General features: G+C 52.8%; 115 protein-coding genes, 3 tRNA genes and 1 other RNA gene (1 of these 119 running past the window's edge). 60 read left to right on the top strand and 59 right to left on the bottom strand.

The features are described 5' to 3' along the window. The 9 genes from pheT to CRO19_RS00550 form a co-directional block, all read left to right on the top strand. Positions 1–1,539, top strand: the 3' portion of a protein-coding gene (pheT, locus tag CRO19_RS00590; protein WP_097094121.1) for a phenylalanine--tRNA ligase subunit beta. The gene continues 849 nt to the left of window position 1, outside the view; only the last 1,539 of its 2,388 coding nucleotides appear in the window; its start codon lies beyond the left edge, outside the window; it ends in the stop codon at positions 1,537–1,539. A 4-nt stretch (positions 1,540–1,543) separates the two neighbouring features. Next, positions 1,544–1,846: an integration host factor subunit alpha gene (gene ihfA, locus CRO19_RS00585; protein WP_007892687.1), complete on the top strand. Its 303-nt coding sequence runs from the start codon at positions 1,544–1,546 to the stop codon at positions 1,844–1,846. Between the two features lie 190 nt (positions 1,847–2,036). Further along, positions 2,037–2,402: a DUF2502 domain-containing protein gene (locus CRO19_RS00580; RefSeq protein WP_097094120.1), complete on the top strand. Its 366-nt coding sequence runs from the start codon at positions 2,037–2,039 to the stop codon at positions 2,400–2,402. A gap of 90 nt (positions 2,403–2,492) precedes the next feature. Next, positions 2,493–3,476 (top strand): vitamin B12 ABC transporter permease BtuC, encoded by a 984-nt coding sequence (btuC, locus tag CRO19_RS00575; protein ID WP_097094119.1) that lies wholly within the window; start codon positions 2,493–2,495, stop codon positions 3,474–3,476. A gap of 39 nt (positions 3,477–3,515) precedes the next feature. Further along, positions 3,516–4,061 carry a glutathione peroxidase gene (locus CRO19_RS00570; protein WP_097094118.1) on the top strand — a complete coding sequence of 182 codons (546 nt, stop codon included), beginning with the start codon at positions 3,516–3,518 and terminating at the stop codon, positions 4,059–4,061. Further along, entirely contained in the window at positions 4,062–4,808 is a 747-nt protein-coding gene (gene btuD / locus CRO19_RS00565) for a vitamin B12 ABC transporter ATP-binding protein BtuD (RefSeq protein ID WP_097094117.1), read from the top strand. Positions 4,809–4,877: 69 nt separating this feature from the next. Beyond that, positions 4,878–5,336: an NlpC/P60 family protein gene (locus tag CRO19_RS00560; RefSeq protein WP_097094116.1), complete on the top strand. Its 459-nt coding sequence runs from the start codon at positions 4,878–4,880 to the stop codon at positions 5,334–5,336. 313 nt (positions 5,337–5,649) lie between these two features. After that, positions 5,650–6,393, top strand: coding sequence for an EAL domain-containing protein (locus tag CRO19_RS00555; protein WP_097094115.1), 744 nt, complete (start codon positions 5,650–5,652; stop codon positions 6,391–6,393). Between the two features lie 99 nt (positions 6,394–6,492). Beyond that, positions 6,493–7,932 (top strand): protein adenylyltransferase SelO, encoded by a 1,440-nt coding sequence (locus CRO19_RS00550; RefSeq protein WP_097094114.1) that lies wholly within the window; start codon positions 6,493–6,495, stop codon positions 7,930–7,932. Between the two features lie 3 nt (positions 7,933–7,935). Here the strand turns inward: CRO19_RS00550 and CRO19_RS00545 are convergent, their stop codons facing one another. Next, positions 7,936–8,985: a 3-deoxy-7-phosphoheptulonate synthase gene (locus CRO19_RS00545; protein WP_097094113.1), complete on the bottom strand. Its 1,050-nt coding sequence runs from the start codon at positions 8,983–8,985 to the stop codon at positions 7,936–7,938. Positions 8,986–9,273: 288 nt separating this feature from the next. Next, on the bottom strand, positions 9,274–10,101 hold the full coding sequence (gene ppsR / locus CRO19_RS00540; RefSeq protein ID WP_097094112.1) for a posphoenolpyruvate synthetase regulatory kinase/phosphorylase PpsR: 828 nt from the start codon (positions 10,099–10,101) through the stop codon (positions 9,274–9,276). Between the two features lie 450 nt (positions 10,102–10,551). Here ppsR and ppsA point away from each other — a divergent pair, with 450 nt between their 5' ends. Further along, positions 10,552–12,939: a phosphoenolpyruvate synthase gene (ppsA, locus tag CRO19_RS00535; RefSeq protein ID WP_097094111.1), complete on the top strand. Its 2,388-nt coding sequence runs from the start codon at positions 10,552–10,554 to the stop codon at positions 12,937–12,939. A 99-nt stretch (positions 12,940–13,038) separates the two neighbouring features. Here the strand turns inward: ppsA and rprA are convergent. Next, positions 13,039–13,146, bottom strand: an RNA gene (rprA, locus tag CRO19_RS00530) — antisense sRNA RprA. A gap of 369 nt (positions 13,147–13,515) precedes the next feature. Next, positions 13,516–14,628, bottom strand: a complete 1,113-nt coding sequence (gene ydiK / locus CRO19_RS00525; protein WP_097094110.1) for an AI-2E family transporter YdiK — start codon at positions 14,626–14,628, stop codon at positions 13,516–13,518. A gap of 205 nt (positions 14,629–14,833) precedes the next feature. On the opposite strand from ydiK, the gene ydiJ reads away from it, so the two are divergent. Further along, the gene (gene ydiJ, locus CRO19_RS00520; protein ID WP_097094109.1) at positions 14,834–17,887 is read left to right on the top strand and encodes a D-2-hydroxyglutarate dehydrogenase YdiJ; all 3,054 of its coding nucleotides are present in this window, start codon (positions 14,834–14,836) and stop codon (positions 17,885–17,887) included. Between the two features lie 30 nt (positions 17,888–17,917). Here ydiJ and CRO19_RS00515 read toward each other — a convergent pair whose 3' ends face one another. Next, positions 17,918–18,322 carry a hypothetical protein gene (locus CRO19_RS00515; protein WP_097094108.1) on the bottom strand — a complete coding sequence of 135 codons (405 nt, stop codon included), beginning with the start codon at positions 18,320–18,322 and terminating at the stop codon, positions 17,918–17,920. Positions 18,323–18,710: 388 nt separating this feature from the next. Here CRO19_RS00515 and sufA point away from each other — a divergent pair, with 388 nt between their 5' ends. The 7 genes from sufA to CRO19_RS00480 all read left to right on the top strand — a co-directional run bounded on the left by sufA (position 18,711) and on the right by CRO19_RS00480 (position 25,354). Further along, complete coding sequence (gene sufA, locus CRO19_RS00510; RefSeq protein ID WP_097094107.1) at positions 18,711–19,085, top strand: Fe-S cluster assembly scaffold SufA; 375 nt, start codon at positions 18,711–18,713, stop codon at positions 19,083–19,085. A gap of 7 nt (positions 19,086–19,092) precedes the next feature. Continuing rightward, on the top strand, positions 19,093–20,586 hold the full coding sequence (gene sufB, locus CRO19_RS00505; RefSeq protein WP_097094106.1) for a Fe-S cluster assembly protein SufB: 1,494 nt from the start codon (positions 19,093–19,095) through the stop codon (positions 20,584–20,586). Positions 20,587–20,620: 34 nt separating this feature from the next. Next, positions 20,621–21,367 (top strand): Fe-S cluster assembly ATPase SufC, encoded by a 747-nt coding sequence (gene sufC, locus CRO19_RS00500; RefSeq protein ID WP_008102973.1) that lies wholly within the window; start codon positions 20,621–20,623, stop codon positions 21,365–21,367. Beyond that, complete coding sequence (gene sufD, locus CRO19_RS00495; protein ID WP_097094105.1) at positions 21,342–22,619, top strand: Fe-S cluster assembly protein SufD; 1,278 nt, start codon at positions 21,342–21,344, stop codon at positions 22,617–22,619. The genes sufC and sufD overlap by 26 nt, the downstream gene beginning before the upstream one ends. After that, positions 22,616–23,839: a cysteine desulfurase SufS gene (gene sufS / locus CRO19_RS00490; protein WP_097094104.1), complete on the top strand. Its 1,224-nt coding sequence runs from the start codon at positions 22,616–22,618 to the stop codon at positions 23,837–23,839. Before sufD ends, sufS begins: the two co-directional genes overlap by 4 nt. Before the next feature lie 20 nt (positions 23,840–23,859). Beyond that, positions 23,860–24,276: a cysteine desulfuration protein SufE gene (sufE, locus tag CRO19_RS00485; protein WP_097094103.1), complete on the top strand. Its 417-nt coding sequence runs from the start codon at positions 23,860–23,862 to the stop codon at positions 24,274–24,276. A gap of 61 nt (positions 24,277–24,337) precedes the next feature. Then, positions 24,338–25,354, top strand: a complete 1,017-nt coding sequence (locus CRO19_RS00480) for a L,D-transpeptidase family protein (protein ID WP_097094102.1) — start codon at positions 24,338–24,340, stop codon at positions 25,352–25,354. A 75-nt stretch (positions 25,355–25,429) separates the two neighbouring features. On the opposite strand, the gene CRO19_RS00475 is transcribed toward CRO19_RS00480, so the two are convergent. From CRO19_RS00475 to CRO19_RS00450, 6 genes are all read right to left on the bottom strand, one after another. Beyond that, positions 25,430–25,666 (bottom strand): major outer membrane lipoprotein, encoded by a 237-nt coding sequence (locus tag CRO19_RS00475; RefSeq protein ID WP_007892735.1) that lies wholly within the window; start codon positions 25,664–25,666, stop codon positions 25,430–25,432. A 305-nt stretch (positions 25,667–25,971) separates the two neighbouring features. Beyond that, complete coding sequence (gene pykF, locus CRO19_RS00470; protein ID WP_097094101.1) at positions 25,972–27,384, bottom strand: pyruvate kinase PykF; 1,413 nt, start codon at positions 27,382–27,384, stop codon at positions 25,972–25,974. A gap of 341 nt (positions 27,385–27,725) precedes the next feature. Then, positions 27,726–27,802: transfer RNA gene (locus CRO19_RS00465), tRNA-Val, on the bottom strand. Between the two features lie 19 nt (positions 27,803–27,821). Then, positions 27,822–27,898 (bottom strand) — tRNA-Val (locus tag CRO19_RS00460). A gap of 3 nt (positions 27,899–27,901) precedes the next feature. Beyond that, a tRNA-Val gene (locus CRO19_RS00455) sits at positions 27,902–27,978 on the bottom strand. Positions 27,979–28,131: 153 nt separating this feature from the next. Further along, the gene (locus CRO19_RS00450) at positions 28,132–29,505 is read right to left on the bottom strand and encodes an MATE family efflux transporter (protein WP_097094100.1); all 1,374 of its coding nucleotides are present in this window, start codon (positions 29,503–29,505) and stop codon (positions 28,132–28,134) included. Positions 29,506–29,703: 198 nt separating this feature from the next. Here CRO19_RS00450 and CRO19_RS00445 point away from each other — a divergent pair, with 198 nt between their 5' ends. Then, positions 29,704–30,345, top strand: coding sequence for a riboflavin synthase subunit alpha (locus CRO19_RS00445; protein ID WP_097094099.1), 642 nt, complete (start codon positions 29,704–29,706; stop codon positions 30,343–30,345). A gap of 48 nt (positions 30,346–30,393) precedes the next feature. Here the strand turns inward: CRO19_RS00445 and cfa are convergent, their stop codons facing one another. Together cfa and punC are read right to left on the bottom strand one after the other, a co-directional pair. Next, on the bottom strand, positions 30,394–31,542 hold the full coding sequence (cfa, locus tag CRO19_RS00440; RefSeq protein WP_097094098.1) for a cyclopropane fatty acyl phospholipid synthase: 1,149 nt from the start codon (positions 31,540–31,542) through the stop codon (positions 30,394–30,396). A 301-nt stretch (positions 31,543–31,843) separates the two neighbouring features. Further along, positions 31,844–33,046, bottom strand: a complete 1,203-nt coding sequence (gene punC, locus CRO19_RS00435) for a purine nucleoside transporter PunC (RefSeq protein WP_097094097.1) — start codon at positions 33,044–33,046, stop codon at positions 31,844–31,846. A gap of 110 nt (positions 33,047–33,156) precedes the next feature. On the opposite strand from punC, the gene punR reads away from it, so the two are divergent. Next, positions 33,157–34,068, top strand: coding sequence for a DNA-binding transcriptional activator PunR (punR, locus tag CRO19_RS00430; protein WP_097094096.1), 912 nt, complete (start codon positions 33,157–33,159; stop codon positions 34,066–34,068). Here the strand turns inward: punR and purR are convergent. Continuing rightward, entirely contained in the window at positions 34,065–35,090 is a 1,026-nt protein-coding gene (purR, locus tag CRO19_RS00425; RefSeq protein ID WP_097094095.1) for an HTH-type transcriptional repressor PurR, read from the bottom strand. The two genes, punR and purR, sit on opposite strands and share 4 nt — an antisense overlap. 274 nt (positions 35,091–35,364) lie before the next feature. Between purR and cydH the strand changes: the two genes are divergently transcribed. Next, positions 35,365–35,454: a cytochrome bd-I oxidase subunit CydH gene (gene cydH / locus CRO19_RS00420; protein ID WP_097094094.1), complete on the top strand. Its 90-nt coding sequence runs from the start codon at positions 35,365–35,367 to the stop codon at positions 35,452–35,454. A 60-nt stretch (positions 35,455–35,514) separates the two neighbouring features. Here the strand turns inward: cydH and CRO19_RS00415 are convergent, their stop codons facing one another. Then, complete coding sequence (locus tag CRO19_RS00415) at positions 35,515–36,306, bottom strand: C40 family peptidase (RefSeq protein ID WP_097094093.1); 792 nt, start codon at positions 36,304–36,306, stop codon at positions 35,515–35,517. A 364-nt stretch (positions 36,307–36,670) separates the two neighbouring features. On the opposite strand from CRO19_RS00415, the gene CRO19_RS00410 reads away from it, so the two are divergent. Then, positions 36,671–37,006 carry a Grx4 family monothiol glutaredoxin gene (locus CRO19_RS00410; RefSeq protein ID WP_175501675.1) on the top strand — a complete coding sequence of 112 codons (336 nt, stop codon included), beginning with the start codon at positions 36,671–36,673 and terminating at the stop codon, positions 37,004–37,006. Between the two features lie 34 nt (positions 37,007–37,040). Here CRO19_RS00410 and rnt read toward each other — a convergent pair whose 3' ends face one another. The 5 genes from rnt to eptA form a co-directional block, all read right to left on the bottom strand. Beyond that, positions 37,041–37,712: a ribonuclease T gene (gene rnt, locus CRO19_RS00405; RefSeq protein WP_097094092.1), complete on the bottom strand. Its 672-nt coding sequence runs from the start codon at positions 37,710–37,712 to the stop codon at positions 37,041–37,043. A gap of 108 nt (positions 37,713–37,820) precedes the next feature. Further along, complete coding sequence (gene gloA / locus CRO19_RS00400; RefSeq protein WP_007892766.1) at positions 37,821–38,228, bottom strand: lactoylglutathione lyase; 408 nt, start codon at positions 38,226–38,228, stop codon at positions 37,821–37,823. A gap of 100 nt (positions 38,229–38,328) precedes the next feature. Continuing rightward, a complete protein-coding gene (locus tag CRO19_RS00395) occupies positions 38,329–39,426 on the bottom strand; it encodes an alkene reductase (RefSeq protein WP_097094091.1) in 1,098 nt (365 codons plus the stop codon). 52 nt (positions 39,427–39,478) lie between these two features. Further along, complete coding sequence (locus CRO19_RS00390; protein WP_097094090.1) at positions 39,479–40,075, bottom strand: TetR/AcrR family transcriptional regulator; 597 nt, start codon at positions 40,073–40,075, stop codon at positions 39,479–39,481. A 45-nt stretch (positions 40,076–40,120) separates the two neighbouring features. Then, positions 40,121–41,752: a phosphoethanolamine transferase EptA gene (eptA, locus tag CRO19_RS00385; protein WP_097094089.1), complete on the bottom strand. Its 1,632-nt coding sequence runs from the start codon at positions 41,750–41,752 to the stop codon at positions 40,121–40,123. Positions 41,753–41,980: 228 nt separating this feature from the next. Between eptA and CRO19_RS00380 the strand changes: the two genes are divergently transcribed. From CRO19_RS00380 to CRO19_RS00365, 4 genes are all read left to right on the top strand, one after another. Next, positions 41,981–42,220 (top strand): DUF1289 domain-containing protein, encoded by a 240-nt coding sequence (locus CRO19_RS00380; RefSeq protein WP_097097546.1) that lies wholly within the window; start codon positions 41,981–41,983, stop codon positions 42,218–42,220. 72 nt (positions 42,221–42,292) lie between these two features. After that, entirely contained in the window at positions 42,293–43,189 is an 897-nt protein-coding gene (locus CRO19_RS00375; protein WP_097094088.1) for an aldo/keto reductase, read from the top strand. 81 nt (positions 43,190–43,270) lie between these two features. Continuing rightward, positions 43,271–43,789 (top strand): superoxide dismutase family protein, encoded by a 519-nt coding sequence (sodC, locus tag CRO19_RS00370; RefSeq protein WP_097094087.1) that lies wholly within the window; start codon positions 43,271–43,273, stop codon positions 43,787–43,789. 130 nt (positions 43,790–43,919) lie between these two features. Next, positions 43,920–44,387 (top strand): hypothetical protein, encoded by a 468-nt coding sequence (locus CRO19_RS00365; RefSeq protein ID WP_097094086.1) that lies wholly within the window; start codon positions 43,920–43,922, stop codon positions 44,385–44,387. Here CRO19_RS00365 and CRO19_RS00360 read toward each other — a convergent pair whose 3' ends face one another. Genes CRO19_RS00360 through CRO19_RS00350 form a run of 3 tightly spaced genes read right to left on the bottom strand, consistent with a single transcriptional unit; the run spans position 44,388 to position 47,496 of the window. Next, a complete protein-coding gene (locus CRO19_RS00360) occupies positions 44,388–46,388 on the bottom strand; it encodes an FUSC family protein (RefSeq protein ID WP_097094085.1) in 2,001 nt (666 codons plus the stop codon). It abuts the gene before it with no gap. Positions 46,389–46,395: 7 nt separating this feature from the next. Beyond that, a complete protein-coding gene (locus CRO19_RS00355) occupies positions 46,396–47,253 on the bottom strand; it encodes an efflux RND transporter periplasmic adaptor subunit (protein WP_097094084.1) in 858 nt (285 codons plus the stop codon). 6 nt (positions 47,254–47,259) lie between these two features. Continuing rightward, the gene (locus CRO19_RS00350; RefSeq protein ID WP_097094083.1) at positions 47,260–47,496 is read right to left on the bottom strand and encodes a DUF1656 domain-containing protein; all 237 of its coding nucleotides are present in this window, start codon (positions 47,494–47,496) and stop codon (positions 47,260–47,262) included. A 151-nt stretch (positions 47,497–47,647) separates the two neighbouring features. On the opposite strand from CRO19_RS00350, the gene slyA reads away from it, so the two are divergent. Then, positions 47,648–48,085, top strand: a complete 438-nt coding sequence (gene slyA, locus CRO19_RS00345; protein WP_007892783.1) for a transcriptional regulator SlyA — start codon at positions 47,648–47,650, stop codon at positions 48,083–48,085. 40 nt (positions 48,086–48,125) lie between these two features. Here slyA and slyB read toward each other — a convergent pair whose 3' ends face one another. After that, the gene (gene slyB, locus CRO19_RS00340; protein ID WP_097094082.1) at positions 48,126–48,593 is read right to left on the bottom strand and encodes an outer membrane lipoprotein SlyB; all 468 of its coding nucleotides are present in this window, start codon (positions 48,591–48,593) and stop codon (positions 48,126–48,128) included. A 273-nt stretch (positions 48,594–48,866) separates the two neighbouring features. Between slyB and anmK the strand changes: the two genes are divergently transcribed. The 5 genes from anmK (at position 48,867) to pdxY (ending at position 53,336) form a co-directional block, all read left to right on the top strand. Further along, positions 48,867–49,988 (top strand): anhydro-N-acetylmuramic acid kinase, encoded by a 1,122-nt coding sequence (gene anmK / locus CRO19_RS00335; RefSeq protein ID WP_097094081.1) that lies wholly within the window; start codon positions 48,867–48,869, stop codon positions 49,986–49,988. Between the two features lie 9 nt (positions 49,989–49,997). Then, positions 49,998–50,327 (top strand): MliC family protein, encoded by a 330-nt coding sequence (locus CRO19_RS00330; RefSeq protein WP_097094080.1) that lies wholly within the window; start codon positions 49,998–50,000, stop codon positions 50,325–50,327. Between the two features lie 22 nt (positions 50,328–50,349). Beyond that, positions 50,350–51,006, top strand: coding sequence for a pyridoxamine 5'-phosphate oxidase (gene pdxH, locus CRO19_RS00325; protein ID WP_097094079.1), 657 nt, complete (start codon positions 50,350–50,352; stop codon positions 51,004–51,006). Positions 51,007–51,145: 139 nt separating this feature from the next. Next, positions 51,146–52,420 (top strand): tyrosine--tRNA ligase, encoded by a 1,275-nt coding sequence (tyrS, locus tag CRO19_RS00320; protein ID WP_097094078.1) that lies wholly within the window; start codon positions 51,146–51,148, stop codon positions 52,418–52,420. 52 nt (positions 52,421–52,472) lie between these two features. Next, a complete protein-coding gene (pdxY, locus tag CRO19_RS00315; RefSeq protein ID WP_176519181.1) occupies positions 52,473–53,336 on the top strand; it encodes a pyridoxal kinase PdxY in 864 nt (287 codons plus the stop codon). A 174-nt stretch (positions 53,337–53,510) separates the two neighbouring features. On the opposite strand, the gene gstA is transcribed toward pdxY, so the two are convergent. The 3 genes from gstA to dtpA form a co-directional block, all read right to left on the bottom strand. Next, positions 53,511–54,116, bottom strand: coding sequence for a glutathione transferase GstA (gene gstA / locus CRO19_RS00310; protein ID WP_097094076.1), 606 nt, complete (start codon positions 54,114–54,116; stop codon positions 53,511–53,513). A gap of 100 nt (positions 54,117–54,216) precedes the next feature. Next, entirely contained in the window at positions 54,217–55,098 is an 882-nt protein-coding gene (locus CRO19_RS00305; protein WP_097094075.1) for a LysR family transcriptional regulator, read from the bottom strand. Positions 55,099–55,254: 156 nt separating this feature from the next. Continuing rightward, positions 55,255–56,760 (bottom strand): dipeptide/tripeptide permease DtpA, encoded by a 1,506-nt coding sequence (gene dtpA, locus CRO19_RS00300; RefSeq protein ID WP_097094074.1) that lies wholly within the window; start codon positions 56,758–56,760, stop codon positions 55,255–55,257. 653 nt (positions 56,761–57,413) lie between these two features. On the opposite strand from dtpA, the gene CRO19_RS00295 reads away from it, so the two are divergent. Then, positions 57,414–58,103, top strand: coding sequence for a CTP synthase C-terminal region-related (seleno)protein (locus tag CRO19_RS00295; RefSeq protein WP_097094073.1), 690 nt, complete (start codon positions 57,414–57,416; stop codon positions 58,101–58,103). A 342-nt stretch (positions 58,104–58,445) separates the two neighbouring features. Here the strand turns inward: CRO19_RS00295 and CRO19_RS26015 are convergent, their stop codons facing one another. The 10 genes from CRO19_RS26015 to ydgT form a co-directional block, all read right to left on the bottom strand. Next, on the bottom strand, positions 58,446–58,601 hold the full coding sequence (locus CRO19_RS26015) for a hypothetical protein (protein WP_176519112.1): 156 nt from the start codon (positions 58,599–58,601) through the stop codon (positions 58,446–58,448). Positions 58,602–58,627: 26 nt separating this feature from the next. Continuing rightward, positions 58,628–59,263, bottom strand: coding sequence for an endonuclease III (gene nth / locus CRO19_RS00285; protein ID WP_097094072.1), 636 nt, complete (start codon positions 59,261–59,263; stop codon positions 58,628–58,630). Continuing rightward, positions 59,260–59,961, bottom strand: coding sequence for an electron transport complex subunit E (locus CRO19_RS00280; RefSeq protein WP_097094071.1), 702 nt, complete (start codon positions 59,959–59,961; stop codon positions 59,260–59,262). Before CRO19_RS00280 ends, nth begins: the two co-directional genes overlap by 4 nt. Continuing rightward, a complete protein-coding gene (gene rsxG / locus CRO19_RS00275; RefSeq protein ID WP_097094070.1) occupies positions 59,954–60,589 on the bottom strand; it encodes an electron transport complex subunit RsxG in 636 nt (211 codons plus the stop codon). The genes CRO19_RS00280 and rsxG overlap by 8 nt, the downstream gene beginning before the upstream one ends. A 2-nt stretch (positions 60,590–60,591) precedes the next feature. After that, on the bottom strand, positions 60,592–61,650 hold the full coding sequence (gene rsxD / locus CRO19_RS00270; RefSeq protein WP_097094069.1) for an electron transport complex subunit RsxD: 1,059 nt from the start codon (positions 61,648–61,650) through the stop codon (positions 60,592–60,594). Beyond that, positions 61,651–63,804, bottom strand: a complete 2,154-nt coding sequence (rsxC, locus tag CRO19_RS00265; protein WP_097094068.1) for an electron transport complex subunit RsxC — start codon at positions 63,802–63,804, stop codon at positions 61,651–61,653. Beyond that, on the bottom strand, positions 63,797–64,375 hold the full coding sequence (gene rsxB / locus CRO19_RS00260) for an electron transport complex subunit RsxB (RefSeq protein ID WP_097094067.1): 579 nt from the start codon (positions 64,373–64,375) through the stop codon (positions 63,797–63,799). The genes rsxC and rsxB overlap by 8 nt, the downstream gene beginning before the upstream one ends. After that, positions 64,375–64,956: an electron transport complex subunit RsxA gene (gene rsxA, locus CRO19_RS00255; protein WP_007893776.1), complete on the bottom strand. Its 582-nt coding sequence runs from the start codon at positions 64,954–64,956 to the stop codon at positions 64,375–64,377. Before rsxA ends, rsxB begins: the two co-directional genes overlap by 1 nt. A 120-nt stretch (positions 64,957–65,076) precedes the next feature. Further along, complete coding sequence (locus CRO19_RS00250; protein WP_097094066.1) at positions 65,077–65,523, bottom strand: DUF2569 domain-containing protein; 447 nt, start codon at positions 65,521–65,523, stop codon at positions 65,077–65,079. A 109-nt stretch (positions 65,524–65,632) separates the two neighbouring features. Next, complete coding sequence (gene ydgT / locus CRO19_RS00245) at positions 65,633–65,848, bottom strand: transcription modulator YdgT (protein ID WP_097094065.1); 216 nt, start codon at positions 65,846–65,848, stop codon at positions 65,633–65,635. Between the two features lie 674 nt (positions 65,849–66,522). On the opposite strand from ydgT, the gene ytfQ reads away from it, so the two are divergent. The 4 genes from ytfQ to yjfF are packed head-to-tail and all read left to right on the top strand — an operon-like array spanning position 66,523 to position 71,048. Continuing rightward, positions 66,523–67,479 (top strand): galactofuranose ABC transporter, galactofuranose-binding protein YtfQ, encoded by a 957-nt coding sequence (gene ytfQ, locus CRO19_RS00240; protein ID WP_097094064.1) that lies wholly within the window; start codon positions 66,523–66,525, stop codon positions 67,477–67,479. A 56-nt stretch (positions 67,480–67,535) separates the two neighbouring features. After that, complete coding sequence (locus tag CRO19_RS00235) at positions 67,536–69,056, top strand: sugar ABC transporter ATP-binding protein (protein ID WP_097094063.1); 1,521 nt, start codon at positions 67,536–67,538, stop codon at positions 69,054–69,056. Then, positions 69,049–70,065 (top strand): galactofuranose ABC transporter, ATP-binding protein YtfT, encoded by a 1,017-nt coding sequence (ytfT, locus tag CRO19_RS00230; RefSeq protein WP_097094062.1) that lies wholly within the window; start codon positions 69,049–69,051, stop codon positions 70,063–70,065. Before CRO19_RS00235 ends, ytfT begins: the two co-directional genes overlap by 8 nt. After that, the gene (gene yjfF / locus CRO19_RS00225) at positions 70,062–71,048 is read left to right on the top strand and encodes a galactofuranose ABC transporter, permease protein YjfF (RefSeq protein ID WP_097094061.1); all 987 of its coding nucleotides are present in this window, start codon (positions 70,062–70,064) and stop codon (positions 71,046–71,048) included. The genes ytfT and yjfF overlap by 4 nt, the downstream gene beginning before the upstream one ends. A gap of 553 nt (positions 71,049–71,601) precedes the next feature. Here yjfF and araA read toward each other — a convergent pair. Beyond that, positions 71,602–73,104: an L-arabinose isomerase gene (araA, locus tag CRO19_RS00220; protein WP_097094060.1), complete on the bottom strand. Its 1,503-nt coding sequence runs from the start codon at positions 73,102–73,104 to the stop codon at positions 71,602–71,604. Positions 73,105–73,116: 12 nt separating this feature from the next. Then, positions 73,117–74,802: a ribulokinase gene (locus tag CRO19_RS00215; RefSeq protein WP_097094059.1), complete on the bottom strand. Its 1,686-nt coding sequence runs from the start codon at positions 74,800–74,802 to the stop codon at positions 73,117–73,119. Between the two features lie 365 nt (positions 74,803–75,167). Here CRO19_RS00215 and CRO19_RS00210 point away from each other — a divergent pair, with 365 nt between their 5' ends. The 5 genes from CRO19_RS00210 (at position 75,168) to CRO19_RS00190 (ending at position 80,869) form a co-directional block, all read left to right on the top strand. Further along, positions 75,168–76,151 (top strand): arabinose ABC transporter substrate-binding protein, encoded by a 984-nt coding sequence (locus CRO19_RS00210; RefSeq protein WP_097094058.1) that lies wholly within the window; start codon positions 75,168–75,170, stop codon positions 76,149–76,151. Positions 76,152–76,242: 91 nt separating this feature from the next. Next, on the top strand, positions 76,243–77,763 hold the full coding sequence (gene araG, locus CRO19_RS00205) for an L-arabinose ABC transporter ATP-binding protein AraG (protein ID WP_097094057.1): 1,521 nt from the start codon (positions 76,243–76,245) through the stop codon (positions 77,761–77,763). Positions 77,764–77,780: 17 nt separating this feature from the next. Continuing rightward, positions 77,781–78,767 carry an L-arabinose ABC transporter permease AraH gene (gene araH, locus CRO19_RS00200; protein WP_097094056.1) on the top strand — a complete coding sequence of 329 codons (987 nt, stop codon included), beginning with the start codon at positions 77,781–77,783 and terminating at the stop codon, positions 78,765–78,767. Between the two features lie 66 nt (positions 78,768–78,833). Beyond that, positions 78,834–79,751, top strand: a complete 918-nt coding sequence (gene araC, locus CRO19_RS00195) for an arabinose operon transcriptional regulator AraC (RefSeq protein WP_097094055.1) — start codon at positions 78,834–78,836, stop codon at positions 79,749–79,751. 77 nt (positions 79,752–79,828) lie between these two features. Then, entirely contained in the window at positions 79,829–80,869 is a 1,041-nt protein-coding gene (locus CRO19_RS00190; protein ID WP_097094054.1) for an oxidoreductase, read from the top strand. A gap of 142 nt (positions 80,870–81,011) precedes the next feature. Here CRO19_RS00190 and add read toward each other — a convergent pair whose 3' ends face one another. From add to malX, 3 genes are all read right to left on the bottom strand, one after another. Beyond that, positions 81,012–82,010, bottom strand: a complete 999-nt coding sequence (add, locus tag CRO19_RS00185; RefSeq protein ID WP_097094053.1) for an adenosine deaminase — start codon at positions 82,008–82,010, stop codon at positions 81,012–81,014. Positions 82,011–82,128: 118 nt separating this feature from the next. After that, entirely contained in the window at positions 82,129–83,307 is a 1,179-nt protein-coding gene (locus CRO19_RS00180) for a MalY/PatB family protein (protein ID WP_097094052.1), read from the bottom strand. Then, positions 83,307–84,893, bottom strand: coding sequence for a maltose/glucose-specific PTS transporter subunit IIBC (gene malX, locus CRO19_RS00175; RefSeq protein ID WP_097094051.1), 1,587 nt, complete (start codon positions 84,891–84,893; stop codon positions 83,307–83,309). Before malX ends, CRO19_RS00180 begins: the two co-directional genes overlap by 1 nt. Before the next feature lie 174 nt (positions 84,894–85,067). Here malX and malI point away from each other — a divergent pair, with 174 nt between their 5' ends. Next, the gene (gene malI / locus CRO19_RS00170) at positions 85,068–86,096 is read left to right on the top strand and encodes a Mal regulon transcriptional regulator MalI (RefSeq protein ID WP_097094050.1); all 1,029 of its coding nucleotides are present in this window, start codon (positions 85,068–85,070) and stop codon (positions 86,094–86,096) included. Between the two features lie 28 nt (positions 86,097–86,124). Here malI and CRO19_RS00165 read toward each other — a convergent pair whose 3' ends face one another. Both CRO19_RS00165 and manA read right to left on the bottom strand, forming a co-directional pair. Next, complete coding sequence (locus CRO19_RS00165; protein ID WP_097094049.1) at positions 86,125–87,624, bottom strand: YdgA family protein; 1,500 nt, start codon at positions 87,622–87,624, stop codon at positions 86,125–86,127. 130 nt (positions 87,625–87,754) lie between these two features. After that, the gene (gene manA / locus CRO19_RS00160) at positions 87,755–88,930 is read right to left on the bottom strand and encodes a mannose-6-phosphate isomerase (RefSeq protein ID WP_097094048.1); all 1,176 of its coding nucleotides are present in this window, start codon (positions 88,928–88,930) and stop codon (positions 87,755–87,757) included. A 197-nt stretch (positions 88,931–89,127) separates the two neighbouring features. Here manA and fumC point away from each other — a divergent pair, with 197 nt between their 5' ends. After that, positions 89,128–90,525 carry a class II fumarate hydratase gene (gene fumC / locus CRO19_RS00155; protein ID WP_097094047.1) on the top strand — a complete coding sequence of 466 codons (1,398 nt, stop codon included), beginning with the start codon at positions 89,128–89,130 and terminating at the stop codon, positions 90,523–90,525. A 50-nt stretch (positions 90,526–90,575) separates the two neighbouring features. Here the strand turns inward: fumC and CRO19_RS00150 are convergent, their stop codons facing one another. The 4 genes from CRO19_RS00150 to tus all read right to left on the bottom strand — a co-directional run bounded on the left by CRO19_RS00150 (position 90,576) and on the right by tus (position 93,403). Then, complete coding sequence (locus tag CRO19_RS00150; RefSeq protein ID WP_097094046.1) at positions 90,576–91,223, bottom strand: anti-sigma factor; 648 nt, start codon at positions 91,221–91,223, stop codon at positions 90,576–90,578. After that, complete coding sequence (locus CRO19_RS00145; RefSeq protein WP_097094045.1) at positions 91,220–91,774, bottom strand: sigma-70 family RNA polymerase sigma factor; 555 nt, start codon at positions 91,772–91,774, stop codon at positions 91,220–91,222. Before CRO19_RS00145 ends, CRO19_RS00150 begins: the two co-directional genes overlap by 4 nt. Before the next feature lie 43 nt (positions 91,775–91,817). Next, positions 91,818–92,381: a fasciclin domain-containing protein gene (locus CRO19_RS00140; RefSeq protein WP_097094044.1), complete on the bottom strand. Its 564-nt coding sequence runs from the start codon at positions 92,379–92,381 to the stop codon at positions 91,818–91,820. Between the two features lie 92 nt (positions 92,382–92,473). Further along, positions 92,474–93,403 (bottom strand): DNA replication terminus site-binding protein, encoded by a 930-nt coding sequence (tus, locus tag CRO19_RS00135; protein ID WP_097094043.1) that lies wholly within the window; start codon positions 93,401–93,403, stop codon positions 92,474–92,476. Between the two features lie 157 nt (positions 93,404–93,560). Here tus and CRO19_RS00130 point away from each other — a divergent pair, with 157 nt between their 5' ends. Continuing rightward, positions 93,561–94,754, top strand: a complete 1,194-nt coding sequence (locus tag CRO19_RS00130) for an MFS transporter (protein ID WP_097094042.1) — start codon at positions 93,561–93,563, stop codon at positions 94,752–94,754. Position 94,755: 1 nt separating this feature from the next. Here CRO19_RS00130 and CRO19_RS00125 read toward each other — a convergent pair whose 3' ends face one another. The 3 genes from CRO19_RS00125 to CRO19_RS00115 are packed head-to-tail and all read right to left on the bottom strand — an operon-like array spanning position 94,756 to position 95,994. Next, positions 94,756–95,172, bottom strand: a complete 417-nt coding sequence (locus CRO19_RS00125) for a hypothetical protein (RefSeq protein ID WP_097094041.1) — start codon at positions 95,170–95,172, stop codon at positions 94,756–94,758. Then, positions 95,169–95,405 (bottom strand): hypothetical protein, encoded by a 237-nt coding sequence (locus CRO19_RS00120; protein ID WP_097094040.1) that lies wholly within the window; start codon positions 95,403–95,405, stop codon positions 95,169–95,171. The genes CRO19_RS00125 and CRO19_RS00120 overlap by 4 nt, the downstream gene beginning before the upstream one ends. Positions 95,406–95,421: 16 nt before the next feature. Continuing rightward, positions 95,422–95,994 carry a hypothetical protein gene (locus CRO19_RS00115; RefSeq protein ID WP_097094039.1) on the bottom strand — a complete coding sequence of 191 codons (573 nt, stop codon included), beginning with the start codon at positions 95,992–95,994 and terminating at the stop codon, positions 95,422–95,424. A 572-nt stretch (positions 95,995–96,566) separates the two neighbouring features. Here CRO19_RS00115 and CRO19_RS00110 point away from each other — a divergent pair. Further along, a complete protein-coding gene (locus CRO19_RS00110) occupies positions 96,567–97,052 on the top strand; it encodes an RrF2 family transcriptional regulator (protein ID WP_008110154.1) in 486 nt (161 codons plus the stop codon). Positions 97,053–97,163: 111 nt separating this feature from the next. Here the strand turns inward: CRO19_RS00110 and oqxB are convergent, their stop codons facing one another. Together oqxB and CRO19_RS00100 are read right to left on the bottom strand one after the other, a co-directional pair. After that, entirely contained in the window at positions 97,164–100,316 is a 3,153-nt protein-coding gene (oqxB, locus tag CRO19_RS00105; RefSeq protein WP_097094038.1) for a multidrug efflux RND transporter permease subunit OqxB, read from the bottom strand. Positions 100,317–100,334: 18 nt separating this feature from the next. Beyond that, positions 100,335–101,489, bottom strand: coding sequence for an efflux RND transporter periplasmic adaptor subunit (locus CRO19_RS00100; RefSeq protein WP_097094037.1), 1,155 nt, complete (start codon positions 101,487–101,489; stop codon positions 100,335–100,337). Between the two features lie 293 nt (positions 101,490–101,782). Between CRO19_RS00100 and CRO19_RS00095 the strand changes: the two genes are divergently transcribed. From CRO19_RS00095 to CRO19_RS00085, 3 genes are all read left to right on the top strand, one after another. Continuing rightward, complete coding sequence (locus tag CRO19_RS00095) at positions 101,783–102,130, top strand: helix-turn-helix domain-containing protein (protein WP_097094036.1); 348 nt, start codon at positions 101,783–101,785, stop codon at positions 102,128–102,130. Positions 102,131–102,218: 88 nt separating this feature from the next. Next, entirely contained in the window at positions 102,219–102,653 is a 435-nt protein-coding gene (locus CRO19_RS00090) for a ribonuclease domain-containing protein (protein WP_097094035.1), read from the top strand. A gap of 2 nt (positions 102,654–102,655) precedes the next feature. Further along, positions 102,656–102,928 (top strand): barstar family protein, encoded by a 273-nt coding sequence (locus CRO19_RS00085; protein ID WP_097094034.1) that lies wholly within the window; start codon positions 102,656–102,658, stop codon positions 102,926–102,928. Position 102,929: 1 nt separating this feature from the next. Here CRO19_RS00085 and CRO19_RS00080 read toward each other — a convergent pair whose 3' ends face one another. Next, positions 102,930–105,302, bottom strand: coding sequence for a virulence factor SrfC family protein (locus CRO19_RS00080; protein ID WP_097097545.1), 2,373 nt, complete (start codon positions 105,300–105,302; stop codon positions 102,930–102,932). A gap of 256 nt (positions 105,303–105,558) precedes the next feature. Here CRO19_RS00080 and CRO19_RS00075 point away from each other — a divergent pair, with 256 nt between their 5' ends. After that, positions 105,559–106,167 (top strand): LysE family translocator, encoded by a 609-nt coding sequence (locus tag CRO19_RS00075; protein WP_097094033.1) that lies wholly within the window; start codon positions 105,559–105,561, stop codon positions 106,165–106,167. Positions 106,168–106,223: 56 nt separating this feature from the next. On the opposite strand, the gene CRO19_RS00070 is transcribed toward CRO19_RS00075, so the two are convergent. The 5 genes from CRO19_RS00070 to CRO19_RS26425 all read right to left on the bottom strand — a co-directional run bounded on the left by CRO19_RS00070 (position 106,224) and on the right by CRO19_RS26425 (position 108,910). After that, the gene (locus CRO19_RS00070; RefSeq protein ID WP_097094032.1) at positions 106,224–106,529 is read right to left on the bottom strand and encodes a CcdB family protein; all 306 of its coding nucleotides are present in this window, start codon (positions 106,527–106,529) and stop codon (positions 106,224–106,226) included. 2 nt (positions 106,530–106,531) lie between these two features. Beyond that, the gene (locus CRO19_RS00065) at positions 106,532–106,750 is read right to left on the bottom strand and encodes a type II toxin-antitoxin system CcdA family antitoxin (RefSeq protein WP_097094031.1); all 219 of its coding nucleotides are present in this window, start codon (positions 106,748–106,750) and stop codon (positions 106,532–106,534) included. A gap of 121 nt (positions 106,751–106,871) precedes the next feature. Then, complete coding sequence (locus CRO19_RS00060) at positions 106,872–107,927, bottom strand: site-specific integrase (protein ID WP_097094030.1); 1,056 nt, start codon at positions 107,925–107,927, stop codon at positions 106,872–106,874. A 26-nt stretch (positions 107,928–107,953) separates the two neighbouring features. Then, complete coding sequence (locus tag CRO19_RS00055) at positions 107,954–108,586, bottom strand: hypothetical protein (protein ID WP_097094029.1); 633 nt, start codon at positions 108,584–108,586, stop codon at positions 107,954–107,956. A 147-nt stretch (positions 108,587–108,733) separates the two neighbouring features. After that, positions 108,734–108,910, bottom strand: a complete 177-nt coding sequence (locus tag CRO19_RS26425) for a DUF29 family protein (RefSeq protein ID WP_199226941.1) — start codon at positions 108,908–108,910, stop codon at positions 108,734–108,736. Positions 108,911–109,022: 112 nt separating this feature from the next. On the opposite strand from CRO19_RS26425, the gene CRO19_RS00045 reads away from it, so the two are divergent. From CRO19_RS00045 to CRO19_RS25805, 10 genes are all read left to right on the top strand, one after another. Then, entirely contained in the window at positions 109,023–109,412 is a 390-nt protein-coding gene (locus CRO19_RS00045; RefSeq protein ID WP_097094027.1) for an AbrB/MazE/SpoVT family DNA-binding domain-containing protein, read from the top strand. 114 nt (positions 109,413–109,526) lie between these two features. Then, entirely contained in the window at positions 109,527–110,288 is a 762-nt protein-coding gene (locus CRO19_RS00040) for an SDR family oxidoreductase (protein WP_199226942.1), read from the top strand. 138 nt (positions 110,289–110,426) lie between these two features. Beyond that, positions 110,427–111,095 (top strand): M91 family zinc metallopeptidase, encoded by a 669-nt coding sequence (locus tag CRO19_RS00035; RefSeq protein WP_097094026.1) that lies wholly within the window; start codon positions 110,427–110,429, stop codon positions 111,093–111,095. 18 nt (positions 111,096–111,113) lie between these two features. Beyond that, on the top strand, positions 111,114–111,593 hold the full coding sequence (locus tag CRO19_RS00030; RefSeq protein ID WP_097094025.1) for a CesT family type III secretion system chaperone: 480 nt from the start codon (positions 111,114–111,116) through the stop codon (positions 111,591–111,593). 27 nt (positions 111,594–111,620) lie between these two features. Further along, positions 111,621–112,250, top strand: coding sequence for a XopG/HopH/AvrPtoH family type III secretion system effector (gene xopG / locus CRO19_RS00025; protein WP_097094024.1), 630 nt, complete (start codon positions 111,621–111,623; stop codon positions 112,248–112,250). 39 nt (positions 112,251–112,289) lie between these two features. After that, on the top strand, positions 112,290–112,967 hold the full coding sequence (locus tag CRO19_RS00020; RefSeq protein ID WP_097094023.1) for a M91 family zinc metallopeptidase: 678 nt from the start codon (positions 112,290–112,292) through the stop codon (positions 112,965–112,967). A 19-nt stretch (positions 112,968–112,986) separates the two neighbouring features. After that, a complete protein-coding gene (locus CRO19_RS00015) occupies positions 112,987–113,619 on the top strand; it encodes a M91 family zinc metallopeptidase (protein ID WP_097094022.1) in 633 nt (210 codons plus the stop codon). A gap of 20 nt (positions 113,620–113,639) precedes the next feature. After that, positions 113,640–114,263, top strand: a complete 624-nt coding sequence (locus CRO19_RS00010) for a M91 family zinc metallopeptidase (RefSeq protein WP_158280081.1) — start codon at positions 113,640–113,642, stop codon at positions 114,261–114,263. Between the two features lie 12 nt (positions 114,264–114,275). Continuing rightward, positions 114,276–114,929 carry a M91 family zinc metallopeptidase gene (locus tag CRO19_RS00005; protein ID WP_097094020.1) on the top strand — a complete coding sequence of 218 codons (654 nt, stop codon included), beginning with the start codon at positions 114,276–114,278 and terminating at the stop codon, positions 114,927–114,929. Between the two features lie 41 nt (positions 114,930–114,970). Next, positions 114,971–115,343 (top strand): M91 family zinc metallopeptidase (locus CRO19_RS25805; protein WP_141400218.1); only part of this gene is annotated, 373 nt, incomplete at its 3' end.

The raw sequence follows: 115,343 nt of genomic DNA, 5'->3' as shown, positions 1-115,343 counted from the left end.
GGCGAAGTGCTGACGTTGCTGGATGGCACCGAAGCCAAACTGAGCAGCGATACGCTGGTGATTGCCGATCACCACAAAGCGCTGGCGATGGGTGGCATCTTTGGTGGCGAGCATTCTGGCGTCAACGAAGAGACGCAAAACGTCCTGTTCGAATGTGCCTATTTTGATCCGCTGGCAATTACCGGCCGCGCGCGTCGTCAGGGCCTGCATACCGATGCCTCGCATCGCTACGAACGTGGCGTCGATCCGGCGCTACAGCACAAGGCGATTGAACGCGCCACGCAGCTGCTGCTGGATATCTGTGGTGGCGAGGCGGGCCCGGTGATCGATCAAACTGACGCGAGTGCACTGCCGCCGCGCGCCACCATTACGCTGCGTCGTGAAAAGTTAGATCGCTTAATTGGTCACGTCATTGCCGACGAGCAGGTGACGGATATCCTGACGCGTCTCGGCTGCGAAGTGACGATCGGCAAGGGTGAATGGCAAGCCGTTGCGCCAAGCTGGCGTTTCGATATGGCCATCGAAGAGGATTTAGTGGAAGAAGTCGCGCGTATTTACGGCTACAACAACATTCCCGATGTGCCGGTTAAAGCCAGCCTGATCATGACTCAGCATCGTGAAGCTGATTTGTCGTTGAAGCGTGCGAAAAATCTGTTGGTCGATAAAGGCTATCAGGAAGCGATTACCTACAGCTTCGTTGATCCGAAGGTACAGCAGTTGCTGCATCCGGGCGAAGAAGCGCTGATTCTGCCAAGCCCCATCTCCAGTGATATGTCGGCGATGCGTCTGTCGCTGTGGACCGGCTTACTAAGTGCGGTGGTGTACAACCAAAACCGTCAGCAGGGGCGTGTACGCCTGTTTGAGAGCGGCTTGCGCTTTGTTCCTGATACACAGGCCGATCTGGGCATTCGCCAGGATCTTATGCTGGCCGGTGTTTTGAGCGGTAATCGCTACGAAGAGCATTGGGATCTGGCGCGTCAGACGGTTGACTTCTATGATTTGAAAGGCGATTTAGAGTCGCTGCTGGATTTGACCGGTAAACTTGATGAGATTTCCTTCCGTGCGGAAGCCAATCCGGCGCTGCATCCAGGACAAAGTGCCGCAATTTATTTACGCGGCGAACGAATCGGATTTATCGGGGTGGTTCATCCAGAGCTGGAACGTAAGCTGGATCTTAACGGTCGCACCTTAGTGTTTGAACTGCTTTGGAATAAGGTCGCAGACCGCGTCCTGCCTGATGCGCGCGAGATTTCCCGCTTCCCGGCAAACCGTCGTGATATCGCCGTTGTGGTGGCTGAAAACGTGCCTGCAGCAGATATCATTGCGGAGTGTAAGAAAGTTGGCGTAAATCAGGTAGTTGGCGTAAACTTGTTTGACGTGTACCGTGGTAAGGGCGTAAACGAAGGCGAAAAGAGCCTGGCGATTAGCCTAATTTTGCAGGATACCAGCCGGACACTCGAAGAAGAGGAGATTGCCGCGACCGTTGCCAAATGCGTTGCGGCATTAAAAGAGCGATTCCAGGCAACCTTGAGGGATTGAACCTATGGCGCTTACAAAAGCTGAAATGTCAGAGTACCTGTTTGAAAAACTCGGGTTGAGCAAACGCGATGCCAAAGAGTTGGTGGAACTTTTTTTTGAAGAGGTTCGCCGCGCGTTGGAAAACGGAGAACAGGTAAAGCTGTCCGGATTTGGTAACTTTGATCTGCGTGACAAAAACCAGCGTCCGGGCCGTAACCCGAAGACGGGGGAAGATATTCCTATCACCGCGCGCCGAGTGGTGACATTCCGTCCGGGACAGAAGTTGAAAAGTCGCGTCGAGAACGCGACACCCAAGGATGCTGACTAATTTCAGTACGACAAAAAGGCCGCTTAGCGGCCTTTTTTTTGCCTGAAAATTGGCCGTTCTGCATGATTTATACATGATGTAAGGATTTCGTAAGTATGCAGAAAATATGACGAAAATCGGGACCCGCTGATAGTGACCGCTGCAAGCTATTTGTTATAACAGCGCCATCACATTACAAGAGGTTTCGCTGATGAAAAAGACAGCACTTTTATTAAGCATCCTATTAGGGATGCCGCTGCTGGCAAGCGCCAACGTGTCCGTTAATATCAATTCGCCGGGCGTTTCGATTCATATCGGCGATCAGGATAAGCGCGGCTATTATTGGGATGGCTACGACTGGCGTGCGCCAACGTGGTGGAAGCAGCATCACAATCAGCGCATTGGCACCAAGGGTCCGCACGGCTACTGGAATGGTAACGGTTGGCAGGCGCAGCATCCGGGCAATGGGCCGCACAAGGAGAATTCGCGTCAGCCGCATCCGCAGCAGCGCCACGATCAGCACGATGATCATCAGCAGCATGATAATCACGGTCAGCCACTTCCCCCGCATCAGTAATGCACTTCCAGCGGCGCCTGCACAGCGCCGCTTTCTTTTTGCTGCAATCCCACTACAATCAAATCTCTGTTTTCTCAGCCAATCTTACCTATGACTCTGCTGGATCAGCTTGCCCGTCAGGCAAATCGCCGCAGTCAGCGCTGGCTTATCGCACTTAGCGTGCTGTTAATGCTGCTCATCGGACTTAGCCTGTGTGCCGGTGATAGCTGGATTTCTCCTGGCCAATGGTTTTCGACCCGTGGCGAGCTGTTCGTCTGGCAACTGCGTATGCCGCGCACGCTGGCGGTGCTGCTGGTGGGCGCGGCGCTGGCGGTGTGCGGGGTAGTGATGCAGGCGCTGTTTAATAATCCACTGGCTGAACCGGGTTTACTTGGCGTCTCCAACGGTGCAGGCATTGGATTGGTATTAGGCGTGATGCTCGGCAACGGTTCGCTCTGGAGCTTAGCGCTGGCGGCGATGGCGGGAGCCTTACTGATCACGTTGATCCTGCTGCATTTTGCCCATAAACAGCTGTCAGTGAGCCGTTTGCTGCTAACCGGCGTGGCGCTGGGCATTATCTGTAGCGCCATCATGACGTGGGCGGTGTACTTTAGCACCAGTCTCGATCTGCGCCAGCTGATGTACTGGATGATGGGCGGCTTCAGCGGCATTGACTGGCGCTATGGCGGGATGATGCTGGCGCTGCTGCCGGTAACGCTATTGCTGCTAACTACCGCACGAACGCTGAATTTACTGGCGCTGGGCGAAACCTCGGCACGTCAGTTGGGATTACCTCTGCTGCTGTGGCGCAATCTTCTGGTACTGGCGATGGGATGGCTGGTCGGCGTGAGTGTGGCGATGGCCGGTGCGATTGGTTTTGTTGGCCTGGTGATCCCGCATTTATTGCGGCTGAGTGGGTTTAGCGATCATCGTTATCTGCTGCCCGCCGCGGCGTTGGCCGGTGCGGGTGTGCTACTTGGCGCGGATATCATTGCGCGGCTGGTGCTCACCTCCGCTGAACTGCCAATTGGTGTCGTCACCGCCACACTCGGCGCACCCTTGTTTATCGTGTTATTAGTGAAGTCTTCGCGCTAGCTTTGGCTGGCAACTTGTTATCAACAACAGGAATCGACTATGAGCATTTATCAAACTGCACTGCTTACGCTGGATGGTGAGAAAACCTCTCTGGCAGAGTTTGAAGGCAAAGTACTGCTGGTCGTAAACGTGGCGTCAAAATGTGGTCTGACGACGCAGTATGAGCAGCTAGAATCGCTGCAGAAGGCCTGGCAGGATAAGAACTTCAGCGTACTGGGCTTTCCGTGTAATCAATTCCTCGAGCAAGAGCCGGGCAGCAATGAAGAGATTAAAACCTTCTGCAGCACCACATATGGTGTGACCTTCCCGATGTTCGATAAAACCGACGTTAACGGCGAGCATCGTCATCCTTTATATGCCCAATTGACTGCGGCGCAACCGGTGGCGCAACGCCCGGAAGGCAGCGGTTTCCTTGAGCGGATGGAGAGCAAAGGCCGCGCGCCGAAAGCGCCGGGCGACATCCTGTGGAATTTCGAGAAATTCCTCATCAATAAGCAGGGCAAAGTGATTGCGCGCTTCTCGCCGGATATGACGCCAGACGATCCTATTATCCTGAAAAGCATTGAGCAGGCGCTGGCCGGGTAAATGGTATTGCAGTGTCAGGGAGTCAGCGTCCCAGGACGGTTGGCTCCCGTTGACCTCAACGTCAATGCCGGTCAGCTGGTGCACCTGGTCGGGCCGAACGGCGCAGGGAAAAGCACTTTGCTGACTGTGCTTTCTGGCCTGCTATCAAGTCAGGGTACGATTCTGCTGGATGGCAAGCCGCTGTCCGCCATGAACGGTGCTGCACTGGCGCAGCTGCGTGGCTGGTTGCCGCAGCAGCAGATAGCGCCGGGACAAATGCCGGTATGGCACTATTTGCGCATGCACGCTGCCACGGAGGCGGTACAAGCGAACGCTATTTTGCACGATGTGTTAGACCAGCTCGGCCTGCAAGACAAATTATTGCGCAGCCTAACGCAGCTTTCCGGCGGGGAGTGGCAGCGCGTACGCCTGGCGGCGGTGGTTATGCAAATTCATCCGCAGCTCAATCCACGCGGGAAAGTATTGCTGCTGGATGAGCCGATGAGTGCACTGGACGTGGCACAGCAGCGGGCTGTTGACAGGTTGCTGGCAGAACTTTGTCACAGCGGTCTGGCGATTGTTGCCAGCGGGCACGATCTCAATCACAGCTTGCGCCATGCCGATCGTGTGTGGTTAATGCACCAAGGCAACGTCGTGCGCCAGGGAAGCGGCAAAGAGGTGTTAACCGCAGCCCAATTAGCGCCGCTCTACCAAACCACGTTTGAGCAAATCGATACCCCACAAGGGCCGCTGCTGTTTATTCCCTGAGACCTTATTGCACGCTGAGGCGCTTTGCCGCTAAAGTGTTTGCCGAGCGAGGGATGAAGGAAAACACTGATGCGGCTACTGATTTTTATTCTGGCACTGTTGTTGGCGGGCTGTAGCCATCACGCGCCGCCACCCAATGGGCGCCTGTCTGACTCCATCACCGTCATTGCCCAACTTAACGATCAGCTGAGCCGCTGGCGGGGAACGCCGTATCGTTATGGCGGTCTTAGTCGCGGTGGCGTCGATTGTTCTGGCTTTGTCTATCTCACTTTCCGCGATAAATTTGATATGCAGCTGCCGCGCTCAACGATCGATCAGACCGATATTGGTACGCGCATCGACAAGGATGAACTGCTGCCAGGCGATTTGGTGTTCTTTAAAACCGGCAGCGGTGAAAATGGTTTGCACGTGGGTATTTATGATACAGATAATACCTTTATTCACGCCTCTACCAGCCAGGGTGTGATTCGCTCTTCGCTGGATAATGTTTACTGGCGTAAAGTATTTTGGCAGGCGCGTCGCATCTAAACGCGGTTTACTTGTGCGTTAAAAGGCGCGAAAAAAGAAAGGTTATCTCACCCTGAATTAATTCCGAATTGTGCCGATATTTAACTATCATTTAAAATGGCACTTTACCCGCCATCGATTTAATACTAAAAATAAAGCTAAGTTTATTTAATTGGTATGGACATTAACCCCGGCTATTTGGCTTAAGTGTTATTTACGGCTTAAAACAGCGTAATAGTACAAAAAACGTCTTCTCTTCTAACGTTTGGTCCTATTGCCTGACTGTTTTCGTTGATATACGATGCGCTAATTGCCACTGCCTCTGGCTTGTAAAATGAAAGTCCATTTATCTGCCGACTACCAGTCGGAAACCTGGTTTTATCCAGCATACTCTCCGACGGGCCAACTGACCGCGGTGGAGCTGGTTACGCAATTTGTTCATGATAGCGCGCCTATTACGCTGCCTCAGGATCTGCTGTTGCCACAGTTAGATGATGCTCAGCAATTGCGTTTGCTCCAGAGCCAGCTTTCATTGCTGGAAAAGTACCGCGACTTTTTTGAGCTTAATCAAATTATCGCTTTGGTTCGTATTGATGATTCGATGGCAAATACGCTTTTATCCAGCGAGTTTTTGTTAAGGAAATTCAAACAAATTTCTTTTCTTGTTTTGGATATCAGTGAAGCATTTCCACAATTATCATTGGGTAAAGAGCAACCGTTGCTCGCGGCTTTACAGCGGGAATTCCGCTTATCGCTTTCTCAATTTGGTGCAGGAAAAGCACCGGCAACCGCGGTGTACGATAATCTGTTTAGCGTGCTAAAACTGGATAAAACCTTTATTCAAGAGTTGGCTAAACGTGCATCGTTTACGCCATTTATTCAGACGGTTATCGATAACTTTTCGGATTTTGCCGAGCAAATTATTATTTGCGGCATTGATGATAATTTAATGCTGGAAAAAATGACCACGCTTCGCGGCGCACATCTGCAGGGTAGCCTGTTTCCGGTGGTAAAAGCCGACCGATTAAGCGATCTCATTTATTCCGATCTTAATTTACACACGCCTTCTCAGCAGTAATCCTTTCACCTGTCATCCTGGCAGCGTCAGCGTTACACTCTTCCTTATGTTAAAAACTCAATGCTGGTGCCTTATCTAAGTGCACCTTCAGGAGTATCGATGCAATTTACTAATAGCTGGCAGCAAGAATTAACTGGATTCTACACCGCACTGGACCCAACGCCGCTGGCGGGAGGACGACTGTTTTACCACAATGCTGCGCTGGCAAAGGAGATGGGGTTAGATGATGCTCTGTTTCAGGGCAGCGGTCATGGCGTGTGGTCAGGACGTGAAATGCTGCCGGGTATGTCGCCGCTGGCGCAGGTCTACAGTGGCCATCAGTTTGGCGTCTGGGCCGGGCAGTTGGGTGATGGACGCGGTATCTTACTCGGCGAGCAACAGCTGGCGAATGGACGCAAGCTTGATTGGCACTTGAAAGGCGCGGGGCTAACGCCTTATTCGCGTATGGGTGACGGACGCGCCGTCATCCGCTCCAGCGTGCGCGAGTTTCTCGCATCAGAGGCGTTGCACCACCTTGGCATTCCTACCACGCGTGCGCTGGCATTAGCGATTGGTGATGAGCCCGTACTGCGTGAAACCCAGGAGTGCGGCGCGATGCTAATGCGTATCGCCGAGAGCCATTTGCGTTTCGGCCATTTTGAACACTTTTATTACGGCGGCGAGCAGGACAAGGTACGCATGCTGGCGGATTACGCTATTCGCCATCACTGGCCCCACCTGCAGGATGAGGCCGATCGCTACCTGCTGTGGTTTACCGATATCGTGAAACGCACCGCCGGATTAATAGCACTTTGGCAAAGCGTTGGCTTTGCACATGGCGTGATGAATACCGATAACATGTCGATTCTTGGCTTGACGCTGGATTATGGGCCTTATGGATTCCTTGACGACTATCAGCCCGGTTACATCTGCAATCACAGCGATTATCAGGGGCGCTACGCCTTCGAGAATCAGCCAATGATTGGTCTGTGGAATCTGAATCGCCTGGCTCACGCGTTATCCGGCCTGATGACCACCGAGCAGCTCAAGCAGGCACTAAGCCATTATGAAAGCGAGTTGATGCGCGTTTGGGGTGAGAAGATGCGTGCCAAACTCGGTTTGCTGACCGCAGAAAGTAATGACAACACCATCCTGACCGGCTTGCTGGCGCTGATGACGGCAGAGCGCAGCGATTACACGCTGACTTTCCGCATGCTTAGCGAGACGCAGCAGGATGAAACCCGCTCGCCGCTGCGTGATGAGTTTATCGACCGCGCCGCTTTTGATGGCTGGTATAGCGATTACCGCCAGCGCTTGTTACGCGATCAGGCTAGCGACGAGCAGCGTCAGACGGTGATGAAGGCGGCCAATCCAGCGCTGGTATTGCGCAATTATCTGGCGCAGCAGGTGATTGAAGAGGTAGAGAAAGGCGAAACGGCCGCATTAGAAAAGCTGCATAACGCACTGCAACAACCCTATAGCGATGCGGCCGTGAGCGCGGAGCTGCGCCAACGGCCGCCTGAGTGGGGCAAAACGCTTGAGGTAAGTTGTTCGAGCTAGGCGTTAATTAAAGCGGCTGTCGACTGCGGCAGCCAGTTTCTCCAGCACCTCAGCGCTCTCTTCCCAGCCGAGACACGGATCGGTGATTGACTGACCATAGATCAGCGTTTCGCCGCTGACCACTTTCTGATTCCCTTCCTGCAGAAAACTCTCAATCATCACGCCCGCGACCGCTCGCGAACCGGCGCGGATTTGCGCCGCCACATCATCGGCGACATCCCGTTGGCGACGATGCTGTTTCAGGCAGTTGCCATGGCTGAAGTCGATCACCAGCTGTTCTGGCAGATTGAAATCGCGCAGGTTGGCCGCCGCCGCCGCCACGTCTTCAGCGTGATAGTTTGGCTGACGCCCGCCGCGCAAAATGACATGACCATGTGGATTGCCGCTGGTTTGATAAATGGTCATCTGACCGTTTTTATCCGGCGACAGGAACATATGACTGGCGCGTGCGGCGCGGATCGCATCAACCGCGATTTGCACGTTACCGTCAGTGCCGTTTTTGAACCCCACCGGGCAAGAGAGCGCTGAAGCCATCTCACGGTGTATCTGGCTTTCAGTGGTGCGAGCACCAATGGCGCCCCAGCTAATCAGGTCGGCAATAAACTGGCCGATCACCATATCCAGGAATTCGGTGGCGGTCGGCATGCCCAGCGCGTTGATGTCCAACAGCAGTTTACGTGCGATAGCGATGCCGCGATTCACATCGTAGCTGCCATCCAGATCGGGATCGGAAATAAGACCTTTCCAGCCAATCACGGTACGCGGTTTTTCGAAGTAGGCGCGCATCACGATCTCCAGCCGATCCTGATGACGTTCACGCAGTTCATTCAGACGTGTAGCGTATTCAATCGCTGCTTTAGGATCGTGTAGCGAGCAGGGGCCAATAATGACCAGCAAACGCGGATCTTCGCCAGTCAGAATACGTGCAATACGTTGACGGGCCGCGGTAACGTTGGCGGCGATTTCCGCCGAAATAGGATGTTCTTGCGCGAGCGCAGCTGGAGTCAGCAGGCTGCCGATGCGCGCAGTGCGCAGTTCATCAGTCTTGTTCATTGGGATTCTCAAAAAATGGTTCTTCGCAGCGGTGAAATACCGGGAAGTGATGGTGATCACAATAAACCATTAGCCTGCGAATTCAACCTGCTAAAAACAAAGGTCTTAAAACAAGACGGAAGCCAGGCTTTACGATCGTATTACCGATGAGGTCACCATAAATGGCGACCCTACGTTTACAGAGCTGGGTTTTCGTAGGGTGCGCATTCATGCGCACCTGCATAATCAGGCAATGATTTGCTTAAGTGAGCGGCATTACGCCATAAATGGCGACCCTACAGAAGGCAGTTAATACATGCTACGACTCAGGCCCATGATATCGAGGATTTTGGTGGCAATCTCTTCCACCGAATAGTTGGTACTGTTGAGGTAACGAATTTGGTTGGTGCGGAAGAGCGCTTCTACTTCTCCCACTTCCAGACGACATTGGCGCAGCGAAGCGTAACGAGTATTTTCCGCACGCTCCTGACGAATCGCTTCCAGACGTTCCGGATCTATAGTTAATCCAAACAACTTATGCTGATGCGCACGCAGCGCCGGCGGCAGCTTCAAATTGTCCATATCATCGGCGATAAACGGATAGTTAGCGGCCCGCACGCCAAACTGCATCGCCAGGTACAAGCTGGTGGGCGTTTTACCGCAGCGCGACACGCCAAGCAAAATTACCTGTGCATCTTCAAGGCCGCGCAGGGAAATGCCATCGTCATGCGCGAGGGTATAGTCGATTGCCGCGATGCGCGCGTCATATTTGCCAAGGTTACTGGCAGTCAAACCATGCGTACGGTGCGCCACCGGCATCGAAGCCACACCTAATTCGCTTTGTAACGGTGCCACCAACGCTTGCACGATATCCTGACAAAAGCCTTCGCTCTCCAGGATAATTTCACGCACATCGGGCGTGACAATCGAAAAGAATACCAGCGGCCGCACGCCGCTCTGCTGATAGAGTGCATTTATCTGCGCTTTCACAGCTTGTGCACGCTGAACATTCTCCACAAAGGGTAGCGTGACGCTGTTGGTGATAACCGGGAACTGTGAAAGCACCGCGTGCCCCAGCACTTCGGCAGTGATGGCGGTACCATCAGAAATGTAGAAGACGCTACGTTCAGTGCTCATAGTCTGCTTAACCCTCATGTCTATAAATGACAGATATCATCAACCTTACTATTTCATTTTAAAGTGATAAGAAATGAAATATCCATACTGTTTACTGCTCGTTGGCGAAAATGAGCACGTTGATAATCAATATTAGATGAAATGCTGTTTTGAAAAGCGTTATTTTCGCGCATTTTCTTTTTCGCGCATGAAATAAAGTTTGCAGGCGTTGCGCAACGTAAATCAATCGCTAACCCTCTGAAAAAGGGAAAAATAACGATATAGCAGTTTGTTAGCGTTAAATAGGCCGTTTGCGCAACATCATTAATTCTGGGTACTAATCCTATTTTGCTGCTCTTTTCCTGCTTTAACGATTCAACACTTAGTCTTTATTTATGGGTTGTGCCAAGCTGTTTCTGCGAATAGCAAAATGTTCCATGTGTGAACCAATCATTTAAAAGGATAATCTCAATGTCCATTCAAGACCAACAGTCGCTAGTGCTCTGGTACAACCAGCTTGGCATGCATGATGTTGATCGGGTGGGAGGCAAGAATGCTTCCCTCGGAGAAATGATTACGAATTTGTCGTCGCTGGGTGTTTCCGTTCCCAACGGTTATGCGACCACATCTTACGCGTTTAATCTGTTTCTCGATCAAAGCGGACTGAACCAGCGCATTTATGATTTGCTGGATAAAACGGATGTTGATGATGTTGCTGAGCTTGCGCAAGCGGGTAAACAGATTCGTCAATGGGTGGTGGACACGCCATTCCAGCCTGAGCTGGAAGCGGCGATTCGCAGCGCCTACGAACAACTCTCTGCTGATGATGCCGAAGCCTCCTTCGCTGTGCGTTCGTCGGCCACCGCCGAAGATATGCCCGATGCCTCATTTGCCGGTCAGCAGGAGACTTTCCTGAACGTGCAGGGCTATGACGCGGTGATTATCGCGGTTAAGCACGTATTTGCTTCCTTATTTAACGATCGCGCCATCTCTTACCGTGTGCATCAGGGCTACGACCATCGCGGCGTCGCGCTCTCTGCAGGTATTCAACGGATGGTACGATCGGATCTCGCATCGTCCGGCGTGATGTTTACCATTGATACTGAATCGGGCTTTGATCAGGTGGTGTTTATCACCTCGGCGTTCGGTTTGGGTGAGATGGTAGTGCAAGGCGCTGTCAACCCGGATGAGTTCTACGTGCATAAACCGACGCTGGCAGCCAATCGCCCAGCGATTGTGCGCCGTACCATGGGCTCGAAAAAGCTGCGCATGGTCTACGCCGATTCACAGGAACATGGCGAGCAGGTGCGCATTGAAGACGTCGAGCAAGAGCAGCGCGATCGCTTCAGTTTAACCGATGACGAAGTGCAGGCGCTGGCGCGTCAGGCGGTGCTGATTGAGCAGCACTACAAGCGCCCAATGGACATTGAGTGGGCGAAAGATGGCCACACCGGTAAGCTGTTTATTGTGCAGGCGCGGCCGGAAACAGTGCGATCTAATGGCCAGGTGATGGAGCGCTATACGCTGCAAGGCAAGGGCAAGGTCGTAGTAGAAGGACGCGCCATAGGCCATCGCATCGGTGCCGGTGAAGTTAAAGTTATCCATGACATCAGTGAAATGCACCGCATTGAAAAAGGCGATGTGCTGGTCACTGACATGACCGATCCCGATTGGGAACCGATCATGAAGAAAGCCTCAGCGATCGTGACCAATCGTGGTGGACGAACCTGTCATGCGGCCATTATCGCCCGTGAGCTGGGCATCCCTGCCGTAGTGGGTTGTGGTGATGCGACCGACCATCTGAAAGATGGCCAGAAGGTGACGGTGTCCTGTGCCGAGGGCGATACCGGTTATGTGTATGGTGAACTGCTGGACTTTGAAGTCACCAGCTCGCAGGTGGATACCATGCCGGATCTGCCGCTGAAAATTATGATGAATATCGGTAACCCCGATCGCGCCTTCGACTTTGCCTGCTTGCCGAACGAAGGTGTGGGTCTGGCGCGTCTGGAGTTCATCATTAACCGCATGATTGGCGTGCATCCGAAAGCGCTGCTGGAGTTCGATCAGCAAACGCCTGAGCTGCAGCAGCAGATTCGCCAGATGATGAAAGGTTTTGATGATCCAATTGAGTTCTACATCGGTCGTCTGACAGAAGGGATTGCCACCCTGGGGGCGGCGTTTGCGCCGAAGCGCGTTATCGTTCGTCTCTCTGATTTCAAAACTAACGAATACGCTAACCTGGTGGGCGGCGAGCGTTATGAACCGGAAGAAGAGAACCCGATGCTGGGATTCCGTGGCGCCGGCCGCTATGTGGCAGACAGCTTCCGCGACTGCTTCAAGCTGGAGTGTGAGGCGGTGAAACGCGTGCGCAATGAAATGGGATTGACCAACGTCGAAATCATGATTCCCTTCGTGCGTACAGTGGATCAGGCCGAAGCGGTGGTTGCGGAGCTGGCGAAAAATGGCCTGAAGCGCGGCGAAAACGGTTTGAAGGTCATTATGATGTGTGAAATCCCTTCAAATGCCTTGCTGGCAGAGCAGTTCCTCGAGCACTTTGATGGCTTCTCGATTGGTTCCAACGACATGACGCAGCTGGCGCTGGGTTTGGATCGCGACTCCGGGGTAGTGTCAGCGCTGTTTGACGAGCGTAATGATGCCGTTAAAGCATTGCTTTCCATGTCCATTAAAGCCGCGAAGAAACAAGGTAAATACGTGGGGATCTGTGGTCAGGGTCCATCTGATCATCAGGATTTTGCCGCGTGGCTGATGGAGCAGGGCATTGACAGCCTGTCCCTCAATCCAGACACGGTAGTAGAGACATGGCTGAGTCTGGCAGAGCTGAACGCCGCGAAACACTGATCAAGAGGAATAAAGACACGTTAGAGGTGAATCTAATGTGTTCTTGATGAAATCATTAAGGCCAGCGCTGCTGGCCTTATCTTTTTACGTGAAAAACAGGCAAAAAAAAGCCCATCACAGGGGATGGGCAAAGACTACACACAGCAATTCTTCACTTTACTCAGGGGAATAAGGTTGTTTAGAAATCAGTAGCTTGATTTCAAACATAGGAAACATGTTATTCATCAGGCCTTGTGGCGTCTTTAAGAATCCTCTTATTAGTTTAAAGCTGATAATCTTTCATGGTCATTTTCATCGGTGTACCCCCTTGATTCAGTCCGAAAAATAATCATTCCATTAGCCAAACCCCGCTAAAGCCGCTAAAACATCGTTTTTTCTTAAAAATCGCTTATGAAAAAAAATAATTCCTGCAGGGTAATGACCGATGATGATGAAGTGGCATTAGGCCGGTTAAAGTAAGGCCAATCTAAAGCGGAGAAATTGCAATGTCGCTTTGCAGAGCGTAACGCTTACGGGGCGGGGGTAAAGCGGGTCGCCGTTCATGCGCGGCGACCCTACAACGGTGCGCGACAAAACTTAATGTGGGTGTTCTTCGTGATCGTCAAGCGCTTCGATAGCCGTTTGCATATCATCATCCGGCTCGGGTGCTTCATGCATCCACACCGTTACCAGGCGATAAGAGACCGCCAGCACCACGGGACCAATAAACAGCCCAATCATGCCAAAGGCAATTAAGCCACCAATGACGCCGGAAAGAATCAGGATCATCGGCAAATCCGCGCCCATACGAATCAGTACCGGCCGCAGCACGCTATCCAATGTGCCTACCACGCAACTCCAGACTAATAGCACGGTGCCCCATGTGGTATCACCGCTCCAGTACAGCCAGATAATGGCCGGGACCAACACCACCAGCGGGCCGAGTTGCACCAGGCAAGTAAGAATCATCAGCACGGTTAATAATGTGGCATAGGGGATACCGGAAATGGCCAGGCCAATGCCGCCGAGCACGCCCTGTACCAGCGCCGTGACCACCACGCCCAGCGCCACGGCACGAATCGCCTGACCTGCCAGCAGCACGGCGGCATCACCGCGGCGACCACTCATACGGTAAGCAAAATGTCGGATGCCTTGCCCAACTTGCTCCCCGCGCCAATACAGCAGCACGCTGAACAGCAACATCACGACGAGATGCATCATGAAGCGGCCAAAGTGTCCGGCCTGCGCCACAAAGAAGCCGGTAGTACGACCTATATAGGGTTGTACCTGGCTCAACATCGCCGATCCTCCGCCATCCACTAATTTGTGATAGCTCGAATAAAGCTTGTTGCCACCATAAGGAATGTCACGTAGCCAGGCAAAATCGGGCATCACCAAATGGCGTTGCGTTGCCCAGGCGATCACCGGCGCGCTGTTATCAATTAAGCTGCTTACCAGCAGGGCGATAGGAATAATGAACAACAGCAAGAGCAGTAGCGTCATGGCAATAACCGCCAGCGAGCGTCTTCCCCACATCAGCTGTTGCAGGCGGATCATCAATGGCCAGGTAGCGATCACCACCATGCTGGCCCAGGCGAAGCCCAGAATAAACGGCTGAACCACCCACAGACAGGCGACGATCATGATCAGAATGAACATCAACGAGAACAGCATTTGCGGTAAATCCATACCGCGTTGCAGGCTTTTCATCACAACATTTAACCTCGATTGAATCCTTCAGAGTGGGGCTGAACGGCCCTAATTAATGATGATCTATTTCCGGGAAATTAAACAGGAAAAGCAGCGGCGGCCATGCGCTTTCCTGAAAAAACAGCGTGCGGCAAAAAAGTATGATAAAACCAAGGGCTGAAAAAAATCACGACGCAAACGTTTACAACATCTCGGTCACTCAATAATGATCCCACAGATTTCTCAGGCACCGGGCCTCGTTCAACTGGTGCTGACATTCCTGCAGTCCTTAAAAGAGCAAGGGTTCACTGGCGATACGGCCACCAGCTATGCCGATCGCCTGTCGCTATCCACCGATAACAGTATTTACCAACTGCTGCCTGATGCGGCGCTGTTTCCGCGATCGACGGCTGATGTGGCGCTGATTGCGCGTCTGGCCGCAGAAGCGCGCTTTAATAGCCTGGTCTTCACCCCGCGTGGTGGTGGCACCGGTACTAACGGGCAATCGCTTAATCAGGGCATCGTGGTTGATATGTCGCGCTACATGAACCGCATCCTCGAAATCAACACCGAACAGGGTTGGGTGCGGGTTGAAGCGGGCGTGGTGAAGGACCAACTTAATGCGTGGCTAAAATCTTACGGCTTCTTCTTCTCGCCGGAACTCTCTACCAGTAACCGCGCCACCTTAGGTGGCATGATCAATACTGACGCCTCCGGGCAAGGTTCGCTGGTGTATGGCAAAACCTCCGATCACGTCGAAGGGCTGCGCGCGGTGCTGTTGGGCGGCGATATCCTCGATACGCGCGCGATGCCAACCGAACTGGCAGAACAGCTGGCGAGCACGCCAACCGCTGAAGGGCGCATCTATCAGCAGGTATTAACGCGCTGCCGTGAACAGCGCAGTTTGATTCTGGAAAAATTCCCTAAGCTGAACCGCTTTCTCACCGGTTACGATCTGCGGCATGTGTTCAGCGATGATCTGCAAACCTTCGATCTCACGCGCCTGTTATGCGGTGCGGAAGGTACGCTGGCCTTTATCACTGAAGCGCGTCTTGATATCACGCCCATTCCCAAAGTGCGTCGTTTGGTGAATATCAAATATGATTCGTTCGACTCGGCGTTACGCAATGCACCTTTTATGGTGGAAGCCAAAGCGCTGTCGGTGGAAACGGTTGACTCGAAAGTATTGAACCTGGCGCGTGAAGATATCGTCTGGCACTCGGTGCATGAATTGATTACCGATGTGCCAGACAAAGAGATGCTGGGCCTGAACATCGTGGAGTTTGCCGGTGATGATGCCGAACTGATCGAGCAGCAAATTGCAACGCTGTGCCTGCGTCTGGATGCATTAATGCTGCAGCAATCCGGCGGCGTCATTGGTTATCAGCTGTGTAACGATGTGGCCGGCATTGAGCGCATCTATAACATGCGCAAAAAAGCGGTGGGCCTACTAGGTAACGCCAAAGGGCGCGCTAAGCCGATACCGTTTGTTGAAGATACGGCGGTACCGCCAGAACAGCTGGCCGATTACATCGTTGAGTTTCGCGCGCTGCTCGACAGCCACGGCCTGAGTTACGGCATGTTTGGCCACGTGGATGCGGGCGTGTTGCACGTGCGTCCGGCGCTGGATATGTGCGATCCGCAGCAGGAGCTGTTGATGAAGCAGATCTCCGATGAAGTGGTCGCGCTAACCGCCCGCTACGGCGGTTTATTGTGGGGCGAGCACGGCAAAGGTTTCCGCGCACAGTACAGCCCGGCATTCTTCGGTGAAACGCTGTTCAATGAGCTACGTCGTATTAAAGCGGCGTTCGATCCCGACAACCGCCTCAATCCTGGCAAGATCTGCACACCGCTGAAGAGCAACGAACCAATGATGCAGGTGGATGCGGTGAAACGCGGTACCTACGATCGTCAGATTCCCGTCACGGTGCGCAATGAGTGGCGCGGTGCGATGGAGTGTAACGGCAACGGTTTGTGCTTCAATTTTGACGTGAACAGCCCGATGTGCCCGTCGATGAAAATTACCCGTAATCGCATTCATTCGCCGAAAGGCCGCGCCACGTTAACGCGTGAATGGTTACGTTTGCTCTCTGAGCAGGGGGTTGATCCTCTGCAACTGGAACATGCTTTGCCCAAACAGGGGGCCAGCCTGCGCACCTTGATTCAACGCACGCGTAATTCCTGGCACGCGAAGAAAGGGGAATATGACTTCTCCCATGAGGTAAAAGAGGCGATGTCGGGTTGTCTGGCCTGTAAAGCCTGTTCGACGCAGTGCCCAATCAAGATTGATGTGCCGAATTTCCGTTCGCGCTTTTTGCAGCTTTATCACACCCGCTATTTGCGTCCAGTGAGCGATCATCTGGTGGCAACCGTTGAGAGTTATGCGCCGTTGATGGCGAAAGCCCCTAAGGTGTTCAACTTCTTCCTGAAACAGCCGTGGATGCGCGATATCAGTAAAACGCACATTGGCATGGTGGATTTGCCGCTGCTGTCATCACCGAGCCTCAAGCAACAGTTGAGCGGTCATCCGGCGATGAACCTCACGCTGGAGCAGCTAGAGGCAATGGAGACCACACAACGTGAAAACTGTGTGCTGGTGGTGCAGGATCCCTTTACCAGCTATTACGAAGCGCAGCTGGTGACCGATTTCGTCAAGCTGATCGAAAAGCTCGGTTATCGCCCGGTGCTACTGCCGTTCTCTCCCAATGGCAAAGCGCAGCATGTAAAAGGCTTCCTGCAGCGCTTTGCGCGTACCGCCAGTAAAACCGCAGATTTCCTCAATCGCGTGGCGAAACTTGGCGTGCCAATGGTGGGCGTCGATCCGGCAACCGTGCTTTGTTATCGCGATGAGTACAATCAGGTGCTGGGTGAGCAGCGCGGTGAGTTTAACGTGCAGCTGGTGCACGAATGGCTGCACACGGCGCTGGCTGAGCGTGCGGTGCAAACTGCCAGCGGCGAGGCTTGGTATCTGTTCGCGCACTGCACCGAAGTAACGGCACTGCCGTCCACGCCGAATCAGTGGCAGGGCATTTTTGCTCGCTTTGGCGCAAAGCTGGAGAACGTCAACGTGGGCTGTTGTGGCATGGCAGGTACTTACGGCCATGAGAGTAAAAATCTGGAGAATTCGCTGGGGATTTACGAGCTGTCATGGCATCCAAAGCTGCAAAAGCTGCCACGTCAACGCTGCCTGGCTACCGGCTTCTCCTGTCGCAGTCAGGTGAAGCGCGCGGAAGGCAACGGGATGCGTCATCCGTTGCAAGCATTACTGGAAATGATGTAAACAAATTGTAGGAGTCGTCACAAAGCTGGATTAGAATATCCAGCCTGCGTGACGGACGAAATCACTCTGCAGGCGGGTAGCTTGATCCCACTCGCCGCTGAGCGCCAGTTGATGACACAAACGTGTTAATGACAGGCGCGCCAGTTGATAGGCCTGAATGCGAAATAAACGGTCACGATCGGCATTGCCCATCTCCTGGACTAAGCGGTGATGGAGCTTACCCATGGCGTGCAAAAAACTGAGGTCGTCACCATTTATCTCACAGATTTCTGCCATGTCGAGACAGGTGTCATTGAAACGGCGCAGTTGTTCGAGAGTGCAATCGGTGCGGTTGAGCTTTGCCTGAGCCATATAGAAGTCCACGGTGATATCGCGCACCGCAAACTTATAGTCGTCGATTTTATGTTGTAACCAGGCTGAGACGGTAAGCGTCATATCGCCACCTTAAATAGGTTAATGATAATCATTATCATATTCAACCGTGTCAGGAATGCAATTCCCGCCGTGAATTTTATTGATTCCCTCTGCCTGTTAATAAAATCGGCAATAACAATTTCTTTACATACTAGAAAGGCGTAACCTATCAATTATGAATGAAACGTAAAATTGATTTATAAAATTTTACGCCAATTTAAGGGGTTACGTTGCAGTGGTGCGCACGGGAATGCCGCCGTCAATCTGCTTTGAAGCGACTATGCTTAATAAAGCAGCAGTAAAAATAGCACGAGATGATTATCCCTGCAAAACAAGAGGTTGAAGTGATATCTGATATCACTACCATAGGGGGATAGCCTGAAAAGGCCCAGACTTACGAGGTAGCACAATGTCATCAGTTAATGCCGACTCTTTTTCACCCGAAGATTTCGTCTGGAAAGGGCTCACGCTGACCGAATCGGCAGCGAAACAGATTCTTAACCTGGTAGAACAAGACCCTGAAGTCAAGGGTTTGAAACTGGGTGTGAAAACGTCCGGCTGTGCCGGTTTTGGGTACGTTATGGACCTGGTGAAAGAGCCTGCCGATGACGACCTGCAGTTTGAGCAGTTTGGCGCAAAACTGTTTGTGCCGCTTCAGGCGATGCCGTTTGTTGACGGTACCGAGCTGGATTATGTCCGCGAAGGCCTTAACCAGATTTTTAAATTCAACAACCCTAAAGCTCAACACGCCTGCGGGTGCGGTGAGAGCTTTGGCGTCGAGTAAGTGAAATATGTCACGACACAGCGAAGCATCTGACGATGTACAAATGTGGGAAGGCAAGCTCAATTATAAAGAGGGCTTCTTTACCCAGTTACAAACCGACGAATTTGCCCACGGCATCAATGAAGATGTGGTGCGCGCGATTTCGGCCAAACGTAACGAACCTGAATGGATGCTTGAATTTCGTCTGAAGGCGTTCCGCGCCTGGGAACAGATGGAAGAGCCGCACTGGCTGAAAGCGCACTACGAAAAACTGGATTATCAGGATTACAGCTACTACTCCGCGCCGTCCTGCGGCAACTGCGACGACAGCTGTGCGTCTGAACCCGGCGCTACCCAAACTTCCGGCAGCGTCGCGTCCAGCGATTATCTGACTCAGGAAGTGGAAGATGCGTTCAACCAGTTAGGTGTTCCGGTGCGTGAAGGACGTGAAGTCGCGGTCGACGCTATTTTCGACTCCGTTTCCGTCTCAACAACTTACCGCGACAAGCTGGCCGAGCAGGGCATCATTTTCTGCTCCTTCGGCGAAGCGATTCACGATCATCCTGAGCTGGTACAGAAGTATCTTGGCACGGTCGTGCCGCCAAACGATAACTTCTTTGCTGCGCTGAACTCCGCTGTGGCCTCCGACGGTACCTTCGTTTACATCCCGAAAGGCGTACGTTGTCCGATGGAGCTGTCGACCTATTTCCGCATCAATGCGGCAAAAACCGGTCAGTTCGAACGCACCATTTTGGTGGCCGATGAAGACAGCTACGTGAGTTATATCGAAGGTTGCTCGGCACCGGTGCGTGACACCTATCAGCTGCATGCCGCTGTGGTTGAAGTGATTATCCACAAAAATGCCGAAGTGAAATATTCCACCGTACAGAACTGGTTCCCGGGCGGTGAAGGCGAGGGCGGTATCCTCAACTTCGTGACCAAACGTGCGCTGTGCGAAGGCGATCACAGTAAGATGTCTTGGACGCAGTCCGAAACGGGTTCAGCGATCACCTGGAAATATCCTAGCTGCATTCTGCGCGGTGATTACTCGATTGGTGAGTTCTATTCCGTTGCCCTGACCGCAGGTCGCCAGCAGGCGGATACCGGCACCAAGATGATTCACATTGGTAAAAACACCAAGTCGACCATCATCTCAAAAGGGATTTCTGCCGGTAAGAGCCAGAACACCTATCGCGGCCTGGTGAAAATCATGCCAACCGCCACCAACGCGCGTAACTTCACCCAATGTGATTCGATGCTGATTGGTGCTGAGTGCGGCGCGCACACTTTCCCGTACGTGGAAACGCGCAACAACACGGCACATCTGGAGCACGAGGCGACCACTTCGCGCATCGGTGAAGATCAGATGTTCTACTGCTTGCAGCGTGGCATTAGCGAAGAAGATGCGATTTCAATGATCGTCAACGGCTTCTGTAAAGACGTTTTCTCCGAGCTGCCACTGGAATTCGCCGTGGAAGCGCAAAAATTGTTAGCTATCAGCCTTGAGCACAGTGTGGGCTGATGCCCGTTGCCGGAAGCAATGTGAAGGAAAGAGTATGTTAAGCATTAAAGATTTGCAGGTTAGCGTTGAAGACAAAGAGATTTTGCGCGGTCTGAACCTTGAAGTAAAACCGGGCGAAGTCCACGCGATTATGGGACCAAACGGTTCAGGTAAAAGTACCCTGTCTGCAACGCTGGCTGGTCGTGAAGATTACGAAGTCACTGGCGGTTCGGTTACCTTTAAAGGCAAAGATCTGCTGGAGCTGGAGCCAGAAGAGCGTGCCGGTGAAGGCATCTTCATGGCGTTCCAATATCCGGTAGAAATCCCGGGCGTCAGCAACCAGTTCTTCCTGCAGACTTCAGTCAACGCGGTACGTAAATACCGTGAGCAGGAGCCACTGGATCGTTTCGATTTCCAGGATTTTATCGAAGATAAAATCCAGCTGCTGAAAATGCCGGAAGATCTGCTGACCCGTTCAGTAAACGTCGGCTTCTCCGGTGGTGAGAAGAAGCGTAATGACATCCTGCAGATGGCGGCTCTGGAACCTGAGCTGTGCATCCTTGATGAAACCGACTCCGGTCTGGATATCGATGCGCTAAAAATCGTGGCAGAAGGCGTGAACAGCCTGCGCGATGGTAAGCGCTCTTTCATCATCGTTACGCACTACCAGCGCATCCTGGATTACATCAAGCCAGATCATGTACACGTGCTGTATCAGGGTAAAATCGTTAAGTCTGGCGATTTCTCACTGGTTAAACAGTTGGAGGAGCAAGGCTATGGCTGGCTTACCGACCAAGAGTGATAACGCTCTGCAGCAGTGGCATCATCTGTTTGAATCGCGCGGTGAAGTCCGTTCACTGCAGGCACAGCAGCACTGGCAGCAACTGATGCGCGTCGGCCTGCCGACGCGTAAGCATGAGAACTGGAAGTACACGCCGCTTGATGGTCTGCTGGCGCAGCAGTTTGTGCTGCCTCAGCCGCAGGACGTGAGCGCGGAACAGGTTGATGCGCTGGCATTGCCAATTGATGCGGTGCGTCTGGTGTTTGTTGATGGCCGTTTCCATGCCGAGTTAAGCAGTCGCGATACTGGCCTGTTTGAGATTCAACATGCGCAAGCCTCCGATCGTCGTCCGTTACCGGCACCTATTCAGCCGGAAGTGTTCCTGCATCTGACCGAAAGCCTGGCAGAAGAGGCCACGACGATTCGTCTGGCGCGTGGCAAATCAGCGGCCAAACCGCTTTATCTGCTGCACATTACCAGCGGTCAGGATGCAGGCACTACTACCGTGCATCATCGTCACCATCTGCAGCTGGAAGCCAGTGCAGAAGCGGAAGTGATTGAACACTACGTCACTCTGAATGATGTGGCGCATTTTACCGGCGCACGTTTTACCTTCGACGTGGCCGATAACGCTAAACTGCAGCATATCAAACTGTCATTTGAGAGCGAGAAGGCTTACCACTTCGCGCACAACGACGTGGTGATGGGCCGTGATGCGAATGTGTCAACCACCAGCTTCCTGCTAGGGGCCGGCTTATCGCGCCACAACACCAGTGCGCAGCTGAATGGCGAAAATACCAATCTGGCGATTAATAGCTTGTCATTGCCGGTGAATCAGGAAGTGTGCGATACCCGCAGCTACCTCGAGCACAATAAAGGCCACTGCATTAGCCGTCAGATGCACAAAGTTATCGCGCGCGACAAAGGGCGTGCGGTGTTTAACGGTATGATCAAAGTGGCACCTCACGCGCTGAAAACCGACGGCCAAATGACCAACAATAATCTGTTGCTGGGCCGTTTGGCGGAAGTGGACACCAAGCCGCAGCTGGAAATCTACGCTGACGACGTGAAGTGCAGCCACGGTGCGACCATTGGTCGTATTGATGAAGAGCAGATGTTCTATCTGCGCTCGCGCGGCATCGATGAGACTGCCGCCCAGCGTATGATCATTCATGCTTTTGCCGCTGAACTCACCGAAACGCTGGAGAATCCGGTACTGCGTCAGGTGGTGCTGCAGCGCATTGCCGCGCGTATCCCGGGAGTTGAGTCATGAGTTTCGATCTCGAACGCATCAGAGCGGAATTTCCGATTCTGAAACGTGAGGTCAACGGACATCCGCTGGCCTACCTTGATAGCGCGGCCAGCGCACAGCGCCCGCTCGCGGTCATCAATGCGGAAAGTTATTTCTATCAGCACGGCTATGCAGCCGTGCACCGCGGTATCCATTCGCTGAGCGCGCAGGCGACCACCGACATGGAGAACGTACGTCATCAGGCGGCGCGTTTCCTCAATGCTGCTACGCCCGAAGAGATCATCTTTGTCAAAGGCACCACTGAAGCCATCAATCTGGTGGCGAACAGCTGGGGTGGCAGTCAGCTGCAGCCGGGCGATAACATCATCGTCACCGAGATGGAGCATCATGCGAACATCGTGCCGTGGCAGATGGTGGCACAGCGCACCGGCGCAGAGATTCGCGTACTGCCGCTTAATGCGCAGGGTGAACTGGCGCTGGAGCAGCTGAGCGGCTTGATCGACAGCCGTACCCGTTTGTTGGCGGTGACTCACGTTTCTAACGTGCTCGGCACGGTTAACCCGGTGAAAGCCCTCGTCGCGCAGGCGAAAGCGGCCGGCGTAGTCACCCTGGTGGACGGCGCGCAGGCGGTGATGCATCACACGGTGGATGTGCAGGATATTGACTGCGATTTCTACGCGTTCTCAGGCCATAAAATTTATGGTCCGACTGGCATTGGTGTGTTGTACGCGCGTATAGCGTTGCAAGAGATCATGCCACCATGGGAAGGCGGCGGTTCGATGATTTCTGAGGTTGTGTTGCCAACGGGCACCACCTGGAATACTGCGCCGTGGCGTTTTGAAGCGGGTACGCCCAATACCGGCGGTATCATCGGTCTTGGTGCAGCGTTAACCTGGATCACCGAGCTGGGCCTTGATGTGATTCATCAGCGCGAATCAATGCTCATGCGCTATGCGTTGGATAAGCTGGCGTCGGTACCGGATCTGATTATTTATGGTCCGGAAAGCCGCAGCGGTGTGATTGCCTTTAACCTCGGCAAGCATCATGCGTTTGACGTTGGCAGCTTCCTTGATCAATACGGTATTGCGATCCGCACTGGCCATCACTGCGCGATGCCGCTGATGCGTCATTATGCGGTGCCGGCAATGTGTCGTGCCTCCTTCGCGTTGTACAATACCGAAGAGGAAGCCGATCGTCTGGCCGCAGGTTTAACCCGTATTCATCGTCTGCTGGGTGGTTGAGCAGATTTCAGGAGTGATTCATGGCGAATTTGCCAGATAAAGAGAGACTGGTGCGTAACTTTAACCGTTGCGCAAACTGGGAAGAGAAGTACCTCTACATCATTGAACTCGGTGGGAAATTACCAGAATCCTCCGAAAGCTTACAGCAGCCTCAATACGTAATTTCAGGTTGTCAGAGCCAGGTGTGGATACGCATGACACCACAGGCGGATGGTACCATCGCTTTCGAAGGTGATAGTGATGCTGCCATTGTTAAAGGCTTGATTGCAGTGGTATTTAGCCTGTATCAAGGGCTTAAGGCGCCGGAGATTCTCGATCTCGATGTGCGTCACTGGTTCGGCGAATTAGCGCTAACCTCACATCTCACCCCCTCGCGTTCGCAGGGGCTTGAAGCGATGATTCGCGCGATCCGACATAACGCTCAGAGCCTCAGCTAAGTTACACTCTCCAGACCCCGGCTTGACCGGGGTCTGTTCTATCCGACAAAGAGAAAATTGCATGAAACCTGCCTTACGTTTAGCCGGTGCATTGCTGTTGTCCTGTTGCGGACTCTCTGCACCTGCATTTGCAACGGAATATCCCCTGCCTGCCGATAACAGCCGTTTAATTGGCGAGAATACCCTGACCATCGTACCTGATGACAAAAGGCCGCTAGAGCGCATTGCAGCGCATTACAAGATAGGCTTACTTGGCATGCTAGAGGCCAATCCTGGCGTCGATCCCTGGCTGCCGAAAGCGGGCACCCAATTGACCGTACCGCTACAGATGCTGCTTCCCGATGCGCCACGTGAAGGAATCGTCATTAACCTTGCTGAGCTGCGGCTTTACTACTATCCCAAAGGCGAAGATCGTGTCGTGGTCTACCCGATTGGTATCGGTCAGTTGGGCGCTATGACGCCGACGATGGTCACCAGCATTAGCCAGAAAATCCCAAATCCAACCTGGACACCGACCACCAATATCCGTAAACGCTATGCCAAAGAGGGCATCACCTTACCTGGCGTGGTGCCAGCAGGACCGGATAATCCCATGGGCCTGTTTGCCATGCGTCTGGCGCGCGGTACCGGGCAGTACCTGATTCACGGTACCAATGCGGATTTCGGGATTGGTATGCGAGTGAGTTCGGGCTGCATTCGTCTGCGTCCTGATGATATCGAAGCACTGTTTAATAGCGTGCCAAAAGGAACGCGCGTGCAGGTCATCAACCAGCCAATCAAGTATGCGATCGAACCTGACGGTAAGCGTTACGTTGAGGTGCATCAGCCCTTGTCGCGCAATGAAAAGGATGATCCACAAACGATGCCGATTGCACAATCCACCGCGCTGAAATCTTTCATTAAGAGCGCCGGGAGCGATACGGCCCTGATCAAGGAGGCGATAACGCGCCGTTCTGGTATGCCGGTGTTAGTGAGCAGCGGAGAGCCGGTAACGGATGAGGCAGAGATACAGCAGGGAAGCGGTTCGGAGCAGACAAAGATTGTCGAGGCGAAAGGTGAAGCGGTGACGCCACCTTAAATTCGGGCCAGCGCATCACAGAATCAAGACAAAAAAAATGGTGCCACATGGGCACCATTTTTCAAACCAGAACTCTTACTTACGGTAAGAGTGAGCCTGGTTGTCCAGACGCTGGTTAGCGCGAGCTGCGTCATCTTTAGCAGCCTGAACGTCAGAACGGATTGCGTTCACGTCGTTGCTCAGCTGATCAACTTTAGCGTTCAGAGTCTGAACGTCTGAAGACAGCTGATCGATTTTAGCGTTGCTTGAGCAACCAGCCAGCATAGTTGAAGCCAGGATTACCGCGCCCAGTACCAGTTTAGTACGATTCATTCTTTATACCCTCTAGATTGAGTTAATCTCCATGTAGCGTTACAAGTATTACACAAAGCTTTTTGAGTTGAGAATAAATTTTTGATGAGAACATGCTTAAATTTGATCGTTCGCTCAAAGAAACAGCATTTAACAGAAGATGATGAAAATAATTAGCTAAAACAGAGAGATTTAATCGGACTAACCTTAATCATACGAGATTTTGAATAGTTAATTTCGATTGGAAATTTCTACTATTTGTATTACCCGAGGAATAAAAAAAGCGCCTGTAAAAGGCGCTTTTTAAATAAATATTCAGTAGCTAATCAGAGTACGTGCACAGAAGCGGTGTTTGTCGTTCCGCTTGGTACTAATGCACCTGATACCATTACCACAACATCGCCTTTTTGCGCATATCCGCTTTCCAGCGCCATTTCTTTTCCAATGCGGTAGAAATCATCAGTTGAGGCAATTTCTTTAACCAGATGCGTTTCGATGCCTTTGCTCAGAATCAGCTGGCGAGCAGTGGTTTCATTGGTGGTCAGCGCCAGAATGGTGGCATCCGGGAAATATTTACGGATAGCTTTCGCTGATTTACCACCTTCGGTGGCTACAACAATCAGTGGTGCTTCCAGTTTCTCGGCAGTTTCCACCGCGCCACGGCACACCGCTTCGGTGATGCGCAGTTTACGTGAGTCCTGCAGTGAATCGATGCGGGATTTCATCACGCGATCGGTACGCTCACAGATGGTTGCCATGATGGTAACCGACTCCAGCGGATAACGGCCTTTTGCGCTCTCGCCAGACAGCATTACCGCATCGGTACCATCAAGGATGGCGTTAGCCACATCGCCTGCTTCCGCGCGGGTAGGGCGTGGGTTTTTGATCATGGAATCCAGCATTTGCGTTGCGGTGATAACCACTTTGCGTGCTTTATTACATTTTTTGATCATCATCTTCTGCGCGAAGATCACTTCTTCAACCGGGATTTCAACGCCCAGGTCGCCACGTGCCACCATGATGCCGTCAGAGGCTTCCAGGATTTCGTCGAAGTTGTTCAGGCCTTCCTGGTTCTCGATTTTCGAGATGATCTGAATGTGCTCGCCGCCGTGAGCTTTCAGGTGCTCACGGATTTCCAGCACGTCAGAGCGTTTACGGATAAAGGATGCTGCAACAAAATCAACGTTCTGCTCGCAGCCGAAGATCAGGTCGCGTTTATCTTTTTCGGCCAGCGCAGGCAGCTGAATGGAAACACCCGGCAGGTTAACGCCTTTGTTCTCACCCAAATCACCGTTGTTCAGTACATTACATACCACGGTATTTTCAGTGACTTCCGTTACCTGCATACCGATCAAGCCATCATCGACCAGCACGGTGTTACCAATTTTCAAATCTTCGGTGAAACCGGCGTAGGTAACGGCAACACGTTCGCTGTTACCAATTACCGATTGATCGGTGGTGAAGGTGAAGGTTTGGCCCGCTTTCAACGACACATCATTGCCACCTTCCAGCTTCATGGTGCGAATTTCTGGGCCTTTGGTGTCCAGCAGAATGGCGGCCTGACGACCGGTTTTTTCCATAACGGCACGCATATTAGTAATGCGTTGACCATGCTCGGCGTAATCCCCATGAGAGAAGTTCAGGCGCATAACGTTCATGCCTGCTTCCAGCAATTGGGTCAGCATCTCTTCAGATTCGGTTTTTGGGCCGATAGTACAAACGATTTTGGTCTTTTTCATGTCAGGTTTTCTGTAAGTTGTGATGGATGATAAAGGTCGGAATTCGATGCATACGGCACCGAAGTGAGAATGTGTATGGTGTTGGAACGGATTTCACAGAAATAAGAATAGGAGACGAAAGCAAAGCGTGCAGAGAAGTTATGCAGTACGCGAGAGAACTGGCTGAGCAGTGTTGCGCAAATTATGTGAGTTGTTTGCATAGGCACGTTAGCGCTGAAACCTTTCAGGTGGAACAACGCGGCATAGTATAGTCGCTAAGTATACGAAAACCAATATAAAAGCGGTGCCAGAAAAACGATGCAGATCAAGAAAAGGGTGTTGCGCAATGAGAAAAACCAGAGTGGTGCGCTCTAATGGACTCGAACCATCGACCCCCACCATGTCAAGGTGGTGCTCTAACCAACTGAGCTAAGAGCGCATTCAGAAAATTCAGTAATTGGTGCGTCCGAGTGGACTCGAACCACCGACCCCCACCATGTCAAGGTGGTGCTCTAACCAACTGAGCTACGGACGCACTTGGTGCGCTCTAATGGACTCGAACCATCGACCCCCACCATGTCAAGGTGGTGCTCTAACCAACTGAGCTAAGAGCGCAACACGCTGTCAGGGCGACAGCGGGGACGAATATTAACGGCAGGCCGTGATGCTGGCAAGGGGAAAAAGCGATTTTCCCCGGTGACTGACCAGCAACTGTGCTATGCGTCGTTTTTTTCGCCGCTGGGAACCAAATAATGCACGTTCAGGAACTTAGCGCGCAGCACGTGCCAGAATGACCTGCGCGGGCAAGCGCTGTAAACGACGTATACGCCAAATCATCATTACGGCTGCCGAGGTGAGTCCGACAATAAAGCCGCACCAGAATCCGGCAGGACCGAGCTTCGGTAATACCCAATCTGTCATCGCCAGCACATAACCCACGGGCAAACCCAGCACCCAGTAAGCAATAAAGGTGATGAAGAAGATGGAACGGGTGTCTTTGTAACCACGCAGTATGCCGCTGCCAATCACCTGAATCGAGTCGGAGAACTGATAGAGAGCCGCCAGCAGCATCAGCTGCGCGGCAAGGGTAATCACTTCCGGATTCGCGGTATACAGCGCAGCGATATCATGTCGGAAGATCACGGTAAACGTTGCCGTGAGCACCGCCATACTGATGCCTACACCCTGTCCAGTCCATGCGGCGACCCGCGCCTGTTCGGTCGATCCTTGCCCCAACCGATAGCCAACACGAATGGTCGTTGCCACACCCAGCGACAGCGGCAAGACAAACATCAGCGAGCTGAAGTTAAGCGCAATTTGATGACCCGCGACTTTGACAATACCGAGCGGTGACACCAGCAGAGCGACGACGGCAAACAAGGTCACTTCAAAGAACAGCGCTAAAGCCACCGGCAAGCCCAGCGTGAACAGGCGAGACAGGATAGCTCTTGAAGGCGCAGACCAGCGTGCGTTCATACGGATATCGCGCATACTCGCCATGCGTTTCACCCAAAAGCGCATCACCAGGAACATTACCCAATAGACCGAAGCCGTTGCAACACCGCAGCCAACCCCGCCCAATGCCGGCATGCCAAAGTGACCATAGATGAATACATAGTTGAGAGGAATGTTCACCATTAATCCGAGGAAGCCGAGCAGCATCGCAGGCTTGGTTTTCGACAAGCCTTCACACTGGTTACGCATTACCTGGAAGAGGAGATAACCGGGCGCTCCCCACAGCAATGCATGCAGATACCCTTCGGCTTTCGCGGCCAACGCAGGATCAATATCATGCATGGTGTTAATGAAGTAGCCGGCGTTCCACAGCACCACCATAATTAATAGTGCGACGCCGATCGCCATCCAATATCCCTGACGCACTTGTTCCGCGATGCGTTCACGTCGTCCTGAACCGTTGAGTTGCGCAACGGTGGGCGTCAAAGCCAGCAGTAGACCATGGCCAAACAGAATGGCGGGAAGCCAGATAGAGGTGCCGACAGCAACGGCGGCCATATCCGTGGCGCTTACCGCACCGGCCATAACAGTATCTACAAATCCCATTGCAGTCTGAGCCACCTGAGCAAGGATGACCGGGATCGCAAGGGCCAGCAATTGACGCGCTTCTGTAAAATACTTCTGCACGTAACACCTGCTTAATTTAAGAAGAGAGCGGGGAGAAATCCCCAAAGAATGCGCGGCATAGTGTAGCGGTCGCGATGGCTTCCGCCAAACGTTGTTCGCATTTTGTTTCGTTATTTGTGTAAAGTTTGAACTCCGCCAAATTAAGCTGTGGCTGACAAGCTGTGATAAACTGACGCAAACTTTGCAGAGGCTGAGATTATGTTTACTGGAATTGTGCAAGGCACGGCTGAGATTGTTGCCATTGAAGAAAAAGAGCTGTTTCGCACTCATACTGTACGTTTACCCGCAGATCTCTTGCCGGGTCTGGCGCTGGGCGCATCAGTGGCGCATAACGGCTGCTGCCTGACCGTGACAGAGATTAAGGGCGATCTTGTTAGCTTTGATTTGATCAAAGAAACACTGCGCATCACCAACCTTGGCGAATTAAGCGCCGGTGATGTGGTGAATATTGAACGTGCGGCGAAGTTCAGTGATGAAATTGGCGGCCATTTAATGTCCGGTCATATTATGACCACGGCGGAGATCTGCAAAATAATCCAGTCAGAAAATAATCGCGAAATCTGGTTTAAATTGCAGGACGCCAGCCAGATAAAATATATTCTGCATAAAGGTTTTGTGGGAATAGACGGAATAAGTCTGACGGTAGGCGATGTCACTAAAAGCAAGTTTTGTGTCCACCTCATCCCAGAAACATTAGAGCGTACCACCCTGGGCGCCAAGAGATTGGGTCAAAAGGTCAACATTGAGATCGATCCCCATACCCAGGCGATTGTGGATACCGTTGAACGCGTACTGGCTCAGCGAGAAGCGGCCTTAATTCACGCGGATAGCACAGAATAACGCAATAAAAAAGGCGCCATTTGGCGCCTTGATTTTTTCATCAGATAATTAACGCGCTACGCGCAAACCACCCTCTTTACCGCGACTGAATACGACCTGCCAAAGCTGAATATCACGCGCGCGGAATGCACCCGCGCAAGCATTGAGATAATAATCGAACATGCGTTTAAACCGTTCACCATATTTCTCGGCCAGCTGTGGCCAGGCAATTTGAAATCGTTCATGCCAGGCCATTAGCGTCGTATCATAATCTGCGCCAAAGTTATGCCAATCTTCCATAACGAAATGAGGCTCACTGGCTTCGGCGATTTGTCGAACAGACGGTAGACAACCGTTCGGGAAGATATATTTGTCAATCCACGGATCAACGTTCATATCCGTGCTGAGGGCACCAATGGTGTGCAGTAAAAATATGCCGTCTGGTTTTAGGTTGCGATCGGCAACTTCAAAATAAGTGGCATAGTTTTTCGGCCCGACGTGTTCAAACATGCCGACGGAAACAATACGATCATATTGCTGATTAAGATCGCGATAATCCTGCAGCAAAATCGTAACGTCTAATCCTTCACAGCGTTGCTGTGCCAATTTCTGCTGCTCGGCAGAAATGGTAACGCCATGCACCTTCACGCCATAATTACGTGCGGCATATTCCGCTAATCCGCCCCAGCCGCAGCCAATATCGAGAAGTGTCATGCCGGGCTCGAGTTGCAGCTTACGGCATATCATATCCAGTTTTGCCTGCTGAGCATTTTCCAGCGTGTCCGCATCTTTCCAGTAGCCACAGGAATATTGCATATAGGGATCGAGCATCAGTGAGAAAAGATCATTACCCAAATCGTAATGTTCTTTACCGACAATCCAGGCACGCTTTTTCGACTGTAAATTAGTAAGACGTGCCGCTGCAATTCGCAGCGTGTCTTTGAAATGACGCGGTAATTGTTTATCCAGATGGTGTTTCAATACGCGATGGAAGAACATATCGAGCTGTTCGCACTCCCACCAACCATCCATGTAACTTTCACCTAAGCCCAGTGAACCTTCTTCCAGGACGCGTTTAAAAAAATCTGGATGCTTTACCTGAATATCCCAGGGACGAGTGCCATTCACTGCAATATCAGCGCGCTCTAGCAGTTCATTGACGATACGATACCAGTGGTTTTCTTCAAGGCTCACTTCTTCTATAACAGATGAACTCATAGCTTCTCCATCACCTTCCGATCTGAACCTGAGAAATAGAATAGTCAATTTCTCAAGAGCTGTGAGAGAACTCACGGAAATTCCGTGCGCCAGAAATCCGACGTTTTACAGAGGTATGCTTTTGAATAGAACAGTTTGACGCAACACAGCAGCATCGTGCAGACGCCATCCCACGACAGAGTCGTAAAGGTATTACATTTATATTATTGATTTATAGCAGAAATACTGACCCAGTGATTATATGCTCACGTGGGTCAATATTCAACGGCTTATCGTTAGTTTGCTAACGATAATCGTTGCCTTAATGATTATCTTCGCAGGGACGGGAAGTGTGGGCAATATCACTTTGTGCGCTTACACCGCGTTGGCAGACAAAGCCAACCCAAGCGAGTGCGACGGTTGCTACCATGACAAGTGTGGTGTTGTAGAGCGCATGCGCTAATCCAGCAGAGACCAGCAGGCTGGCAACAAAACACAGACCTAGCTGGAAAAGGTTTTGCAAACCTGCTGCTTTCCCGGTCGCATGCGGGAAAGGGGAGAGCGCGCTAGCCACCACAATGGGATAGATTGCGCCATTAGCGAGCGCCATGCCGCAGAAAGGCATCAGCAATGCAAACAGTGGCGTTGCTGGCATTAATGCCACCACAAACAGGCTAAGGATGCTCAAACTGTAAAGCACCAGCAACCATGGCAACAATTGAGCGCCTTGATAGCGGTTGAGCAGCGCGCGGCAGCCAAATCCGCCCATTAAAAAGGCGATGGTTTGAGGAATATAGCTCAGCCCAATATCGGCAGGCGTTAAGCCGGCGGCGGCGAGAATAAAGGGCGAACCGGTCAGCCAGGCAAAGAAACTTGCGGAGCAGGCTGAATAAATCAAGACGTTACCACTATACACTCGCGTGCTAAGTAAAGTTAGCCAGCCGGGCTGGGTGCTCTTAGCGACGTTTTCGCGTTTCGGCGAGGTTAACCGCAGCGTGCCAACCAGCAATACCACTGCGACAAGCGTGAGGGTGATAAAGATGCTGCGCCAGTGGAAGTGACTGATTAGCCAGGCTCCCAGCAGCGGAGCGAGCGCCGGTGACAAGGCGACCAGCGGCATAATCGTGGCAAAAACTTTATGAGCCTGTGCTTTTGGATAGCGATCAACGACTAATGCCTGCCAGCTCACCGCTGCAGCACATACCCCAATCGCCTGCACAAAACGTAACGCCAGCATCAGGCGTACATCGGTCACCCAAAGCATACCAAGACAGCCAAGTGCAAAGATAGCTAAGCCCGCCAGTAGAATAGGTTTACGACCGTAGCGATCTGACAGCGGTCCCCAAAAGACCTGCGCACAAGCAAAGCCGGCAAGGAACAGACTCAGGCTGGCACTGATGGTGCCCGGTGCAGTGGCAAAATCACGTTGCATATCGCCAAAGGCGGGTAAATACATATCCGTGGCAAGAAAGCCGAGCATGCTGAGCACGGCAAGGTAGGGCATAAATGCTTTAGACGACAACATGTTATTTCTCTTATGGGCAGGTTGAACGCGGGGGAGTGTAAAAGGATGCAACACGCTTTGTGAAACGCTAATATTTGCACAGTGCTGTTAAATTTTTTGAAGGTGAATTCATGTGGTCAGAATACGCGCTTGAAGTGGTAGATGCCGTAGCGCGAACCGGCAGCTTCAGCGCTGCGGCGCAGGAGTTGCACCGTGTGCCTTCTGCCATCAGCTATACCGTACGCCAACTGGAAACCTGGCTGGCGGTACCGCTTTTTGAGCGCCAGCATCGGGAAGTGGTAATGACACCGGCAGGTGAGCATTTTGTGCGTGAAGGACGATCTGTTATCAAAAAAATGCTCGCCACCCGCAGGCAGTGTCAGCAGCTGGCCAATGGCTGGCGCGGTGAGTTGAGCATCGCCATTGACTGTATTGTAAAACCGCAGCGTACGCGGCAATTAGTGAAGGACTTCTATCGCCATTTCCCGGACATGGAGTTGATCATCAGTTATGAAGTGTTTAATGGCGTCTGGGACGCGTTAGCTGATGGACGCGTTGATGTCGCGATTGGCGCCACTCAGGCAATTCCGGTTGGGGGACGTTTTGCTTTTCAGGATATGGGGGCGCTTAACTGGCGCTGTGTCGTGAGTCCTCATCATCCTTTAGTCAGTAGCGTTGAACTGGATGATGAAACTCTGCGGGCATGGCCTTCGCTGGTGCTGGAAGATACCTCGCGAGCGTTGCCGCGCCGCATGACATGGACGCTCGATAATCAGCGGCGCCTGGTGGTGCCAGAATGGGAAACCGGGCTCGACTGCTTGCAGGCAGGATTGTGCGTTGGGATGGTGCCGGGCCATTTAGCCCGACCGCTGCTGGATAACCATGCGTTGGTGGAGCTGCAATTGCCGCAGGCCTTTCCAGACAGCCCCTGCTGCGTTAGCTGGTCAGAACAGCGCGCGTCGCCGGCGCTGGATTGGCTATTAGCCTATCTCGGGGATGCCGAAACGCTGAACCACGAATGGCTCAGCGAAGTGACACACTAGCGACGATAGTCGCGGAATGGCCCGTCTGCCACGGAGCGGCGCTCAATCAGCGTGGGTTGAACCTCAATGGTTTGTGGCTCTTCGCGCTTGCTGGTGATGCGATCGAGCAGCATCTCCAAAGCTTTTTCACCTAATTCGGCTTTAGGCTGATGCACGGTGGTCAGGGCGGGCGTGAAATAACGCGCGTTGCGCACGTTATCATAGCCAATCACTGAGATATCCTGCGGCACGCGCAAACCCATTTCATCTGCTGCGCAAATTGCGCCCATCGCCATAATGTCACCACCGCAGAACACGGCGGTGGGGCGCTGTTTCTGATTAAGGATTTGCTGCATCGCCTGATAACCCGATTCCGGTTCAAAGTCGCCCTGAACGATCCATTCCGGGCGCACAGTGATCCCCGCTTCATTCATCGCCTGAAGGAAACCGGCATGACGTCCGCCGCCGGTATTGCGCTCCAATTGCCCAGGAATTGCCCCAATGTCGCGGTGACCACGTTCAATCAGATATCGCCCAGCGAGATAGCCACCCTGGAATGCATTATCCTGCACGGTATCGGTAAAATCGCCGCGCGAAGCGCCCCAATCCATAACAACCATCGGGATATTGCGATTTTCTTCAAGCATTTGCAGCAAATCATCGGGATATTCTGAACACATCACGAGCAATCCATCGACACGCTTCTGCGCCATCATGGAGAGATAAGCGCGCTGCTTTTGTAAGTCGTTATGCGCGTTACCCAGAATCAACGTATAGCCGCGATCGAAGCAGTGATTTTCTACCGCTTCAATAATTTCGGCAAAATAGGGCGCTTCACTGGAGGTCGCCAGCAGGCCCAACGTTTTGGTGTGATTGACTTTCAGGCTACGCGCCACGGCGCTTGGCGAGTAGTGCAATGCTTTGATCGCTTCCCATACGGCGTTACGCGTCTCTTCTGCTACGAAACGCGTTTTGTTGATGACATGCGAAACCGTGGTGGTCGAAACACCCGCGCGTTTTGCCACATCTTTAATTGTTGCCATGAAAATGGTACTCCTGGGCTTATCGCAACTTACTGATAAGTATATTGTTAAACGTTTGCGTCTGCTAATGCTTTTATCGCCCAAAATAAGGGGCAAAACGGTGTGGTTTAGCAGACAAAATCACTTTATCGCGCTGTAAACACAGCCTGCACAAAATGTGTTGCGCAACGAAAGGCGGCGATTCTAGCAAGCCCGGGCGGATAACACGAGATTTTTGCCCATCGCTGTGCGAAAATCGTTTTAACCCTAAGAAATGTGTGACTAAGGAGGAGTAATGAGTACGGATTTGAAGCTGGCGCTAATGACAACCGTTGGTGCTCTGTTAATGATTATTGCCTTTAGCTTTACTGCAATCATGCATTAATAAAAAAAGCCGGAGCAGCTCAATGCAGCGTCCGGCTTTTTTCTGCGCGTTGCGCAACAACTAACGAATGGTTTTCGGCGTCATCATACGACGCGCCCCAACATAGTGTTTCTGCCAGTAATCCTCACCCAGCGCGCTAATCTGAATATCTTTGCCGGTACGCGGCGACTGAATGAATTTGCCATTTCCGAGATACACGCCAACATGATCGGCAGTACCACGATTATTGATGCGGAAGAACACCAAATCACCTTTTTCCAGCATTTCACGCTTAATTGGTGCAGCATCGCGCAGGTGATACATCTCATTGGCGGTGCGCGGAAACTTGAACTTCACCAAATCTTTATAGGCGTACCACACCAGGCCGCTGCAGTCGAAGCCGGTATGCGGGGAGGTGCCGCCCCATTGATAAGGTTTGCCGAGCTGGCCCATTAATTTTGTCATCGCAGTTTCACGCGCCTTTTGATAACGCTGGCGATGCGCCTTGCTCATTTTGATGCCGGTGAGCGGCAATGCTTCATCATCAACGTCGACGTCTGCGGCTTTTTTTATCTGTCGTTGATGACCATATTTCTTCGTCGTGGGTTTTAGCAGGGATTTTTTGCGGCTGGTTTTAGTCTGCGCGATTTCTGGCTTTGCCTGTTTTTTAATTTTGAGTTTTTGGACGGCAGGCAGCCGCGATTTTTTCGTAGTGGTTTTCACCGGACGTCGTTTGCGGCGCTCGTCTTCACGTGCGCTCTTTTTCTCTGCTTTTTGCGAGCTGGCATTAACCGGCGCATGCGGAGACGCAGAGGCCACGTTAAAGAACAGTTGGGCAAAAGCCAGTATGAAAAGCGTAATCAGTAAACGCATAATCCGGTTATAGGTTCAGCAGGCTGGAAACAAACAGACTGCGGCAGAGTGAGAGTAATCTGATCAAACGATCAGCGCCGAGGCAATTCTAATCCACTTTTTTTCCAAAAGGTAAGGCCTTTTTCCATTAAACTGTTACCAGATTGATTCTGTCGCAAAAATGAGCTAATTCAGCTGGTTAACGCAGCGAAACTATTGCTAATTATTAATTTAGTCATGCCTATTAATGATATGAAAATGTTATTTGTGGCGGCCCAACTTAACAAACATGGCGATTCCCCGACGCTAACGTAAAATCCCGTTTTCAGTACGGGAGCGAAATCGCTACAATAAACAAACACGAAGTGAAGCATTAAGGAAGGCAATAATGAGTACTGTTGAAAAAATTCAGCGTCAGATCGCAGAAAATCCGATCCTGCTGTACATGAAAGGTTCGCCAAAGCTGCCAAGCTGCGGTTTCTCGGCGCAAGCCGTGCAGGCGCTTTCTGCGTGTGGTGAGCGTTTCGCCTACGTGGACATTCTGCAGAACCCGGATATCCGCGCTGAAATGCCTAAGTACGCTAACTGGCCAACCTTCCCGCAATTGTGGGTAGATGGTGAACTGGTTGGCGGCTGCGACATTATCGTTGAGATGTTCCAGCGCGGCGAACTTCAGCCCCTGCTGAAAGAAACCGCAGAGAAGTATAAAGAAGCGGAATAATGAAGGAGGCCGACAACGATGTCGGCCTTTTCTTTTACTCTTTGGACGATGCGTCTTCCTTCGGCGCTTCATCAAAAGCCAGCGGCCAGCCGCCAAGGCGCTTCCAGCGGTTCACCAGTTCGCAGAACAGCGTTGCGGTTTGCTCGGTGTCATACAGTGCCGAGTGCGCCTGAGTGCTATCAAAATCCATTCCTGCCGCTTTACAGGCTTTCGCCAACACCGTTTGCCCGAACACTAAACCGCTTAACGCGGCCGTATCAAAAGTGGCAAAAGGGTGAAAGGGATTGCGCTTCAGGCTGGCACGCTCGGCGGCTGCCATCACGAAGTTGAGATCGAAAGTGGCGTTATGCGCCACGATAATGGCGCGATTGCAGCCGCTGTCTTTTGTGCCTTTGCGCACCATTTTGAAAATGGCATGCAGGGCTTCGTATTCACTTACGGCGCCGCGCAGCGGATTAGTGGGATCGATACCGGTAAACGCCAGCGCCGCTGGATTAAGAATGGCGCCTTCAAACGGTTCCACGTGGAAATGCAGCGTTTCATCACGATGCAACCAGCCATCTTCATCCATCTTGAGCGTGGTGGCCGCAATTTCCAGCAGCGCATCGGTTTGCGCGTTAAAACCGGCCGTTTCGACGTCGATCACTACAGGATAAAAACCGCGGAAGCGTTGGTGGAGAGCGTTTAAAGCGTTCGATTCAGACATCAGGATCTCATGGCAATAAATAGGGCAGCGCGCATTATGGCAAAAATCGCAGGAGGGTGCAGCAGGAGAGGGAAGTCAGCCCGCAAATAAGCAGGCTGACAAGCAACATTAGTTGCCGAGGCCGTGACCGGCATGTTTGTTTTCAATCAACTCGATTTTATAACCGTCTGGATCTTCAACAAACGCAATAATGGTGGAGCCGCCTTTAACCGGGCCCGCTTCACGCGTCACGTTGCCGCCAGCGCTGCGGATACGTTCGCAGGTGTCAGCCACGTTATCCACGCCCAGCGCGATATGACCGTAAGCATTGCCGAGGTCGTATTTATCCACGCCCCAGTTGTAAGTAAGCTCAATCACCGCGCCTTCACTCTCTTCGGTGTAGCCAACAAACGCAAGGGTGTATTTGTACTCGGTGTTTTCGCTCTGACGCAGCACGCGCATGCCTAGCACACGGGTGTAGAAATCGATTGAACGTTGCAAATCGCCAACGCGTAACATGGTGTGAAGTAAACGCATAACATCCTCTTTTTTAAAACGTCATCAGTGAATGACAAGACAACTGAGTATACACACTGATGAAACAACGCTGCCGCCTATCCACAGCGGCAGCCATTACTTACAGCGTTGGATAATCGGTATACCCTTCTGCTCCGCCGCCGTAGAAGCTTTCTGGACGCTGCGGGTTGAGTGGGGCATCTTGCTGCAGACGCGCCACCAGATCCGGGTTAGCGATAAAGTCGCGACCAAAGGCCACGGCATCAATCAGGCCGCGCGCGATCAGATCGTCGGCTTTTTCGACGGTATAAGCGCCAGCTCCGATGATCACGCCAGGGAACAGCGCACGCACTTTCTCGCGGAAGGCATCGCTGTAAGGCTGGCCACCCGCCCAGTCTGGCTCGGAGAGATGCAGATACGCAAGGCCACGTTTGCCCAGTTCCGCAATATACCACAGTGCGGCTTTCTCTTCTTCCGGGCCATTTTCCAGGTTCTGGAAGGCGCCGATAGGCGAAATACGGATGCCGATGCGATCGGCCGACCAGTTGGCAATCGCCGCATCCACCACTTCCAGTGCGAAACGGCCACGTTTCTCGATGGAACCGCCGTATTCATCGTTGCGCTGGTTTGAGTCTGGCGCGAGGAACTGATGCATCAGATAACCGTGTGCAGAGTGCAGTTCCAGCAGGTCAAAGTCCGCTTCGCGTGCATTTGCCGCCGCCTGGCCAAAATCTTTCACAATCTGCTGAATTTCAGCTACCGACAGTTCGCGTGGCAGCGACGTATCCTCACGATAAACGCTGCCATCGGCGGCACGCAAAGAGGTGCGGGTGCCTGCGGCCAGCGCGGTTGGTGCCACCGGCGCTTTACCTTCTGGCTGCACGCTGTTGTGAGAAATACGGCCGGTATGCCACAGCTGTACGGCGCTGTGACCGTGCGCAGCGTGGATACCTTCATTAATTAATTTCCAGGCGGCGATTTGCGGCTCAGTGTGCAGACCCGGCGCACCGGCATAGCCTTTCGCCTGGAAAGAGATCTGGGTTGCTTCGGTGATGATCAAACCGGCACTGGCACGCTGCTGATAATATTCAGCCATCAGCGGCGTGGGGATATCGCCCGGTTCAATACTGCGCAGGCGCGTCAGCGGGGCCATGAAAATGCGGTTTGGTACGGTAATCGCGCCCACTTTCAGTGGGGAGAACAACTGCTTACTCGCCATAATGACTCCTCTGGGAAGACCGGTCGTCTAGTAACTGCGGTTTTTTAAAAAATCAGCGACTTATCAGCCACTGTTCGATAGTTTCAAGAGCCAGGCTAATGGGGCCGGGCTCGCGGGAAATCTTGCTTTGTAAGCTGGCACCCAGCCAAAGTAAGTAACAACGCTGTGCCAGCTGCTGCGGCGTTTGGTTAAAAGGCAACGGCCGCTCAGCCGCTACCTCGGTTAAGCAGCGCGTGTAGGCGGCAATAATCGCATTAGCGCCATGCTGCAATGCATCACGCATCGGCTCGGAGAGATCGCACACCTCTGCGGACAATTTCACGCCCAGGCAACCTACAATATGGCCCTGCTCGATAAACAGCGTTTCGGCATAACGAAAATGCTGTAGCAGACGCTCAGTCGGCGTAAGACCCGGCTGGTTTAATTGCTGTTCAATCTGCTGTAAAAAGTTGGCGAAGTAGCGTTCAAGCAACGCCACGCCGAACGCTTCTTTTGAGCGGAAATAGTGATAGAACGAGCCTTTGGTGACGTCTGCCAGCGCCAGCATCTCGATCAACCCCATGCCGGTAAAACCGCGCTGCAAACAAACCTGCTCGCCAGTAGCGAGCAGATGTTCACGGGTGTCGATGCGTTGCGATGTCTTATTCATGGCACGCAGGTTATTAGACCAGTCAGTCTAATGCAACTGTCCGGCTCAGCTTTGGCACGATCTGATCATATCCAGCTGCGGCTGGTACGCCTGTGTTTGCACGTTAAACATGGCAAGCACCGTATGGAAGAGATTGTCCTGCGAGACTTTCGCGTCCGCTGCTTGCTGGCGCAAACAGGATGCGTTGATGTGCAAGGCGGCGGCATAGCCGGGTGACATCCACAGCAGCAGAGGGATGTGCGTTTGCTGGGTGGGGGCAAAAAGATAGGGCGCACCGTGCAAATACATGCCGCGTTCGCCGAGTGATTCGCCATGGTCAGAGAGATAAATCAGCGCCACATTAAAGCGGTCGCTTAGCCCTTTCAGTTTATCGATGGTGCGGCTGACCATATCGTCGGTGTAGAGCAGCGAATTGTCGTACGTATTGACCAGCGCCTGATGGTCGCAATCCTGGATTTGGTTGCTGTCACAGGTTGGTGTAAACCGGCGGAACTGCGCGGGGTAACGCTGATAATAGGCTGGACCGTGGCTGCCCATCTGATGCAGCACAATCATCCCGTCGTTGTGTAAGCCAGCAATATAGTTATCAAGGCGGTGCAGCAGCACATCATCCTGACAGAAACCGTCATGACAATATTCCGGCAATTTCCATTGGGTCATGTCCGTGTGCGGTACACGATCGCAGGCGCCTTTACAGCCACCGTCATTCTCACGCCATAGCACGCTGACACCAGCGTGGGCAAGGATGTCAAGCACGCCTTCCTGATGATGCGCCAGATTAGCGTCATAGTGCACGCGTGGCATATTCGAAAACATACAGGGCACTGAAATGGCGGTTTCTGTACCACAGGAGGTGGTATTTGGATAATAGATCACCTGCTGTTTTTTCAGTTCTGGGTTAGTTTCTCGCCCATAGCCCCCGAGTGAAAAATTCTCCGCACGCGCGGTTTCACCCACCACTAATACCACCAGCGTTTTTTTGGCTGCTGCGCTCATTAACGGGCCTTTGTGTGCATCCTGTCCGATTTTCACCAGCGCCTGGTCACCTTGCAGATAGCGCTGATCGACATAATGGCCAGTACCGCTGACGATATTGGCTGGCGTAATCATTTTCACCAGACCTTTGTTATTGCGGATCAGCGAGGCGTAATCTTTGTAAAACAGTACCGCCATCAGCAGAATCAATAATATCGCGCCCAACGCGCCGACCAGCCGTTGTAATAGATTCCACCACCAACGTTGTCCCCGACGTATACGCACTAAACAGAGGACGACGGCCGGTATTACGCCCATCAAAAACATCCATACCACATAGCGACTGCTTATCAATGCCCCGGCTTCTTGCGGATCCGATTCAAAGACATTTTGCATCATATTGGCATCGATAACCGTGCCGAAACTGTGCATGAAATAGTTGGCGGCGGCGCTGATGAAGACCAGCACAATCAGCAATGGCTTACGGATATAAGGCCATGCAGCAAGCGAGAAAAGAAAATAAAAAGCGCAGGCGAGGACGACTGGAATACTGGCGGCAAACAGATAGTCGTGAAGATGATCGTAGGGAATCATTTCCCAGGCGCGCAGCAAGAAAAGTGCATTCAGTACGAATGCAAAGAACAGAGCAGCAATAAGGTTAAACCCGCTGGTGCCGCACTGCAGTGTGTTCGGGAATCTCATGAAAACTCAACGGTAGGGGGTAGTGTGACAATCGTATGAAGACAATATGAGGAAAACCTTAACCAAGGTTAAACATACCCAATCTAAAACATCATCTTGCTGGATATTTGGTAAACAGTGGTTACGAAGTGCGGCGATGTATTGATTGCGAGCAATTAACGTTTACTCTTTGTACTATGTCATCAAGCTATGATCGCTGTGCAACCAGATGTTAATTCCGGAGTGGATGTGGCCGAACAATTAGAGTTCTTTCCTGTTCCCAGCCCGTGCCGTGGCATTTGCCAAAGTGATGCGCGCGGCTATTGTCGTGGTTGTTTGCGCAGCCGGGAAGAGCGCTTTAACTGGATGAAACTCACCGATGCGCAAAAGCGAGATGTGCTGCGTTTATGCCGTCAACGCTGGCTGCGGTTGCATCGCCAGCAGAAACTCGATGAAGATCATGATCCGCAACAACCAGAGCTGTTTTAACAAAGCGCTGGATTGCCGTTCCGTTATACTCCTGCTTTCGCCATCTGGATTTGTGATTGAGGGAGTTTAACCATGTTACAACCGCAACTAATTGCACCGCAGGGACCGTCTTTTTCACCGCTGATCGCGGGCTACTGGCGCTTGATGGAGTGGGGCATGACGCCACAGCAGGTCGTGCAATTCATTGAGCACCATCTTTCTCTCGGCGTCACCACCGTCGACCACGCCGACATTTATGGCGATTATCAGTGTGAAGCCGCCTTTGGCGCTGCGCTGCGGCTGGCGCCGGGATTACGCGAAAAACTGCAGATCGTCACCAAGTGCGGTATTGCAACGCGTGCAAAACCAGAACACCGCATCGGTCACTACATTACCGAAGCCAGCCATATTCTGCACAGTGCCGAAAACTCGCTGCGTCATTTCAATACTGATTACCTCGATCTCCTGCTCATTCACCGTCCCGATCCGTTGATGGACGCGGATGACATTGCCCAAGCCTTTGTTGCGCTGCATCAGAGCGGCAAGGTGCGCCATTTTGGCGTTTCTAATTTCACGGCTTCCCAATTCACACTGCTGCAATCGCGCTTACCTTTCAGTTTGGTCACCAACCAACTGGAAATTTCACCGCTGGAGCAAACGGCGCTGCTGGACGGTTCGCTCGATCAGTGCCAGCAGGGACGTATTCGCCCCATGGCATGGTCGTGCCTGGGCGGCGGCCGACTGTTTAACGATCCGCATTATCAACCGTTGCGTGATGAGCTTGAACAGGTGAAGCAGGAAATTGGCGCGCGCAATATCGAGCAGGTGGTGTATGCGTGGGTGATGAAACTGCCAAGTCGTCCACTGCCGATTATCGGCTCAGGTAAAACCGAACGCGTTACCGAAGCGGTGGCAGCAAGCCAGTTAACGCTTGATCGCCAACAGTGGTTCCGTATTCGTAAAGCCGCAATCGGCTACGATGTGCCCTGAAGCGTAAAACTGCGTCAAATTACGGCAGCCTGGATGAAAGCGGTCCAGGCTTAGTGAGTATCTCAACCGTAAGGAGACGTTATGAAGAAAACCCTGATTGTTATGCTTGCTCTGGCCTGCGCCGCTGGCGCGCAAGCTGCCTCTGAAGAAGTCACGCTGCATCAAACCACGGCGCAAGGCATTGGCGCGGCCATAGGTAAAGTCACCATTAGCGAAACACCCTATGGTCTGCAATTTACGCCCGCCTTAACCGGTCTGAAGCCGGGCATTCATGGTTTCCATGTGCACGCTAAAGGTAGCTGTGAACCGGGTGAGTCCGATGGCAAAACGGTAGCGGCTGGCGCGGCGGGAGGACACCTCGATCCGCAAAACAGCGGCAAACATCTTGGGCCGTATGCTGATGGGCATCTGGGCGATCTGCCCGCGCTGTTCGTCACGGATGATGGCAAAGCGGATTATCCCGTGGTTGCGCCACGCATCAAATCTCTCAGTGAAATCAAAGGTAAAGCGTTAATGGTGCACGTTGGCGGTGATAATCATGCCGACCATCCGCAACCGCTCGGCGGCGGCGGGGCACGTTTCGCCTGCGGCGTCATTTAACGGCTGGGGCGGCAGCGCCTTGTCGCCCTCATTAACCGCGCCTGAAAAAAGTTGACCCATTTTGTTGCTACTCTCTGCGTTTTTTCCGTCCTATGATATTGATTCAGGAATAAAACGTGCAGGGGCAGGAATGAAAACGCGTGGGATGATGCTGTTATGTTTATTGTTGGTAGGCTGCGATCAGCCGAATGACACGCAGCTGCGTCTGGATGCCAGCCGGCAATTGCAGCGCACCATCGATACTAATCCGCTACGCAGCAGCTGTGAAAATATTGCCCGCGGTCGCGAATGGTTGACTCAGCACACCGTTGAGCGTCTAAAAGCCCAGGGCTGTGAAAATGTATTTCGTAGCGCCACCGAAACCAATTTTGTCCGCAGTGAAACGTATCGTCATGCAATGACGGTAGTTTGTGGTGCCATTGAGGGTAAAAGTTTCACGGGGAGCACGCTGAATCGACGTTTTATCTACTCTTCTGAAGAGAGGGCGCTGGTGATCGAGCCCATGTCCGAACAGGATAAAACCCGGTTTGAAGGTCAGAAATCGCTGCAACAGTTGCAGGACGATTTCAACCGTCAAATCAGCCAGTATTGCCAGTGATCAATCCGGTACTGCCTGCGCTAACTGTGCAAGTGAACAGCGCAGCCGCCACAAAATACCGGCCAGAGTGTTGGCTTCGCTCTCCGGCTGCCGTTGAAGCTGATTAATCATCGTTTCCAACTCATCCAGCGTGGCTTGTAACGCAGTGTGATGTACGCCACGCAGGCTCATAATGCGCTGTAAATCCTGCAGGCCGCTATCGCGCATCTGAGTTAAGGTCGCGGATGCGGGCTGCCATTCGCGGAGTTGCCAGACAATGTGCGAACAGTTCAGCAGCACCACGCCCCAGCGCAACAGCCAGACTCGTGCCTGCTCATCGCGGCTACTGCTTAGCTGACTAATGTGGTGATAAATCTGCGATTCAAAATGGCTTTCACTCAGCCGTGGATGGCGACGTAACTGATCGAGGAAGGCATGACGCAGGGCGCGAATATGGCGACGGCTGCGGCGTGCATCGGAACTGGGACGCAATACCTGAAAGGCTAACCACGCTAATAATACCCCGCACACTTTGGCCAGATTATCATTCAGGAAGCTTTGAAAATCCCAATCCGGCGGATTGGTAACGGCAATAAACGATCCCATAAAAACAATAAATTGCCCCCACATGCCTGCGCGCTTCTTCTGCTGCAATTTGAATAACTGCAAAGTGATGAGCAGCGGGAAGAGCACCAGTAAAAATTGCCACAGCGCGCTAATCTGTACCATCAGGCCAAACTGCAGCACAAAGCTAAACACGGATAGCCATAGCAAGGTTTTCAGCAGAAGCGATACGCTACCACTCGGCGAAGGCGCGGAGGAGTAGAGCACGCAAGCAATCGCCGTCAGCGTTAGCGCGGCAGCGCCTGAATCCCACTGGGTGATGATCCAAAAGGCACAGCCGAGCATGATCACGCTAAAAGTGCGTAATGCGCTCCAGCCGGCTTCTGCGCTGTCACTCTCGCGCGCCAGCGAAGGGGCATATGGCGGCTGGAAGCGGGTATCAGCGTCGGCGCGTTCAATCAAACGAATCCAGCGATTTACATTGAGGTATACCCAGCAGAAATAGCGCAGGCGCTGTACAAAGGCGCGCTGGCGAAAATCGCCGGTCGCGGGCGGCGTAATGCCGCGCAGGATCAGCGCCAGCCGGTACTTATCACACTGCGGTGCGGCGAGCTCTTGCAACAGCTGAGACATCGCATTGTAGAGTTCCGGTGGCGCATCGGGCCAGTTCAGCAGCATCCGGCGCAGACTGGAAAGGACGCTGGTAAGTCGCAGTTGCTGATGAAGCACATAGTTCAGCACGTTGTTCTGCCGGCGGAAGCGGTAATGACTCCAGAATGCCTGGATACGCAGCAGGTTCATCGTCAAAATCTGACTGATGACATTCTCATGCGCGGTACGGACGTTATCGGTGCTGCCCTGCTGCAATAGCAGCACCGCATGATCCAGCAGGCGCGCATGCATCTGGCGCAGCGAACTCATCAGTGCGCTGCCATCAGACGTGCTGGGCAGAATCATCATCATGAGTCCGGCGCACAGAATGCCTGAGATGACTTCACAGACACGCGCCTGGGCGATATCCCACAGCTGGGTCACGTCGGTGATATTTACGCTGCTAAAGGCAATAATAGCGGCGGTGTAGCCCGCCAGCGAGAACGCATAAGCGACGTTATTTTGGTAGTGATTGGCAATCCAGGTGCAAAATGCCAGCCAGCCGGCCATGAAAAAGGCAAATAGCCAGGGTTCGTTTAGTGTATGCCCGGCAATCAACAACGCCGCTGAGGCACCAAGCAGGCTGCCGACAATACGTCCCAAACTTTTACTGATCGCACCGCCAACGGTGGGGAAACTCACTACCGCCGCCGAGGTCATCGCCCAATAAGGCTCGTCAAGTTGCAGCGCATAGGCGATGGTCAATGCCAGGCACATCGCAATAGCGTTGCGCAACGCGTAGCGCCACTCGCCACCGGTTGCTTTTATCCAGGGTAAATTTTGCCAGGCCAGCCACTGAAAATTCATCGCGGCCTCAGTGGGCAATAGAAATGGTGCAGGTGGTGCCTGCGACCAGCGCCATGCCATCCGGCAGCGCGTCCAAACGAATACGTACCGGCACGCGCTGCGCCAGACGCACCCAGGGCACGTTGGGCTTAATATCGGGCACCAGGCCACCATCGCTGGCGACGCTCTGGTCATAAATCGCACGGCCAATACTTTCCACCTGGCCTTTTAAGCGTGCACCGTTGCTGTACAACACAATGTTTGCCGCCGCGCCGGGTTGGATGTGACGCAATTTAGTCTCTTCGAAATAACCCATCACGTAATAAGAGTGGCTATCGACTAATGCGAACAGCGGCGTGCCGGCGCTGGCATAGTTGCCGGTGCGCAGCGTCAGGTTGCTGATCCAGCCATCGGTGGGCGCGGTGATGGTCGTTTGATCGAGGTTCCAGCGCGCCTGATTGAGACTGGCCTGCGCAGCTTTCGCTGTGGCTGCCGCCGCATTGGCAGTTAAGCGCGATGCGTCCATATCCTCCGCTGAAATCACATTGCGCGGCAGGCTCGCACGGCGATTAGCTTCATGCTGCGCCTTGGCGAGATCGGCCTGCGCTTTAGCCAGTTGCGCTTCGGCGTTCGCCTCGGCAATCTGCCATGGCACGGGATCGAGCTTGAGCAGCGTGTCGCCTTTGTGCACAAACTGATTATCTCGCACCTCAAGCGCCACAATGCGTCCTGAAACTTCGGGCGTGATATCAACCAGTTCGGCGCGCACTTTGCCGTCGCGCGTCCACGGCGATTGCATGTAGTAATTCCACATCCACCATCCCGCGAGTAAAGCCAGTGCAAAGATCACTACGGTTGAAAAGTATTTAAAAGGGTTGAATTTCATAGTGATTTATCCGAGGCTCAGTAACCACAATGCGCTCGCAACGCAAAGTACAAAGAGGGAAAGATCCATTAACGTGGGATGCCAGACATCGCCGGAGTACATCCAGCCACGCAATAGCGGGTGGATCAGCAGCCAGAAAAAGAAACCGAGCAGTACCGCTTTAAACAGCGGTGGAAAAAATAGCGAGGCGCCGAAAACCAGATCGGTTAGCGGTGCGCTGGTGGAAAAAGCGGTTAGGGACACGTGTCATCATCCTTTTTGACCGGGAATCATCTCAATAGAGTCTAGACAGCAAGCGTATCGTCCGGGGTGGGATTTGTAATTTGCCCAGTAAACTCGCAGAATAGTGTAAAATCTGGCTTAATAGCTAGCAAGCTAATTATAAGGAGATGCAATGGATACGCCCTTGGGAACCGATCTATCTCGCTTAGTGCGCATTTGGCGCGCGTTAATCGATCAGCGTTTGAAACCGCTCGAGTTGACTCAAACACACTGGGTAACGTTACACAACATTCATCAACTTCCACCAGAACAGTCGCAAATTCAGCTGGCAAAGGCGATTGGCATTGAGCAACCTTCGCTGGTGCGCACGCTGGATCAGCTGGAAGAAAAGGGGTTAATTACGCGCGCTACCTGTGCCAACGATCGCCGTGCTAAGCGTATCAAACTGACCAAGCAGGCTGAGCCTATCATTGAACAGGTCGAAAATGTGATTGATGCGACGCGCGATGACATTCTCTCCGGTATCAGCCTGGAGGAGATCAATCAGATGGTGACGCTGATTGCGCGACTGGAAAAAAACATTCTCGAATTTCACAACCGCGAGAAATAAAAAAACCGACGCCCAGCGTCGGTTTTTTTTATCTGCCTGCTTAACGCGGAGAAACGGTAACCTGGCTGCCGTTGGAGGCCATCACAACGCGCTGACCCACCGAGTAACGGCTGGCGGCCTGCTTCTGAACCACCATGATGGTGTTGCCATCATCCTTGCGGATCTCCAGCTCAACACCGTCAGATTTGTTGACTGCACCCTGAACGCCCTGACCGGCTACGCCACCGAGTACTGCACCGCCCGCAGTCGCCAGACTGCGTCCCGCACCGCCACCAATGGTGTTACCGAGGAATCCACCCAGTACCGCACCACCAATCGCGCCAATCACATTGTTCTCATCGCCACCCTGGATTTTTACCGGACGAACCGATACCAGCGTACCGTAAGAAACACTTTGTACTTGTTTGGCTTCGTTGGCACTGTAAACGTCCCCGGAGAGGGTGTCGTTGTTGGCACAACCTGCCAGAGTTAAGCCGGCTAATGCCACGGCTACATAACGCTTAATCATCAGAACGCTCCTTAATGCAAAATAACACCATGTTCTCATCCTGTACTGCAAAGAGTATAAGACAGAAAGCTAGTAATTGACGCTAAGTCCGAACAAAACGCGGCTGGGCGAAGCATAGACCATCTCCCCTCAACAAAAATTCAATTACATGACGAAAATATTTCTTCGCTGGAATAGATGGCGCAGTGACGCTGAAAAGCGGAATTTTATCATAGAATTAGCCTGTGTAATTTGCCAGGCTTAACCCAGATGATGTTAAGGGAGTGAACCGCGATGAAATCAGGACGCTATATCGGCGTGATGTCTGGAACCAGCCTTGATGGTGTAGACGTGGTGCTGGCAGCGATTGATGGCCAGATGGTGGCGCAGCAGGCCAGCTACTGCCATCCCATACCGCAGGACATACGGCAGCAGGTGTTGGCGATTTGCCAGGGACAAACGCTCACGCTATCGCAACTTGGGCAACTCGATACGCGTTTAGGCAAGCTGTTCGCCGACGCAGTGTTGACGCTGATGAAGCAACAATCGCTCGAGGCCAGCGACATCATGGCGATTGGTTGTCACGGGCAAACGGTATGGCATGAGCCGCAAAGCGATGCGCCGAATACCCTGCAAATTGGGGATAACAATCAGATTGTCGCCGCCACCGGGGTTACGGTGATTGGTGATTTTCGCCGTCGTGACATGGCGCTGGGTGGGCAGGGCGCGCCGCTGGTACCGGCCTTTCATCAGGCGCTGCTAATGGATAGCGTAGAGCGCCGCATGGTGCTGAATATTGGTGGCATCGCGAATCTCTCCCTGCTGATCCCCGGGCAACCGGTACGCGGCTTTGACACCGGTCCTGGCAATATGCTGCTTGATGCATGGATTTGGCGCAATAAAGGCCTGCCTTATGATAAAGATGCGGCCTGGGCGCGTAGCGGTCAGGTGGTTCCTGCACTACTGGAGTTGATGCTGAGCGATCCCTGGTTTGCATTGCCGCCGCCGAAAAGTACCGGGCGTGAATACTTCAATCTCGGTTGGATCGAACAGCAATTGCAGCGTTTTCCGGCGCTGGCTCCTCAGGACGTACAGGCCACACTCAGTGAACTCACGGCTCTGACCATTGCGCAACAGGTGCAACTTAATCACGGCTGTGACCGTTTGATGGTATGCGGCGGCGGCGGTCGGAACCCTCTGCTGATGGCGCGTCTCTCAGCGCACCTGCCAGGCACTGAAGTGGGTAGCACCGACGAAGCGGGCATTCGCGGTGATGATATGGAAGCATTAGCATTTGCCTGGCTGGCGTTTCGCACGCTGAATGGTTTACCGGGCAACTTGCCGGCAGTAACCGGCGCACAACAAATGAGTGTATTGGGCGCGATTTATCCGGCCAATGCCCGACCAATACGTTAAGAGGTGAACATGAAAAAAAGGGTGATAGTGCTGACGAGCATTGCGATATTAAGCGGTTGCGGCATGCTGCATAAACCAGAGCAAACGCCGCAGCAGTTGCATTACCAGTGCGGCACGCTGCCGCTGACGGTCACGCAAGATAACGCAAAGCAGCAGGTAAGCTTTATTCTTGATGGCAAACCGCTGACGCTGACACAAACCGAAGCCGCATCCGGCGCGCGCTACAGTGATGGCACCTACGTCTTCTGGTCAAAAGGCGATAGCGCTTTTGTTGAACGTAACAACAAAATCGTGATTAATGATTGTGCATTGCAGAACGCGGATACGTCCGTTAAGTAAACGTCAGAGAATGAGAAACAGCATGAGCGACAGTGACAGCTTGCAAAATATTGCCCATCTGCGTCGTGAATACACCCGCGGTGGGCTGCGACGTAAAGATTTGCCAGAAACGCCTCTGGCGCTGTTTGAGCAGTGGTTGCAGCAGGCCTGTGCTGCACAGCTGCCCGATCCAACGGCGATGACGGTGGCTACCGTTGACAGCAGCGGTCAGCCGTATCAGCGTATTGTGTTACTCAAGCACTACGACGATAAAGGGATGGTGTTTTACACCAACCTTGGCAGCCGCAAAGCGCTACAGCTGGCTGAGAACCCGCGCATCTCGCTGCACTTCCCGTGGCACTTCCTGGAACGTCAGGTGATGGTGCTGGGTGAAGTGGAAAAACTGTCGCCGCTCGACGTGCTGAAGTACTTCAGTAGCCGCCCGCGCGATAGTCAGATTGGCGCCTGGGTGTCGAAGCAATCGAGCCGCATCTCGGCACGTGGCGTGCTGGAAGGCAAGTTTCTCGAACTCAAACAGAAATTCCAGCAGGGCGAAGTGCCGTTGCCAAGTTTCTGGGGGGGTTACCGCGTTAAATTTCATACCATGGAGTTCTGGCAGGGCGGCGAACATCGCCTGCACGATCGCTTCCTCTACCAGCGCACAGAAAATGGCTGGACGATTGACCGCTTAGCCCCGTAAAACTACGTTTTAACGCCTTTCAACGCTGGCGCAGTTGGCGTCAGCGCTTTATGCTATAGCCCTCTTTTTTTTCGTCTCCGCGCGTCGGCGGAAAGCTGTGTACCAGCCAAGGTGCAGTCTGATCAATTTGGAGTCAGTGATGACCAGCAGTAACCTGATACAACAATTGCAAGAAAGGGGCTTAGTCGCCCAGGTAACGGATGAAGAAGCGTTAGCAGAGCGACTGGCGCAAGGGCCAATTGCACTCTATTGCGGCTTCGATCCGACCGCTGATAGCTTGCATTTGGGCCATCTGGTGCCGCTGCTCTGCCTGAAGCGTTTTCAGGATGCCGGACACAAGCCGGTCGCGCTGGTGGGTGGTGCCACCGGCTTGATTGGCGATCCCAGCTTTAAAGCAGCAGAACGTAAACTCAACACCGCGGAAACCGTGGGTGAGTGGGTAGATAAAATCCGCAATCAGGTTGCGCCATTCCTGAGTTTTGATTGCGGTGATAACAGCGCCATCGCGGCTAACAACTATGACTGGTTTGGCGGCATGAATGTGCTGACCTTCCTGCGCGACATTGGCAAGCACTTTTCCGTAAATCAGATGATCAACCGTGAAGCGGTGAAACAGCGTCTGAATCGCGAAGATCAGGGTATTTCGTACACCGAGTTCTCCTACAACCTACTGCAGGGTTATGATTTTGCCGAACTGAACAAGCGTCACGATGTGGTGCTGCAGATTGGCGGTTCCGATCAGTGGGGCAACATTACATCAGGTATCGATCTGACGCGCCGTCTGCATCAGCAGCAGGCTTGGGGGTTAACCGTACCGCTGATCACCAAATCTGACGGCACTAAGTTCGGCAAAACCGAAGGTGGCGCGGTGTGGCTGGACGCGAAGAAAACCAGTCCGTACAAGTTCTATCAATTCTGGATCAACACGGCGGATGCCGACGTTTATCGCTTCCTGAAATTCTTCACCTTCATGAGTATTGAAGAGATCAATGCGCTGGAAGAAGAAGATAAAAACAGCGGTAAAGCACCGCGTGCGCAATATGTATTGGCCGAGCAGGTGACGCGTCTGGTGCATGGCGAAAGCGGTTTGACGGCGGCGCAGCGTATTACCGAAAGCCTGTTCTCAGGCAGCCTGAGCGCAATGACCGAAGCTGACTTCGAGCAGCTGGCGCAGGACGGTATGCCAACCATTACGCTGAATGCGGGAGACGACCTGCAGCAGGCGCTGGTGGCAGCAGAGTTGGTACCATCACGCGGTCAGGCACGCACCATGATCGGTTCTAACGCGGTATCACTTAACGGTGAAAAGCAGTCAGATGCTGAGTACCGCTTCAGCGATAGCGATAAACTGTTTGGACGCTTCACGCTGTTGCGTCGCGGTAAAAAACATTACTGCCTGATTAACTGGCAGTAAGCGTTGAGGGCCGGCAACCGGCCCTTTTTTCATGGCAAGGCAGTACAGGGCAATAATGAAAAATATCCTCGCAATTCAATCTCACGTTGTTTACGGACACGCCGGCAACAGCGCCGCCGAATTCCCGATGCGCCGCATGGGCGCAAACGTTTGGCCGCTGAATACCGTGCAATTTTCTAATCACACGCAGTACGGTCACTGGACCGGCACCGTGATGCCTGCTACGCATTTGACGGATATCGTCAAAGGTATCGCTGCTGTCGATCGTTTAAAAACCTGTGATGCGGTGCTGAGTGGCTATTTAGGCTCGGCCGAGCAGGGCGAACAGATCCTGGAGATCGTGCGTCTGGTCAAAGAGGCGAATCCGAAGGCATGGTTCTTCTGCGATCCGGTGATGGGTCATCCGGAAAAAGGCTGTATCGTGGCACCGGGCGTGGCGGAATTCCATTGCAAAATGGCCTTACCTGCGAGCGATATTATCGCGCCAAATCTGCTCGAGCTGGAAATGCTCAGTGGACATGAAGTATCCAATATTGAGCAGGCGGTGGTTGCCGCGCGCGAATTAATCGCGGTGGGCCCGAAAGTGGTATTGGTTAAGCATCTGGCGCGCGCCGGACGCCGTAGTGACCGTTTCGAAATGCTGCTGGTCACCGCCGATGAGTGCTGGCACATCAGCCGTCCGCTGGTGGACTTTGGTGTGCGTCAGCCGGTGGGCGTGGGCGATCTTACCAGCGGTCTGCTGCTGGTCGATCTGCTGCACGGTAAGTCGCTGCAGGATGCACTTGAGCACATCACCGCTGCGGTATATGAAGTGATGCTGAAAACCCACGAAATGGGCGAGTATGAATTGCAGCTAGTGGCGGCGCAGGACGCAATTGCTAAGCCGACCCAGCATTTCTCAGCCGAAAAGCTTTAAGCGCACACATTGTCGCGGCGCAGTTCATTGCGCGATAAATCGCGCCGCTACAGAATGTGCGGTGATTTAATGCCGCTCAGTTAGGCGTGAATCGGGCACCATGCATGGCGACCTTGGGTGGATATAGCCGGGTTTTCGTAGGGTGCGCATTCATGCGCACCCTGGCATCAATGTTTAAACCAAACCTTCTGCTTTCATCGCCGCTTGCACCGCAGGGCGCTCCGCCACGCGGCTAAACCAGGTTTCCAGCGCATCCAGTCCACTCAGATTCAACTTGATAGCTTTAGCCCAGCGGGTCACCACGAACAGATAGACATCTGCGACGGTGAAGCGCAGCCCCAACAGCCACTGCTTATCCTGCAGCGCCTGATTCACCGCCTGATACTTTTTCTCCAGCTGTGCACGCACAATGTTTTTGTACTCTTCTGGCGTATCCGAGCGAAACAGCGGGCTAAAACTCTTGTGCAATTCGCTACTCACAAAGCTAAGCCACTCCAGGGTGTGGTAGCGCGTCAGGCTGCCCGTCGGCGCCAACAGATTGCGATCCGGTTTGAGGTCCGCCAGATACTGCACAATAGCCACACCTTCCGTCAGTATGCTGCCATCATCTAACTGCAGTGCCGGCACTTGTCCTTTCGGGTTTATTTGCCAGTAATCGTCTCCCTGCTCGGTAACTTTCTTCTGCAGATCGACATTGACCTGCGTAAAGTCCAAATCGCATTCAAGCGCGACGATATGCGGTGAAAGTGAACAGGCTCCGGGCTTGCAATAGAGTTTCATCGAGGCTTCTCCTGAAGTGATGTTGCGATCGAGGTAGCATAAGTCTGCCCGCTATTTTTACCAATGATCGCGTTCAGGATTTGCGGTTATCCTTCAGCTTTTATTCAGCAAAGCAGGGCAGTAACGGCAGTTTTTCGAGCGCAAAATCCCAAAACTGCCGGACTTTGGGCGTCATATTTTTAACACGTTGTGTCACCAACTGTACCGGCAACGGTGCGGGTTCCCACTCAGGCAGTAAATGCAAAAGCTTGCCATCATGGATATCGTCAATAACCTGATACGACAATAAACGACCGATACCCTGGCCGCTACGCAGGGCTTCCAGTTGGCTCTCCACATCGTTTACACGTAGACGCGGCGCAATACGCACCCGCAAATCCTGGGCGAAACGCCATTCACGCGTATGACGCAGGCTCGTCACGATGGCATGTTGCGCGAGCTCAGCGGGATGCGTTGGCGTTCCAGCTCGTGTTAGGTATTCAGGACTAGCAACCAGCGTTGAACGTACGCTGCCAACCTGACGCGCCACCATCGAGGAGTCTTGCAGCTCGCCGATTCGCAGGGCGATATCCAGAGCGTTTTCGATCAGATCCTGATAACTGTCGCTCAGCACCACTTCTATCTGCATTTCCGCATGCCGCTGCAAGAAGGCGTTGACTAAGGGCATAACGTGCCGGCGACCGAACTGCACCGGCGCCGTTACCCGCAGCAGGCCGTGCAGGCCACTATGATGAGCGCTGTCCACGGCACGCTGATAGTCACTCAGCAAACGTTGTGCCTGTTCAAACAGCTGCCAGCCGGCTTCCGTGGGTGCCAACTGGCGCGTGGTGCGCTCAATCAAGGTCGTTGCAAGACGCGCTTCGAGCGTATTCAGCGTACGGGTAATAACCGGTGGCGATCGCTGTAATAGACGCGCGGCACCCGCCAGGCTGCCTTGCTGAATGACAGCAACAAATACCTCTAGCTCATCAAACCTGTCCATGATTGTTCCCGTCTGCTAACCGTGAGCTGTCATGATGAAGTTAAGTGAGTGAAAAGCGAAGCGTTGACGGCAGAAAACGTTAAAGGAAAGGGGATGCGAACAATGGGAAGATGAGAGAGTGGGCGAAAAAAAGCCGGGACATGCCCGGCTTTGATTTTACTGATTCGCGCTAGCGCGTTTCAGTTCAGTTTGTTCATCATCCTGTGTCATGCGATTAAGCAGCGGCGCAGTGATCAACATCAGAAGAGCGATTGCGCCGGTGGCGATACCAATCTGCTGGAATACCTGGCTGTAAACGGCCAGCGAAGCGTGCGGGTCGGTTACGTTTTCGGGTACCGCCATCAGATTAGCGACTTTACCGGCAATCATCGCGGCACCGGCGGTGGTCAGGAACCATGAACCCATGATAAAGCCCATCAGACGCTGAGGGACCAGCTGCGCCACCATCGCCAGGCCCAGGCCGGAAATCATCAGCTCGCCAATACTCTGCAGGGCGTAGCTAATAATCAACCAGTTAACAGAGACGATCCCGGCGTCATTGGCAAATTTGGCACCAAACGGCAGCACCAGGAAAGCACCTGAACACAGCACCATACCGATGGCAAATTTGTGCGGCATCGGCATTTTGTCACCCAGCTTGTTATACACCGCGGCCAGAATCGGACTCGCCAGCATAATCCAGAACGGGTTCAGCGCCTGGAACTGTTCTGGCTCAAAAGTGATACCAAGAATCGCGTGTTCAACGTTGCGGATAGCAAAGAAGTTGAGCGAGGTTGGCATCTGCATATAGAGCACGAAGAACACAATCGCTTCAACCATCAGCAGGAAGGCGACAATCATCTTACGACGTGCAGCGCCCTTGAGAGCAAAGGCTTCTTTAGCGAAGATCACTACGATACCCGCGGCAATCACGCCCAGCGTCATGCGTGCGATGCTCTGGTGATGCAGCAGCCAGGCCGCCAGCGCAACCAACGCCACTACGCCGACCAGCGTCATCAGTAATTTACCCATCTGCAAGGGAGCAAAATCAGGCTTGGAGCCGTAATTCTTCACCAGACGCTGGCAGAACAGGAAGTTCAGCAGAGTGATGACCAGACCCACCACGGAGAGCGAGAACGCCGCGCCCCAGCCATATTTTGCCGCCAGCCACGGTGTCAGCATCATGGAGAACAGCGAACCAATGTTGATCGACATGTAGAACATGGTGAAAGCACCGTCGAGGCGCGCATCATCTTTCTCATAGCAGGTCGAAAGCAGGGAGGAGGGGTTCGCTTTGAACAAGCCGCTACCGACGGCGATGGTCGCCATGCCGATATAGACCATTGAGGTGTCATGGCCGGAGAAAGCGATCAGTGCGTAGCCCAGCGCCAGTACAATAACGCCCAGCACGATCACACGTTTGGTGCCCAGCACTTTATCACCGAGCCAGCCGCCAATGGCGACTAAACCGTAAACCAGCGCGCTAAACGAGGTAAACAGCGTAATGGAGTCCGCTTCGGACATCCCCAGCTGCTTCACCAGGTAAACCGCCATAATGGCCTGTAGGCCGTAGTAGCCAAAACGTTCCCATAGCTCGATGGAGAAGATCAGATAAAACGCTTTGGGTTGCTTAAAAGCGTTGAGGCTTGGCGCCCCTTCAGTGTGTTTGTTTGCAGTTGACACATGTACCTCAGTTTATACATAGCCTGTTTTGCGACAGGAATTAAGTCTGCGTCGGGCTGGGTAATCCCGCGCAACATTGTTATTAGAAAGGAAAAACGGCGACTAATTTGGCTGAATCAGTCCATCAGGGCAAGCATTTTCTGCACGCTGAAATACTTGCAATAGGTAGGGTTAATGCCGTTATACGAAGTTGTAAATCAGTGTTAAATCTTGCTGTGCCGTATTATATCAGGAGAAAGATGCTAAATGGAGATCTGGAAGCGCTTTTTCCTGATATAAACTGCTTCTGTGCTGTTTTTTGGAATATAACGCTAAAGTACGTAATTTATACCAACTATTTTATTGTCTATGCTCACAATGTAAGCACAATAGATTGATTGATGAGCATATTAAGCAGTCAAAAGATTCCAGAACGCTAATTAATTGATCCTGCGCACAAAACCACGAATTAATTAAATCGGCAAAAGAAGTAAACGTTTGCGCCGCTGGCGATTGTCGAATATTTCCTCACCTTAAGGCGGTTTATGGCGCATAAAGATGCTGCTTTAAACGCAATGCGTGGAAACGAAAGGCAGAAAATGAAACCGGTTTTGCTATTTAGACAGCGTGGCAACTTTGCTGTAACCTCCTTTTTTCCCTGAAAGGACGTAATCATGACGCAGTCGATTCGTGTCGCCCTGATTGGCGATTACCGTGCAAATGCCGTAGCACATCAGGCTATTCCTCCCGCTATACAACTTGCCGCACAAGCCCTTTCCCTGAACGTCAACGCTAACTGGATTGCCACGCCTGAACTTGAGCAGCATAACCTCGCCGACTACCATGCGATTTGGCTGGTACCGGGAAGTCCTTATCTTAATGATGAAGGCGTGTTTGCCGCGCTGCGTTGGGTGCGTGAAAGCGGAAAGCCTTTTCTGGGATCTTGCGGGGGCTTCCAGTATGCCATCGTGGAGTACGCGCGTAACGTGCTGGGCTGGGCAGATGCCTCGCATGCTGAAACCGATCCTGCTGGCCGCTGGGTGATTGCGCCGCTGGCCTGTTCGCTGGTGGAACAGCGCGGTACCGTTAGCTTCCAGCCAGACTCGCGCATTGCGCGTGCTTATGGCGCCCTGCAGAGTGATGAGGGCTATCACTGCAACTTTGGCGTTAACGCGGAATTCAGTGATGCACTGGCGACACAAAATCTACGGGTGACTTCCTGGGATCTTGAAGGCGACGTGCGCGGCATTGAGTTAACCGATCACCCGTTCTTCGTCGCCACGTTATTCCAGTCTGAGCGGGCGGCGCTACAAAATCGGTTATCACCGCTGGTGGTCGCCTGGCTGCAGGCCGCCGCAGGCTAAACCTGCACCTGACGACAATCACGTAAAGCAGCCGTAAGGTCGCCATTCATGGCGTAATGCTCGTCAGTTAAGCGTGAATCGGTCACCATGAATGGTGACCCTACGTGAATAACGCCGGGTTTTCGTAGGGTGCGCATTCATGCGCACCTGCATAAACAGGCATTTTTTTGCTTAAGTGAGCGGCATTACGCCATTCATGGCGACCGTTATTACAATAGCTGTAACAACGGTTTACGATGCCGGCCCGATTGATGATAGCAGTGGATCGCCTCGCGCCATTGTGCCAGCGGGAAAATCTCTACCTCACCGCAATCACTGACACGTAACAGCGGCCAAAGCGCCTCAAACCGCCGCCGTGGGCAGCGCTTGCCAAATCGATGGCCCGATGTCCCCGCCGACCGCATCAAACACGATATCGCAGTGTCGCGCGGCGATGGCGATGTCTGCACGCTGGTTTTCGAGTAAGGAAGCAATGCCTAACGCTTGCAACCAGCGCACGATTTTGCGTGGCTATCGGCAGCGTGTCACAGGTCGGTTTTGGCGTCGAACTCACACAAATCTTCGATCAGGCAGGAGCCGCAGCGCGGTTTACGCGCCACGCAGGTGTAGCGGCCATGCAAAATTAGCCAGTGATGACAATCAACCTTAAACGCGGCGGGTACCACTTTGAGCAGCTTATCCTCCACTTCCTCGACATTCTTGCCGGGGGCAAAACGGGTGCGATTGCTGACGCGGAAAATATGGGTGTCAACGGCAATGGTCGGCCAGCCGAACGCGGTATTAAGCACCACGTTGGCGGTTTTGCGGCCCACGCCCGGCAACGCTTCCAGCGCCGCGCGATCTTCCGGCACTTCGCCAGCGTGTTGCTCCAGCAAAATGCGGCAGGTCTTGATGACGTTTTCGGCTTTGCTATTAAACAGGCCGATGGTTTTGATGTATTCCTTCACGCCATCGACGCCCAACGCCAATATGGCCGCCGGCGTGTTCGCCACCGGATAGAGCTTAGCGGTGGCTTTATTGACGCTCACGTCCGTCGCCTGTGCGGAAAGCAGTACCGCGATCAGCAATTCAAACGGCGAGCTGAAGTTCAGTTCGGTGGTTGGATGCGGATTCTCATCGCGCAGGCGCGTCAAAATCTGGTGACGTTTCTCTTTATTCACACCACTTTCCCGGCTGCGCCCTGCGGCTCTACGTCTGGTGCTGCGGCGCGAAGGGCCGCGCGCTGTTTCATCTTCTGATCGATCAGGTATTTACCCGCCAACAACATGCCAAGGCCGATAAAGGCGCCCGGCGGCAGCATCGCCAGTAGCATCGGTGAATCAAAATGGACGACTTCAATGCGCAGCGCTTTGGCCCACGGGCCTAGCAGCTGATCCGCTCCGTTAAACAGCGTGCCGCTGCCAATCAGTTCGCGAATCGACCCCAGCGTCACCATCGCGCAGGTGGCGCCCATGCCGATGGCAAAGCCATCCAGCGCGGACAATGGAATGCTGCTTTTTGACGCAACCGCTTCGGCGCGGCCCACCACGATGCAGTTGGTGACGATGAGCGGGATGAAGATGCCGAGCGACTGATACAAACCGTATGCATAGGCATTGATCAGCATCTGCACGCAGCTCACCACTGACGCAATGATCATGACATAAATAGGAATACGGATTTCCGCAGGCACCCAGCGGCGCGAGGCTGAAATTGCGCTGTTGGTGATGGTCAGCACCAACGTAGTTGCCAAACCCAGGCCTAAGGCGTTTGTGGCGGTAGAGGTGACCGCCAGCAGCGGACACAGGCCGAGCAGCTGGACCAGCGCAGAGTTATTTTTCCACAGTCCGCCGACCAGTAAATTTTTGGCTTCACTCATTTGCATCTCCACATTCAGGCAACGAAGCGAGCTTCGCTGGCAGTGTTTCAATTAGCAGCGCGGTGCGCTTAGTGGCATTCACCACGGCGCGAGGCGTAATGGTTGCGCCGGTAAATTGGTCGAATTCACCGCCGTCTTTTTTCACCGCAAAATTTTTATCATCTGCACCGTGGATCACCTTGCCGTTAAAGCTGTTAATCCAGTCGGAAATACGCAGTTCGATTTTATCGCCGAGCCCCGGCGTTTCATGATGCTCAACAACGCGCACGCCCAGCACTTTGCCATGGAAATCGGCACCGACTAACATCTGAATCGCCCCAGAATAGCCATCTGGCGCGGTGGTCTCAAGCGCCGCCGCCACCGGTTGGTCGCCTTTACGCGCGATATAGAGATGGTGCGGCTTATCATTACCGAGCGCCACGGCATCAGTCACCAGAAAACACTCTTGCTGGATGTGATTGTCGTACAGATCGGTCGGCACCACCTGATCTAACAGATTTTTCTGTTGCAGTGCAGTTTGATGTTCTACCGTGGGTTTCGTGACATAGTTAACCACCGCCGTCACGCCGGTGGTAATCACAGCAAAAGCTGCCAGCGTTACCGCATTTTTACGAATAGCGTCGATCATCTTCAATCCTTGCGATGGCCGTAAACGCGCGGCTGGGTGTAGTAATCAATCAGCGGCACACAAATGTTAGCCAGCAATACAGCGAAAGCGACGCCGTCCGGATAGCCGCCAAAGCTACGAATCAGCCACACCAGCAGGCCAATCAGCGCGCCGTAAACCAGGCGTCCGCGATTAGTGGTCGATGCCGTTACCGGATCGGTAGCAATAAAGAACGCACCCAGCATGGTGGCGCCGGAGAACAGATGAATCAGCGGTGAATTCAGCGATTCCGGCGCGAACAGCCAGCCGAGCGTGGCGCAGAACGCCAGCGAAACCAGGAAACTTACCGGGATATGCCAGCGAATGGCATTTTTTGCCAGCAGCAATACGCCACCCAATAAATAACCGAGATTAATCCACTGCCAGCCCAGGCCGGCTAACACGCCGGTATAGATTGGCTCGGCCAGCAGCTGTTCGGCGCTGTGTCCGGCACGCAGACCGGTTTTGAACGTATCCAGCGGTGTCGCCTGGCTAACCCCATCAGCGCCGAGCTGAAGCTGCTGCATGGTCTCACCGGCCAGCGTGTGGTGGGTGAAGATCATGCTGAGCGAATCCATCAGACCGGGCTTGATGGCCTGTAAGCTATCAGGCGGCAGCCAACTGGTCATCTGCACCGGGAAGGAGATCAGCAGCACCACGTAACCAACCATGGCTGGGTTGAACGGGTTTTGCCCCAAGCCGCCGTACAGCTGTTTGGCGATAACGATGGCGAAAATCGTGCCTAACACCACCAACCACCACGGCGCGAGCGGCGGCAGGCTGATACCCAACAGCAGCGCGGTAAGCAGAGCAGAGTTATCAGACAGGGTTGGCACCACCGGAGCTTTGCGCAGGCGCAGAATCGCCCCTTCGGTTGCCCATGCGGTGGCGATGGCCAGCAAAACCTGAATCAGGAATCCAATGCCAAAGAAATACCACTGTGCAGCCATGCCCGGCAGCGCGGCGAGTACCACCAACAGCATGATATTGCCGGTGCTGCGGCGGTTGTGGGTATAAGGAGAACTTGCAATACGAAAAGCCATTTATTCCTCAGTCGTCGAAGGCTGCTGCTGCGCTTTACGCGCTTTGGCACGGGCGACCGCAGCGGCAATCGCCGCTTTGCGTGGGTCGGCGGGGTCAGGAGAGGCAGCAGCCTCCACTTCAGGCGGTGTTGATACTTCTGACGGCTGCGCGGCAGAAGCCGCCGCCTTTTTGGCTTTAGCGCGGGCAATCGCCGCTTCAACTGCGGCTTTGCGTGGATCGACTTCGGGTTCAGCCGCCGGTGCGACTTCGGCCGGTTGCGCGGCGGCGGCCTTTTTAGCCTTAGCGCGGGCAATCGCCGCTTCAACCGCGGCTTTGCGCGGATCGACTTCCGGTTCAGCCGCCGGTGTGGCTTCGGCCGGTGGCGCGGCGGCGGCTTTTTTAGCCTTAGCGCGGGCAATCGCCGCTTCAACTGCGGCTTTACGCGGATCGACTTCTGCCTCCGCGGCCGGCGCTATCTCAGCTGGTTGCGCTCCGACTTTTTTGGCTTTAGCGCGCGCAATCGCCGCTTCAACCGCAGCTTTGCGCGGATCAACAGCTTGTCGGCTCAGCGCCTGAGTTTCGGCTTGTTTCTCGGCCTGCTGGGCTAAGGCCTGAGCGTGACGTGCTTCGCGTTCGGCGGCATCTTGTTCCGGCGTTTTTTCCTGACGTACTTTAATGCGTGCCACGGCAGCATCGCGTTCACCCTGATCGCTACTCGCCACGCGCTGTTTAGCCTGCTCATGGCGGGCTTCACGCGCCTGTTTTTCACGTTCTAAACGCATCTGCCGCGCTTCAAAACGGGCCTTCGCTTCGGCGGTGCGCTGCGCCTCGAGGTCGATAGCGCGCAGTTCAGCTTTCTCCTGGCGATAATATTGCACCAGCGGAATGTTACTTGGGCAAACATAGGCGCAGGCGCCACACTCAATGCAGTCATCGATATGGTGCGCGCGGGCTTTGTCGTGATCGCCGCCCTGGCTATACCAGAACAGCTGCTGAGGCAGCAGCTTGGCCGGGCAGGCATCGGCGCAGGCACTGCAGCGAATGCAGGATTGTTCTTCCTGATCGTTGCCCATTTCGCTGGCGGAAGGGGCCAGAATGCAGTTGGAGATCTTCACCAGCGGCACATCCAGCGATGGCAGAGTAAAGCCCATCAGCGGACCGCCCATGACCACCATCTGACGTGATCCTGGCGTAAAGCCTGCGTGCTGCAGCAGGTGGCTAACCGGCGTACCAAGTCGTCCCCACACATTGCGCGGGCGTGCCAGCGCTTCACCGGTCAGCGTTACCACGCGTTCGGTAATCGGTTCACCGTCAACGATGGCGCGCTTCACCGCCCAGGCGGTGCCCACGTTCTGCATCAGTACACCGATATCGGTGGATCGTCCGCCGTGCGGGACTTCGAGTCCGGTCAGAATTTGCGTGAGCTGTTTGGCGCCGCCGGACGGATATTTGGTGGGGATGACGCGAATTTGCAGTTCACGATCGCCGCCTAAGGCCTTTTTCAGCGCGGCAATCGCCTCCGGTTTATTATCTTCTATGCCGATCAACACCCGCTCAGCCTGCAGTACCCAGGCGAGAATTCGACAACCTTCCAGCACTTCTGCGGCGCAATCCTGCATTAAGCGATCGTCGGCGGTAATATACGGCTCGCACTCTGCAGCATTGATGATCAGCGTTTTGACGCCGCGCAGGCCGCCGCGCAGTTTGGTGGCGGTGGGGAAGCCCGCACCGCCCAGACCAGCAATACCGGCATCGTGGATACGCTTAACGACGTCTTCACGTGAGAGCGCGCGATAATCGGGCTGCGGATCGAGCGTGGTCCAGCGGTCTTCGCCATCGGCGCGCAGGAAAATGCACAGCTCCGATAAACCGGAAGGATGCGCCGTCATATGTGGCGCAATAGCTTCGATGGTGCCGGAGGTCGGCGCGTGCACCGGCAACATGCGTCCGCCGCCAAACGTCAGCGGCTGCCCGCGCAGCACCTTGTCACCGGGTGTGACACAAATTTCGCCTTCATGGCCAATATGCTGTTTCAACGGAATAATAAAGCGTTCAGGCAGCGGTAGCTGGCTGAGCGGCGTACCGTTTGACTGGGTTTTCATTTCCGGCGGATGGATGCCGCCCTGAAAATCCCACAGTTTCTCTTTGCGGAACAGGTTGAACAAATTAAGCATGGGTTTCTACCGGGATCACCCGTACAGGAATGGTGTCGAGATTCCACTTCCAGTTGGCCGTGGTGGTGGCAACCGGGCGCATCTCAATACAGTCGGTTGGGCAAGGCGCAACGCAGAGGTCGCAGCCGGTGCAGACGTCGCTCAGCACCGTATGCATAGCGCGCGTGGCGCCTACAATGGCATCAACCGGGCAAGCCTGAATACATTTGGTGCAGCCAATGCAGTTCGCTTCATCGATCCACGCTACGGTACGGATCGGCTCCAGCACCTCGGCACCGCCGTCCAGCGGTTGTGGTTCAACGTTGAGCAGCGATGCCAGCTTGAGCATGGTTTGCTCGCCACCGGGCGCACATTTATTGATTGCCTCGCCGTTATTACCCACCGCATCCGCGTACGGGCGGCAGCCGGGATAGCCGCACTGACCACACTGGCTCTGCGGCAGAATGGCATCAATCTGCTCAACAATTGGATCTTCTTCCACCTCGAAGCGACGCGAGGCGTAACCGAGCAGGGCGCCAAACACCAGGCTCAGCGCCGCGAGTACCGCAATAGCAATCCAAATCGCGGTCATTAGAATTTCACCAGCCCGGTGAAGCCCATGAAGGCCAGCGCCATCAAACCTGCAGTGATCAGCGCGATCGAATTGCCTTTGAACGGTGCAGGGACGTTAGCCAGCACTAAACGTTCGCGCATGCCGGCGAATAACACCATCACCAGCGAGAAGCCGAGTGAAGCACTGAAGCCATACAGCGCGGCCTGCAGGAAAGTGTGGTTCAGGTTGACGCTCAGCAGCGGCACACCCAGCACCGCACAGTTGGTGGTGATCAGCGGCAGGAAGATGCCCAGTAAACGATAGAGCGACGGACTGGTTTTACGCACCACCATTTCGGTGAACTGCACCACCACCGCGATGACCAGGATGTAGGCCATGGTACGCAGATAAACCAGATCGAGCGGTACCAGGATCAGATGATTCACCAGCCAGGCGCAGATCGCCGCCAGCGTGATCACGAAAGTGGTGGCAAGTCCCATGCCAATGGCCGTTTCCAGTTTTTTTGACACGCCCATAAATGGGCAAAGGCCGAGGAATTTGACCAACACAAAGTTGTTCACCAGCACGGTGCCAATAAAGAGAAGTAAATAATCGGTCATTTTTTAACCTGGGAAGCCGAAAGGCGTCTATTATCCGGAATTGAGAGGTGCATCTCAACCTTCACGCCGTTTGTGTGGTCGTTGAGAGCACTCAGAATTAAATTGCTGACGAAACTGGCGTCATTCGGGCTTGATAAACGACTGTTTTACGCGTTGCGAGCGTTTGAAATAGGGCACAAACACTGCCGCAGCCAGCAGCGACAACAGCAATGTCTGAATCGCTTTACTGTCCGCAACCGGAGTAAACGCGAAGGTTTTTAGCGCCAGCAGCACGGTCATCAGCAACCACAGGATGTAATGGCGGGGTAAGCGTTGCGAACGTTTACAGAAAATCCAGCACACCCAAATGCTGTAAAGCCAGACGACAGCAGCGGTGAGCAACGAAATGGACCATTGCGTCAGCAGCGTGCCGCCGTGTGAAAACAGCGTCGTACGCAATTCGGTATTAAACAGCGGGCTCAAATACATCGCCACGACAAGCGCACTGGTGAGCATGGTCATAATCAGCCACGCCAGCGGCAGCAGCAGCCAGCCAGCAATACGTGGCGGATTCACTTGTTTGATCATCTCAAAGATCCTGTTTGCGAAAAGAGGGCGATGCAGAGCGTATCATGTCCAAACGGGACACGCCCGACCTGGACAACGCAAAAGCGCAGATAAAGAGGGGGGGAATCAATTAGATCACGTAGCGCCATACGGTTTTAGGCACGCGTCCAAGATCGTACAAACGACCGCCTGAAACCAATTCGGCACGTCGATGGTCAGCCGCACGATACATATTGATGATCTCATTATCATCAGTCAGCGAATAATTGAGATGGTCATAGAGCTTTTCCAGACTATCGAGATTATTCACCTTACGGAATTTCAGCAGGTAATCTAATGCAGTCATGATTGCCATTTAAAAATAAAGTACTCGGAAGTGCCCAAGTATAGGGAGCGGGCGGCCAGAGTCCATACGCTGCTTATAAAAAAACACAAAATTCAGACAACATGCGCTAATTCGCTCATGAAAGGACACTTTTGTGACCTTTTAACTTTTTTAACGCGCATTTATTGCGCGATATCAGGCAAATTAAAACGCGCGATACACGGGGTTGTGAGAAAAACTCACCATAATTGGCGTGTTAATCAAGGCCGCTATTTGTGCGTCTCTATAATAGTATTTTCCTCTATTGTCGCCGGGTAATTCGTTATTTATTCCGAGCAGGTTGGCAAAATCATGAACACGCAATGAAACTGTCATTCACAATCTGTGCGAATAATCACAAATCTCATAATTCCTTGCGGGTTCTGCCCACAACCATTCTTTACGTATTCGCTGTAATCGTTTCCAGTACTTTGCTGCATAACCGATTCTGTTTATTACATTTATTTAACGACAGATGCGTTAAGCACCAATCGTTTTGTCCATAACGATTAGACTTTATAAGTTATACCCATTCGCGTAACTCCTTTAATTCACTCTGATTTGTGAGGTATGTCGCGCTTGTTTACGCGCTTTTAGGCCAGGCTTAATTCGCGTTTTGTACCCCTACAGCACACTCCCTTCAGAGGAATGAAATTATGTGGAAACGTTTACTCTTAACCGCCATGGTGAGCTCGGCACTGAGTACGTCGGTGCTTGCCGCTGATATGACGGTGGGCTTCTCACAGGTTGGCTCGGAATCTGGCTGGCGTTCAGCGGAAACCAACGTGGCGAAAAGTGAAGCGCAGAAGCGCGGTATCACCTTGAAAATCGCTGATGGTCAGCAGAAGCAGGAGAACCAGATCAAAGCGGTACGCTCCTTCATTGCACAGGGTGTCGATGCCATCTTCATTGCGCCCGTAGTGCAAACGGGATGGGAACCGGTGCTCGAAGAAGCGAAAGACGCCAAGATCCCGGTGTTCCTGTTAGACCGCGCTATCGTGGTGAAAGATAAGTCCCTCTACATGGCGGTGGTCACCGCGGACAACGTGCTGGAAGGCAAGTTGATTGGCGACTGGCTGGTGAAAACCGTTGCTGACAAAAAATGTAATGTCGTTGAGCTGCAAGGCACGGTTGGCGCCAGCGTGGCGATTGACCGTAAGAAAGGCTTTGCCGAAGCCATCGCCGGCCATAACAACATCAAAGTGATTCGCTCGCAGTCAGGAGACTTTACCCGCAGTAAGGGTAAAGAGGTGATGGAGAGTTTTATCAAGGCGGAAAACAACGGCAAAAATATCTGCATGGTTTACGCACATAACGATGACATGGCTATCGGTGCCATTCAGGCGATTAAAGAAGCGGGCCTGAAGCCAGGCAAAGATATCCTTACCGGCTCAATTGATGGCGTACCGGATATCTATAAAGCGATGTTGGCTGGTGAAGCCAATGCCAACGTGGAGTTAACGCCAAACATGGCGGGGCCGGCCTTTGACGCCCTGGAGAAATTCAAGAAAGACGGCACGCTGCCGCCAAAAATCATCAAAACCGAATCGAAACTGTATCTGCCCGACTCCGCGCAGGCGCAGCTCGATACCAAAAAAGGCATGGGTTACTGATCCCCGCAACCGCCCTACGGGGCGGTTTTTGATGACGTAAGGCGAGGTAGAACCTGATGAGCACCTCCGATGAAACCGCACTGCTGACCATCAGCGGCGTCAGCAAAGGTTTTCCCGGCGTGAAAGCGCTGGATAATGTTTCGTTCAGCATTCGCAAAGGCGAGATCATGGCATTGCTGGGCGAAAACGGCGCGGGCAAATCCACGCTGATCAAAGTGCTGACCGGCGTCTATACGCGTGATGCCGGCACAGTCACGCTCAATGGCAAGGCGATTACGCCACACAATACCGCTGATGCGCAGGAAATGGGCATCGGCACCGTTTACCAGGAAGTGAATCTGCTGCCGAACATGTCGGTGGCGGATAATTTATATATTGGCCGTGAACCGCGCCATTTTGGCATGATCGACCGTAAACGCATGGTACGTGATGCGGATACGTTAATGCGCAATTACGGTTTTGCGCTCGATGTGACGCGCCCACTCGGCCACTACTCGGTAGCGATGCAGCAAATCATTGCGATTTGTCGCGCGGTGGATCTCTCTGCGCAGGTACTGATTCTGGATGAGCCAACCGCCAGCCTTGACGCCAGCGAAGTTGAAATGCTGTTTACCCTGATGGCGCAGTTAAAAGCCAAAGGGATGAGCCTGATTTTTGTCACCCATTTTCTCGACCAGGTTTACCGCATAACCGATCGCATCACCGTGCTGCGCAACGGGCAGTTTATTGCTACCCGGGATACCGCCACGCTGCCGCAGATTGAACTGATCAAACTGATGCTGGGCCGCGAGCTGCTGGAAACCGCCTTACAGCGTCAGGGCAGTACGCTGCGCAGCAACCAGCCAATCGTTTCGTTTGAAGATTATGGCAAGAAGGGCACCATCGAACCGTTCAATTTGCAGGTGCGGCCCGGCGAAGTGGTGGGTCTGGCCGGTTTGCTGGGTTCAGGTCGTACCGAAACGGCGGAAGTACTGTTTGGCATTCGCCGCGCCGATCGCGGCACCGCGACCATTAAAGGCAAGGTGCAAAACATTCGTACACCGGCGAAAGCATCCCGCCTCGGCATGGGCTTCTGCCCGGAAGATCGTAAAACTGACGGCATTATCGGCGCTGCCTCGGTACGCGAAAACATCATTCTAGCGCTGCAGGCGCAGCGCGGCTGGCTACGGCCAATCAAACGCCGTGAGCAGCAGGAGATTGCCGAACGCTTTATTAAAAGTCTGGGCATTCGTACGCCGCATGCCGATCAGCCGGTTGAGCTGCTGTCCGGCGGCAATCAGCAGAAAGTGCTGCTGTCGCGCTGGCTGGTGACCAAACCCCAATTCCTGATCCTCGACGAGCCGACGCGCGGCATTGATGTGGGCGCGCACGCTGAGATCATTCGCTTAATTGAGACCTTATGCGCCGACGGACTGGCGCTACTGGTTATCTCCTCTGAACTCGAAGAGCTGGTGGGCTATGCCGATCGCGTATTGATCATGCGTGATTTGAAGCAGGTGGCTGAAATCCCGCTAGAGCAGCTATCGGTGGCATCCATCGTCAATGCCATCGCCGATGGAGGAGCACAACATGCTTGAATCCCCTATGACACATGAAAAACCCGTACGGCGTAAGCCGAAGCTGCCGCCTGGGATGCCGCAGATTATTGCGCTGATTCTGGTGCTGCTGGTGGATAGCCTGGTGGCGAATAACTTTTTTGCCATCCATATACAGGACGGGCGCCTGTTCGGTAGTCCGATTGATATCCTCAATCGTGCTGCGCCGGTTGCGCTGCTGGCCATTGGCATGACGCTGGTGATTGCCACCGGCGGCATCGATTTGTCCGTGGGCGCAGTGATGGCGATAGCCGGGGCCACGGCGGCGACCTTAACCGTCGCGGGACACAGTCTGCCCTTTATTATTCTGGCCACGCTCGGCACGGGTCTGGCGTGTGGTTTGTGGAATGGCGTACTGGTGGCGCTCCTCAAAATTCAGCCGTTTGTTGCCACGCTGATTTTGATGGTGGCGGGGCGCGGTGTGGCGCAGTTGATTACCCAAGGTCAAATTGTCACCTTTAATAGCGATAGCCTGGCGTGGTTCGGCAGCGGTTCGCTGTGGCTACTGCCGGTGCCGGTGTGGATTACGCTGCTGGTGGCGTTGCTGGTATGGCTGCTGACGCGCAAAACCGCACTTGGGCTGTTTATTGAAGCGGTGGGCATCAATCTGCGCGCGGCACGTAATGCGGGCGTCAATGGCTGGCTGGTGGTGATGTCAACCTATGTTATCAGCGGCGTGTGTGCGGCAGTTGCGGGGATGATTGTCGCGGCGGATATTCGCGGTGCCGATGCTAATAACGCCGGTTTGTGGCTGGAGCTGGATGCGATTCTGGCGGTGGTAATTGGCGGCGCCTCGCTGATGGGTGGACGGTTTAATCTGGTGCTGTCGCTGATTGGTGCGCTGATTATTCAATCAATGAACACCGGCATTCTACTGTCCGGCTTCCAGCCTGAACTCAATCAGGTGGTGAAAGCGGTGGTGGTGATGTGCGTGCTGTTGCTGCAGTCGCCTCGCTTTATTGCCATGTTAAAACGGAGACGCCCGAAATGATTAAACGTCATCTGCCTTTAATGATCACGCTGCTGGTGTTTGTCGCGGGTTATCTATTCTGCCTCAGTCAATTCCCCGGTTTCGCCTCGACGCGCGTGATTTGCAACATCCTCACTGATAACGCCTTCCTCGGGATTATTGCCGTGGGGATGACCTTTGTGATTTTGTCCGGCGGCATTGATTTGTCGGTGGGCGCGGTGATTGCCTTTAGCGGGGTGTTCCTGGCGCGGGTGATTGGCGATTACCATCTCGATCCGCTGCTGGCGTTTGCAGTGGTATTGGCGATGGGCGCGCTGTTTGGCGCGATGATGGGCTGGCTGATTGATGCGCTGAAAATCCCGGCCTTCATCATTACGCTGGCGGGGATGTTTTTCCTGCGCGGCTGTAGCTATCTGGTGTCGGAGAATTCGATTCCTATCGACCATCCGCTCTATACCACGCTGTCGAGTCTGGCATGGAAGATACCGGGCGGCGGCCGACTCAGTTTGCTGGCGGTGATTATGCTGATAGTGGTGATCGGCGGCATTATTCTGGCGCACCGCACGCGCTTTGGTAATCAGGTGTACGCAATTGGCGGCAGCCTAACCTCGGCGCAGCTGATGGGCGTTTCAACCCGCGCGACCACCATTAAGATTTATATGTTATCGACCACGCTGGCGACGCTGGCGGGCATTGTGTTCTCTATCTATACCTCGGCGGGTTATGCGTTAGCGGGATTAGGCGTCGAGTTGGATGCCATTGCCTCGGTAGTGATTGGCGGCACCTTGCTGTCTGGCGGCGTGGGCACGGTGTTGGGCACGCTGTTCGGCGTGTTAATTCAGGGATTGATTCAGACCTGGATTAACTTTGACGGCACCCTGAGTTCGTGGTGGACGAAGATCGCCATCGGCATTCTGCTGTTCGCTTTTATCGCGCTGCAACGTCTGCTGACCGTGATGTGGGATCGCCAGCAGAACGCGCCGGTTAAGCGTTTAATCTCTTAAGTACTAAACGCCATTGTTTCTGAAACATCGTAGGGTGGCCATTTATGGCCACCTGGTTTGCCTTGTGGCTGTGGGATTGGGTGCTCCGGCCTTTCCCGGCCTTGTGGACAATCTCATTGCTGCTATGGGCAGTAAAATTAAACTTTCTGCCCGGTCGTAGCGGCGCAATTTATTGCGCAATGTTGGGATGGGCTTGATGCCGCCATCGCCATTCTGCTGTTCGTCTTGCTCACTTTCGTAGGGTGGCCATTTATGGCCACTTGGTTTGCTTTGTGGCTGTGGGATTGGGTGCTTCGGCCAGAAAAGGCCAGCCCGATCGCAAAGAAACCCTGCATCCATGCAGGTCGGCCTCGCCATCCCTGGCTCGGACGCTTTGCTCTTCGGGCTGGCCTTTGCCGGCCTTGTGGACTATTTCATTGCTGTTTACACCTGGTGCGCATAAATGCGCACCCTACAGAACTCCGGATCGACTTTTGTAGGGGCGCCATTCATGGCGACCAACACCGATAAAAAAGGCCGCGAATCATCGCGGCCTTGGTTAATCCATTTCACTTCAACGCGCTAAGCGGTAATACGCCTCGTTCCAGCGCAGCGCATCTTTAAAGGCCGGCAAACGCGTTTCTTCATCAATCACCACGACTTCAATGCCGTTCAGCTCGCCGTAAAGATACATATCATCCAAATCCAGCGCCTGGCTAAACACCGTGTGATGCGCGCCGCCGGCCAGAATCCACGCTTCGGAGGCGGTGGCCAGCGACGGCTGCGCACGCCACAGCGCACGCGCCACCGGCAGTTTTGGCAGCGGTTTTGGCTGTTCGATGGCATCCACCACATTCACCAGCAAACGGAAACGATCGCCGAGATCAATCACGCTGGCATTCACCGCGCGTCCTGCCGGCGTAGAGAAAATCATGCGCGCCGGGTCGGCTTTAGCGCCAATACCGAGGAACTGCACATCAATCAGCGGCTTCTCCTCTTTGGCGATAGACGGGCACACTTCCAGCATGTGCGAGCCCAGCACCAAATCGTTACCCGGTGAGAAGTGATAGGTGTAATCCTCCATAAAGGAGGTCCCGCCCGCACGTGCGCCCGCTTGTACCTTGAGGATGCGCAGCAGCGCGGCAGTTTTCCAGTCGCCTTCACCGGCAAAACCATAGCCCTGGCCCATCAGGCGCTGCACCGCTAAACCCGGCAGCTGCGTCATGCCATGCAACGTCTGGAAGTTGGTGGTGAAGGCTTTGCAGCCTTCGGCTTCAAGGAAGCGCTTCAGTCCCAGTTCGATGCGCGCCGCATCCAGCACGTTTTGACGTTTATCCCCGTTGACCGCGGCCACCTCGCTAAAGCGATATTGGCTCTCATATTCGTCGATCAGCGTGTTGACGTCGCCATCGCTGACGCTGTTCACCACCTCGACCAAATCACCGACGCCCCAGCCGTTCACCGAGTAGCCGAACTGAATCTGCGCCGCCACTTTATCGCCTTCGGTCACCGCCACTTCACGCATGTTGTCGCCGAAGCGGGCCACTTTCAGCTGCTGGCTGGCTTGTTTCGCCAGTGCAGCATTGATCCAGCGTCCAATGCGCTGCTGGCTGGTTTTATCCTGCCAGTGGCCGGTCACCACGCTGTGCTGCAAACCCATGCGCGCGCCGATAAAGCCGAATTCACGGCCGCCGTGTGCGGTTTGGTTGAGGTTCATAAAGTCCATATCCATGCTGTCCCACGGAATTTCTGCGTTGAACTGGGTATGGAATTGCAGCAGCGGCTTATTCAGGATGCTCAGGCCGCCAATCCACATTTTGGCCGGAGAAAAGGTGTGCAGCCAGGTAATGATGCCGACGCACTGATTGTCGTGATTAGCATCACGGCACAAGGCCAGCGCTTCGTCGGGTGATTTCACCAGCGGCTTCAGCACCAGCGGCACCGGTAAGGTTCCAGCCTGATTTAATCCTTCCATCACCTGGCGAGCGTGTTGCTCCACCTGACGCAAGGTTTCCGCGCCGTAAAGGTGCTGCGTGCCAATAACAAACCACACCTGTTGTGCGTTGTGCTGTTCCATTAAATCTCTCCTTTACTGAGCGGATGCGGTGCGTGCGGCATACTGCGGTTCAGCGGCCTGGCACCAGTGTTGATAACGTTGATAAAGTCGCTGATAAACCACAACGCGCTCGGCGTTGGGTTGAAGCGTCACGTCGATTGGACTTGCCATTACCTGTTGCGCAGCAGGTACATCGGCATATACGCCAGCAGCCACGGCGGCAAAAATGGCGGCACCCAGCGCGCAACATTCGTCAGAGGCAACGATATCCAGCGGCCGGTTCATTACGTCGCAGCAGGCCTGCATGATGGCGGGGGATTTGCGTGCAATGCCGCCGAGCGTCAGGATGCTCTGCACCGGAATCTGCTGCTGCTCGAAACACTCCATAATGGCGCGCGCGCCAAAAGCGGTGGCGGCGATAAGGCCACCAAACAGCGCAGGCGCATCGGTACCGAGATTGAGATCGGTGATCACACCTTTTAAGCGCTGATTGGCATCCGGCGTGCGACGACCGTTGAACCAGTCCAGCACCACTGGCAGGTGATTAAGCTGGGGATTAGCGGCCCAGGCTTCCGTGAGATTGTGGATCAGATCCTTTTGCAATGCGGCCAGCTGCGGCTGCATTTCCGGATGCTGCAGCGCGGCCTGTTGCAACGGCCAGCCCAGCAGGCGGCTGAACCAGGCATAAATATCACCAAATGCTGATTGGCCGGCTTCACAGCCGATCGCGCCCGGCACCACGCTGCCATCCACCTGGCCGCAAATGCCTTTAATGGCGCGGTCGCCGACGGTTGCGCTGTCGGCAATCAAGATGTCGCAGGTTGAGGTGCCAATTACCTTCACCAGCGTATAAGGCTGTGCGCCAGCACCAACGGCACCCATATGGCAGTCAAAGGCGCCGCCCGATAACACCACCTGCTCGGATAAACCGAGGCGCTGCGCCCACTCGCGGCTGAGCGTGCCGACCGGGATATCGGCGGTCCAGGTTTCAGTGAAGAGCGGGGAGTCGAGCTTATCGCTCAGGATCGGATCGAGCGCGTTGAAGAAGTCAGCCGGCGGCAGGCCTTGCCATTCCGGATGCCACAATGATTTGTGTCCGGCAGCACAGCGCCCACGGCGCAGTTGCGCCGGTGCGGTGGTGCCGCTCAACAACGCGGGAACCCAATCACACAGTTCCACCCAAGACACTGCCGCATCTCGCACCGTAGCATCCGCGCGCGACACGTGCAGTATCTTGGCCCAGAACCACTCCGACGAATACACGCCGCCAATATAGCGGGTGTAGTCGTTGAAACGACCGCTGCGACACAGCTGATTGATCTCTTCGGCTTCCTCAATCGCGGTGTGATCTTTCCACAGCACAAACATCGCATTCGGATTACTGGCGAACTCAGGACGCAGCGCCAGCACGTTGCCATCGCGATCGATCGGTGCCGGTGTGGAGCCAGTGGAATCGACGCCGATGCCGACAACCGCAGCGCGCTGCTCCGGTGTTAACGCCTTCACCACCGCCACCATCGCCTGTTCCAGCGCATCAATGTAGTCCTGCGGATGATGGCGAAAGCGGTTGCTATGGGGATCGCAGAATTCCCCTTTGGCCCAGCGCGCGTAGTTCACGACGGCTTTTTCCAGCTCTTTCCCGCTGTGGCAGTCCACGGCCAACGCGCGCACCGAGTCACTGCCAAAATCCAGCCCAATTGTTATGGTGCCAGCACCCATTGGGATTCTCCTGTGTGAGTTATCTGGCTCTATCCTGGAATGGGGGGCAATTAGCGGTTAGTCACCAGCGGCTGAGAATATGCACTTTTCTGTCATCGGTAAGGTTGTGTGATCCATAGCAAAAGTTAATGGCCGGTTAAATTCGCTGAATATATGGAGGATTTTGTCATCGTTTTGGGATGTGATACCGCTCTACATTTTTCCTTTCCATTCCCGCTACAACTAGCCCAGCGTTTGCGCAGCCTTTGCACAACCGTTGCGCTAACGCACTGATTTTCAGCCTTGCCCTACAAGTAAATTTGATTGGTAGCGTTTACATCGATTACTTAATAACAGCCAAAAACACCATTGTGCCGGAGAGCATCATGCATAAATTCACTAAAGCGCTGGCGGCGGTTGGCCTCGCCGCGGTTATGTCACAATCCGCTATTGCCGAGACCATGAAGCTCGGTTTTCTCGTTAAGCAACCGGAGGAACCCTGGTTCCAGACCGAATGGAAATTCGCTGATAAAGCGGGCAAGGATCTTGGCTTTGAAGTGATCAAAATTGCGGTGCCTGACGGCGAGAAAACCCTCAACGCCATCGATAGCCTCGCCGCCAGCGGCGCGAAAGGCTTCGTTATCTGTACGCCTGATCCTAAGCTGGGTTCGGCGATTGTCGCCAAAGCGCGCGGTTATGGTCTGAAAGTGATTGCCGTTGACGACCAGTTCGTCACCGCCAAAGGCAAACCAATGGATACCGTTCCGTTAGTGATGATGGCGGCGACCAAAATTGGTGAACGCCAGGGACAAGAACTCTACAAAGAGATGCAGAAACGCGGTTGGGATGTGAAAGAGACCGGCGTGATGGCGATCACGGCTAATGAGCTCGACACCGCGCGTCGTCGTACCAGCGGTTCAATGGACGCCCTGAAAGCCGCCGGTTTCCCGGAAAAGCAGATCTATCAAGTGCCGACCAAATCCAACGATATCCCAGGCGCGTTTGACGCCGGTAACTCGCTGCTGGTGCAGCATCCGGAAGTGAAACACTGGCTGATTCTCGGCATGAACGATAACACCGTGCTGGGTGGCGTGCGCGCCACCGAAGGCCAGGGCTTTAAAGCGCCGGACGTCATCGGTATCGGCATCAACGGTGTGGATGCGGTGAGTGAGCTGTCGAAAGGGTCCGCCACCGGTTTCTACGGCTCGCTGCTGCCAAGCCCGGACGTGCACGGTTATAAGAGCAGCGAAATGCTCTACAACTGGGTCACCAAGGATCAGGAACCGCCGAAGTTCACCGAAGTCACCGATGTGGTGCTGATTACCCGCGATAACTTCAAAGCCGAACTGGATAAGAAAGGGCTGAAGTAAGCATCAGCGGTCGCCATTAATGGCGACCCTACGATGCGGTTTTGTAGGGTGCGCATTTATGCGCACCTCGGCCAATGACTGAGGAGTAACCATGAACTTAGATTCTGAATTTCTTTCGTTTCATGGCATTAGCAAGACCTTCCCGGGCGTAAAAGCGCTGCAGGACATCTCATTCAGCTGCCGCGCCGGTGAAGTGCACGCGCTGATGGGGGAAAACGGTGCCGGTAAATCGACATTGTTAAAGATCCTCAGCGGCAGCTATCAGCCGAGCGGCGGTGAAATTCGCATCAAAGGCCAGCCGAAGAGCTTCAACAATACGGTGGATGCGCTGGATGCCGGCGTTGCCATCATTTACCAGGAGCTGCATCTGGTGCCGGAAATGAGCGTGGCCGAGAACATCTATCTTGGCCAGCTGCCGCACAAGCGTGGGCTGGTGAATCGTAAACTGCTGCGCTATGAAGCCGGGTTACAGCTGCAAAATCTGGGGATGAATATTGACCCGGATATGCCGCTGAAATACCTGTCGCTGGGCCAGTGGCAGATGGTGGAAATCGCTAAAGCACTGGCGCGTAATGCACGCATCATCGCTTTTGATGAACCCACCAGTTCGCTGTCAGCGCGCGAAATCGACCATCTGTTTCGCGTGATCCGCCAGCTGCGCGAGCAGGGTCGCACCGTGCTGTACGTCTCGCACCGCATGGAGGAGATTTTTGCCCTTAGCGATGCCATAACCGTGTTCAAAGATGGCCGCTACGTGCGCACATTCACCGATATGAAAAACACCCATCACGATGATCTGGTACAGGCGATGGTGGGACGCAATCTCGGGGATATTTATGGTTACGCGCCGCGTGAGCTGGGGCCGGTGCGGCTGCAGCTGGACAATGTTGAGGCGAAAGGCGTGCGTATGCCGATTTCGCTGACGGTGCGTGCGGGTGAAATTGTTGGCCTGTTTGGTCTGGTCGGCGCGGGACGCAGCGAGCTAATGAAAGGGCTATTTGGTGCCACCAAACTGCGTGGCGGCACGGTGACGCTGGATGGCAAAAAGCTCAATATTCGCCAGCCGATAGATGCGATCCGCGCCGGCATTATGCTGTGCCCGGAAGACCGCAAATCGGAAGGCATCATTCCGGTGCATTCGGTGCGCGATAACATCAACATCAGCGCGCGTCGCCACAATCTCACCGCCGGCTGCCTGATTAAACCGGGCTGGGAAGCGAAAAACGCGGACATCCACATTCGTTCGCTGAATATCAAAACGCCCGGCCCACAGCAGCTGATCATGAACCTCTCCGGCGGCAACCAGCAGAAGGCGATTCTGGGGCGTTGGCTGTCGGAAGAGATGAACGTGATTCTGCTGGATGAGCCGACGCGCGGCATTGATGTCGGTGCCAAACACGAAATCTACAACCTGATTTATCAGCTGGCGAAGAAGGGGATTGCGGTGCTGTTTGCCTCCAGCGATCTGCCCGAGGTGATGGGCCTGGCCGACCGCATTCTGGTGATGCGCGAAGGCGAAATTGCCGGTGAATTGCCACACGATACCGCCACAGAGCAGCTGACGCTGAGCCTGGCGATGCCGAAAACCCCTCAAGCGGCCGCCGTGGCCTGATGTAAAGGAGAGCAATAATGGCTTCATCTACCACTTCCAACACGCCACCGGTACAGCGCAATGGCTTGCAGCTGGGGCGAATTTGGGACAACTTCGGCATGCTGGTGGTGTTCGCGCTGCTGTTTATCGTCTGTGCCATTTTTGTGCCGAACTTTGGTTCAATCATCAACATGAAAGGGCTCGGCCTGGCGATGTCGATGTCCGGCATGGTGGCGTGCGGCATGCTGTTCTGCCTGGCATCTGGTGACTTTGATCTGTCTGTGGCTTCAGTGATCGCCTGTGCCGGTGTGGTCACCGCCGTGGTGATCAACATGACCGAAAACCTGTGGATTGGTGTGGCAGCCGGTTTATTGCTGGGCATGGCGACGGGTTTTATCAACGGTTTCGTTATCGCCCGACTGAAAATCAACGCCTTAATCACCACGTTGGCCACCATGCAGATTGTGCGCGGCCTGGCCTACATCTTCTCCGACGGTAAAGCAGTGGGAATCGAAGATGAGCGCTTCTTTACCCTCGGTTACGCCAACTGGCTCGGCGTGCCCGCGCCCATCTGGCTTACCATTGCGACCATGGTGCTGTTTGGCTTCCTGCTGAATAAAACAACGTTTGGTCGTAATACGCTGGCGATAGGTGGCAACGAAGAGGCTGCCCGTCTGGCGGGTGTGCCGGTGGTGCGTACGCGCATCATTATCTTTATCCTGTCCGGCCTGGTGTCGGCGGCGGCGGGGATCATTCTGGCTTCACGCATGACCAGCGGCCAGCCGATGACCTCACTCGGTTATGAGTTGATCGTCATCTCGGCCTGCGTGCTGGGCGGCGTCTCGCTGAAAGGCGGCATCGGCAAAATTTCTTACGTGGTGGCGGGGGTGCTGATTCTCGGTACGGTTGAGAATGCGATGAATTTATTGAATATCTCGCCATTCTCACAGTATGTGGTGCGCGGTTTGATACTGTTAGCGGCGGTGATTTTTGACCGTTACAAACAGAAAAACAAAACCGCCTGATAATCCCCGGCTGAGCGCCTCATCTAGGGCGCGCTCAGCGCATTTCACGCGAAAAGTGAGGGCACTATGTACCATCGTGAACCCCCGAGTGAGCAGCAGAATCCCTTATTGCCGGGTTATCCCTTTAACGCCTGGCTGGTGGCGGGATTGACGCCGATTAACGCCAACGACGCGCTGGATTTCTTTATTGACCGTCCGCACGGCATGAAAGGCTACATTCTGAACCTGACGATCAAGGGCCAGGGCCGCGTGTTCGATGGTGAATCGGCTTTCGATTGTGAACCCGGTGATTTGCTGCTGTTTCAACCGAAAACGCCGCACTATTATGGCCGCGCGCCGGATAGCCCGTGCTGGTTCCATCGCTGGGTCTATTTCCGTCCACGCGCTTACTGGACGGATTGGCTGCAGTGGCAGGATGAAAGTCAGGGCGTCGGGCGGTTACGTTTGTCGGAAGCTCAGCGCGCCGAGTTTGATCGCCTGTTTGCCAGTATCGAACAGACGCACAACTCCGGGCGCCGTTTCGCCGAAGAATTGGCGATGAATCTGCTGGAGCGTTTGCTGCTGCGTGCAGTGGAAGAGGATCCGCGCAGCCATCAGCAAATTCGCGATTCGCGCGTGATTGAAGCCTGTCAGTACGTCACCAATCATCTGGCGGGCGAGGTGAAGATTGAAGAGGTGGCGCGCCACGTCTGTTTATCGCCGTCACGTCTGGCACACCTGTTCCGTGAGCAGATGGGGATTAATCTACTGCGCTGGCGTGAGGACCAGCGCGTGATCCGCGCCAAGCTGCTGCTGCAAACCACCCAGGAACCGATTGCCTCGGTGGGGCGTGAAGTGGGGTACGATGACCAACTCTATTTCTCGCGCGTGTTCCGCAAACGCGTGGGTGTTAGCCCCAGTGATTTCCGCCGCCGCAGTCAGGATGCGCAGGATGCTTTAGTGGCGCATGAGAGCTGGCAATCCGCACGGAGTGCTATTTCCTGAGTTTTCAGGTGATTCCGCCTTGTTCTTATAGACTGATTCGTCTTAAATCAGTCTGGTAACGAACAAGAGGAATGAGAATGAGCGATAAATTACGTGTCGGCCTGATTGGCTACGGTTTTGCCAGCAAAACCTTTCATGCACCCTTGATCGCCGGTACGCCGGATGTTGAGCTGGCGGCGATCTCAAGCAGCGATGCCAGCAAAGTGCATGCAGACTGGCCTTCAGTGCAGGTGGTTTCCGATCCACAAGCGCTGCTGGATGACCCGACACTGCACCTGATTGTTATTCCCACCCCGAATGACACCCATTTCCCGTTAGCCAAAGCGGCGCTGAACGCCGGTAAACATGTGGTGGTCGATAAACCCTTTACCGTGACGTTGTCACAAGCTCGCGAACTGGATGCGCTGGCAAAGGCCAAAGGTCTGCTGCTATCAGTGTTCCATAACCGCCGCTGGGACAGTGATTTCCTGACGCTGAAAAATCTGCTTAACGAGGGAACGCTGGGCGAAGTACGCTACTTTGAATCCCACTTTGACCGCTTCCGTCCGGAAGTGCGTCAGCGCTGGCGCGAAATGAAAGGTGCGGGCAGCGGTATCTGGTTCGATCTTGGACCGCACGTGCTGGATCAGGCTTTGCAGCTGTTCGGAACGCCGGTGGCTATCAATGTGGATATGGCGGAGCTGCGTCCAGGCGCACAAACCACCGATTACTTCCATGCGGTGCTGACCTATCCCACCCGCCGCGTGGTGCTGCATGCCAGCATGCTGGTGGCGGCAGAATCTGCGCGCTTCGTGGTACACGGCACGCGCGGCAGCTACGTTAAATATGGTCTTGACCCGCAGGAAGATCGTCTGAAAGCAGGTGAACGGCCGCCGCAGGAAGATTGGGGCTATGACATGCGCAACGGCACGCTGACGCTGGCGGAAGGCGATGTGATGGTCGAAAAAGAGTTGCTAACGCTGCCAGGCAACTATCCGGCGTACTATGCAGGCATTCGCGATGCGATTGCGGGTACCGGTGCCAATCCGGTGCAGGCGGAAGAGGCGATTCAGGTGATGGAGTTGATCGAGCTGGGCTTGCAGTCTGCCGAGAAGCGCCAGACGATGTCGTTGCGATAATCGCTTACTGCCTTTCCCTTGGGAGTGCTGATACTCGCTTTACTCCCTCTCCCTTTGGGAGAGGGCCGGGGTGAGGGAAAGAAGACTCCGTGCGCTTTATCCCTCACCCCAACCCTCTCCCGCATGCGGGAGAGGGAATGTTTTATCCCGCCACGCGTGCGCGCAGCGCTGCTTTCTCTGCATCGTTCAGGAACGCGATGGTCACGCCATGGTCCTGCGCCTGACGCATCTCTTCAGCGGTTAATCCTGCCTGCGGCGCCGCCACTTCATATTCATGTGCCAACTCAACGCCCTGAACGGCCGGATCGTCAGTGTTAATGGTGGCGAGAATGCCGTGTTGCAGGAAGGTTTTCAGCGGATGGTTGTTCAACGACGACACCGTGCTGGTTTGAATATTCGACGTCAGGCAAGATTCAATCCCAATACGCTGCTCGGCGAGAAAATCCATCAACGCGCGATCTTCAATCGCTTTAACGCCGTGACCAATACGTTCTGCACCCAGTTCACGAATTGCTTGCCAGATACTCTCCGGGCCCGCCGCTTCACCGGCATGCACGGTAATGCGGAAACCGGCATCGCGTGCACGATTAAAGTGGCTTAAGAATTCGCTGCCCGGGAAGCCAAGCTCGTCGCCTGCCAAATCGACCGCAGTGATGCCATCGCGATGCGCCAGTAAACCTTCCAGCTCACGCAGGCAGGCTTCTTCGCCAAACGTACGGCTCATGATGCCCGTCAGGCGCACATCGACACCGTATTGCTCAATACCGGCACGCACGCCGTCAATCACCGCTTCAACCACACCGGCAATCGGCAGGTTGTGCGTCATCGCCATATAGCCCGGCGAGAAGCGCAGTTCCGCATAATGAATACCGGCACGCGCCGCATCCTCGACGTTTTCCAGCGCAATGCGACGGCAGGCATCAAGATCGCCCAGCACTTTCACGCCCCAGTCCAGTTTCTGCAGGAAGCTCACCAGGTCCGGCTCATTGGCGGTAACCTGCACGTGCGGACGCAATGCATCGAGTGAATCGGCGGGCAGCGCGAGATTATACTGGCGACCTAAATCGAGAATGGTTTGTGCGCGGATATTGCCATCAAGGTGGCGGTGAATGTCGGTGAGGGGGAGTTTAAGATCAATCATGGCGCACTCGCTTAAGTTTCATAAAGTGCAGAGGATTATAAAAACATCTTGCGCAACAGCGCCAGTGATTTGCGCAAACAGTAAAACGGATGCTGAATTAATCAGCATCCGTGGCATTTTAGAACGATTTTAACCCGGCGATCAGCCGATCCAACCCATCATCGAGTTTGCTGCGCGGGCAACCGGCGTTGAGACGCAGGTAACCGCGACTCGCCGTACCGTAAGTCGAACCAGGCATGATTGCTACTTTGTGTTGCTGTATCAGGCGCTGTTGCAGCGCCTGTTCATCAACGCCCAGCGGATTAAGATCGATCCACGCCAGGTAAGTGGCAGCGGGCGGCTGCCAGTTGAGCTGCGGAAACTCAGCATTCAGGCGCAGGGCGATATGTTGCATATTGCCACGCAGGTAAGCGCGCAGCGCATCCAGCCACGGTGCGCCATCACGATAGGCGGCGATGGTTGCCGCGATCGCCATCACCGCCGGCGAGGAGAGGCCGTCTTGTTGCTTCAACGCGCGAAACCATGCCTGACGATCGTGCTCGTTGGGAATGATGCCCCACGCGCCGGTCAGCGCCGGAATATTGAAGCTCTTGGAAGCCGAGGTAAACAGCGCCCAGTCGGAAGTTGCCACCTGGCTCCATGGCGTATGCGGCATATCACTCAGCACCATATCCATATGGATTTCATCGCTGATAACCTTGACGCCGTGCCGTTCGCACAGCGTCGCCATCTGCTGCAACTCCTGCAATTGCCACACTTTTCCTGTTGGGTTATGTGGACTGCAAAGCAGCATCACTTTGCAGCGCGGGCGTGCCAGCAGCGTTTCCAGCTGTGCCATGTCACAAACCCATTGGTTACCGTGACGCTGCAGCGGCAGTTCCAGCACGTGACGCTGATTGCCGTTGATGGTGTTGTAAAACGCATCGTAGGCGGGCGTGTGGATCAGCACTTCATCGTCGGTCTGCGTCCAGTGGCGCAGCAGCTGCGCCACCATATAAATCACTGACGGACCATAAACGAATGATTCTGCCGGGACTTCAGTATGAAAACGGCTGCGCATCCAGTGCTGAAGTGCGGAGAGAAAATCAGCGTGCTGCCAGCGGCTGTACCCGAACACGCCATGCTCGAGTCGCTGCTGGAGCGCCGCAACAATGCACGGGGCGGTGGCGAAATCCATATCGGAGATAGTGAAGGGCAGTAAGTCCGCCACGCCGAAGCGGTCGGCGACGAAATCCCACTGCGTACACCAGCTGCCGTGGCGATCGACCACGTGATTAAAATCGAAATCCTGCATCATTACACCGTTGCGCTCATCAGGTGCGCCATCTCGTCTTTCACCGACTGCACCTGCGGCCCCATCACCACTTGCAGGTTAGTTTGATTAACGTGCACCACGCCAATCGCGCCGTTAGCTTTCAACGCTGCGTCATCCACTTTGCTCATATCGACGACGGTCAAACGCAGGCGCGTCAGGCAGTTATCCAGCGAGGCGATGTTCTCCACGCCGCCCAACGCTGACAGAATCGCCGGCGTATTAAAGCCAGATTTACCTACGCTCGCACGGCTAACCTGCTGCGCAACGCTGTTAGTTTCAACTTCGCGGCCCGGCGTTTTGATGTTGAAGTGACTGATCGCAAAACGGAAGATGGCGTAATAACCCACAAACCACACCGCAGCAATCACTGGCACCCAATACCATTTAGTCGAGAGACCATGCAGCACACCAAAGACGAAGAAGTCGATCACGTTACCGTCGGTATTACCGATGGTGACGCCGAGTATCGCCATGACGGTAAAGCCTAAGCCAGTCAGCAGCGCGTGGATGAGATACAGCACTGGCGCGACAAACAGGAACAGGAATTCGAGGGGTTCCGTGGTGCCGCCCACTACGCAAGCCACCACGCCGGAAATCAGCAGGCCTTTAATCTTGTGGCGATTTTCAGGGCGTGCGCAGTGATACATCGCCAAGGCTGCGCCCGGCAAGCCACCGAGGAAGGCCGGCATTTTACCCTGCGACAGGAAGCGTGTGGCGCTCTCGGCAAAGCCGTGCGTGTCCGCACAAGCAAGCTGCGCCTGGAAAATGGTTAATGCGCCGCTGACGCTTTTACCGCACACATCCAGCGTGCCGCCAGCATCGGTAAAGCGGATGATCGCCACCAGAATATGTTGTAAGCCAAACGGCAGTAGCAGACGTTCACCGGTACCGAAGATCATCGGGCCAAATTCACCAGCGCTGTTGATCACCCAGCCAAGGCCGGTAATGGCGCGCGCAAAGAATGGCCAAATTAGCGGCACCACTAAGCCCAGCACGCCCATGGCCATCGCCGTGACGATCGGGACAAAGCGCGTCCCGCCAAAGAACGCCAGCGCATCCGGCAGGCGAATATTATGGAAACGTTCGTGCAGCCAGAACACCACGATGCCAACAATCACCGCACCGAGAATACCGGTATCAATTGATTGGATGCCAAGGATGTTTTGGACGTTATTGGCTTTCAGCACGGCCGCATCGGTGGTGGGCAGAATGCCATTGATGTTGAGCCAGAAATTGATGCTCAGGTTCAGCACCGCATATCCGACAAAGCCGGCAAAAGCCGCGACGCCTTTGTTCTCACGAGCCATGCCCAGAGGAATCGCGATAGCAAACATCACTGGCAGGTAGCTGAAGGCAAAAGAACCGATCTTCGCCAGCCAGATAAACAGGTACTGCAGCAGCGGCTGATCGAGCAGTGGGATCAGCGTGAGTACGTCGTGGCTGCTGAGTGAACTGCCAATCCCTAACAGAATGCCGCAAAACGACAGCAGGGCGACGGGCAACATAAAGGTTTTACCCAGACTTTGGAAAAACTCCCAAAGCGACATTTTAGGACGGCTAGCGGGCATATTCTCTCCTGGCAATAAAAAGGAAGGTGTTCAATGTGGTCAAGGATGATAAAACGTTTTATCACTTATTTTTGTGGCTATAATCACAAAGAGTGACTAATTGCAGACTTTATTTTTGATGAAATCAGTGTAACGTTTTAGCCCTTTGTATCTGGACGTTGGTAACGGAACGCTATGTCCCAGCAGAAAACCACAATTCATGACGTGGCATTGGTCGCCGGGGTTTCGGTCTCAACCGTGTCATTGGTGCTCTCCGGAAAAGGGCGCATCTCACCCGCCACAGCCACACGCGTCAACCAGGCGATTGAACAGCTCGGCTACGTCCGCAATCGCTCGGCATCCATTTTGCGCGGTGGTGAAAGCGGCGTGATCGGCTTAATTGTGCGCGATCTCAGCCAACCGTTTTATGCGGCGATGACCGCTGGACTCAGCGAAGTGCTAGAGCAACAGGGCAAAGTGCTGGTGCTAACGCAAAGCGGTCAGCATGGGCAGCACCTTAAACGGTGCTTTGATACGCTGGTGGCGCAGGGTGCGGAGGGTATTGTGCTCGGCGGTGCGGTAGCACAGGCGGAAACGCTGGTACCGTTAGCGCAGGAGCAGAGCATTGCTTTAGTCTGCGCCGCGCGCGCCAGCAGTTTGGACAATGTCGATTCGTTACGTCCCGACAACAGCCAGGCCGCGCGCATGGCCACCGAATATCTGATTCGACAGGGACATCAACGCATCGCCTGGATGGGCGGATTAGGTTCGTCATTGACGCGCGCTGAACGGATTGGAGGCTATTGTGCCACCTTGCTGCAGTACGGCTTACCTTTTCGATCTGACTGGATTATTGAGTGCGACGATCGTCAGCAAAGCGTCTCGGCGTTGACGCTTGAGTTACTGCGGCAACATCCGGGCATCACGGCGATTCTGGCGCACAACGGCAGCACCGCGCTCGGCTGCTATTTTGGTGCACTGCGCTGTGGGCGAACGTTTGGCGAAGGGGCGGTAGACAGTTATTACACGCAGCAGCTGGCATTGGTTGGATTCAACGACGATCCGCAGCGCGAGCTGCACGATCCCACCATGACCTTTGTCAGCAGCGAAGCGCGGGACGTGGGAAGGCGAGCGGCCGAACGAATGATGCAGCGACTGGCACAGCCGGAAGCGGAAATACAAAGTTTGATCGTGCCGCCCCAGCTGGTGCGCGGGGAAGCGTAAGGGCGGCCGGTCGACCGCCCACGAATGATTACTCCGGCATACCTTCGCTGGTTGGCGCACCCAGCATATAGCGTGACAGGAACTGCTCAAGCGTCATCTTATCGCCATTCATCGTCACCTGACCGTTGCCGTACTGCAGGCTGGTAACGATGTTGTCATCCTGCTGCTGCGTCAGGCGGAACATCTGGCCCATCGCCGCTAAACCTTTCACCTGCTGGTCCGCCAATTTCTGCGCATCGTCGCCCTGATAGCCTTCCGCCAAACCAACGTGACGCATGGTTTCGGTCGCCATTGGCATATTAACCGTCAGCTTGCCGTCGAGGGTTTTCAGCACGCGATCCACTGCGGCCCCCAAACTTTGCGCTTCGCCGGTCACGGTAGCCGGATCGTTAAAGCCCAGGTTCAGAGTGAAGCTGCTTTCGCCCTTGTCATTTTTCCAGCTCAGCGGCGCAATGCTTAAGGTTGGCGAGCCTTTTAACAGCGTGGGCAGGTTGTTACGCAGGATGGTTTGCACGCTGGCCTGATAGCGAATCGGATCTTCCGCTACGCCCGGCTGGCTCAGCAGATCCTGCATCTGGGCATTGTAGGTGTCGGAGAAGGCTTTCACGGCCTGCGCATCGAATTGCGCGAACGTCATCGCCAGTTTGGCTTCACCAAACGGCTGCTTCTGCAGGGTGATTTTGTCAACGTTGACGTCCAGCTTGCCGCCAATCTTGCCGTCTTTATTATCGAAGGAAGAGGTGGTTTTCAGGTTCTCCAGCGAGAGACCTTCCTGACCGTTGATGCTGGCATTCAGTTTATCGAGGGAAACCGATTGATCGCCCACGCGCACGCCTTCCGGGCTGAGATGGGTATCACCGCTCAGTTTCAGGCCATTGAGCGTGAACAGCACCGGCATGTCGACCTGATTTTTACTGGTTACCGCAATGCTGGAGAAATCGCCGTCAAGGCTGACTTTATCGCCTTTGCTGTCGGCGCTGATGTTGAGCGTGCCGCCGTTGGTCGCCAGGCGATCGCCGGTTTGCGCATTATTGTAATCCACGGCTAACAGGTTGAGATCGGTGTCGGTGGCTCCGCTGTAGCCCACGCGGGTATCCGCGTTAACCAGTGATTTACCGTTGGTCAGTTCAAATAACTTCTTCACCGCATCGGTGTTTTCCAGCTCGGTGTGCACTGACGCCATGCTTGGGATCAGGCTGCCGCGCTTCAGCTGTGCGAACGGGAAAGGGCCGTGATCGATAGTCTCGTTTAGCACGATGCTTTGACCTGGCTTCAACAGCGGATTGTCATTGGTTTGTGAACTGGCCTGCACCACCAGTTTAGTTTTGCTGCTGAACACGCCGCGCTGATAATCCTGATAGCTCAGCGTTAAGCGGCTGTTAGGCGCATAGGCATTCAGCTGCGCGTTGGCATTCTGCAACATTTCATCCATGTGGCTTTCAAGCTGTTTACCGGTAAACCATGAAGCGCCAGTCCAAATCACGCCGAGCGCCACAATCACACCTACGGCAACCTGGGTCTTTTTCATCGCTGTGTCGTCCTTATCCTTGCGTCCGCACGCCGCTGGTCGGTGCGCGACGGGTGAAGAAAAACGCCCGCAGGCGTTTTAAATTAATAGTTTGAAAGAATAGCAGTTAATGCTGGAAGCGTCAGCCGGATCAGTTCAGCGTATTAAACACGCGCGCCAGACGTCCGGTGCCCGCGGCGCTCACCGGCGACTCTTCAGCGGTGATAAAGCAGGATTCGCCGGGTTTTAGCACCAGCTGTTGACCGGACTTCTCAATCACCGCCTGGCCTTCAATGCAGAACAGCACCGCCGCGCTGTTTTGCGCCAGCGAGTGGGGTGTGGCAGAAAGTGCATGAATGGCAAAGGCAAAATCGTCAACCGGGATCGGGAAGTTCAGCGTGTCGCCGTCACGCTGGGGTTGGGTCAGCAGCGTGGCGGCCGGTTTTGCCTGGAATTTAAGATTGGCCAGCAGCTCCGGGATATCGATGAACTTCGGCGTTAAACCGGCACGTAATACGTTATCAGAGTTCGCCATCACTTCCAGCGCCACGCCTTTCAGATAGGCGTGCGGCGTTTCAGCGAACAGGAACATCGCTTCGCCTGGTTGCAGCGTGATGACATTGAGCAACAGCGGGGAAAACAGCCCGCTATCGTCCGGATAATCGACGGCAATCGCTTTAATGGTTTGCCATGGTTCGCCTCCACGGGCATTCAGCGCGGATTTCAATACGCCAATGGCGCGCGATTTCGCCTCATCCTGCAAGGACAACAGCGTGGCGAACAGTTTGGCCAGATTGGCTTCGTTGGCATTTTCCAGGAAGTGCGCGATTTGCGGATGCGCGCCGGCTACCGGTTCAAGCAGTGAGACAATCTCATGCAGCTCGCGGAAGCCGTTCATCGCCTGGAAGGAGGTCAGCGCATACACCAGCTCCGGCTTATGATTGGCATCTTTATAGTTGCGTTCGGCGGCGCTAAGTGGAATACCTGCCGCATTTTCACGCGCAAAACCTTCTTCAGCGGCGGCTTTGCTGGGATGGACCTGAATTGACAGCGGCTGATCGGCGCACAGCACTTTAAACAGGAAGGGCAGCTCGCCAAACCGTTCAGCGACCGCTTTGCCCAGCGTCGCTGGCTTATCGGCATCAATCACCTCACGCAGCGAACGCGCTTCACCGTTGATCTCCACGGTTGAAGGACTTTTCGGGTGCGCGCCCATCCACAGTTCTGCCATCGGCAATCCCTGCGGATTCTCAATGCCGTAAAGTTCAGTCAGCGCAGTTTTGCTGCCCCAGGCGTAATTTTGCAGCGAATTGTTCAATTTTTGCATCGTTTACCCTTAATAACCGTAAGTAAATAGGCTTATTAAAGCAGAAAGTGCCATAGAAAATACACGAACATGTGCAATAAACGCGATAGGCTCGCATAATGTTAAATTCTTGTATGTGACAATCTTGCTCGTTCTGCAGCGCCGCGGGAAGGCGTTGGGAGCGGAAACCTCAAAATCTGAGCTAAGGAGACGTAGTCATGGCAGCCAATCGCATTGAAAAAGACTCAATGGGACCGATCGAAGTACCGGCAGATAAGTTGTGGGGCGCACAAACGCAGCGATCGCTGGAGCATTTCAAAATCTCAACCGAGAAGATGCCGGTGGCACTGGTGCATGCGCTGGCGCTGACCAAGCGTGCGGCAGCTCAGGTCAATCAGGATCTCGGCCTGCTGCCTGCCGATCGTGCAGAAGCGATTTTGAAAGCCGCTGACGAAGTACTGGCTGATAAGCACAGTGATGAGTTTCCGCTGGCGATCTGGCAGACCGGCTCCGGCACCCAGACCAACATGAACATGAATGAGGTGTTGGCTAACCGCGCCAGTGAAATTCTGGGCGGCGAGCGCGGCATGTCCCGTTTGGTGCATCCGAATGATGACGTGAATAAAAGCCAAAGCTCGAATGATGTGTTCCCCACCGCCATGCACGTGGCCGCGGTCATCGCCGTGCGGGAGCAGCTGATTCCGCAGATTCATGTACTGAAAAAGACGCTGAGTGAGAAATCCGAGGCATTTAAAGACATCGTTAAGATTGGTCGTACCCACCTGCAGGATGCAACGCCGTTGACGCTGGGCCAGGAGATCTCCGGCTGGGTCGCAATGCTGGAGCACAATCTCAAGCACATCGAAAACAGTATCCCACACGTGGCGGAGCTGGCACTCGGCGGCACCGCCGTCGGTACCGGCCTGAATACGCATCCGGAATACGCGGTGCGCGTAGCAAAAGCGCTGGCCGAACTGACCAAACAGCCGTTTGTTACCGCGCCGAACAAGTTCGAAGCGCTGGCAACCTGTGATGCGCTGGTGCACGCGCATGGCGCACTGAAAGGTCTGGCAGCCTCGCTGATGAAGATTGCCAACGATGTCCGCTGGCTGGCATCCGGCCCGCGCTGCGGTATCGGCGAACTCGCTATCCCGGAAAACGAACCGGGCAGCTCTATTATGCCGGGCAAAGTAAACCCAACGCAGTGCGAAGCGCTGACGATGCTGTGCTGTCAGGTGATGGGCAACGACGTTGCGGTAAACATTGGCGGCGCATCCGGCAACTTTGAGTTGAATGTCTTCCGCCCGATGGTGATCCACAACTTCCTGCAATCAGTACGCCTGCTGGCCGACGGCATGGACAGCTTTAACCACCACTGCGCGGTGGGTATTGAGCCGGTGCGTGAACGCATCGATCAGCTGCTAAACGAATCGCTGATGCTGGTTACCGCGCTGAATACGCATATCGGCTACGATAAAGCGGCGGAAATCGCGAAGAAAGCCCACAAAGAAGGTCTGACGCTGAAAGGCTCAGCGCTGAAATTGGGATATCTGACCGAAGAGCAGTTTGACGAGTGGGTGCGTCCGGAAGAGATGGTTGACAGCATGAAGCAGTAATCTGCCGCTAACCGTAATGAAGGCCGTTCATCTGAACGGCCTTTTTTATGCTACAGCTGCCCGCTGTACAATACCGGTCCGGTTGGCTGACCGGTAGGCGATCCGCCCTGCGGCTCCAGGCTGATGGCAATGATGCCCGTGCCCGTAAGTTCGCGATCGTTTAGCGCAATGGCGGTGGCAGTATTGCTGTTGAGTAAGCCCAGCGAAATCGGCGTTTTGCCGGCCGGAATCAGCCACAGTTCAAGGCTATTGCTGGAGGCGACCGCGATCGGATGCAGCGGCGTCAAACTCAATTGCTTAAGTTTGTTATCAGCACTTACCACCCATTGTTCACGATGCTGTGTGTCGCTCAACACGGTTAATGGCGAGAGCGTTGCGGGCTGCAAAACAAGCTGAACGATCAATGCAATCGCCGCAATACTGGCGGCCACCATCCAACCAGCGTAGGAGCGTTTAGCCTGCACCACAGGTTTCTCAGGCAAGCTGAGCGTAATCTTTTTCCACACTTTTTCTGGCGGAGTGATGGGCGCGAGCTGACTATCGAGCCCTGCCAGCAAGGTCTGCCAGCGCGCCACGCTAGCCGCGAGTTCCGGCTCAGTGTGCAGCCTTCTCGCGAAGCGCAAACGCGCAAGGCCGCTTAATGTTCCCAGCGCATATTCTGCGGCTAACGCATCATCACGTTGTTGTCTATCGTTCATAGGCCCACACACTCCCGCAGATGCTCCAGCGCGCGGCGGATCCAGCTTTTTACCGAGCCAACCGGCTGCTGCAGCCAGGCGGCAATATCACTGTGTGACATCCCCTGATAATAGGCGAGCGTGATGCTTTGCTGCTGTTCGCTGCTCAGGTGGCTAATGCAGTGTCGCAGGCGATCGGCTTGCGCCGGATCGTGCCAGTTATTGCGATCCTGTTCTTCGGCGATCTGTAGCTCATCATTAAATACCTCGGTGGCCAGTGCCGCGCGCGCTTGCCCACTTCGCAAACCGTCAATACAACGATTACGTACAATGTGCGTCATCCACGTCATTGGGGCGCTAAGGGCACTATCATAAGATGCTGCGCGGTTCCAAATGGTGAGATAACAGTCATGCAGCACCTCTTCAGCCCAACCTTGCTGGCGCAACATCCGTAAGGCGAGGGCGTAAAGGTGCGGTGAAGTGAGTCGATAAAGCTGCTCAAAAGCGCGGCGATCGCCCTTTGCGATCGCCGGAAATAATGTCTCTAGCCGTTCAGTCAGCTTTGCGTCCATATTTATCCCGGTTGGCTATAACGCCCAATCCGAGTATAGGCAATTACTTAGGCATCAATACGGTATCAATCACATCGATTACGCCATTTTTCTGATTGACGTCATAAGTGCTGATATTTGCCACATTGCCCTGACCATCTTTCAGCTGAATGTTGTGCGGGCCATTGTTCATGATCCACAGCGGCTGACCGTTTACGGTTTTCAGCTCAGCATGTCCGCCACCTTGCTTAATTTTCTTCTCCAGCGCTTGCATGTCGTATTTACCGGCCACCACATGATAAGTGAGGATCGCGGTCAGTTTGGCTTTGTTTTCCGGTTTGACCAAATTATCAACGGTGCCGGCAGGCAGTTTAGCGAAAGCCGCATTGGTTGGCGCAAAGACGGTAAACGGCCCTTTGCCTTCGAGGGTTTCTACCAGGCCAGCAGCTTTGACTGCCGCCACCAGGGTGGTGTGATCTTTGGAATTAAGCGCATTTTCGACGATGTTTTTTTGCGGGTACATCGCGGCTCCGCCTACCATCACCGAGCCATTGTCCATGGCGGCAAATGCGCCCGCGGTGAATAGTAAGGTGCCGGATACGACTGCAATGCTCATTAGCTTTTTCATCATAAATCCTCTTAGAAGGGAGCGAAGAAGTTGCTCACATCTGGATATACGAGAGAAGGTGGCGAATTGGATGCACGCATTTTTATCTTTTTTTAAGCCAACCTGTCGCTCCATATATGCAGGCGCGGAATGATCAGGTGTAGCGGCTGAGCCAACGGTTTGTGGCGATACGCGACATTTTCAGCATCATAGTTCAGCAGTTCCCCCAAAATGGGCACCTGGGTTTTATCGCGACACAGCACCAGCAGAGGAGAGGGGCAGGCAAGCTGGACCTGCTTTTTAACGCTGGCGCGCCATACGCGAGCAATCGGCTGTACTTTTACCGGGCGTTTGATTTTCAGTTTGGCACCAACCGGTAACGCGAGAAGCGCCTCCAGTTCTTGCTGAACTTTCTCCGCCCATTGTTCCCGCGTCCACGGTGCCTGGGCACGATTGGCCCTCAGGCTGCGTTCCAGCTGTTCTACCACCGCATCCCGCGTGACATTTTTGATAATGTTTTTATTCGCCCAGCCGAAACGCAGGCTATCCGGTGAATTGAGTAGCGTCACGCTGCGGTAAGCGTTGAGAGTAATCAGGCCGCGCAGATGCTGGTGGACGAACTCAAAACGCGCCTCGCTTGGTAAGCCGGACTCTACGGTAATTAACTGTTCCAGCCGCAGTTTGAGGGCATTGATTTCTGCCACCTGTTGGGTGATGCGATCGTGGATATCACCGTCGGCCTGAATACAGATCGCACCCGGCAAACGCACGGCGGCTTTCGTACTGAGTTTTTCCGATTGATGCTGCATAAACAGGCGGCAGTAGTGGGTCAGCGCCATGTCGCGCGCGGTTTTACCTAAATGTTGCGTCACCGCAATGCGTTCAATTTCATCATTTTCGCGGCCTTTTTCAATTTCCGGCAGGCTAAACACGCGGGCGATCAGCAACGGTTGCTGTTCAACTTGCTGGCGTAAAGCATTTAAACCCCGTTCCAATGCGTTCACACATTCATGTAAATCGCTCACCAAATCATAGCGCGCCATAAAAACCTCATTATAGTTACAACATACTATTAAGCATACTCGCTCTGGTGCCGATCTGCCATAAGGGCGCACAATTTTGCTGCACAGGAAAGGTCGGGATTTTTCCGCCAGGATTAGCGTGTTATAACAATGCTTTGCCTGCTAACGGAAAACTGTCGTGACCTCTCAGCCAAAGCCCCCTGTTCCCGCCATCATTACGCTGGGATTAGTTCAAATTCTTTCCTGGGGCGGTTCTTTCTATTTAATGGCGGTAATGGCCAATCCTATCGTGGCGGAGACCGGCTGGTCGCAACAATGGGTTTATGGTGCGTTATCACTCGGCATGTTGGTTTCCGGTTTGCTGGCACCCTTAAGTGGTCGTCTGATTTCCCGTTCCTATGGACGTCTATTGCTCGCCGGGAGTGGGGCGGTGATGGCGCTGGGGCTGATCATTATGGGCCTAAGCCATAACCTGTTGCTGTTCCTTTTTGCCTGGCTGGTCATCGGTATCGGTATGGCGATGGGCCTTTATGATGCGCTGTTTGCCACACTTGGAACGCTGTATGGCGGCCAGGCGCGCGGTGCTATCACGGGCATCACGCTGATTTCCGGTTTCTGCACCACCCTTGTGTGGCCAGGCATTGCACTGCTAATTCACTGGCTGGATTGGCGCGGCGCCTGTTTTACCCTTGCGGGAATGTTGTGCCTGCTGGTGTTGCCTGCGTATTTTTATGCGCTGCCCGCGCCAGAACCTAAAATTTCTGCGGCAAAACCCAAAACCTCAGCTGATGGCACCGAATTATCTTCAACGCTGTTCTGGCTACTGTGCAGCATATTCACCCTCGCTTCAGTGATCATGACAGCCATCTCCGTGCAGCTGATCGCGTTACTGCAAGCCAGCGGACACACGCTGACGTCGGCTTTAGCCATCAGCGCCATTCTGGGGCCGTGTCAGGTTGGCTCGCGTATTGTCGATATCGCGTTTAAGCGTGGTCATCCCATCTGGACCACTTTTTTCTCGGTAGGATTAGTGGCGCTCGGCTTATTGCTACTAGCGTGTTATCCGCAGTTTGCCGTGCTGAGTATGGTGTTATACGGCGCCGGCAACGGTTTACGTGCCATCGTGCGTGGAACCTTGCCGCTGGTAATGGTGAAACCCGAGGCTTACGCGATAGTGGTAGGGCGGATGGCCCGCCCGGCGTTGATCGGCCAGGCTTTAACCCCGCTGGTGGGTGGCTACGTCTTCCAGCATCTTGGTGCCAATGCCACGCTGTGGTCACTGTGCCTGCTGGCGCTGTGTAACGTGTTGTTGGTGGTGCTATTAAAGCAAAAACTCCCGCGCGCCAGCCTGGCAGTGCAGGAGAAAATATAAATCAAAATTTCGATCTGGCCGCGGCCAATGCTGTCGCACGGCGGCTCAGACGGAACGGGGTCAGCAGAGCCCCCCAAACCACCAGATTGCCGATAGTTGTTAAGACCAGCTTTGCGATACCGGTGACGGTAAAAAAAGACAATCCGGTGATATTTTCGCCATATGCCATAAAACAAAGGCCAATAATCATCATTACAATGAAAAATGTTGCGCAGGAATAGAGCGTCCAGCAATTGCTCGCCGTCGCGAATTTCCACATGAGAAAGGCATTCACCAGCTCAACCAGCAGTGCGGCGTTGAACAGAGCGCTGCCATGTGGCAGATGGCGTAAATATGTCATCTGCACGATCCCCAGCAAAATGAGCAGCGCAAGGACAACAACCGCAGCGGCTTTGGCAACAGATATTTTTGCTGTCATAGCGCATTCCTTTCTGACGCATCCTCTTCTTCCTGAATTTGAATAGAGACGATGTTCCAATAGCGATATTTCCAGCGCTGCCCTTCGACTATCACTGAAATAACCTGATTTTTGTCGTCCCACTCCAGTCCATCAATCAGATGAGTGAAACCTTCATGCGCAATGAGTCGTTGTCCACGCTGCAGGTGTTCGGCCTTAATGCTTTTTTCAATGGTTCTAAATTTACGCTTCATATCAGGAGTGATGGCCTCACCAATGACCGACGTTCTGGCTACCTGATTGTGCAGCGCCGCCGCCAATGTGGTTTGCCCCACCCATGCCGTGTGCGCTGTTAGTGTTCGCTGCGTTGCTTTCACCATTGCCCTGGCCACTATTGTGCGTATGTCCATGGTCGTGGCTTTGTTGTCCACCTTTAAATGACGGGCTGTTGATGATGGCATCAACATGTGGAACAGAGACCTGTACTGCGGGAGAGAGAGTCGAAGCCGCAACAGTGGTTATTTTTCCATCATTCGTTTGCACGTTAACCGGTGTGTTCGCTGGCAGGCTGCCCGCACTGACGTTGATAGAACCCGCTGCTAAAGGTGTGCCAGTAGGATCGTTTTTTACATAAGAGGACTGAACGCCGTTTTTAGCATCGATGTATGATTTGCCAAAATTGCTCATTGTTTGGCTGGTTTCATTTTTAGCGTTCACATAATTCTGACCAAATGATTCAGCGGACGGCCCTGATAACGTATTACTTATTTTCGTATCAGCGAACGCATTGAACGAAGTGGCAACAGCGATAGCGATAACAGCGAATTTCAATGAAGTTTTCATTCTGTATTTCCATAATTTTTATGCTGAAAGAACGGTGTATTTAACGTTCGCCTAGCGGGGAAATTTATTTTTCACCAGAACTTAATTTTCGCTGAAAAATGTCGCTAACGGCCTTCGTCTGACAGCATTAAATCGATTGGCGATTTGCGCGATATTGATCGTGATCAACATCACAAATCGCACTTTTGGTCAAATAGTATAGGTACTTAATTTACAAAGAAAAATAATTGGATTGTTTCTTCTATAGAAACACATTGTCTTGAATGAAGTTTGGCAGAGGAGTTGAGAACGGATAACGCTGGATAGGATGAACTGATAGTGCGGTAAGTGAGATCAAGTTTGCATTTTATGCCTTTATCATCATCTGATAATTGAGGCGGAATAAGCGTCTGATATTGATTTATTTTATTGATAATAAAGGTTATTTAATGACGCTCCGGCATACGTTATAACCACATGCCATACTATTTGGCCCTTCTAAAAAGCAACAGTGTTTGTTATATTTATTGCTCATTGATTACTCACTGTCGCGGCATAAAAACAACAAGATAACCGCAACTCAGGATATAGAAATGCTTGATTACCGCTTCCCGACAGCTTTGCAGATGGTTTTGAGCGTAGCGATGGCGGAGCAATTGGGTAAACGCTCGACCAGTGCCATTTTGGCGTATGGTCTTGAAGCGAATCCCAGTTTCATTCGGAAACTGATGGTTCCGCTCACGCGAGATGGCATCATCGTCTCAACGCTTGGCCGCACTGGCTCCATTCATTTGGGCCGTCCGGCTGCTGAAATCACGCTGCGTGACATCTACACCTCTGTGATAGAGGACAAAAAGCTCTGGGCCTCACGTCCGGACGTTGCTCCACGTTGCCTGGTGAGCGCCAACTTGTGTTGGTACTTCAAATCGATTGCTGAAGAGGCTGAAGAAGCCTCGTTGAAAGTGCTGGAAACCCGCACCGTGGCGGATGCGCTGGCTGAACTGAAGCATAACGACACCAGCAATTGTGAAGAGCTGCCCGATCTCGAACTCGCCGACCTGTGTAAGAAGGGTCGCTAAAACCGCACCAATCCCGTAGGGTCGCCATTCATGGCGACTTTTTTTTCACTGAACTCCAGCCATAAAAAATCCGGGCACACTGGCCCGGATTGTTCATCTCACACTTAACGTTTACGCCGTCTGCACTTCCGCTTGTGGCTGCTTGCGCGTCACCAGCTTACGCAGCGTCACGTAGAACACTGGCGTCAGGAACAGACCAAACAGCGTGACGCCCAGCATCCCTGAGAACACCGTAATTCCGGTCACGCCGCGCACTTCCGCTCCCGCGCCTTCGCCCAGAATCAGCGGAATAGTACCGGCAATAAAGGCGATTGAAGTCATGACAATGGGGCGCAAACGCAGACGACAGGCTTCCAGCGCCGCATCGACAATGCTCTTGCCCTGCATCTCCAATTCGCGCGCAAATTCGACGATAAGAATCGCGTTCTTACATGCCAGCCCCATCAATACCACCAGGCCAACCTGCACAAACACGTTGTTATCGCCGCCGGTCAGCCACACGCCGACCAGCGCTGAGAGCATGGTCACCGGCACGATCAGAATTACCGCGAGCGGCAGCGTCCAGCTTTCATACAGCGCCGCCAGCACGAGGAAGGCCAACAGTACCGCCACCGGGAACACAATCAGCGCGGTGTTGCCCTGCGTCGATTGCTGATAGCTCAGATCGGTCCACTCGATATTCATCCCGTTCGGCAGCACTTGCGTGGACATCTCTTCCAGCTTTTGCATCGCCTGCGCTGAAGAGAGTACGCGCGGATCGGCATCACCAATCAGGTCCGCCGCCGGATAGCCGTTGTAGCGGATCACCGGATCGGGGCCGTAAGTGGTGGTGATATTGACCATGCTGCCAATCGGCACCATCTCGCCACGATCGTTACGGGTACGCAGATTACCAATGTCCTGCACGCTATCACGGAAATCACCGTCCGCCTGCGCCATCACGCGCCAGGTACGTCCAAACTTATTGAAGTCGTTAACGTACGACGATCCCAAATAGGTTTGCAGCGTACTGAACAGCTCGGTCAACGACACGCCTTGCGCTTTGGCTTTGTCACGATCCACCTGCACATCCAATTGCGGCACGTTGGCCTGATAGGAGGAAATCGGGAACATCATGCCCGGCGTCTGCAGCACTGCGCCCGTCATGGTATTGATGGCGGTTTGCAGCGCCCCATAACCCAGTCCAGCGCGATCCTGCACGTACAGCGAATAGCCAGAACCTTGTCCCAGACCCAAAATCGGCGGTGGCATAATTGAGAAGCCGAAGCCTTGCTGAATTTTAGCTATCTTGGCGTTGATCTCCGCGTTAATTTCCGCCGCGCTACGCTTACGCTCGTTGAATGGCTTCAGGCCGAAGAACACCGTGCCGGTATTTGGCGTGTTGGTAAACTGCAACGCATTCAGACCGGGGAAAGCGACCGAATAGGCCACGCCTTCGGTATTCATGCCGATTTCGCTCATCTTGCGAATCACTTCATCGGTACGCGCCAGCGAAGAACCTTCCGGCATTTTCACGCCGCCAATCAAATACAACTTATCCTGCGTCGGAATAAAGCCGCCAGGCACGGTATGGAACATAAAGCCCGCACCGGCCAGCAGCAGCACGTAAACGCCAAACACCGCGCCGCGCCGACGCAGCGTTTTGCCCACCAGTGATTCATAGCCATCTGAACTGCGCTGGAAGAAGCGGTTGAACGGACGGAACAGCCAGCCGAGCAGGCGATCAATAATGCGCGTCGGCATATCTTTCGCCGCGTTATGCGGTTTCAGCAGCAGCGCCGCCAGCGCCGGAGAGAGCGTCAGCGAGTTAATCGCCGAGATCACTGTGGAGATGGCGATGGTCACAGCAAACTGCTTGTAGAACTGACCGGTCACGCCCGACAGGAAGGCCATCGGTACGAACACCGCACACAGCACCAGCGCGATGGCGATAATCGGTCCTGATACTTCCCGCATCGCCTGATGCGCCGCCGCGGTGGGTGACAAACCTTGTTCGATATTACGTTCAACGTTCTCTACCACCACGATGGCGTCATCCACCACGATACCGATCGCCAACACCAGGCCAAACAAACTCAAGGTATTGAGCGAGAAGCCCAGCAGGTAGAGGATGCTGAAGGTACCGACCACCGAAACCGGCACGGCCAGCAGGGGAATGATCGAAGCGCGCCAGGTTTGCAGGAACAGAATCACCACCAGCACTACCAGCACAATCGCTTCAAACAATGTCTGCACTACAGCGCGGATCGAATCACGCACGAATACGGTGGGATCGTAAGGCGCGGCCCACTGCACATCGTCCGGGAAGCGGGTGGCCAGCTCGGCCATTTTGTCGCGCACCGCGTTGGACAAGTCGATGGCGTTGGCACCCGGCGCCTGGAAAATACCAATCCCGACCGCATCTTTGTTATTCAGCTGCGAACGCAACGCATAGCTACCGGAACCCATCTCGATACGCGCCACGTCGCGCAGGCGCACCAGCGTGCCGTCGTCGGCGGTTTTCAGAATGATATTGCCAAACTGCTCCTCGCTCTCAAGACGACCTTGGGTGTTGATCGACAGCAGGAAATCACTCTGCTTCTTCAGCGGCTCCGCACCAAGCTGACCGGCAGAGACCTGCACGTTCTGCTCCTGCATCGCGCTAACCACGTCGGAAGCGGTTAAGCCTCGCGCCGCCACTTTGTTGGGATCGAGCCATACGCGCATCGCGTATTCACCGGCACCGAAGATCTGAATCTGACCAACGCCCGGCAGGCGCGCCAGCTCATCCTTCACTTTCAGGGTGGCGTAGTTACGCAGATAGAGCGAATCGTACTTGCCGTGCGGCGAGAACATGTGCACTACCAGCGTCAGCGTCGGCGACATCTTCTGCGTGGTGAGGCCAAGTTGGCGCACCTCTTCCGGCAGACGCGCTTCGGCCTGCGCTACGCGGTTCTGCACTTGCACCTGCGCCTGATCCGGATCGGTGCCTGGACGGAAGGTCACGGTCGTGACCAGCACGCCATCGGAACCGGCCACCGACTTCATGTACATCATGTTTTCCACCCCGTTGATGGCCTCTTCCAGCGGCGTCGCCACGGAATCTGCAATCACTTTGGGGTTAGCGCCTGGGTACTCGGCGCGCACCTGCACGCTGGGTGGCACCACGTTGGGATATTCACTGATCGGCAGCAGCGGAATGGCGATCAGTCCGGTGGTAAAGATCAAGATCGACAGCACCGCGGCGAAGATCGGTCGGTCGATAAAAAAGCGGGAGAAATCCATAAAAGGCAGTCTCGAAGGTTATTGAGCGGAGCGCATCGCCACCGGTTGGGCGGTCACCGGCATGCCAGGCATAAAGACTTTCTGCAAGCCGTTAACGATCACCTTGTCGCCGGGCTTGAGGCCCTGCTGCACAATGCGCAGACCATTAGCTAAATCACCGGCCTGAATATCGCGACGCTGGGCTTTGCCCTGCGCATCGACCACATAAACGTACTTACGATCCTGATCGGTCAGCACGGCTTTATCGTCAATCAACAGCGCGGTGAAATCAGCGCTGCCCGGCAAGCGCACGCGCGCAAACAGGCCCGGCGTGAACTGACGCTGCTGGTTGTCCAGCGAGGCGCGCATGCGGATGGTACCGGTGCTGGCGGTGAGCTGGTTATCGAGGAAATCCACGGTACCGCGATGCGGATAACCCTCTTCACCGGTCAGCGCCACCTCAACCGGCAGCGATCCGCGATTTTCGCCTTTACGCGCCATCGCCTGATAGTGCAGATAGGTGGCTTCATCGACATCAAAGTAGACATACATGCGATCCTGCGACACCAGCGTGGTCAGCACGCTGGCGCTGTCGCCCGCGGTGACGAGGTTACCGGTGGTGATCATCGCGCGGCTGGCGCGGCCCTCAATCGGTGCGGTTACGCGGGTGAAATCAAGGTTCAACTGCGCCATATCGACTGCGGCTTGTGCCGACAGCACGTTGGCCTGCGCCTGATTCGCCGCAGAACGACGCTGTTCCCACTCTTCGCGTGACACCACATTGGTGCCGATCAGCTTATCGGTACGTGCCGATTCACTGCGTGCCAGCGCCGCCTGGCTACGCGCATTTGCCAGCTCGGCCTGCGCCTGCTCCAGCGTAGCGCGATAGGTGCGATCGTCGATGGTAAACAGGACCTGGCCTTTCTTCACTTCATCGCCTTCGCGATAATTAACCTGATCGATATAGCCGGAAACGCGCGGACGCAGCTGTACGCTCTGCACCGCTTCGAAACGGCCGTTGAAGCTATCCCATTGGCTGACTTTTTGCTCAACCACCTGCGCGACACTCACTTCGGGCGGCGGCGGCGGGGCGTTTTGCGCCACTCCGCGATCGCAACCGGCCAGCAGGCTTCCCAGCAACATCACTCCTGACAGGCTTACTGCCCGACGAACCCCATTTGTTTGCAGATGCATTGTTGTTATTCCGCGTTGGTGAAAAAGAAAGGAGACGTACGAAAAATCTGCAACTTTAAAGATTGCATTAAAACGCGACGAGTGTAGGCTTGTGCAAACTGCATCTGCAAGAATATCTGATACACTTTATGTGCGGTTTTGATCATTGAGTTGCAAAGCGATCAAAGCCCCTACGCGCAGTGCGGCATTTAATGCAATAATAAAACTTGCATTAAATGCCATCATCAGTCACCCTTAAAGTGTAATTGCAACTGATACTGATACTGTTCGCAAAGGCGACGGGAGAGAATGGGATGATGAGCGACGCATTTATTCACGATCTGATCGACTGGATTGATAACAACATTGAAGCACGTCTGGATCTGGACACCGTAGCGGGGCGCGCGGGCTATTCGAAGTGGCACCTGCAGCGTATGTTCAAAGAGCACACCGGCTATCCGCTGGGTGAATACATCCGTAACAAAAAACTGAAAAAATCGGCAGATAGGCTAACCACCAGCAATGAGCCGATTCTCAACGTGGCAATCTCACTCGGTTTCGACTCGCAGCAGTCGTTTAACCGCAGCTTCAAGCGCCAATATGGCGTAGCGCCGGGAGCATGGCGCCGTCACGCTGCGCCATCCGCCAGCGCGATGCAGTAATACCCCCGCCAGGGCCAGCGATGCTGGCCCGCGTTTTTCTCCGTTTTAAATCTGCTATTATCTGCGTCCTGTCATTCAGGATGTCACCATGTCAAAGAAACTCTGGATTGCCTTAATTCTGATCCTGGCCGCGCTGTGGCTTGGGCTAAAACCGCATTTGTCCGACAAATGGGCGAACAGTCACCCCGACATTTCTCAGCTCACCGATGCCAACACCGTGGCGCGTTGGGTGCAGCAGCACCATCGATTACCCGATCTTTACCTCACCAAAAACGAGGCGCGTCGTCAGGGATGGAACCCGGGGAAGGGCGATTTGTGTGAGGTGCTGCCGGGCCGCGCTATTGGTGGCGATCGCTTTAGCAACCGTGAAAAAAGGTTGCCGATGCAGGCGGGCAGGCAATGGTATGAAGCCGATGTGAATTACGATTGCGGCCACCGCGATGCCGATCGTCTGCTTTACTCATCGGATGGGCTGATCTTCCTCACCACCGATCACTATCGCAGCTTCAAACCGGTGCCTTAAGCATGTTGACGCTCCATTTTGATTTTCAAACCTTGCCGGATCGCCAGGCGTTTTACCGCGCGCTGGTGCAGCAAAGTGCGGCTACAGATGATTTTGGCAACAACCTTGATGCGCTGTGGGATTGGCTGACCGGCGGCATGGCGCTGCCTGCAATGTTCGTTTTGCAACATGCGGAAGATGCCAGCGCAAGTGCAGAGTTCGCGCCCGTACTGGCATTGTTGGAAGAGGCGCAGCAGCAATTGGACGGCGAGCTGCGCCTGGTACGAAAAGGGTAAATCAGGCGTGCAGCGGCAGCAGCAAAATCGCTAACATCTGACGCGCATTGGCCGGCAGATCGCCGCCGCCGGTGTAGCCATTGTTCTCGACGATCACCGAGTTTAACCCCACCAGCCAGTCATAGATGTAGTACGCCGTATGATTGGCGGGAGCGGCCGAAAGACGCGTTAAACGCTGCCCCGGCGAGAAACTGACGCTTGGCGCAGGCGGACGAGCAAAAATCGTCTGACCACGATTGACGCGGCTTTCCGGACGTTCACTTTCCGGACGCTGTAAAAAGCCTAGCCACGCCACAAAGTCACCCAGTACCGTCATCGCGCGGGACACCTGTCGATCGGTGCGCGCTTCATGTGCGCTGGCTTGCGCATCCGGTTCGTTAAGCGTGCTTTGCAGCTTGCTCAGTACCTTGAGGCGGAAGCTGGCGGTGATCAGCTCTTCCACCAGCAGCTCCAGCGTTGGCTTATCGACATTCAGCAGCGCCAGCAGGCTGCGGCTCTCCGGCAGCTGACGCAAATGCTCCAGCCACAGCGCAAACACCTGCTGCGGGAATTGCTGATCGCGCTGGCCACCGGAACTGCGTGGCTCAGCCGCCGTCACCGGTTCGTCTTTAAACAGATCAAACTCGAAACCGATGCCGAAATAGCTCTGCTCGGCGGCGGCGGTTTTGGCGCTGTGTTGGCTATGATTGCTGCTACTTTGGCTCAGCCACAGTTGACGCACCGCTTCACGCGAAGGCTGCAAACGCTCCAGCAGTTCGCCGTGCAAACCGGTGCGATGTTGCAAACATTTCAGCAACGTATCGGAGATCGCCTGTTTGCGCGCCGCCTGTTCTGGCGTCGCGCTGGATTCCGTCCACGGCTGCAGGCGTTCCACCAGTTTTTGCTGCAGCGCGCTGAGCTGGATCGCGAGGCGATCGCGTCGTGCTTCCGGCTGCATTTCATCCTGCAGCCAGCTGCCCATGCGATCGACCCCGGCGCGATCGAGTGCCAGCATCGATCCCCAGCTTTGCCCCGGCTGGCCAATTTGCCGTTGTACCGCTTCGTCAACGTTAATCTGCTGCTGCTGATAACGCGCGTCATGCGGGGTAATCGCCCAAATCAGGCGCGGCTTCTCACCGCTGGCGGCTACGGTTTGATGCATGTGCCATTCACGCAGCGCGCTGGCAGCAACATCGGTGTCCTGACGCTGGCTGGCGGCGGTGCAGATCAGCATCAGGTCAATGCCTTGACGCGCGGCGTACAAACCGGGCAGCAGCGCACGTTTGTGCTCCAGCAGGGTGGCGCGCAGGGGATCGCGTTGGCGTAACTGCGCCAGTTCGTCCTGCTGTGTGCGATCGGCAGGCGTGCCCGGCGCAGGCAGCTCCAGCATATCGGCGTCATCATACAATGCCTGGCGCGGCGTCGAGCTGAGCGGCAGGGCGATTTCCAGCGTCAGCAGCGCCAGTAAGCCAAGCGGCACATGCTGCGCTTTACCTACGCGATTGGCGACGATCGGGCAAACTTCGATCATCTCCTGCCAGTCGGCGTCGTTGCCGATCAGTTTTTCTGCAGGCAGCGCGGCCTCGTCTACCAGCAGGCTGAGCGGCGCTAACACGCGCGGCGCGTGACGCAGCTGATGGCGCAAATGCATCAGGCTGCGCAGGCTTTCATTCAGCGCGTTTTGGCCCGGCCACAGCAGCGCAAACAGCTGCACGCGATCGTCAACGCTCAGCCACGGCGCCAGCGCAATCGCCTGCGGCCAGAAGTGACGATCCAATACTTCTGCATGACGATGGTGGCGACGGCTCCACCCCCACAGTGTGATCAACGCATCGCTGTCCAGGCCGGGCTGTACGTCGTCCTGACGATGACGCTGCAAACGCTGCAGTGCGGCGTCAATCTGCGGCGTATCGGGTTGCTCCTCGGTTTTGGCGCAGGCCAGCATCAAACGAATCAGCTCCACTTCGCTCAGCAGCGTCATCTCCAGCGGCCAGGCGTTGGATTGGGTTTCACGTTGGTGGCTGAAGCGGGTAGCGATGGCAAAATCGACGTTGCCGGGATTAATGTTCTGGAAATAGTTGAGGGTCTTGTCGCCAAGACGCGCAATCAGTTGTCCTTGCGCGTCCCCAACCATTTCACTCAGCAGCCAGGCTTTGCCCGCCTGCGATTGGCCAAACAGCGCCAGCGTCACCGGGCGCGCCAGCTGACGCGCCAGCGCATGACTTTCGACGCGTGCGCGACGCAGCTGCAGCGTCAGCGTTTCGGCTTCCATTGCCAGCCGCGGCGCGTGTGCCTGATGGGTTTCCACCCAGTTCAGCGCGCCATCCAGCGTTTCCTGCAGCAGGCTCAGACGTTTCGCTGGCGTAACCGGCGAGGCTTTTTTGGCAGTTCTCATCGTTTGCAGACGCTCCCGCTGTCGATCCAGAATCAATCCAGTAATTTTCTGTATAAAAATTTCTTTAGAATCAAAGGGATTGAATCGACAGTTCAAAATAATTCGAAAATCGTTCAAAACGCTCAGTGAGCGAATTGGTTTATTCCTTAACAGCGCTTTGAACGGTCATCATAAAAGCTCGGATCTATGAACAAAATCTTATCAGGTGATTTTAACCTTTCGTGTTGCATCCAATCACCTGAAAAGAGGAAAGTTAATGAGTTTTCAAACATGGTTGCTTCTATTGTTCACTTGTACCGGGGCATGTATTGTTCCTGGTCCTAACGCACTTTTGATTATCAGTCATGTTACTCGTTATGGCTTGAAAAAAACGCGCTGGACGATTGCAGGCGGTCTTCTCGGTTTCACTGTGCTCATCCTGATCAGTGTCCTGGGATTGGGTTCGTTACTTGAATCAATGCCAACGCTGTTTAATGCTGTCAAAGTCGTTGGTTCAATTTATCTTGCTGTGATCGGTTTGCAGCTGATCAACTCTCCACCCAGCCAAATCAATCAGAAAACAGGCTTCATTGCCGGTGATAATTTTAGCCTGTTTAAACAAGGCTTTATCTCCGCTGTCACAAATATTAATGCGTTGATGTTTTTTATCTCGCTCATTCCGAGTTTTATGACCAAAAATCACAGCTTGCTTTTGCAAGCGATCATCATTGTGTTAACGCTGACATTCACAGAGTTTTGTTTTGAATATGCATTGGCAAAGTTTTTCGTCAGGTGGGATGTAAAATCAATCAAGATGGGCAAGCTGTTTAATCAGATTTGCGGCTGTCTCTTTATCCTCTTTGCTATCCTTCTTCAGCTCAAGTAATACCGAGAGATAAAAAGAAAACCCGCCAGAGGGCGGGTTAGAAGCGTATAGAAGGTTTAGAATCCCCAAATCATGCGATAAAGCGCATCTTTAATTTCATTACCATGATGACTAACATCACCGACAACTTCTGTTAAAAACCTCTCTGGAACTGTACCAATCGCATAAATAACAGCACGATATGTTTCATTATTAATTCTGATCTCAGGGCAAAGATCGTTGCTTACTTTTTCAGAAAAAGATTCATGATGCACAAGCGGAACCATAACCCTTCTTCCCGGCAAATCAATAATATCGCTTTGCACTTCGATCAAAAGAGGATAAGGATTTGAATTTTTATGTGAGAAAACATCAAACTGCATTCTTATTGACCTCTGTACATTTCGTTCAAAGAACCATGCTCCTCAATGAAAGCAGCGACTTCGGCCATACCAGCTCGATTTTCCTCTTTCCAGCGTTCAGCCTTGATACGTTTGGCTTCTTTAGTGAAAACTTCATCAGCCAGACCTGAACAGTTAACGCCAGCCTGAATCAGAAAATCATACTGGTCTTTATCAACAGTGATAGTTACACGACCTTTCATGATTACCTCCTAACGTGTGCATTGAAAGTGCATACTACCAGTAATCACAAATTCGCGACACTCAAAATTTGCTTTCAAGAAGCAAAAAACCCGCCTATGGCGGGTTTGTGTGGGAACTGGATTAGACCTCAACGAAGGCATTATCTCTTGTATCAGTGTATCTGTCAGTCATCGCTGAGTTCTTGTGACCTAACAGCCGCTGAGAAAACTCACCATCATTTTCTTCCTTGTAGAGCCTCGCTGACAGAGAGCGGATTTCATGGAAAGAGGGCGCTGTTCCTTCCCATTTGAGCTTAGTCGCCGCTCGGGATTTGAGGAAAGCGCGAGACAGCTTATCGCGGCCACCTGAAACAGGGATTACATGATCGCTTTCATCTTTGAACTTCTTAAGTTCATCTAAAACCTGCTTTATGTTTTTGTTGATCGCCTTGAGGCCGTGTGAGGTATCGATAGCCACTCGCGATCCGGTTTTCTGTTGAATGATGTAAATCTTACCCTGACGAATGTCCTCCCATTTCATAGCCTGTATATCACCGATTCGCTGACCAGTGAGAAGCGCCAGCTCAAAGCAGGGACGCGCCCAGGGATATAAATCAGGGGTGTGCTCACAGATCAGATTGAAATCACTAAGGGACAGACGAGATCGGGACACAGTAACTTTCTCCGTTTTTATGTTATCAATAGGATTTCGCTCAATCACACCATGAGCGATAGCAGTAGAAAAAACATCCTTGAGAAAGTTTCTGATCCTGTTGTGCATCGTTGCCTTTCCATCGTCTCGCCACGGCGCAAGGAAATCAGCAAGAGCTTTCGTGTCGATGTCATCCATCGTGAAAAGACCAATACTCTCTTTGATGGTTCTTAAAAACCGTTCATAGCTCTCCATCGTTTTCGCAGCCAGATTGCGGCGTTTAAGCTCTTTCTCATAGGTCTCAAGCCAGTCGTTTAAGGTGAATTTCTTCACCTCATTGATTCTGTCGAGCAGGTTCAATGGCTGACCCAGGTCCTGATAAAGCTCAAGGTTTGCTTCAATTGCCTGGTTCAGGGCATAGCGTTTATCACGCCCTAAACCGTACTCTTTGCCACTTCTCGGATCTTTGTAGCTGTAATAACCGTTGTTCCGAACATACAGATTCGGTGGTAAGTCACGATTGACAAATGAACGACGACGAGCCATAACAAATTCTCTCTGTAAAACTTAACTTAAAACGGAATCTCACAGTCATTTAACTCAACGAGACGACCTGGTTTCGGCTCGATCTCACACAATCCCTTTTTGTTTAAAGCCAGTCTCCGAGAAATCACAATCACTTTCAGAATGTGTTGAATGACCCTCGGACCGTCATTAAAAGCATCCCGCTTATACTGAGTGATGATTTTCACCTGAGCGTTCCGAATTGCTTGTTCGCTTAACCAATAACAACGACGATCTGCTAAGCGTTGAGAGAGAACATCAATCTCAGCATTCATCACCAAAGCCTGACCATGAATGATTTCAACTGCATCGTTTTGTTCTGGTTCTGAGACTTCTTCCAGTTCATCAGCCTCAACTAACATCGCTGAAACCTCTCGATCTTCTTCAACCGCCTCAGCCTGGTCTGACTCAATGGCTTCATCGAGACTCATAAAGTATTCTTTCAGCCATGCTTCATATTTGTCCCATGCTTTATGCATCGCATCGGAACCGTCTTTGTGACTAGAAAGAAAAGCATTTGGCGCGCCAGACTGATTCATTACTAACGCTGTCTTGCCGCCACTTCTCGGAGAAATTGTGATGTGAGCCGATGCGTTTACACGACATTCTTTCATTTCTTCGAAAAATTTTGCTTTGTTCATTTCTATTCGCTCCTGAGTAAGTATCTACAATGTAGAGTATACACAAAGTATCAACGAATGACAGTGCATTTTGAGCGAATTTCGAAGAATTTTTTTTTCAGAATTTTGGGCAAAAAAAATGCCCCAAAGGGGCATTAATAGGAGAGGTTAGGGATAGAAGGTTTCGTTTATGAAGGTTTCAAATTCCCAGGGACAAAGCTGAGGAAAAGTGATTTCATCTAAACCGGTTTCTTTTACGGCCATAAGAATCGCGTCTTCATAAGCGTTCGAAATGACCTCAGGAAGTTTGCTTTTAAGGCTAGGGTTATCCTTAAGACTTCTCAAATTGTAATTCAGATTGATTCTGAGAGACGACAGGATAAGCCTGAGATCTCGCTAGATTGAAACCTCAAGTCGTCGTCTCTATAATGTATAAACAATAAGAGGAGGATTCAAGATGTTAACGCTACAGATCAAGAGATGGGGCAATTCAGCCGCCATCAGAATTCCGAATTCAGTTCTTCAACAACTGGCGTGGACAGACGGCGAAACCTTACAGGCTCAGGTGATCGATAGACAGCTTATCATCAGCAAACCGAGTTCATCTGTTGAGGTCGATAACGCGTTGTATCAAACAATCGATGAAGCCGGTATCGACGTTTCCGAGTTAGTAAACAAAATTCTCTCAGGCGCTGCAAAAACAATCACAAGCAAAGCCAGTGAAGAAACAAATACTTCGTTCACCTTAGATGAACTCATGAAAGCTTATCCAGCCGGAGAGGTCGAGCTTTCGGAAGAGGATCGAGCCTGGTTGAACATGAAACCTGTTGGAAAAGAAATTCTCTGATACTGCCTCAACCCGCGAAATCGCGGGTTTTTGCCTTTCAATTCGCACACCTTAAAACGCCTGAATCTGTCTCTCAGATAACATCGCCTCGTTGATTTCATTCAACAATCACATATGAAAATCATAGAGGGTATAAAATTGAATCAAGCTCATAAAGTCGCACTCGTTACAGGTGCTACAGGCGGTATCGGTGAGGCTATCGCAGAACGTCTGGCTAAAGATGGTTTCGCTGTAGCTGTTCATTACTCTGGCAACAGCCAGAAAGCCTCAGCCCTGGTTGAGAAAATCGTTTCTCATGGCGGTCATGCTACCAGTGTTCAGGCTGACATCAGTGATTCTGCATCGGTTAAAAACATGTTTGATGAAGTGATGCAGATCAAAGGGAGCATTGACGCGGTGATCAACAGCGCGGGGATCATGCCAATGGCAAAAATCGAACCTGATAATATTGAGACGTTTCAGAAAATTGTGAACACAAATCTCATCGGTTCTTACCTCGTACTGTCTCATGCAGCTCAACTGGTCTCTAACGGCGGTCGAATCATCGCTTTTTCATCAAGCGTTGTGGCTAAAAATTTCCCTGGTTACGGTGGTTACATCGCCTCAAAACTAGGGGTAGAAGGTCTTGTTCGCGTACTGGCGAATGAACTCAAGGGGAGGAACATTCGTGTGAATTCTGTCGCACCAGGCCCTACAGGTACGGACCTTTTTTATAAAGGGAAAACTGACGAACAAATTGAATGGTTTAAGGGACAATCACCTTTGGGCCGTATTGGTACGCCGGAGGACATCGCTGAAGCGGTAGCGGTTTTAGTTGGTCCTGGAGGCGAATGGATCAATGGTCAAATCCTTCGTGTTAATGGCGGTTTTGCTTAATATCCTTTTCAAGCCCTGCATCAGCAGGGCTTAACGTAGCTTTCCTTTTTTATCATTATAATTCATACACTAATCTTTTTTTTGGAACTGATTTGTTAATTATTTAACTAATTATTATGTCTAAAAAAAGAGGTTAACATGAAATATGTTGAAAGATACAGCAGAGAGGCTCCTTATATTTTAATTGCTGGGTATGATGATAATGATTTAAATGCTATAGAAAGTTCACTCAAAAAAATAAAAAGCAAACCGATAGGAAATACTCTCTTAAAAAAAATAGAAGAACTATCAGATAATGGAAGGTTCGTAAAAATAGCATGTCTATATCATATAGGTCACACGGCACGACCGATGCTTACTGAATCTCAATTAAATTATTTCAAAAGTTTAAAACTTAGCAATAATCCGTATGACAAAGATCATAACTCTCTAGCCTCTTATATTTCACGCAAGCCTCCATCAAAATCACGTCGAGAAGGGACATCAGCATACATTGAATTTGATCCTACTCAATCTGTAGATGTTGATAACGGGGAGCCAAAACGCAGTCATAGACGTGACTTAGTATTTGTTTCACTGGTTCATGAATTAATTCATTCTCTCAGATTTTTAAAAGGTAACTCACTCGTAGGACATAATGGAGATAGTCAAGATCCTTCATCACCAGCTATGGAAGAAGAATATCGAGCTGTTGGATTAGGTCGCTACGCTGACAGACCTATTACGGAAAATACGATTCGTGCAGAACACGGTTTACAGCTCAGAAAATCATACTTAATTCCTCGTCGGTTACAAAATGTTTTTTAAATAAAAATTGAGATTACTATGACTCCTGAAAAACTTTTTCAAAAACTGCAACCTCTATTCAGACAACTTCGCGTTCCAGATATGCAAATGAATCCTCATGGTTACTATTCTCTTACGTTAGAAACAGGGGAGGTTTATCTTGAGAAAACTGAACTAAACACACTAATCATGATTGCTTTTCTTCCCATGCCTGAAAATCCGGGCGAGGAAATGCTCTTGGAATTATTACAAGCAAATCTAACTCCAGATCAAGAATCAATCATTACAATTGCAGCTGACAAAGAAGAAAATAAGCTCGTATTATGGGGGGGGTTGAAAGAAGAAGAGATTTATCTTGAAAAAATGATGATGATGCTTGAGAAAATAAATATTACTCTTGCTGTCATTTCAAGATGGTTTAATAAGTTACTTGAAGAGGACGACAATAAAAAAGGGGAGTTAGAAAAAACGAAATTTCAAAGCAATCAAACAGAACAATTTTTAAATCAAAGAAAATAAACAATATTAAAAGTAAAAAGTGAAAAGATGATGAATTTCATACAGCGAAGCAAGACTGTTCCAGAAATAATGATTGAATCATATGAAACAGGGGGATATGATAAGGCTGAAAGTGCTTTAGCTAAAATAAATTCAAAACCAAACGGAAGAAGTATCATTCAGGAGGTCGTCAGAAACACACAAAATGGGAAGTCACTTAAAATCATAGTCAGTTCACTTGAGCACGCGAAGGCAAGACCTGTGCTGACTGAATCACAAATGAAGGCTTATAAAGCCAATCAAATGACTTTTGATGAGAATATCAAAACTGCTTATATATTAGCAAGTGCTATTGATTTTGGTATTAAGGGGGAAGGGACAAGCGCTCATATTACCTGGAACCCTAATGAGGGATTAATCATCAATAAAAACGGAATGAGAGAGAAAGGAGAAAATGCTGAGTATTCGTTTGCTGATCTGGTTCATGAACTTGTTCATGGTTATAGAATTATGAAAGGGTCATTTACAGGAGAGTTTAACGGAAAACCGAAAAACCCAGGCACACCAACCTGGAATGAAGAGGTGCGAGCGGTAGGAATGGCAGCATACAGTAACGAAAACAAGTCTGAAAATGGCGTCAGAAAAGAACATGGTTTGAATGTAAGAAAGCAATATTAGTGAGTTTTGAAGTTAATATGGAAAAACATTGGATGACTTATGTTAACATCAAGAAGCAGTTTTGCAGCTAATATCGTAATTGATGCTAGCTCAGCGGAAGATATTAAAGAAGTTGATTTTAAATTAAAACAGATAGCAAGCAAAAGTGTTGGTCATGGGCTGCTGAAGGATATTGCGGCAATGAGTTCACAAGAAAAATTTGTTGTGATTACCGTAAACAGAAATAAACCGACTTCTGTTCATCATACTTTATCAGGTCCAAAATATTTTAAACTAGTGACTGGCAAAGATCCTAGAGTGAAAAATAAACTTAATGTTGGTGTTTTCAGTAAACCCAGCCCCGATGGAACTCATGGCGAAGGTTCAAGTGCAAACATTTCTTTCAATCCTGATGTTTCGATTTATGTAGATGAACATGGTAATCCTTATGCAGCTAAAACAGGAGAGGAATCATTTATAGGCTTGGCACATGAATTGATTCATACTTTGTATATGATGAATGGCATGTGGTTAGGGGGGCAACGTGTAGATACTTATTTAACAGAAGATAAGGGGGTAAGGGAAGAGGAAGATCGTGCTGTTGGATTAGGGGAATATCAAAATGAAAAATATACAGAAAATAAAATCCGGCAGGAACACAATCTTCCTTTGCGTAGTTCTTATGTTTCAATCATGAGTTCACAGGAAGCTGAAAAACTAGGAATTGTTATTAAGTAACTATCAATCGGAGAATATTATGCTTCAAGCATTGCCATCGGCTGTAGTGACAAACATTATTGTTAATTATACAAATGGGAACCAATTCAACAGTTGTGAAAGAGCTTTGTCTCTAATAAGAAGCAGACCAATCGGTAATGATTTATTAAACGAAATACAAAGTCTCGGGGCTGAGGGTAAACAGATTCGAATTATTATAGATAACGCTGGAGTAAATAATTCAAAATCCGTTTTAAGTCCTAAGCAGGCTATCGATTGGAATGCATCTCCAGATGAGAACGATCTTGTTAATAACCATATTGCTGAAGAGCTTTCAAGTAAAATGACTTATCCAGTTGGCGGTTCTCGAGAAGCTGGAACAAATGTTCAAATAACATGGAATAATCGAATATCAGGAAATGTTAGAAACGGAATCCCAACAAATGATTATCAACGTGTTAATAATTACATCCCGCTTTCTCATTTGCTTATTCATGCCCTACATATAATGAAAAGTGATGTTCTAACTGATAGTCATGAGGAACAAGCTCGGACAGGTGTTAAGCGCGCTGCTGAAGAGAGGCGGACGATTGGGATAGGCGAGTTTCAATTTGAAAAATACAGCGAAAATAATATTCGACGAGAACATGAGCTAGAGCCGAGAATTAAATAGTAATGAATTTAAGGATTGATATGAGAAATATCGTTAATTCTTTACACTTAAAAAATCTAAGTATTGAGTATAATCATTATAGCGATCTCATTGACCTTGACTTTAGTCTTAGGAAATTAAAAAGCAAACCGAACGGGAAAGCACTCCTTGAAGAAATAGAACGTCTAAATGAAAATGGAAGAAAAGTCCATCTTGTCATAGACCAAACACTTAAAAATAATTCACATGCTACTCTTTCAGCTCAAGAAATTCTTGAGTATGACGCTTTAGATGATGATGATTTGTATATGCTTACAATTGCTTATTATCATTCCATTCTTAATTTTAATGGCGAAAAAGGGAAGGGTTCAAATGCAGTTATTCAATGGAATCCCTTTCTATCAAGTGAACTTGACAGAGCAGGGAAGCCAAATCCTTCTTTAAATTCCTCAAACAATTTCATTAACCTCGGACATCATCTCATTCATGCATTTCATATGATGGAAGGATCTGTTCTTATAGATCCTATTCTTGAAAATCTGGATAATGAACCATCGACTTTAGAGGAGAAACGGGTGATAGGGATGAATGAATTTCGCAACGAACGATTTTCTGAAAACAGTCTACGTAATGAACATGGCCTCACTTTCCGAATGGAAATATAATGTGGTGACAAAATGACAATTACACTAACAACGAGCCACATAGCAAAAAATATCGTTGTTGAATATGAAAATAAAGAGCAATGGCATGTAGTTGAATCAGCCCTCCAAAAAATAAATTCTGGTCCGATAGGTCATGAATTGTTAGTAGAGTTAAGGGATATATCTGTAAGAGGGAAAAACATAAAAATCACTCCTAACGAAATTGATACTTTTATCGCCCCCCGTTTGACGATGTCTCAAATAAAAAGATTCAATGTGCCATATGATGAATTTGATTCTTATCATAGTGAGATTGCAGAAAGTCTTGCTCGAAGAGATGGTTTAGTTTCAAAGGGACCAGGAACATCGGCCACGGTTTACTGGAATCCTGCTTTATCAGCAGGGATTAAAGATGATGGTCATCCTTTCCCAATCTTAGATCCTTCAATATCGTATGTTTCACTCTCACATGAACTTATTCATGCATATCATATTGTTGATGGTGTTTATCATGGTGGTATTAAGGATAATAACTTTGATCCGGCTTCACAAAATGCTATAGAGGAATTCAAAACTGTAGGGTTAAGAGAATATTCATCTGAACGATTTTCTGAAAACCTCATAAGGCTTGAACATGGTCTTCCTTTTCGTCAGTTTTATTCAATAGATCCACAAGATGATTTTTGATCTTTAATATTTCCCATAAACGATTTTTCGAGGGGATTAAAATGAAAAGTGTAAGTGAAATCGCGCCATTCATTGCGCTTGTCTCAGAGTCTGAGGCTCATGAAAGTGAAACAGAAAAAGCATTATCGTTAATTTCATCTAAACCTGTTGGAAATTCCTTACTTAAAGCTATAAACGAAAGTTCTACCAGTGATAAGTTCATCACGATCATTTCATCTTCTAAAGCAAATTCATCAGCATTAGGCCATCTGACTGACAGTCAGTTGACAAAATATAAAGTTCCATCTTCAACTAATCCTTTACGATGGGCGACAGATAAAGCAGCAGAGATTTCAACTCATGAAAGATTAGGTGGTGCTGGCGAGGGAGTATCAGTAAATATCTATTGGAACAAAGACCAGGCAATCAAAATCA

The organism is Candidatus Pantoea floridensis (assembly GCF_900215435.1).
Classification (GTDB): Bacteria; Pseudomonadota; Gammaproteobacteria; order Enterobacterales; family Enterobacteriaceae; genus Pantoea; species Pantoea floridensis.
The sequence above is the reverse complement of the archived record's forward strand: the minus strand, read 5'-3'. Positions and strand labels throughout refer to the sequence as shown.

Coding starts and splice junctions, on each gene's coding strand:
- ihfA (WP_007892687.1), top strand. CDS start 1,544: ATGGCGCTTACAAAAGCTGAAATGTCAGAGTACCTGTTTGAAAAACTC.
- CRO19_RS00580 (WP_097094120.1), top strand. CDS start 2,037: ATGAAAAAGACAGCACTTTTATTAAGCATCCTATTAGGGATGCCGCTG.
- btuC (WP_097094119.1), top strand. CDS start 2,493: ATGACTCTGCTGGATCAGCTTGCCCGTCAGGCAAATCGCCGCAGTCAG.
- CRO19_RS00570 (WP_097094118.1), top strand. CDS start 3,516: ATGAGCATTTATCAAACTGCACTGCTTACGCTGGATGGTGAGAAAACC.
- btuD (WP_097094117.1), top strand. CDS start 4,062: ATGGTATTGCAGTGTCAGGGAGTCAGCGTCCCAGGACGGTTGGCTCCC.
- CRO19_RS00560 (WP_097094116.1), top strand. CDS start 4,878: ATGCGGCTACTGATTTTTATTCTGGCACTGTTGTTGGCGGGCTGTAGC.
- CRO19_RS00555 (WP_097094115.1), top strand. CDS start 5,650: ATGAAAGTCCATTTATCTGCCGACTACCAGTCGGAAACCTGGTTTTAT.
- CRO19_RS00550 (WP_097094114.1), top strand. CDS start 6,493: ATGCAATTTACTAATAGCTGGCAGCAAGAATTAACTGGATTCTACACC.
- CRO19_RS00545 (WP_097094113.1), bottom strand. CDS start 8,985: ATGAACAAGACTGATGAACTGCGCACTGCGCGCATCGGCAGCCTGCTG.
- ppsR (WP_097094112.1), bottom strand. CDS start 10,101: ATGAGCACTGAACGTAGCGTCTTCTACATTTCTGATGGTACCGCCATC.
- ppsA (WP_097094111.1), top strand. CDS start 10,552: ATGTCCATTCAAGACCAACAGTCGCTAGTGCTCTGGTACAACCAGCTT.
- ydiK (WP_097094110.1), bottom strand. CDS start 14,628: ATGAAAAGCCTGCAACGCGGTATGGATTTACCGCAAATGCTGTTCTCG.
- ydiJ (WP_097094109.1), top strand. CDS start 14,834: ATGATCCCACAGATTTCTCAGGCACCGGGCCTCGTTCAACTGGTGCTG.
- CRO19_RS00515 (WP_097094108.1), bottom strand. CDS start 18,322: ATGACGCTTACCGTCTCAGCCTGGTTACAACATAAAATCGACGACTAT.
- sufA (WP_097094107.1), top strand. CDS start 18,711: ATGTCATCAGTTAATGCCGACTCTTTTTCACCCGAAGATTTCGTCTGG.
- sufB (WP_097094106.1), top strand. CDS start 19,093: ATGTCACGACACAGCGAAGCATCTGACGATGTACAAATGTGGGAAGGC.
- sufC (WP_008102973.1), top strand. CDS start 20,621: ATGTTAAGCATTAAAGATTTGCAGGTTAGCGTTGAAGACAAAGAGATT.
- sufD (WP_097094105.1), top strand. CDS start 21,342: ATGGCTGGCTTACCGACCAAGAGTGATAACGCTCTGCAGCAGTGGCAT.
- sufS (WP_097094104.1), top strand. CDS start 22,616: ATGAGTTTCGATCTCGAACGCATCAGAGCGGAATTTCCGATTCTGAAA.
- sufE (WP_097094103.1), top strand. CDS start 23,860: ATGGCGAATTTGCCAGATAAAGAGAGACTGGTGCGTAACTTTAACCGT.
- CRO19_RS00480 (WP_097094102.1), top strand. CDS start 24,338: ATGAAACCTGCCTTACGTTTAGCCGGTGCATTGCTGTTGTCCTGTTGC.
- CRO19_RS00475 (WP_007892735.1), bottom strand. CDS start 25,666: ATGAATCGTACTAAACTGGTACTGGGCGCGGTAATCCTGGCTTCAACT.
- pykF (WP_097094101.1), bottom strand. CDS start 27,384: ATGAAAAAGACCAAAATCGTTTGTACTATCGGCCCAAAAACCGAATCT.
- CRO19_RS00445 (WP_097094099.1), top strand. CDS start 29,704: ATGTTTACTGGAATTGTGCAAGGCACGGCTGAGATTGTTGCCATTGAA.
- cfa (WP_097094098.1), bottom strand. CDS start 31,542: ATGAGTTCATCTGTTATAGAAGAAGTGAGCCTTGAAGAAAACCACTGG.
- punC (WP_097094097.1), bottom strand. CDS start 33,046: ATGTTGTCGTCTAAAGCATTTATGCCCTACCTTGCCGTGCTCAGCATG.
- punR (WP_097094096.1), top strand. CDS start 33,157: ATGTGGTCAGAATACGCGCTTGAAGTGGTAGATGCCGTAGCGCGAACC.
- purR (WP_097094095.1), bottom strand. CDS start 35,090: ATGGCAACAATTAAAGATGTGGCAAAACGCGCGGGTGTTTCGACCACC.
- cydH (WP_097094094.1), top strand. CDS start 35,365: ATGAGTACGGATTTGAAGCTGGCGCTAATGACAACCGTTGGTGCTCTG.
- CRO19_RS00415 (WP_097094093.1), bottom strand. CDS start 36,306: ATGCGTTTACTGATTACGCTTTTCATACTGGCTTTTGCCCAACTGTTC.
- rnt (WP_097094092.1), bottom strand. CDS start 37,712: ATGTCTGAATCGAACGCTTTAAACGCTCTCCACCAACGCTTCCGCGGT.
- gloA (WP_007892766.1), bottom strand. CDS start 38,228: ATGCGTTTACTTCACACCATGTTACGCGTTGGCGATTTGCAACGTTCA.
- CRO19_RS00395 (WP_097094091.1), bottom strand. CDS start 39,426: ATGGCGAGTAAGCAGTTGTTCTCCCCACTGAAAGTGGGCGCGATTACC.
- CRO19_RS00390 (WP_097094090.1), bottom strand. CDS start 40,075: ATGAATAAGACATCGCAACGCATCGACACCCGTGAACATCTGCTCGCT.
- eptA (WP_097094089.1), bottom strand. CDS start 41,752: ATGAGATTCCCGAACACACTGCAGTGCGGCACCAGCGGGTTTAACCTT.
- CRO19_RS00375 (WP_097094088.1), top strand. CDS start 42,293: ATGTTACAACCGCAACTAATTGCACCGCAGGGACCGTCTTTTTCACCG.
- sodC (WP_097094087.1), top strand. CDS start 43,271: ATGAAGAAAACCCTGATTGTTATGCTTGCTCTGGCCTGCGCCGCTGGC.
- CRO19_RS00365 (WP_097094086.1), top strand. CDS start 43,920: ATGAAAACGCGTGGGATGATGCTGTTATGTTTATTGTTGGTAGGCTGC.
- CRO19_RS00360 (WP_097094085.1), bottom strand. CDS start 46,388: ATGAATTTTCAGTGGCTGGCCTGGCAAAATTTACCCTGGATAAAAGCA.
- CRO19_RS00355 (WP_097094084.1), bottom strand. CDS start 47,253: ATGAAATTCAACCCTTTTAAATACTTTTCAACCGTAGTGATCTTTGCA.
- slyA (WP_007892783.1), top strand. CDS start 47,648: ATGGATACGCCCTTGGGAACCGATCTATCTCGCTTAGTGCGCATTTGG.
- slyB (WP_097094082.1), bottom strand. CDS start 48,593: ATGATTAAGCGTTATGTAGCCGTGGCATTAGCCGGCTTAACTCTGGCA.
- anmK (WP_097094081.1), top strand. CDS start 48,867: ATGAAATCAGGACGCTATATCGGCGTGATGTCTGGAACCAGCCTTGAT.
- CRO19_RS00330 (WP_097094080.1), top strand. CDS start 49,998: ATGAAAAAAAGGGTGATAGTGCTGACGAGCATTGCGATATTAAGCGGT.
- pdxH (WP_097094079.1), top strand. CDS start 50,350: ATGAGCGACAGTGACAGCTTGCAAAATATTGCCCATCTGCGTCGTGAA.
- tyrS (WP_097094078.1), top strand. CDS start 51,146: ATGACCAGCAGTAACCTGATACAACAATTGCAAGAAAGGGGCTTAGTC.
- gstA (WP_097094076.1), bottom strand. CDS start 54,116: ATGAAACTCTATTGCAAGCCCGGAGCCTGTTCACTTTCACCGCATATC.
- CRO19_RS00305 (WP_097094075.1), bottom strand. CDS start 55,098: ATGGACAGGTTTGATGAGCTAGAGGTATTTGTTGCTGTCATTCAGCAA.
- CRO19_RS00295 (WP_097094073.1), top strand. CDS start 57,414: ATGACGCAGTCGATTCGTGTCGCCCTGATTGGCGATTACCGTGCAAAT.
- CRO19_RS00280 (WP_097094071.1), bottom strand. CDS start 59,961: ATGAGTGAAGCCAAAAATTTACTGGTCGGCGGACTGTGGAAAAATAAC.
- rsxG (WP_097094070.1), bottom strand. CDS start 60,589: ATGATCGACGCTATTCGTAAAAATGCGGTAACGCTGGCAGCTTTTGCT.
- rsxD (WP_097094069.1), bottom strand. CDS start 61,650: ATGGCTTTTCGTATTGCAAGTTCTCCTTATACCCACAACCGCCGCAGC.
- rsxC (WP_097094068.1), bottom strand. CDS start 63,804: ATGCTTAATTTGTTCAACCTGTTCCGCAAAGAGAAACTGTGGGATTTT.
- rsxB (WP_097094067.1), bottom strand. CDS start 64,375: ATGACCGCGATTTGGATTGCTATTGCGGTACTCGCGGCGCTGAGCCTG.
- rsxA (WP_007893776.1), bottom strand. CDS start 64,956: ATGACCGATTATTTACTTCTCTTTATTGGCACCGTGCTGGTGAACAAC.
- CRO19_RS00250 (WP_097094066.1), bottom strand. CDS start 65,523: ATGATCAAACAAGTGAATCCGCCACGTATTGCTGGCTGGCTGCTGCTG.
- ydgT (WP_097094065.1), bottom strand. CDS start 65,848: ATGACTGCATTAGATTACCTGCTGAAATTCCGTAAGGTGAATAATCTC.
- ytfQ (WP_097094064.1), top strand. CDS start 66,523: ATGTGGAAACGTTTACTCTTAACCGCCATGGTGAGCTCGGCACTGAGT.
- CRO19_RS00235 (WP_097094063.1), top strand. CDS start 67,536: ATGAGCACCTCCGATGAAACCGCACTGCTGACCATCAGCGGCGTCAGC.
- ytfT (WP_097094062.1), top strand. CDS start 69,049: ATGCTTGAATCCCCTATGACACATGAAAAACCCGTACGGCGTAAGCCG.
- yjfF (WP_097094061.1), top strand. CDS start 70,062: ATGATTAAACGTCATCTGCCTTTAATGATCACGCTGCTGGTGTTTGTC.
- araA (WP_097094060.1), bottom strand. CDS start 73,104: ATGGAACAGCACAACGCACAACAGGTGTGGTTTGTTATTGGCACGCAG.
- CRO19_RS00215 (WP_097094059.1), bottom strand. CDS start 74,802: ATGGGTGCTGGCACCATAACAATTGGGCTGGATTTTGGCAGTGACTCG.
- CRO19_RS00210 (WP_097094058.1), top strand. CDS start 75,168: ATGCATAAATTCACTAAAGCGCTGGCGGCGGTTGGCCTCGCCGCGGTT.
- araG (WP_097094057.1), top strand. CDS start 76,243: ATGAACTTAGATTCTGAATTTCTTTCGTTTCATGGCATTAGCAAGACC.
- araH (WP_097094056.1), top strand. CDS start 77,781: ATGGCTTCATCTACCACTTCCAACACGCCACCGGTACAGCGCAATGGC.
- araC (WP_097094055.1), top strand. CDS start 78,834: ATGTACCATCGTGAACCCCCGAGTGAGCAGCAGAATCCCTTATTGCCG.
- CRO19_RS00190 (WP_097094054.1), top strand. CDS start 79,829: ATGAGCGATAAATTACGTGTCGGCCTGATTGGCTACGGTTTTGCCAGC.
- add (WP_097094053.1), bottom strand. CDS start 82,010: ATGATTGATCTTAAACTCCCCCTCACCGACATTCACCGCCACCTTGAT.
- CRO19_RS00180 (WP_097094052.1), bottom strand. CDS start 83,307: ATGATGCAGGATTTCGATTTTAATCACGTGGTCGATCGCCACGGCAGC.
- malX (WP_097094051.1), bottom strand. CDS start 84,893: ATGCCCGCTAGCCGTCCTAAAATGTCGCTTTGGGAGTTTTTCCAAAGT.
- malI (WP_097094050.1), top strand. CDS start 85,068: ATGTCCCAGCAGAAAACCACAATTCATGACGTGGCATTGGTCGCCGGG.
- CRO19_RS00165 (WP_097094049.1), bottom strand. CDS start 87,624: ATGAAAAAGACCCAGGTTGCCGTAGGTGTGATTGTGGCGCTCGGCGTG.
- manA (WP_097094048.1), bottom strand. CDS start 88,930: ATGCAAAAATTGAACAATTCGCTGCAAAATTACGCCTGGGGCAGCAAA.
- fumC (WP_097094047.1), top strand. CDS start 89,128: ATGGCAGCCAATCGCATTGAAAAAGACTCAATGGGACCGATCGAAGTA.
- CRO19_RS00150 (WP_097094046.1), bottom strand. CDS start 91,223: ATGAACGATAGACAACAACGTGATGATGCGTTAGCCGCAGAATATGCG.
- CRO19_RS00145 (WP_097094045.1), bottom strand. CDS start 91,774: ATGGACGCAAAGCTGACTGAACGGCTAGAGACATTATTTCCGGCGATC.
- CRO19_RS00140 (WP_097094044.1), bottom strand. CDS start 92,381: ATGAAAAAGCTAATGAGCATTGCAGTCGTATCCGGCACCTTACTATTC.
- tus (WP_097094043.1), bottom strand. CDS start 93,403: ATGGCGCGCTATGATTTGGTGAGCGATTTACATGAATGTGTGAACGCA.
- CRO19_RS00125 (WP_097094041.1), bottom strand. CDS start 95,172: ATGACAGCAAAAATATCTGTTGCCAAAGCCGCTGCGGTTGTTGTCCTT.
- CRO19_RS00120 (WP_097094040.1), bottom strand. CDS start 95,405: ATGAAGCGTAAATTTAGAACCATTGAAAAAAGCATTAAGGCCGAACAC.
- CRO19_RS00115 (WP_097094039.1), bottom strand. CDS start 95,994: ATGAAAACTTCATTGAAATTCGCTGTTATCGCTATCGCTGTTGCCACT.
- CRO19_RS00110 (WP_008110154.1), top strand. CDS start 96,567: ATGCTTGATTACCGCTTCCCGACAGCTTTGCAGATGGTTTTGAGCGTA.
- oqxB (WP_097094038.1), bottom strand. CDS start 100,316: ATGGATTTCTCCCGCTTTTTTATCGACCGACCGATCTTCGCCGCGGTG.
- CRO19_RS00100 (WP_097094037.1), bottom strand. CDS start 101,489: ATGCATCTGCAAACAAATGGGGTTCGTCGGGCAGTAAGCCTGTCAGGA.
- CRO19_RS00095 (WP_097094036.1), top strand. CDS start 101,783: ATGATGAGCGACGCATTTATTCACGATCTGATCGACTGGATTGATAAC.
- CRO19_RS00090 (WP_097094035.1), top strand. CDS start 102,219: ATGTCAAAGAAACTCTGGATTGCCTTAATTCTGATCCTGGCCGCGCTG.
- CRO19_RS00085 (WP_097094034.1), top strand. CDS start 102,656: ATGTTGACGCTCCATTTTGATTTTCAAACCTTGCCGGATCGCCAGGCG.
- CRO19_RS00080 (WP_097097545.1), bottom strand. CDS start 105,302: ATGAGAACTGCCAAAAAAGCCTCGCCGGTTACGCCAGCGAAACGTCTG.
- CRO19_RS00075 (WP_097094033.1), top strand. CDS start 105,559: ATGAGTTTTCAAACATGGTTGCTTCTATTGTTCACTTGTACCGGGGCA.
- CRO19_RS00070 (WP_097094032.1), bottom strand. CDS start 106,529: ATGCAGTTTGATGTTTTCTCACATAAAAATTCAAATCCTTATCCTCTT.
- CRO19_RS00065 (WP_097094031.1), bottom strand. CDS start 106,750: ATGAAAGGTCGTGTAACTATCACTGTTGATAAAGACCAGTATGATTTT.
- CRO19_RS00060 (WP_097094030.1), bottom strand. CDS start 107,927: ATGGCTCGTCGTCGTTCATTTGTCAATCGTGACTTACCACCGAATCTG.
- CRO19_RS00055 (WP_097094029.1), bottom strand. CDS start 108,586: ATGAACAAAGCAAAATTTTTCGAAGAAATGAAAGAATGTCGTGTAAAC.
- CRO19_RS00045 (WP_097094027.1), top strand. CDS start 109,023: ATGTTAACGCTACAGATCAAGAGATGGGGCAATTCAGCCGCCATCAGA.
- CRO19_RS00040 (WP_199226942.1), top strand. CDS start 109,527: ATGAAAATCATAGAGGGTATAAAATTGAATCAAGCTCATAAAGTCGCA.
- CRO19_RS00035 (WP_097094026.1), top strand. CDS start 110,427: ATGAAATATGTTGAAAGATACAGCAGAGAGGCTCCTTATATTTTAATT.
- CRO19_RS00030 (WP_097094025.1), top strand. CDS start 111,114: ATGACTCCTGAAAAACTTTTTCAAAAACTGCAACCTCTATTCAGACAA.
- xopG (WP_097094024.1), top strand. CDS start 111,621: ATGATGAATTTCATACAGCGAAGCAAGACTGTTCCAGAAATAATGATT.
- CRO19_RS00020 (WP_097094023.1), top strand. CDS start 112,290: ATGTTAACATCAAGAAGCAGTTTTGCAGCTAATATCGTAATTGATGCT.
- CRO19_RS00015 (WP_097094022.1), top strand. CDS start 112,987: ATGCTTCAAGCATTGCCATCGGCTGTAGTGACAAACATTATTGTTAAT.
- CRO19_RS00010 (WP_158280081.1), top strand. CDS start 113,640: ATGAGAAATATCGTTAATTCTTTACACTTAAAAAATCTAAGTATTGAG.
- CRO19_RS00005 (WP_097094020.1), top strand. CDS start 114,276: ATGACAATTACACTAACAACGAGCCACATAGCAAAAAATATCGTTGTT.